Source organism: Pseudomonas sp. KBN10P06128 (genome assembly GCF_037574945.1).
GTDB classification, from domain to species: domain Bacteria; phylum Pseudomonadota; class Gammaproteobacteria; order Pseudomonadales; family Pseudomonadaceae; genus Pseudomonas; species Pseudomonas aeruginosa.
The window spans coordinates 4,003,676-4,116,951 of sequence record NZ_JBBELR010000001.1 but is presented as its reverse complement, the minus strand read 5'-3'; the positions used below and the strand labels follow the sequence as shown (position 1 = coordinate 4,116,951).

Below are 113,276 nucleotides of genomic sequence, written 5' to 3'. Positions count from 1 at the left end.
GTATCGAGGCCCAGGTTCGCGGGCAGTTGGAGCCAGCCTCGTTCAGTCGGTTGTTGCAGGATATAGAAGCGGAGCAGCGGCAAGTATCGGTGGAGTTTCTGGAACTGAACAATATGTTGTCGCCCATGCTCAATCTACAGTTGTCGTTCCTGTTCGTAGCGGCCTATTGAAGCGGATGCGGATCGGGCAGCACCCGTTTGCCGGAAGAGTTCGGCGGAGGGCGGTGCCCGTCGATGGAGCGAGTTGCCGCCAGGCGGCCGGGAAACCGAATCCGCTCGGGACGCCTGCGATTCGGCTCCCCGGCCCGCCATTGTCGCATTCGCGCAGCGAAGAACGGCCAGTCTGGTCCGGCCTGTAAACAAGTGCAAAATTTTACTTCATGGTCGGCTTGGCACTCCGAGCCGGCTCGTCCATGCTGGAGCACAACTTTCCCATGGATACCATTGCCATGAAGTTCCTGCTGCCCCTGCTGCTGTTATTTCCGCTTTCCACTCTCGCCGACGACAAGGACTACGACCAATGCATACTCGACTACCAACGCACGGCGAAGAGCGGGGTGGCGGTTCACTTCATCACCCAGGCCTGCGACAAGTTGTATAACGACGGCTCCTTCCTGCTGTCGCGGGAAAAGGCTTATTACGAGTGTCTGCTGGAGAACCTGCCGGGGGTGGAGAACAACCTGGCGGCGCAGAAGATCAGGAGCGCTTGCGAATCGAAGTCGCAGAATTGATCTGGCGAGGAGGGGAGCGAAAGTAGCCAGTGGGGTTTCCGACGGCATCGGCAGGATGCCGTCGGGAAAACCGGCTTAGCGTTGCAGCCAGGATTCGACGGTTTCGGAACCGTACTGTTCTTTCCAGGCTTTCAGAACCTTGTGGTTGCCGCCCTTGGTTTCGACGACTTCACCGTTGTTCGGGTTCTTGTAGACCTTCAGGGCGCGGGCACGGCGCTGCGGAGCGGCGCTGACGGTGACCGGAGCCTTGGGGTCGAGGATGGCGATGATGTTGTGCAGGGTCATGCCGTACTTGTCCATCAACGCCTGCAACTTGTCCTTGAATTCCAGTTCCTGCTTCAGGCTGCTGTCGCTTTTCAGCTTTTCCAGCAGGGCCAGTTGCTCCTGAAGTTTGCGCTCTGCCTCGCGGAACTCGGCAAGTTTGGACATTCGTTTCACTCCCGTTCTAAAAATATGGTGCTGGGTTTTGGTGCATTTATAGTGGCTTTACGGACTTTCCGTGTCCGCGGCAAAGGATAAGTCTTTATCTACTGGAAGAACAATATAGTTGCACGGTTTTATTGACTAACGGACTGTGGGGACAGCTTGCCGGATGTTTCCCGGAAGAATATGAAACCTTTATGTCCGTGGGGATAATGCTTCGTACAACCCATGGGAGAGAGATGGCAGAACGGGCCCGTTGTGTGGAAGCCCGTTTTAGAGCAGATGGCGAAGCGCCAGGGGAGAGTCGGGCGAATCAATCGCCCCGATATTCGCAACCGCTCGTGCAAGTTTCGTGGACGCGGACCTTGGAGAGTTCCGGCAACAGCGGCTTGAGTTGTTGCCAGATCCAGCGGCAGAGGTTTTCGCTGGTGGGGTTTTCCAAGCCTGGAATATCGTTCAGATAATTGTGGTCGAGTTGCTCGTAGATCGGCTTGAAGATCGCCTTGATTTCCGCGAAGTCGCGGATCCAGCCGGTATGCGGATCGACCTCGCCTTCGATGTGGATGGCGACACGGAACGAGTGGCCGTGCAGGCGCCCGCATTTGTGGCCTTCGGGGACGTGGGGCAGGCGATGGGCGGATTCGAAGGTGAATTCTTTGAAGAGTTCCACTGTAGTGCGCTCTGGATCGGGGTTATCGGACAACCGGAATGGGGGCGCCATGGTAGCAGGTTTGCGCGCCGGACCCGGTCTGCTCCGACCGGGCGGTCGTTCACCTGAGTTGCAGGCGGCGCGCCAGGCGCGCCAGGTTGGCGCGATCCAGGCCCAGCTCGCGTGCAGCCGAGGCCCAGCTTCCCTGGTGACGGGCCAGGCAGTCCTGGATCAGGTGGCGTTGGTAGGCGTCGGTGGCCGCGCGCAACGAGTGACCGGTCGTTGGCGCGGCGGGCGCGGGCTCGACCACGCTGCGAGGTGGCGCGGGGGTTTCCGCGGGCAGGTCGAGATCCTGCCGATGCAGGGTGACGATCCGCGACCGCTCCGGATTGTGGCCGAGGGCCTTGAGCGAGGCGCGGCCGACCAGGTGCTCGAGTTCGCGCACGTTGCCCGGCCAGCGATAGTCGAGGAGCGCGGCCTGGGCCTCGTGGTCCAGGCGCAGGCTACGCAGTCCCAGGCGCGGTCGGTTTTCCTCGAGGAAGTAGCCGGCCAGCAGGAGGATATCGCGGCCGCGCTCGCGCAGCGGCGGCACGCGCAAGGGATAGACGCTGAGGCGATGGTAGAGATCGGCGCGGAAGCGCCCGGCACGTACTTCCTCGGCCAGGTCGCGGTTGGTGGCTGCGATCAGGCGTACGTCGACGCGGTGCTCGCGATCGGAGCCGACCCGCTGCAACTGCCCGCTCTGCAGCACGCGGAGCAGCTTGGCCTGCACCGCCAGCGGCAACTCGCCGACCTCGTCGAGGAACAGGCTGCCGCCGTCGGCCAGTTCGAACTTGCCGCGCCGTTCGTTGACCGCGCCGGAGAAGGCGCCGCGCACATGGCCGAACAATTCGCTTTCCACCAGGGTCTCGGGCAGCGCGGCGCAGTTGAGACTGATCATCGGCTTGCCGCTGCGCATGGAATGCCGGTGGATGGATTGCGCCACCAGTTCCTTGCCGACCCCGGTCTCGCCGGTGATCAGTACGCTCAGGTCGCTGTTGGCGACCAGGCGGATTTCTTCCAGCAGCGCCTTGTGCGCGGCGCTCTGGCCGATCATTTCCCGTGGCCGCTCGCCAGCGGCTTCGAGATAGGCCTCGGCGCGCTGGTGCTCGTCCTCGGCGCGGCGGGTCAGGTCGCGCATCCGCTCGCTGGCCTTGACCGTGGCGGCGGCGAGGCTGGCGAAGGCCTCCAGGGTATCCAGGTCGGCGCTGGCGAAGCGCGACGGATCGAGGGTATCCAGGGTCAGCAAGCCCCAGGGCTGGTCGTCGAGGTACAGCGGACAGCCCAGGCAATCATGGATTTCCAGGTGGCCGTGGAGGCCTTCCACCAGACCGTCGTAGGGATCGGGCAGGCCGCAGTCGGCGGGGAAGCGGGTCGGCCCGCGGCGCTCCAGGAGAGCCTCGAGGCGCGGATGTTCGCCGACCCGGAAGCGCCGGCCGAGGGTGTCCGGGCTGAGGCCGTCCACCGCCAGCGGGATCAGGTATTCGCCGTCCAGGCGCAGCAGCGCGGTGGCGTCGCAGGGCAGCAGGTCGCGCAGGGCCTGGAGCAGTCGGCGGTAGCGTTCGTCTTCCGGCAGGTCGCGGGACAGGTCGGCAACCAGCGGGATTAGGGTGGCAAGCAAGGGATTGGTGGTCATTTCGACCTCTTTGCAGTCCTAATGACTCTGAATGGTTGCAGTCATTATGACCTATGCCGGCCTGCAAGGCCCGTGAATTCTGGTAGTTTGCCTTGGCACGCTTCCTGAAATGCTTCGAGGTGAAACAAAACCTTGCATGCGTCAGGAGTCATCTATGTTGTCCAATGCCCAACGTGCCCTCATCAAAGCCACCGTACCGCTGCTGGAGACCGGCGGTGAAGCGCTGATCACCCATTTCTACCGCACCATGCTCGGCGAGTACCCCGAGGTTCGCCCGCTGTTCAACCAGGCCCACCAGGCCAGCGGCGACCAGCCGCGGGCGCTGGCCAATGGCGTGCTGATGTACGCCAGGCACATCGACCAGTTGCAGGAACTCGGCCCGCTGGTGGCCAAGGTGGTGAACAAGCATGTCTCCCTGCAGGTGTTGCCCGAACACTATCCGATCGTCGGCACTTGCCTGTTGCGGGCGATCCGCGAGGTCCTCGGCGAACAGATCGCCACCGACGAAGTCCTCGAAGCCTGGGGCGCGGCCTACCAGCAACTGGCCGACCTGCTGATCGAGGCCGAGGAGTCGGTGTATGCCGCCAGCGCCCAGGCCGATGGCGGCTGGCGCGGCGTGCGGCGCTTCCGCGTGGCACGCAAGCAGGCGGAGAGCGAGGAAATCACCTCGTTCTACCTGGAGCCGGTGGACGGCCAGCCGCTGCTGGCGTTCCAGCCGGGACAGTACATCGGCCTGCGGCTGGACATCGACGGCGAGGAAGTGCGCCGCAACTATTCGCTTTCCGCTGCCAGCAACGGCCGCGAATACCGCATCAGCGTCAAGCGCGAGGCGGGTGGACGGGTCTCCAATCACCTGCATGACCGGGTCGCCGAGGGCGACGAGCTGGATCTGTTTCCGCCGGCTGGCGATTTCGTCCTGCGTGACAGCGACAAGCCGCTGGTGCTGATCACCGCCGGCGTCGGCATCACCCCGGCCCTGGCCATGTTGCAGGAAGCGCTGCCGCAGGCGCGGCCGATCCGCTTCATCCATTGCGCCCGGCATGGCGGCGTGCATGCCTTCCGCGACTGGATCGAAGACGTGTCGGCGCAGCACGAGCAGGTCGAGCACTTCTTCTGCTATAGCGAACCGCGCGCCGGCGACAGTGCCGACGCCGAGGGATTGCTGAGCCGCGAGAAACTGGCCGACTGGTTGCCGCAGGAGCGCGACCTGGACGCCTACTTCCTCGGACCCCGGCCTTTCATGGCGCAGGTCAAGCGCCACCTGGCCGACCTCGGCGTACCCTCGCAGCAATGCCACTACGAGTTCTTCGGTCCGGCCGCCGCGCTGGACGCCTGAAGCGACGGGCCGGCGCGAAATGCGTCGGCCCTTTTCGGAAAAAGGAGATCGAGATGAACGCTCTGTTCGATTGTCCACGGCGGGTGCTGCGGATCGGTCACGGGCTGCTGGCGGCCGGCCTGGCGCTGCTCGTCGCCGGCGTGATCGCCGCCTATTTCCTCGACCGCTACCTGAACATGCCGGCGCTGGTGTTTTCCCATGCGCTGGTGATCCTCGGCCCGACACTGTTGAAGATTGGCTACGTGATGCGCCTGAGCGCGCTGTTCCGCATGCGTCGACCCGGTTGGGAGGTCTGCTGTGCAAGTGCTTGATCGTTCCAGGCTGATGGCCATACCGCCGATCTGGCGCCTGGGCTTCCGCCCGTTCTTCCTCGGCGGCGCGCTGTTCGCGGTGCTCGCCATCGCGCTCTGGCTGGCGGCGCTGGCCGGGCTCTGGAGCGGCTGGCAACCGGTCGGAGGCTGGCTGGCCTGGCATCGTCACGAAATGCTCTTCGGTTTCGGTGTGGCGATCATCGCCGGCTTCCTGTTGACCGCCGTGCAGACCTGGACCGGCGTACCCGGCCTGCAGGGCAAACCCCTGGCCCTGCTCGCCGGGCTCTGGCTGGCGGCGCGCCTGGCCTGGCTATTCGATGCGCCGCTGGCGCTGCTGCTGGTGCTGCAACTGAGCTTCCTGCCGCTATTGGCCTGGGCTATCGGCCGCAGCCTGTGGCGGGTGCGGCAGAAGCGCAATTACCCGGTGGTGGGCCTGTTGCTGCTGTTGACCCTGGCCGACGCCCTGGTCCTGCTCGGCCTGTTCGAGGGCAACGACGACTGGCAACGGCGTGCCTCCATCGCCGCGCTATGGCTGATCGCCGGGATGATGAACCTGATCGGCGGGCGGGTGATCCCGTTCTTCACCCAGCGCGGTCTCGGCCGCCAGCAGCAGGTGCCGGCGATCGCCTGGCTGGACAATGGCATCCTGCTGGGCTGCGTGCTGGTGGCGCTGCTCACCGCCGCGGGCGTCACGGCGCAGCCGACGCCCTGGCTTGCAGGACTGTTCGCCGCCCTCGGCGGTGCGCAACTGTGGCGCCTGTGGCGTTGGCGCGATCGCGGCATCTGGCAGGTGCCGCTGCTCTGGTCGCTGCACCTGGCGTATTTCTGGATCGCCGTGGCGCCGCTCGGCATGGCGCTCTGGAGCCTGGGCCTGGCGCTGGCGCCGAGCCAGGCGCTGCACGCGCTGGCGGTGGGCGGCATGGGCGGGTTGATCCTGGCGATGCTGGCACGGGTCACTCTCGGCCATACCGGTCGCGCGCTGCAACCGCCGGCAGCGATGCCCTGGGCTTTCGCCCTGCTCAATCTCGGCTGCGCGGCGCGGGTGTTCCTGCCCAGCCTGTTGCCGGCGAACTGGGTGCTGCCCCTGGCAGGCGGACTGTGGGCTATGGCGTTCCTGCTATTCGCCTGGTGCTACGCGCCGATGCTGTGTCGTTCGCGGGTCGACGGCCATCCCGGTTGATCAGGGGGCTTGCCGCAGACGCCGCAGCTCCTGGTTCAGCCAGTCGGCGGAGTTGCGCGTCTGCCCGGCGCAGCGCACCTGGTAGGGCTTGCCGCTGAGGCTGCTCTGGGTCGCGGCGCGCTCGATGAAGTCCTCGCTGCTGGCGACCAGATCCTTGCGCTCCAGGTAGTCGAGCTTCTTCTGCAGGTGGGCGCGGGCTTCCGCGGCCGGGTATTCGCTGCCGTTGCGGATGAAGGTGCAGCCGCTGTCTTCAACAAAGCTCAGCAAGCGGCCGATCTCCTGGCTCGCCTGCGGGGAGGGCGCGGCCAGCGCCGGCAGGCTCGAGGCCAGCAGCCAACAGGCGGCGCAGGTAGTCCGCCAGGTAATCGTGAAAGCGCGCATCGTTCCAGTACTCCATGTGGCTCAACGGGGTGTGCCGCTTGTACCAGGGACCGACCGGCAGGGCGAGGTCCTCGTGGACGACCGCGGTGTAGTTCTGCAACGGCCGCAGCGGATACCCGAGCGGATCGGCCGGCGCGTAGACGTTCAGCCAGCGTGCCTGCTGGCGGATGGCCGGGGGCAGGCAGTGGCCGGGAAAGCGGATCGGACAGACCTTCTCGTAGGCGAAGGTGAACAGCGGGATGTTGCAACCGAAGGTGACCAGCCCGGCCAGGGTTTCCAGGCCGAGGAAGGGGTCGATCGAGCAACTCGGCGTGCGGTTGAGTTTCTGCTGGTCCCAGATGAAGTTGGATACGATGTGCCCGCCCAGGGAGTGGGCGAGGATCACCAGCGGCGTCTGCGGCCCGACCTTCGCGCGCAGGGCCATGATCCCGCTGCGCACGTGCTGGTGGACCTGCTGGTAGGTGGTGTCGTAGGCGGCGCTGACCTTGCGGTAGCCGCTGGCGTCGCCGAGGAACAGCGTCACCGCCCGGCGCAGCCAGCGCCAGCCCAGCGGCTCGCGCTCGATGCGCTTGAGGTAGTCCAGCTCGCGGGCGTCCAGCACGCTGGCCCAGTACAGGCTCTGGAAGGCCACCTCGCCGGCTTCCGCGCCGAGACGTCGGCGCAGCGCCGCCACCAGTTCGCGGGCGTAGCTGTGCAGACCGTCCTCGTCGCGGCTATCGGGCTGGTCGCCGATGCCGTGGATCAGCGCTACGGCCAGTTTCATGCAGGATCCTTCTCGTCGGTGGCGGCTCAGTCCAGCGCTTGCAGGCGTTCGCCGAGCCGGCCGCCGTCGACCAGTTCGAGGAATTCGTCGCCGAGCCTGCGGCTTTCCGCCATCGCCTGGCGCCAGTAGCGCTCGCGGCCGTCGTCGTCGCCGAGGTAGCGGGTGAAGTCCTTGCGGTCCGGCAGCTTGGCGTGCGGCAGGCGCGCCAGGTACTCGCGCGACGGCGCCAGCAGCAGCACGTCCTGCAGGCGCCCGGCGTCGCCACGGCGCCAGGGCAAGCCCTTGTCGAACCAGCCGGGGATCACCTTGTCGGTGAAGTGCGGGTAGAGCACCACGCCGCGGTCCTCGTAGGGCAGGTCGAGATGGTAGTCGAGCAGGCCGCCGTCGCGGTAGGTGCCGGGGCCGGCGCCAGGCAGGTCGCGGACGCCTTCCATGACCATCGGGATCGAGCCGGAGGCGAGCAGCGCCTGGCGCAGGTTGCCGCCGTCCAGGTGCAGGTAGCGCGACGGGAAGTCGGTCAGCGTGGCCAGCGGCGGCGCCTGGCGGGCGTCATGCAGGATCACCCGTTCGAAGTGGCGGTGCAGGTGGCGGCGGCCGATCAGGTTGTCGCGGATCACCGAGGACAGCCCCAGGCCGAGGCTGGCCTTGTGGTCGTGGGCGAGGCGCCCGTGGCTCTTCACCACCACCACGTTGAGGCGGTACAGCGGGTTGTCGAGGATCCGCGCGTCCTGGCCGGCGAGCAGGTCGTCGAGCATCGCCGCGCACTTGCGCGAGACTTCGGCGATGCTCACGCCTTTGGGAAAACGCTGCCGGGTGTACAGCTCGCCGAGGCGGGTGAGGCCGGCCACGGCGTCGGGCAGGCAGGCGCTGGCGAAGCGCCAGGAACCGATGGAGGCGCCGATCAGCGAGCGTTCGCGCGGGGCGCGCGGCAGCCACTCGCCGAAGATCGCCAGGTCCAGTCCCTGGATGCCCAGCGCCTTTGGCCCGCCGGCGGCACCGGGGACGATGCCGACGTCGGTCGGCTGCAGGCCGCGCTCGCGGATGCGGGCGAGGGCGCGGCGACCGGCCTTGAGGGTCAGTGCGGGGGACTTGATCTGGATGGCTGGCATGCTGGTCTTCTCCCTTGCGGACCGGCGATTATAGGACGAGTTGTCGCAGGACCAAGCGCTTTCGAACGCCGGCGAGCCCCATCGCAGAGGCTTTCCGTTACCCTATGGCACGCCCCGGCCATGTCCTTGCGGCAAATTCAGCTTCAATTAAGAGCGCCCGGTTAATCTGCAAACCGTCGAAAGCAACACGATTGATTCCCACGGAGAGATTCCCATGAAGAAACTGACTGCCCTGTTCGCCGCCACCGCCATCGCCCTGACTGCCGGCCTGGCCCAGGCCCGCGACCTCGGCCCGGACGAGGCGCTGAAGCTGCGTGACGCCGGGACCATCAAGTCCTTCGAAGAGCTGAACAAGAACGCCATCGCCAAGCATCCCGGCTCGAGCGTCCACGATACCGAGCTGGAAGAGGAATACGGCCGCTACATCTACCAGGTCGAGTTGCGCGACCCGCAGGGCGTGAAGTGGGACCTGGAGCTGGATGCCGCTACCGGCGCCGTGCTCAAGGACCACCAGGACGACTGATGAAGTGGCTCATGCGCTACGCCGGGATCATCGCACTGGTCCTGGCGGTCATCAGCCTCGAGGCGATGGCGCGCGACCTGGACCAGGACGAGGTCCTGCGCCTGCGCCAGGACGGTGTGATACAGCCGCTCGAATCCCTCATGCAGGAAGCCCTGGGGCGTTACCCCGGGGCGCGCCTGCTGGAGGTCGAGCTGGAAGAGGAAGACGACGTCTATGTCTACGAGGTGGAACTGCTCACCCGCGACGGCGTCGTGCGTGAACTGGAACTGGATGCCCGCAACGGCCGCATCCTGAAGGACGAGGAAGACGACTGATGCGGTTGCTGCTGGTTGAGGATCACGTTCCCCTGGCCGACGAACTGATGGCCAGCCTGACCCGCCAGGGCTACGCGGTGGACTGGCTGGCCGACGGCCGCGACGCGGCGGTGCAGGGCGCCAGCGAGCCCTACGACCTGATCATCCTCGACCTCGGCCTGCCCGGGCGCCCCGGCCTGGAGATACTCCAGGAGTGGCGTGGGCTGGGACTCGCGACTCCGGTGCTGATCCTCACCGCGCGCGGTTCCTGGGCCGAACGCATCGATGGCCTCAAGGCCGGTGCCGACGACTACCTGACCAAGCCGTTCCATCCGGAAGAGTTGGCCTTGCGCATCCAGGCCCTGTTGCGCCGCGCCCATGGGCTGGCCAACCAGAGCCAGCTGGAGGCCGCCGGGCTGCGCCTGGACGAGCAGCGCCAGTGCGTGTGCCTGAACGGCGCCGACGTCGACCTGACCGCCGCCGAATTCCGCCTGCTGCGCTATTTCATGCTGCACCCCGGCCAGGTCCTGTCCAAGGGGCACCTGGCCGAGCATCTGTACGACGGCGAGACCGAACGCGATTCCAATGTCATCGAGGTCCACGTCAACCACTTGCGGCGCAAGCTCGGCCGCGAGGTGATCGAGACCCGCCGTGGCCAGGGCTACCGCTACGCCGGGGTGGCCGCCGGATGAGGTCGATCCAGCGGCGCCTGAGCGTCGGCCTGTTCGCGGTGCTGCTGGTGGTCGGGCTGGTCCTCGCGCAGACCGGCCTGTGGCTGTTCGACCAGGGCCTGCGGCGCTATTTCGCCGGCAACCTGCGCGAGGAGGCGGAGAATCTGCTGGTGGCCATGGTGCGCGGGCCGAACGGCATGCAACTGGACGAGCAACGCCTCAACCCGGCGTTCCAGCGCCCGTATTCCGGGCGCTATTTCGTCATCGAGCTGGAAAAGGACACCTGGCGCTCACGCTCCCTGTGGGACAGCGAGCTGGAGGTGCCGCACAAGAAAGGGCTGGTGCAGGGCCTGGTCGATGGGCCCGAGGAGCAGCGACTGCTGGTGTTCCGCGGCCACTACAAGCGCATGGGCCAGAAGCTGCGGATCGTGGTGGCGCAGGACTATACGCCGATCCTGGAAAGCTTCGCCCGCGTGCAGTGGATGGGTCTGGGCGCCGGCGCCCTGGCGCTGCTCCTGGTATTGCTGTTGCAGCGCCTGACCGTGCGTCGTTCGCTGCGTCCGCTGGAGGAGGTGCGCCTGCAGATCGCCCAGCTGCAGCAGGGCCAGCGCAGCCAACTGGACAACCAGGCTCCCGAGGAGCTGGAGCCGCTGGTGGAGCAGATCAACCACCTGCTGGCACACACCGAGGAGACCCTGAAGCGTTCGCGCAACGCCCTGGGCAACCTCGGTCACGCCCTGAAGACGCCGCTGGCGGTGCTGGTCAGCCTCGCCGAGCGCGAGGAGATGGCGCGCCAGCCGGAGTTGCAACAGGTCCTGCGCGAGCAACTGGAACAGATCCAGCAGCGCCTCGGTCGCGAGTTGGGCAAGGCGCGCCTGGTCGGCGAAGCGCTGCCTGGCGCACATTTCGATTGCGCCGAGGAGTTGCCGTCGCTGTGCGACACCCTGCGCCTGATCCACGGCCCGCACCTGCAGGTGAGCTGGAGCGCGCCACCGGGGCTGCGCCTGCCATGGGACCGCGAGGACCTGCTGGAGATGCTCGGCAATCTGCTGGACAACGCCTGCAAGTGGGCCGATAGCGAAGTCCGCCTGACCGTCGCGCAGGGCGAGGGCATGGTCCGCCTGAAGGTCGACGATGACGGCCCCGGCATCCTCCCCGACCAGCGCCAGGCGGTGCTCGAGCGGGGTACCCGGCTCGACGAGCAGGTCAGCGGGCATGGCCTGGGCCTGGGCATCGCGCGCGACATCGCCGAGGCCTGCGGTGGCCGCCTGAGTCTCGAGGACAGCCCGCTGGGCGGCCTGCGGGTGAGCGTCGAGTTGCCGTTGCAGAAGAGCGGCCGCGCCGCCAGGGCTTAACAGTTCTTCACCATTTGCCGACAGTCCCGGCAAGATTTCCTCCTGCGCTTTCCCTAGCATCCCGGGCTTCTTGCAAGGAGGTCTTGGACGATGAAACGGCGGACGGGTACGGGCCGCTGGCGCTGGGCGCTGATGCTGCCGGTGCTGGTGTTCCTGTTGGGCGAGTCCAGTGGACAGCGAGAGGAGGGGCGGTCGCCGCGGTTACCCGCGCAGGCTCGCTACGAGCAGGCCGTGGAAAACGCGTTGCGCAGCGAGCGCGGCGAGCCGCGGCAGGCCGGGACGCCGGCGGCGAAGGTGGCCGAGACGGGAGCCCCGGCGCGTCTGCGTGGCTGGCTGCGCTCGCTGGCCCGCCTGGCGATCTGGGGGACCTACGGCCCCCCGGCGCTATTCAGGCCGTGAACGGTCAGGCCTTGAACTGTTCCATCAGGCCCTGCTGGTGGTTGGCCAGGCGGTTCAGCGACTGACTGACCTGGGCCGATTCCTCGGCCTGACTCGACAGCGACTCGGTGACGTCACGGATCGCCGCGACATTGCGGTTGATCTCCTCGGCTACCGAGCTCTGTTCCTCGGCGGCGCTGGCGATCTGTAGATTCATGTCGTTGATCACCGTCACCGCCTCGCCGATCCGTTGCAGCGCGGCCACCGCTTCATCCACCTGCTCGACGCTGCCCTGGGCCTGGCGATGGCTGCCGTGCATGGCGTCGACCACGTCGCGGGTGCCCTGTTGCAGGCCTTCGATCACCCCGCGGATCTGTTCCACCGAGTCCTGGGTGCGCCGGGCGAGGTTGCGCACTTCGTCGGCGACCACCGCGAAGCCGCGGCCGGCGTCGCCGGCGCGGGCCGCCTCGATGGCCGCGTTGAGCGCCAGCAGGTTGGTCTGCTCGGCGATGGCGCGGATCACTTCCAGCACCGAACCGATTTCCTCGCTGCTGCTGGCCAGTTGCTCGACCTGGCCCATGGCGCTGGTCAGGTTGGCGGCCAGGCTGTCGATGCTCTGGGTGGTGCGGTCGATCAGCGCCAGACCGTCGCGGGTCGCCTGGTCGGCACCGCGCGCGGCGTCGGCGGCCTGGGCGGCGCTACGGGCGACGTCCTGGGCAGTGGCGGTCATCTCGTGGGATGCGGTGGCGACCTGGTCGATCTCGCGGAACTGCTGCTGCATGCCGGCGCTGGTCTGGCTGGAAATCGCCGCCGACTGGTCGGCGGTACTGCGCGCATCGCGCACCGAGACCTTCACGTCGCGGATGATCGGCTGCAGCTTGTCGAGGAAACGGTTGAACCATCCGGCCAGTTCGCCCAGCTCGTCGCGCCCGGTGTGCGGCAGACGCTGGGTCAGGTCGCCTTCGCCGCTGGCGATGTCGCGCAGCATGTGGGCGACGCCGAGGATCGGCCGGGTCACGCCGCGGGCGGTCAACCACAGCACCAGCAGGCCGAGCACCGCGGCGCCGAGGCCGAGGCCCAGTTCGACCCAGGTGCCTTCGCGACGCATGTCGTCCAGTTGCCGCTCCAGCGCCAGGGCCGGGCCGAGCAGGGCGCTCTTCGGCACTTCGAGGAGCACGCCCCAGGGCTTGGCGCCGGGAATCGGCTGCAACGGTTGCAGCACCTTGAGGTCGTCGTTCTCGTTGAACAATTGGCTCTTGCCGGCGGCCAGCAGTTGCAGGAGTTCGCCGGCGTGCTGCGGATCCGCCTTGGCCAGGTTCTTGCCGAGCAGGCCGGCGTCGCGGCTGTTGCCGGCGAACAGCCCGGCCGGGCTGAGGATGCCGACCTGGCCGACGCCGTCGTAGAGTTCGCGGTTGCCCTGTTCGCTGAGCGCCTGCAGATTGCTCAGGTTGATGTCCAGGCCCATCACGCCGATCACCTTGCCATCCAGTTCGAGGGGGAAGGCGATGCTGGTCATCAGCAGTTGGCGCTCGCCGACCTTGTCGAAGTAGGGATCGAGCACGCAGGGTTGAGCGCTTTCCTTCGGGCAGGTGTACCAGGCGTTGTAGGCCGCGCCGCTGGGCCCGCTGCTGGTGTCGGCGAGTTCGGACTCGACCATCGACTCGGACTCCAGCTGTCCCGGCGTGGCCTGCGCCCAGTACAGGGAGAAGCGTCCCTTGTCGTTGCTGCCCAGGGCGGGCTGGTCGACGAACAGTTCGTCCTTGCCGTCCAGTGCGTTGGGTTCGAAGACCACGTACAGGCCGAGCACCTCGGGATTGGCGGCGAGCGCGGTGCGCACCTGGCGGGTCAGGTCTTCGCGCAGGTCGTAGGCGTCGAGGAAGCGCTTCTGCGCCTGGTCGCGGAGGAACAGGATCTGCCGGGAGAAACCCTTGCCGTACTGGAAGGCATCCATGAAATAGCGCTGGATGCGCAACGCCTGCAATTCCCCGCGGGCTTCCAGGCGCAGGCGCGCCGATTCGTCGAGCATCTGCGTACTGGCGCTTTTCACCAGTACGCTGCTGTGCTGCATGCGGTAGACCGAAAGGCCGACCAGCAAGGCGACCACGCCGAGCAGGCAGAGGCCTGCCAGCAGGGTGATCTTCCATTGGATGGACAGGCGGCGAAGGAACATGGGAGGGGTCCTTGTACGAAGAAACTGCGGGGGCCCAAGGCTTATCGGCAGGGCTCGCCCATTCTTGACGACGGTTCGTTCGCTGGCGCCGGATTGCCGTCGTGCGGCGAATCGCACGCAAGAACCGTGCACAACGGTTTATAGCCAGGCGACATTCGCCCATGCGCGGCTTTGACAGGCGGGGATGGCTGTAGCAGAGTACGCCCCTTTTTTCGGTCGCAGGCGGCCGGGTTCGTTTCATTTGCAAGGAGTTCAACGATGAACGCAGTGGTGCTGGCGGTCGCACTGATGCTCGTCCTCAGCCTTTGCCGTGTGCATGTCGTGCTGGCGCTGATCATCGGCGCGGTGGTCGGCGGACTGTTCGGTGGCCTAGGCCTGGAGGGGACTCTCAAGGCCTTCAACGGCGGCCTCGGCGGCGGCGCCACGGTGGCCCTGTCGTACGCCATGCTCGGCGCCTTCGCCGTGGCCATCGCTCGCTCCGGCGTGGCCCATGCGCTGGCCGACAAGGTCCTGGCGCTGCTCGGCCGGCACGACGAGCAGGGCAAGGGCGCCGGTGCGTTCAAGTGGATTCTGGTCGGCCTGCTGCTCTGCGTGGCGGTATCCTCGCAGAATATCCTGCCGATCCACATCGCCTTCATCCCGCTGCTGGTGCCGCCGCTGCTCTATGTGCTGAGCAAGCTGCAGATCGACCGGCGATTGATCGCCTGCGTCATCACCTTCGGCCTGATCACCCCGTACATGTTCCTGCCGGTGGGCTTCGGCAACATCTTCCTCAATGAAATCCTGCTGGCCAACGTGGCGCGCAACGGCGTCGACGTCAGCGGGATCAACGTCACCCACGCCATGTTCATCCCGGCCCTGGGCATGCTCGCCGGGTTGCTCATCGCGGTGCTGTTCAGCTACCGCCGCAAGCGCGTCTACGACTTGCAGCGGATCGAGCAGGCCGAACGCGTCGATGTCAGCTATAGCCCGAAAAGCCTGGCGGTGGCCGGGGTCTCCATCGTCGCCGCGTTCGTCGTGCAGCTGTGGCTGGACTCGATGATCATCGGCGCGCTGGTCGGTTTTGTGGTCTTCTCGCTGTCCGGCGTGGTGCGCTGGAAGGAGACCGACGACCTGTTCACCGAAGGCATGAAGATGATGGCCACCATCGGTTTCATCATGATCGCCGCGGCCGGTTTCGCCGAGGTGATGAAGGCCACCGGCGAGGTGCAGAGCCTGGTCGACGCCTCGGTGGCCTGGATCGGCAACAGCAAGGCGGTCGGCGCCATGCTGATGCTGCTGGTCGGCCTGCTGGTCACCATGGGCATCGGCTCGTCGTTCTCCACCGTGCCGATCATCGCCGCGATCTTCGTCCCGCTGGCGGTGCAACTGGGCTTCAGCCCGCTGGCCATCGTCAGCATCGTCGGCACCGCCGGCGCGCTGGGGGATGCAGGTTCTCCGGCGTCGGACTCGACCCTCGGGCCGACCTCCGGGCTCAACGTCGACGGCCAGCACAATCACATCTGGGACACCGTGGTGCCGACCTTCCTGCACTACAACCTGCCGTTGCTGGTGTTCGGCTGGGCCGCCGCGATGTTGCTCTGAGTCCCATTTCGGGCGGTCGCCTGACGGAATGTCGGGCCGGCCGCTTAAGCTTCCGACGGGATTGCCGATGAAACGGGAATCCCGTTTTTTATTGGGCGTCATGCTAGGAGTTGATGATGCGTCTGACCCTGAAATCCAAAGTCCTCCTGCTGGCCATGGTGCCGGTGCTGCTCTTCGCCCTGGTGCTCAGCGGCGGAGCGGTGCTGATCCTGAAAAAACAGGCTGATACCGAAGTCAAGGATACCCGCGAGCGCCTGCTCGGCGACCGTCGTGCCGAACTCGAGCACTATGTGCAGATCGCCATGGGCAGTATCCAGGCCGAGTACGACCGCTCGGCCAACGGCGACCTGAACGCCCGCGCCGAGGCCATTGCGCGCCTGTCGAAGGTCAAGTACGGCAAGGACGGCTATATCTTCGGCTACGACTCCCAGGTGGTGCGCCTGTTCCGTGGCGACAGCCCGGTGGACGTCGGCAAGAGCTTCCGCGACCGCCGCGATCCCAGCGGCGTCTACCTCAACCGCGAACTGGTGGAGGCAGGCAAGAACGGCAGCCACTACGTGACCTATACCTCGCCGCTGCCAGGTAACGAAAGCGTCATGGTGCCGAAGCTGTCGTACACCCTGTACCTGCCGAAGTGGGACATGGTGATCGGCTCGGCGATCAACCTCGACGGCGTCGAGGCCCAACTGGTGGAGATCAAGCAAGCCATCGACGAGCGTATCGGCACCCTGATCGCCAGCATCGTGGCGATCGCCGGGGTCCTCCTGGTGGTCCTGCTGGTGATCGGCCTGGCGGTGGCCAACGCGATGCTGCGTCCGCTGCACCAGATCCGCCAGAACCTCGACGACATCGCCGCCGGCGAGGGCGACCTGACCCGCCGCCTGCCGGTGACCAGCCACGACGAGCTGGGCGAGCTGGCCGGTTCCTTCAACCGCTTCGTCGAGAAGATCCACGGTCTGGTGCGGCAGATCGCCGGGATGACCGGCGACCTCAAGCAACTGGTGGAGCAGATGTCGGCCCAGGCCGAGCGTTCCGAGCAGGCCATGGAGCGCCAGCGCCACGAGACCGATCAGGTCGCCACCGCGATCAACGAGATGTCCGCCGCCGCCCATGAAGTGGCGCAGAGCGCCCAGCGCGCCGCCGAGGCCGCGCAGCAGACCGACCACGAAGGCCAGGCGGCCAAGCGCGTGGTGGACGGCAGCATCGAGCGCATCCACGCGCTGGTGGACGAGATCCGCGACAGCGGTTCCTCGCTGGACAGCCTGCAACAGGACGTGCAGTCGATCGTCAGCGTGCTCGGGGTGATCCGCTCGATTGCCGAACAGACTAACCTGCTGGCGCTCAACGCGGCCATCGAGGCGGCCCGTGCCGGCGAGGCCGGACGTGGCTTCGCGGTGGTCGCCGACGAAGTGCGGGCGCTGGCCAGCCGCACCCAGCAGAGCACCCAGGAAATCCAGGGCATGATCGATCGCCTGCAGCAGGGCACCAACGCCGCGGTCGACGCCATGCGCCGTTCCGGCGAGGCCGGCGAGGGCACCAGCAACCAGGCCAACCAGGCCGGCGATTCGCTGGACGCCATCGCCCAGTTGATTGCCACCATCAACGCGATGAACGCGCAGATCGCCAGCGCCGCCGAGGAACAGACCGCGGTGGCCGAGGAGATCAACCGCAGCGTGCACCAGATCGCCGGCGCGGTGGACAGCGTCGCCGACGAGGCCCAGCAGGGCGCGCAGACCGCCCGCAGCCTGGCGCAACTGGGCCAGGGCTTGGGCCGGCTGGTCGGTCAGTTCCGCATCTGACCCTTCCCCCGCGCGACCGCTGCCGGCAAAAGAGCCAGCCGGCAGTGGTGCGCCACAGAGCCTTCCTGTCATTATTCGGCGGAGTCGGCCGGCAGTCGTGAACGATCCACCTCCGCCGGCTGACTAATGCTTTGCTTCCCACTGCCAGATGGATTGGACATGCTCGACACGAAACTGGAATCCCGGACTTTTCTCCTGTTGCTGGCGGTGGTCACGCTCGCCTTCGGCTGGCTCTTGCTGCCGTTCTACGGCGCGGTGTTCTGGGGCACCATCCTGGCGATCATCTTCGCCCCGGTGCAACGCCGCCTGCAGGTGCGTCTGAGGGATCGGAAGAACCTCGCCGCGCTGATCACCCTGCTGATCTGCGTGCTGATCGTGATCATCCCGGTGATCTTCATCGCCGGTTCGCTGGTGCAGGAAGGCGCGAGCGTCTACCAGCGGGTCAAGTCCGGCGAACTGAACTTCGCCGCCTACCTGCAGCAGGCGGTGGCCGCCTTGCCGCCATCGGTGCACCAGTGGCTGGAGCGCTTCGACCTGGCCAATCTCTCGAGCCTGCAGGAGAAGCTCTCCTCGGTGGCGATGCAGGCCAGCCAGGTGGTGGCGACCAAGGCGTTCAGCATCGGCCAGAACACCCTCGACTTCGTCATCAGCTTCGGCATCATGCTCTACCTGCTGTTCTTCCTCCTTCGCGACGGTCGCGTGCTCGGCCGGCGGATCAAGCAGGCGGTGCCGCTGAGCCAGGAACACAAGCACCACCTGTTCGCCAAGTTCACCACGGTGATCCGCGCCACGGTGAAGGGCAACATCGCCGTGGCTGCCACCCAGGGCGCTCTCGGCGGCCTGATCTTCTGGGTGCTGGGCATCGAGGGCGCCTTGCTCTGGGGCACCCTGATGGCCTTCCTGTCGCTGCTGCCGGCCATCGGCGCGGCGCTGATCTGGGCGCCGGTGGCGGCCTATTTCCTGCTCACCGGGGCGATCTGGCAGGGCGTAGTGCTGATCCTGTTCTGCGTGGTGGTGATCGGCCTGGTGGACAACATCCTGCGCCCGATCCTGGTCGGCAAGGACACCAAGATGCCGGACTACGTGGTGCTGATCTCCACCCTCGGCGGCATGGCCTTGTTCGGCCTCAACGGCTTCGTCATCGGCCCGCTGATCGCCGCGCTGTTCATGGCCAGTTGGGACCTGTTCACTGGTCGCGAGGAAGAACCACAGGCCTGAGTCGCGCCCGTGGCAGACAAGCCCCGCGAATGCGGGGCTTGTTCGTTTCAGGCCTTGAAGCATCATGGACGGCGCTGTCGTGGCTGAGCCGCTCCAGGCAGTGCCTGGGGCCTTCGGCTAACAGTGCGTCGAACCCGGTACATCGCGACCGTTGCGCAACTGGACATGGAGCAGCACTTGCCGGCACTCCTCAGGGCTCGCCGCTATCAACCGGCGGCGGACCTCGGCTTGAGCGCGCAGGTGGCGAGGAAGGTCGGCATGAAGCGGTCGATGACGAAGCGCGGGTGCGGTTGCCAGTCTTCGTAGAAATCCTGCAGCAGCAGGCCGGCGGCGAGCTGGCCGGCGATCTGCTGGGTCAGGCTATGGCCGAACACCAGGGCTTCGCCTTTCTCGCGCTTCGCCGCGAGGGCTTCGGCGGAGAGGCTTTCCAGGTCGGAGTAGGGCAGGCGATGTCGCGGCCGGATCAGGCCCTGCTCTGCCAGTTCCGGCGAGCGGTCCTCGATGAACAGCGCCGGGTTGTAGAAGCTCGCCAGCAGCTTGCCGCCCGGCCGCAGCACCCGCGCGCATTCGCGCCAGACCGGCAGGACATCGTCGACGTAGAGATTGGAGATGGGATTGAAGACCAGGTCGAAGGAGACATCGGCGAAGGTCGAGAGGTCGCGCATGTCGCCCTGCACGCAGGCCAGTTCGAGGCGGTCGCGGGCGGCGACCTGGCGGTCCTTGTCCAGCTGTCCCGCCGAGGCGTCGAACAGCGTGACCCGTGCGCCGGCGGCGGCAAGGATCGGCGCCTGCTGGCCGCCGGCCGAGGCCAGGCAGAGGATCTCGCGGCCGCGTACGTCGCCCAGCCAGTGAGCGGGTAACGCGCCCGGGGTCAGCTTCACCGCCCAGTCGCCGCGGCGTGCGGCGGCGACCTCTTCGGCGCTGACCGGTCGCGACCATTCGCAGTCACGGGCGGCCTGGGCGTCCCAACTGGCGCTGTTGTGTCGCAGGACGTCGATATCGTGGAAGGTGGGCATGAGGCCTCCGGGTTCATCCATGGAGCGCGGAGCATGCCACGGCAGCGGGGCAGGGTGCGTGGGGCGGGCCAAAGAAAAACCCCGCCGAGGCGGGGTTTTCGTGGAGCGGGCGACTCAGCCGGCGAGGGCCAGGCCGGAATGCTGGAGGATTTCCAGCAGCGGCTGCGGGTAGACGCCGAGGAAGAACGCCAGCAGGGCGATGGCCACCAGCATGATGCCGCCGGCGCGCTGGCCCCAGTTGAACGGTGCGTCGTGCTGGCGGATGCCGGGCTCGACCAGGAACAGGGTGACCATGACCCGCAGGTAGTAGTACAGGCCGATGGCGCTGCCCAGCACCAGGGCGCCGATCAGCCACCACAGGTGCGACTCGACGCCGACCGCGATCACGTAGAACTTGCCGATGAAGCCGGCGGTCAGCGGGATGCCTGCCAGCGACAGCATCATCACGGTCATCACCGCGGTCAGCACCGGCCGGCGCCAGAACAGGCCGCGGTACTCGAACAGCGCATCGGCGTCGCGGCCGCTGTACGGGGTGGACATCAGGGTGATCACGCCGAACGCGCCGAGGGAGGTCAGTACGTAGGTGGCCAGGTAGACGCCGACCGCTTCCACGGCCATGCCCTTGCTGGCGATCAGGGCGACCAGCAGGTAGCCCAGGTGGGCGATGGACGAGTAGCCGAGCAGGCGCTTGATGTTGCTCTGGGTCAGTGCCAGCAGGTTGCCGAAGAGGATCGAGGCGACCGCGATGACGCTCAGGGAGATGTTCAGCAGTTGGTTGTCCAGGGCCGCCGGGGCGATCTGGAACAGCCGCAGCAGCACGGCGAACACCGCGACCTTGCTGGCGGTGGCGAGGAACGCCGAGACCGGTGCCGGGGCGCCTTCGTAGACGTCCGGGGTCCACAGGTGGAAGGGCACCAGCGACAGCTTGAAGCCCAGGCCGACCAGCATCATGCCGACGCCAACGCTGACCAGCGGACCGCTCAGCACGTGCTCGGCAACCTTGGCGCCAAGGCCGGCGAAGCCCAGGGTACCGGACTCGGCGTAGAGCAGGGCCATGCCGAACAGCAGGAAGGCGGAGCCGGCGGCCGAGAGCACGGTGTACTTGATGCCGGCTTCCAGCGAGCGCTTGTTGAAGAAGGCGTAGGCGACCATCCCGTAGACCGGGACCGAGAGCAGCTCCAGGCCGATGAACAGGCTGGCCAGGTGCTGCGCGCTGACCAGCACCAGGCCGCCGGCGGTGGCCAGCAGCAGGAGCAGGTACAGCTCTTCGCGGTTACCCGGATAGCTTTCCATGTAGGCGTGGGCGAGGGTCACGCAGGCCAGGGCGGAGACCAGCACCAGGGCCATGTAGAAGCAGGCGTAGTTGTCCACCAGCACCAGCGGGGTCACCTCGATCGGGGTGACGCCGAGGACCGGCAGCAGCGACAGCAGGGCCAGGTTGAGGCCGATCACCGAGAGGGTGGCGGTGAACGAGTGATTGCGTTTCCAGGCTACCGCCAGCATCACCACCACCAGGGTGGCGCTGGTGATCAGCAGTGGCAGGAGCGCGATGAAGTGTTGGATCGTAAAGGTCATTTCGCGACTACCGTCCTGCAAGGGTGGAAAGGGCTGCGCCCAGCCATTGCTGCACGCCGTGCATGCTGGCCGCGGAGATGTCCAGCACCGGCTGCGGGTAGACCCCGAGCAGGACCAGCAGGACCGCCAGGCCGAGCACCATGCTCAGTTCGCGGGCATCGAGGCCGAGGATCGGCTCGTCGGACTGGCTGGGGCCGAAGTAGGCGCGGTGGATCATGATCAGCGAGTAGACCGAGGCGAAGACCAGGCCGAAGGTGGCGATCACGATGATCACCGGGACCACCTTGAAGGCGCCGATCAGGATCAGGAACTCGCCGACGAAGTTGCCGGTGCCGGGCAGGCCCAGCGACGCCGAGGCGAAGAACAGGCTGATCGCCGGCAGGTAGGGCATGCGCGACCACAGGCCGCCCATCTTGCGCATGTCGCGGGTATGCAGGCGCTCGTAGAGCTGGCCGCAGAGGATGAACAGCGCCGCGGCGGAGAGGCCGTGGGCGATCATCTGCACCACCACGCCCTGCAGCGCGACCTGGCTGCCGGAGTAGATGCCGATCATCACGAAGCCCATGTGCGAAACGCTGGAGTAGGCGACCAGGCGCTTGATGTCGGTCTGCGCGAAGGACAGCAGGGCACCGTAGAAGATGCCGATGATGCCGAGCCACATGGCGATCGGCGCGAATTCCGCCGAGGCGTTGGGGAACAGCGGCAGGGCGAAGCGGATCAGGCCGTAGGCGGCGGTCTTCAGGAGGATGCCGGCGAGGTCCACGGAGCCGGCGGTGGGCGCCTGGGCGTGGGCGTCCGGCAGCCAGGAATGCACCGGCACCACTGGCATCTTCACTGCGAAGGCGACGAAGAAGCCGAGCATCAGCAGCCATTCCACGTGGGGGCTCAGCTGGGTCTTCAGCAGGGTGGCGTAGTCGAAGGTGATCACGCCGGTGGCATTGAAGTTGACGAACACCAGGCCGAGGATCGCCACCAGCATCACCAGGCCGCTGGCCTGGGTGAAGATGAAGAACTTGGTGGCGGCGTAGATGCGGGTCTTCTTGCCGTCATCGGAGCTGTGTCCCCACAGCGCGATGAGGAAGTACATCGGCACCAGCATCATTTCCCAGAAGAAGAAGAACAGGAACAGGTCGATGGCGAGGAACACGCCGATCACACCGCCCAGGATCCACAGCAGGTTCAGATGGAAGAAGCCGATGCGGCGCTGGATCTCGTTCCACGAGCAGAGGACCGAGAGCACGCCGAGCAGGCCGGTGAGGGCGACCATCAGCAGCGACAGGCCATCCATCGCCAGGTGGACGCTGATGCCGAGACGCTCGATCCACAGCACCTTGAATTGCAGGGTCCATTCCGGCTCGCCGCCGGGCGCGGGCGCCAGCTGGAAGTCGCCGGTGGCCCAGATCCACAGGCTCAGGATCAGGACCAGGGTCATCGAAAGCAGCGCGATCCAGCGGGGCAGGGTCTTGCTGCTGTGTTCGGCGATCCAGCAGAGGAAACCGCCGATGAAGGGGATCAGGATTAGCCAGGGCAGAATCATGACAGGCTCAGTCTCTCCGTGAATTCGTTAGGCCAGCAGCAGCGCGCCGAGCAGGATGGCGGCGCCACCCACCAGGGAAGCGGCGTACCAGCGCAGGCGGCCGTTCTCGGTGAGGCTGAGGAGGTTGTGTCCGCCGCGCACGCTGAACGGAACGACGCCCAGGGTACGGTCGATGGGGTCGCGCCCCAGCAATTGGCAGAGCAGCAGGTAGGGTTTCACGAACAGCTTGTCGTACAGCCAGTCGAAGCCCCAGGCGTGGTACCACCAGGTACCGAAGAAGCGACCCGGGGCGCTCTTCGCCAGGGCGCTGACGAAGCGGCGCTGGCCGAGGAACAGCAGGCCGGCCAGCAGGATGCCGGCGATGGCGATGGCGCCCGAGGCCAGTTCCAGGCTGTGCTTGGCTTCGCCACCGGCGTGGCCGACGCTTTCCGGCAGGACGCCAGCCAGCGGCGGGGTGATCAGGGCGCCGACGAAGGTCGACAGGACGATCAGCACGCTGAGCGGCAACCAGTGGGAAATCCCGTGGCCGGCGTGGGCTTCGGTCTTCGGCTCGCCGTGGAAGGCGACGAAGATCAGGCGGAAGGTGTAGATCGAGGTCAGGAACGCACCCACCAGGCCGGCGATCAGCAGTTCGCGATGGCCGCTGGCGAAGGCCTCCCAGAGGATCTCGTCCTTGGAGTAGAAGCCCGCGGTGAGGAAGGGCAGGGCGGCCAGCGCCGCACCGCCGACCACGAAGCTGGCGTAGGCCAGCGGCAGCTTCTTCCACAAGCCGCCCATCTTGAAGATGTTCTGCTCGTGGTGGCAGGCGATGATCACCGCGCCCGAGGCGAGGAACAGCAGGGCCTTGAAGAAGGCGTGGGTCATCAGGTGGAAGATCGCCGCGTCCCAGGCGCCGACGCCGAGGGCGAGGAACATGTAGCCGATCTGGCTCATGGTCGAGTAGGCGAGGATGCGCTTGATATCGGTCTGCACCAGGGCGGCGAAGCCGGCCAGGACCAGGGTCACCGCGCCGACGATGCCGACCAGTTCGAGGATGTCCGGGGCCAGGGTGAACAGGCCGTGGCAACGGGCGATCAGGTAGACGCCGGCGGTCACCATGGTGGCGGCGTGGATCAGCGCGGAGACCGGGGTCGGGCCGGCCATGGCGTCGGCCAGCCAGGTCTGCAGCGGCAGTTGGGCGGACTTGCCGACCGCACCGCCGAGCAGGGCCAGGGTCGCCAGGGTCAGCCAGAGGTTGCCTTCCGGGAACTTCTGCGGCGCCAGCACCAGCAGCTCCTGGATGTTCAGGGTGCCGAACTGCTGGAACAGGATGAACAGGCCGAAAGCCATGAACACGTCGCCGACGCGGGTGACGATGAATGCCTTGAGCGCCGCGTTACCGTTGTTGCGATTGCTGTAGTAGAAGCCGATCAGCAGGTAGCTGCACAGGCCCACGCCTTCCCAGCCGAAGTAGAGGAACAGCAGGTTGTCGCCCAGCACCAGGAACAGCATGCTGGCAATGAACAGGTTGGTGTAGGCGAAGAAGCGCGAATAGCCGGTTTCGCCACGCATGTACCAGGAGGCGAACAGGTGGATCAGGAAGCCGACGCCGGTAACCACGCCGAGCATGGTTACCGAGAGGCCGTCCAGGTACAGGGTGAAGTTGGTGCTGAAGTCGCCGGCCGCCATCCACTGCCACAGCACCAGGCTGTAGGCGCCGCCTTCCGGCGGACTGCTGTGGAAGCTGAAGATGGCCCAGGCCGCGCTCAGGGCGGAGAGGCCGACCGAGCCGACGCCGACCAGCGCCGAAAGGTTTTCCGACCACCTGCCGCGGGAGAACGACAGCAGCAGGAAGCCGACCAGGGGGAACAGGAAGGTAAGAGGTAGAAGGTTCATCCGCGCATCTCGCTGGCAGCGTCGATATCGAGGGTGTGGAAGCGGCGATACAGTTGCAGCAGGATCGCCAGGCCGATGCTCGCTTCGGCGGCCGCGAGGCTCAGCACCAGGATGAACATCACCTGGCCGTCGGGTTGGCCCCAGCGGCTGCCGGCGACCACGAAGGCGAGGGCGGCGGCGTTCATCATCACTTCCAGGCTCATCAGTACGAACAGGATGTTGCGTCGCACCATCAAGCCGACCAGTCCGAGGGCGAACAGGACGCTGGCGAGGGCCAGGCCGTGTTCCAGTGGTATTGCGTTCATAGCGTTACGTTCCCTTGGGGCGGGCGCAGGGCGCCCGCCGAACCTTTATTGTTTGGCGTCTTGACGACCCAGGTGATAGGCAGCGACCAGGGCCGCGAGCAACAGCATGGAGGCCAGTTCGACCACCAGCAGGTACGGGCCGTAGAGGCTGATGCCGACCGCCTTGGCGTCTACCGTGGTATGGCCGATGCCGGCACCGCTCGGGGTGCGGGCGAGGACCACCAGCAGTTCCACCAGCAGGACCAGGGCCAGGGCCGAAGGCCCGACCCAGATGCCGGGCGTGAGCCACTTGCGCTCCTGCTCGACCACGGCCGGGCCGAGGTTGAGCATCATCACCACGAAGACGAACAGAACCATGATGGCGCCAGCGTAGACGATGATCTCCAGGGCGCCGGCGAAGGGTGCGCCGAGGCTGAAGAAGGTCATCGAGATGGCCAGCAGGGAAATGATCAGGTAGAGCAGGGCATGCACCGGGTTGCTGTTGGTGATGACCCGCAGCGTGGCCAGTACGGCGACGCCGGCAGCGAAATAGAAAGCGAATTCCACGCGACGTCTCCTTATGGCAGCAGGCTTTTCACGTTGATCGGTTCGGCTTCGTTCTGCGCGGCGCCTTTCGGCTTGCCGGCGATCGCCATCCCCGCAACGCGGTAGTAGTTGTAGTCCGGGTTCTTGCCCGGGCCGGAGATCAGCAGGTCGTGCTTCTCGTAGACCAGGTCCTGGCGCTTGAACTCGCCCATCTCGAAGTCCGGGGTGAGCTGGATCGCGGTGGTCGGGCAGGCTTCCTCGCACAGGCCGCAGAAGATGCAGCGCGAGAAGTTGATGCGGAAGAACTCCGGATACCAGCGACCGTCCTCGGTCTCGGCCTTCTGGAGGGAGATGCAGCCAACCGGACAGGCCACGGCGCACAGGTTGCAGGCTACGCAGCGTTCCTCGCCGTCGGGGTCGCGGGTCAGGACGATCCGGCCACGATAGCGCGGCGGCAGGTAGACCGGCTCTTCGGGGTATTGCAGGGTGTCGCGCTTGCGGAAGGCATGGCCGAAGATCATCACCAGGCTGCGAAGCTGGGTGAAGGTGCCATGCACGACGTTGATGATTTCTTTGATCACGGTGGTTCTCCTTACTGGGCCGCGGCCAGCACGAGCGCGCCGGTCACCAGCAGGTTGATCAGGGTCAGCGGCAGGCACACCTTCCAGCTGAACGCCATCACCTGGTCATAGCGCGGACGCGGCAGCGAGGCGCGGATCAGGATGAAGAGCATGATGAAGAAGCCAGTCTTGGCGGCGAAGTAGAAGAACGACAGCCAGGGCAGGGTGTCCAGGAACGGACCGTGCCAGCCGCCGAAGAACAGGGTCGCCAGCAGCGCCGAGACCAGCACGATGCCGATGTACTCGCCGACGAAGAACATGCCCCATTTCATCCCGGCGTACTCGATGTGGTAGCCGTCCGCCAGTTCCTGCTCCGCTTCCGGCTGGTCGAACGGGTGACGGTGGGTCACGGCGACGCCGGCGATGATGAAGGTGCAGAAGCCGAAGAACTGCGGAATGATGAACCAGACGTTGTCGATCTGGTACTGGACGATGTCGCGCATGTTGAACGAGCCGACCTGGGCGACGATGCCCATCAGCGACAGGGCCAGGAACACCTCGTAGGAGATGGTCTGGGCCGAGGCGCGCAGGCTGCCGAGCAGGGCGAACTTGTTGTTGCTCGACCAGCCGGCGAACAGCACGGCGTACACCGTCAGGCCGGCCATGGCGAAGAAGAACAGGATGCCGATGTTCAGGTCCGCCACGCCCCAGGTGGGGGTGATCGGAACGATGGCGAAGGCGACGAGCAGGGCGCCCATCGCGATCACCGGGGCCAGGGTGAAGATCATCTTGTCGGCGAACGGCGGGGTCCAGTCCTCCTTGAAGAACATCTTGACCATGTCCGCGCCGAGCTGGAACGCACCGAACGGACCGACCCGGTTGGGGCCGTAGCGGTCCTGCCAGAGGCCGAGCAGGCGGCGCTCGACCCAGCTGAGCAGGGCGCCGCAGATGACCACGGCGAGCAGCACCACGATGGCCTTGACCACGGTGAGGATGATGGTGACCAGAGCGGGAGTCAGCCAACTCATTGTGCAGCCTCCTGCAGACCTTCCACGGAGCAGCCGGCGATCGCCGCCGGGATGCCGGCGAAGCCGACCGGCAGGCCGATCAGGCCGGCGCCGAGTTGTTCATCGATGCGCAGCGGCAGGCGCAGGGCCTGGCCCTTGAGCTGGAAGCCGAGGGTCGCGCCGTCGTTGACGCCGAGGCGGTCCGCGTCTTCCTTGGACAGGGCGACGTAGGTCTCCGGGATGCGCTGCTGGATCGGCGCGGCCCGCGAGCTGTTTTCCTCGCTACCGAACAGGTGGTACAGAGGCACTACCTTCCAGCTGTCGGCCTTGGCGCTGAACGGCACCGGCACGGCCTGGAACCAGTCGAGGCCTTCGCCCTTCGGTTCGATCAGGCGCACGCCGGGGTCGCCGGCGCGCAGGTGGCCGCCGACCTCGTCCTGGAACTTGTTCCAGGCCTGCGGCGAGTTCCAGCCCGGCGACCAGGCGAACGGGATCTGCTGACGGTCTTCCTGGCTGCCGGAGTAGCCTTCCATGGAGAAGGCGAACGCCGAGTCGATGTCCTGCGGGGTGCGCGGCTCGTGCACGCTGATGTTGGCGCGCATGGCGGTGCGCCCGCTGTAGCGGTGCGGTTCGCGGGCCAGCTTGAGGCCCTTGATGCGGAACGAGGCGGCCGGTGCGGCGTCGCGGATACCGGCCAGGATCGGCTTGGCCTCGGCCACGGCTTCGGTGACGTGGTCCAGCTGGGTCCAGTCGACGCGCTTGCCTTGCAGGGTGCTGTGGATCGCATGCAGCCAGCGCCAGCCCTCGCGGACCATGTTCCTGGCGTCGTAGTAGGTCGGGTCGAACACCTGGAAGAAGCGCTGGGCGCGGCCTTCCTGGCTGACCAGGGTGCCGTCGCCTTCGGCGAAGCTGGCCGCCGGCAGCACCAGGTGCGCCTTGGCGGTGGTGGCGGTCTGCTGGTGATCGGCGACGATCACCACCCTGGCCGCCGCCAGGGCTGCGTCGACACGGGCGGCGTCGGTGCGGCGGTAGAGATCGTTCTCCAGCACCACCACGGCGTCGGCCTGTCCGGAGGTCAGTCGCTCGAGCGCGGCTTCCACGGAGTCGCCGCCGAAGAGCGCCAGGCCGAGGCTGTTGGCTTCGCCGACCACCAGGCTGATGGAACCGTTCTTCTCGCGCTGATTGAGGGCCTTGGCGATGTTCGCCGCGGCTTCGATCAGTGCCTTGTTGCCCAGCGAGTTGCCGGACACCACCAACGGACGCTTGGCCGCCAGCAGGGCATCGGCGATGCGCTGGGCGAAGGCCTGGGCCTGCGGGTCGAGGTCGGCCACGGCTGGAGCGCTCGGGTCGATCGCGTGGGCCACGGCGAAGCCGAGGCGGGCGAGGTCGTCCGGTGCGGCGTGGACGGTTTCCTCGGCCACGTCGTCGAGGCGGGTCGCGCTGACGCTGGCGATGAACAGCGGGTTCTGCGCGTGCTGGGCGATGTTCTTCACCGCGGCGTCGAGCCACGGCTGGACCTTCATGTCGGCGGCCATCTCGACGGCCTTGCCCTTCACCGACTGGCGCAGGGCCAGGGCGATGCGGGCGGCGGTCTGGGTCAGGTCCTCGCCGAGGACGAAGACCGCGTCGTGGTCCTCGATGTCGCGGATGCTCGGCACCGGCAGCGGGCCTTCCTGCATGACCTGCAGGATCAGGCGCAGGCGGTCGAGCTCGCCTTCGTTGATGCCGCTGTAGAAGTTGCCTTCGCCAACCAGCTCGCGCAGGGCGAAGTTGCTTTCCAGGCTGGCGCGCGGCGAACCGATGCCGACCACCTTGCGCTCCTTCAGCAGGGCGGCGGCCTGGTCGAGGGCGCCGTCCAGGCTCAGCTTCTGCTTGCTCAGCACCAGCAGCGGCTGGCGCGGACGGTCTTCGCGGTTGACGTAGCCGTAGCCGAAGCGACCGCGGTCGCAGAGGAAGTAGTGGTTGACCGAGCCGTTGTAGCGGTTCTCGATGCGGCGGATCTCGCCGTAGCGCTCGCCGGGGCTGATGTTGCAGCCGCTGGAGCAGCCGTGGCAGATGCTCGGGGCGAACTGCATGTCCCACTTGCGGTTGTAGCGCTCGGAGTGGGTCTTGTCGGTGAACACGCCGGTGGGGCAGACCTCGGTGAGGTTGCCGGAGAACTCGCTTTCCAGCACGCCGTCCTCGACCCGTCCGAAGTAGACGTTGTCGTGGGCGCCGTAGACGCCGAGGTCGGTGCCGCCGGCGTAGTCCTTGTAGTAGCGCACGCAGCGGTAGCAGGCGATGCAGCGGTTCATCTCGTGGGCGATGAACGGGCCGAGTTCCTGGTTCTGGTGGGTGCGCTTGGTGAAGCGGTACCGGCGCTCGTTGTGGCCGGTCATCACCGTCATGTCCTGCAGGTGGCAGTGACCGCCTTCCTCGCACACCGGGCAGTCGTGCGGGTGGTTGGTCATCAGCCATTCGACGACGCTGGCGCGGAACTGCTTGGCCTCTTCGTCTTCGATGGAGATCCAGGTGTTGTCGGTGGCGGGGGTCATGCAGGACATGACGAGGCGACCACGCTTGTCGTTCTCGTCGGTGTACTGCTTCACCGCGCACTGGCGGCAGGCGCCGACGCTACCGAGCGCCGGGTGCCAGCAGAAGTAGGGAATGTCGAGACCGAGGGACAGACAGGCCTGCAGGAGGTTGTCTGCACCATCGACTTCGAGCGTCTTGCCGTCTACGTGGATAGTGGCCATGGTTCAAGTCTTCGTTGGCCCGTTGTCAGCGGGCGTGGCTAATAGAAACTCACGGTTCCGTCGGGCCTGCGGCCGGGCCGCGGCACGACGACGAAACATCGCCGGACGGCTGGCCGTCCGGCTGCAAAGCATCAGGCGCCGACCGTTGCCGGGCGCGGCGCGGCCGAAGGCTGGCGGGAGATGCCCGCCTCGAATTCGGCACGGAAATACTTGAGGGCGCTGCCCAGCGGCTCGACGGCTCCCGGCGCGTGGGCGCAGAAGGTCTTGCCTGGGCCGAGGAAGTTGACCAACTGCTCGAGGGTCTCGAGGTCGCCGGGCTGGCCTTCGCCACGCTCCAGGGCGCGCAGCAGCTTCACGCTCCACGGCAGGCCGTCGCGGCAGGGGGTGCACCAGCCGCAGGACTCGCGGGCGAAGAACTCTTCCATGTTGCGCAGCAGGGAAACCATGTTGATGCTGTCGTCCACCGCCATGGCCAGGCCGGTGCCCATCCGGGTGCCGACCTTGGCGATGCCGCCGGCGAACATCTGCGCATCCAGGTGCTCCGGGAGCAGGAAGCCGGTACCGGCGCCGCCGGGCTGCCAGGCCTTGAGCTGGAAGCCGTCGCGCATGCCGCCGGCGTAGTCCTCGAACAGCTCGCGGGCGCTGACGCCGAACGGCAGTTCCCACAGGCCGGGGTTCTTCACCTTGCCGGAGAAGCCCATCAGCTTGGTGCCCATGTCTTCGCTGCCGGGGCGGGCCAGGGTCTTGTACCAGTCCACGCCGTTGCCGACGATGGCCGGCACGTTGCACAGCGTCTCCACGTTGTTCACGCAGGTCGGCTTGCCCCAGACGCCGACGGCGGCAGGGAAGGGCGGTTTGGAACGCGGGTTGGCGCGGCGGCCTTCCAGCGAGTTGATCAGCGCGGTCTCTTCGCCGCAGATGTAGCGGCCGGCACCGGTGTGGACGAACAGCTCGAAATCGAAGCCGCTGCCGAGGATGTTCTTGCCGAGCAGGCCGGCGGCCTTGGCTTCGTCGATGGCGCGGTTTAGGTTGCGCGCCGCATCGACGTATTCGCCGCGCAGGAAGATGTAGCCGCGGTAGGCCTTCAGCGCGCGCGCGGAAATCAGCATGCCTTCCACCAGCAGGTGCGGCAGCTGCTCCATGAGCATGCGGTCCTTCCAGGTGTTCGGCTCCATCTCGTCCGCGTTGCACAGCAGGTAGCGGATGTTCAGCGACTCGTCCTTCGGCATCAGGCCCCACTTCACGCCGGTGGGGAAGCCCGCGCCGCCGCGGCCCTTGAGGCCGGAGTCCTTGACGGTCTGGACGATGTCGTCCTGGGCCATCTGGGTCAGCGCCTTGCGCGCCGCGGCGTAGCCGTCCTTGCTCTGGTATTCCTCGAGCCAGACGGGCTGGGCGTCTTCGCGCAGGCGCCAGGTCAGCGGATGGGTTTCCGCCGAACGCGTCATGCGGTTGGCCGGACCAATGGAGGTAAGGGTCATACGTAGGCCTCCAGCAGTTTGGCGACACCGTCGGGACGCACGTCGCCATGGGTGTCGTCGTCGATCATCAGCGCCGGGGCCTTGTCGCAGTTGCCCAGGCAGCAGACCGGGAGCAGGGTGAAGCGTCCGTCGGCGGTAGTCTGGCCGAGACCGATGCCGAGTTGCTTCTGGATCTCGCCGACCACCGACTCGTGGCCGCCGATGTAGCAGACCATGCTGTCGCAGACGCGAATGATGTGGCGGCCCACCGGCTGGCGGAATATCTGACTATAGAAGGTGGCGACGCCTTCGACGTCGCTGGCCGGGATCCCCAGCACCTCGCCGATCGCCGGGATGGCGCCGTCCGGCACCCAGCCGCGCTGCTTCTGGACGATCTTCAGGGCTTCGATGGACGCCGCGCGCGGGTCCTCGTAGTGATGCATTTCATGCTCGATGGACGAGCGCTCGGTTTCGCTGAGGACGAAACGGTCGGTCTGAATCAGGTTGCTCTGGCTCATGTCAGCGGTCCACGTCAGCCATAACGAAATCGATGCTACCCAGGTAGGCGATCAGGTCCGCGATCATGCTGCCGTTGATCACCGAGGGGATCTGTTGCAGGTGCGCGAAGCTGGGCGTCCGGATACGCGTGCGGTAGCTCATGGTGCTGCCGTCGCTGGTCAGGTAGTAGCTGTTGATACCCTTGGTCGCCTCGATCATCTGGAAGGCTTCGTTGGCCGGCATGACCGGGCCCCAGGAAACCTGCAGGAAGTGGGTGATCAGGGTTTCGATGTGTTGCAGCGTGCGTTCTTTCGGCGGCGGCGTGGTCAGCGGATGGTCGGCCTTGTACGGGCCTTCCGGCATGTTCTTCAGGCACTGTTCGATGATCCGCAGGCTCTGGCGCATCTCGCCCATCTTGACCATGCAGCGGTCGTAGGCGTCGCCGTTGTGGGCCAGCGGTACCTCGAACTCGAAGTTCTCGTAGCCGGAGTAGGGGCGGGCCTTGCGCAGGTCGAAGTCGCAACCGGTGGCGCGCAGGCCGGCGCCGGTGGTGCCCCACTCGAGGGCTTCCTTGGTGTTGTACTGGGCGACGCCGATGGTCCGGCCGCGCAGGATGCTGTTCTTCAGGGCCGCGGTCTCGTACTCGTCGAGGCGCTTGGGCATCCAGTCGAGGAACTCGCGGACCAGCTTGTCCCAGCCGCGCGGCAGGTCGTGGGCGACGCCGCCGATGCGGTACCAGGCCGGGTGCAGGCGGAAGCCGGTGATGGCCTCGACCACCTTGTAGGCGCGCTGGCGGTCGGTGAAGGTGAAGAACACCGGGGTCATGGCGCCGACGTCCTGGATATAGGTGCCCAGGTACAGCAGGTGGTTCAGGATACGGAAGAACTCCGCCATCATGATCCGGATCACGTCGACCCGCTGCGGCACCTTGATCCCGGCGAGCTTCTCCACCGAGAGTACGTAGGGCAGGTTGTTCATCACCCCGCCGAGGTAGTCGATGCGGTCGGTGTAGGGGATGAAACTGTGCCAGGACTGGCGCTCGGCCATCTTCTCGGCGCCGCGGTGGTGGTAGCCGATCTCCGGGACGCAGTCGATGATCTCCTCGCCGTCCAGTTGCAGGATGATGCGGAACGCGCCGTGGGCGGACGGGTGGTTCGGGCCGAGGTTGAGGAACATGTAGTCCTCGTTCTCGCCGTGGCGCTTCATGCCCCAGTCTTCCGGCTTGAAGCGCAGGGCCTCCTGCTCCAGGTCCTGCTTGGCGGCGGACAGGGAGTAGGGATCGAACTCGGTGGCGCGCGCCGGGTAGTCCTTGCGCAGCGGATGGCCCTGCCAGGTCGGCGGCATCAGCATGCGGGTCAGGTGCGGGTGGCCGGTGAAGGTGATGCCGTACATGTCCCACACTTCGCGCTCGTACCAATTGGCATTGGGCCAGATACGGGTGGCGGTGGGCAGGTTGAGGTCGCGCTCGGACAAGGCGACCTTGATCATCACGTCACTATTACGCTCCAGCGACATCAGGTGGTAGAACACGCTGAAGTCGGCGCTCGGCAGGCCGCGGCGATGGGTGCGCAGCCGCTCGTCGACGCCGTGCAGGTCGTAGAGCATCACATAGGGCTTGGGTACCTGACGGAGGAAGGTCAGGACTTCGATCAGTCTTTCGCGCGGGACCCAGAGCACCGGCATGCCGGTACGGGTGGGCTGGACGGTGAAGGTCTCGGCGCCAAAGCGGGAATTCAGTTCGACGACGATATCCTGGTCGTCTGCCTTGTAAGGCGGGATGTACAGAGCGGAGTCTGCAGTCATGGTCTCGGTCGCTTTCGGTCAACGGTGGGGTGAACGCGGCTGGTCTCGGCCGGCCAGCGGGGCTGGCCGGGAGTTCCGGATCACACTTCGTCGGGGCTGCGCAGGTTGGTCACCTGGATGCGCTGCTCGCGTTTCAGGTCTTTCTGGGCCGGCATTTCGGCGCGGTAGACCCCCTGGTCGCCAACGACCCAGGACAACGGGCGGCGCTCCTGGCCGATGGACTCCTGCAGCAGCATCAGGCCTTGCAGGAACGCCTCCGGACGGGGCGGGCAGCCGGGGATGTAGACGTCCACGGGGAGGAACTTGTCGACCCCCTGGACCACCGAATAGATGTCGTACATGCCGCCGGAATTGGCGCACGAGCCCATGGAGATGACCCACTTGGGTTCGAGCATCTGCTCGTAGAGGCGCTGGATGACCGGGGCCATCTTGATGAAGCAGGTGCCGGCGATGACCATGAAGTCGGCCTGGCGCGGCGACGCCCGGATCACTTCGGCGCCGAAGCGGGCGATATCGTGCGGCGCGGTGAAGGCGGTGGTCATCTCCACGTAGCAGCACGACAGCCCGAAGTTATAGGGCCAGAGCGAGTTCTTGCGACCCCAGTTGACGGTGGAGTTCAGCACATCCTCGAGCTTGCCCATGAAGATGTTCTTGTGAACCTGGCCCTCGACCAGCGGGTCGGCTACGGTTTCCCGTTCGCCTATCGGGTATTGGTCGTTGGCCGCATCGGGATCGATCCGGGTAAGTTTGTATTGCATCGCCAAAGCCTCATTGTTTTAGCTTCGCCTGCCGCTTGCGACGGCTTTCGGGAGCCCAATCGAGCGCACCGATCCGCCAAAGATAGACAAGACCCGCCAACAGAATTGCTATGAAAATGGTTGCCTCGATCAGGCCGGCCCAGCCGCTTTCGCGAACCGACACCGACCAGGCGAAGAGGAAGAGGGCTTCGACGTCGAAGATCACGAAGAGCATCGCGACCAGATAGAATTTTGCCGAGAGACGCAGGCGTGCGCCTCCGGTGGGGACGATCCCGGATTCGAAGGGTTCGTTCTTGCTGCGACCAAATGCCTTGCTGCCAAGCAGGGACGAAACCCCTAGCATGAAGGCGAGAAGGCCAACGACCCCTAGAAGGAAGGCAGCGAATCCCCAGTGATGAGCTGCAAGTTCAGCTGGGTTTGGCATGCTGATACTCCTTCTGTACCGGATATATAAGATCGTGGGTTCTGGGCGCAATGCCCGACTTCTTGTGCAACCCGCTGCGTAGTGAGCTAAGGGTTGTATGTATCTTTCCGATTTTATGCCCAAAGCGCCGGACAAGTAAATTTTTCTAACACAAACAGACGCTTCTCTGCTTTTTTCAGCGCTTTGGTTAATCCCCGAAACCCTCGTGAATGCTGTCTTTGCGAGAAATGGCGCGGCCTGGCTGGCTTTTGGTCGTATTGCCGCGAAGCGTGGGGGAGGGCTCTTTGCAAGGCTTCAAACGATAATGAATATCGTTTGCAATGTCGCATCCGTATAACTTCGCTACATATATTCTTCGCCGCGTTACTATTGTTTACCCTTTTATTGGTAATTACTCTCGCCCAATCCGTTATTGCATTAAACCGGGAATATTTTCCGGGCCGGGGCATGGCGGTTTTTCTTCTTTCCGCACCATGGCAACCCGGCTGCGGCGCCGCCTGGGGCTGCGCCCGCGGTTATTCGTGACGGATGCGAAGGCGCTGGGCAAGGTTTGCGGCGGTTCGCTTCGCAGCGCAGATGTAGTCGCTCTGGAGGTGCGCTACCTAGGGGCTGCGGTAGCGTCCCGGGGTTTCTTGCCGACCCAGGCCCAGACCATCTCGCAGACGATCGGCTGGTTGCCGTTCTCGTCGCTGACCAACACCGCCACGCGGACCTCGCCCTTGTCCTGTTGCCGGATCTGCTCGATCTGTCCGGCCTCCAGCGTCGCGATGGCGGTCAGGTCGCCCTGGGCGCGCTTGAGATAGTCGATCTTCATGGTCTTGATCAGCGGCAGCTTGTCGTCCGGTACGTTCATTCCGACCAGGAAGCCGCTGGCCGACTCGGCGAGCAAGGCCATCGCCGCGGCATGGATACCTTTTATGTGGTTCTGCACCGGTCGACGGTTCTTCAGGCTGAGGATAGCGCGCTCCTGCCCCAGTTCATGGATGCGCACCCTCGCCGTGCCGGCGAAGCGCACCTGGGAGCCCAGCAGCAGCGTCAGGCTGCGGCTGCGCAGGCGGCGGGGGAGGAGGTTGATGGCGCCGACGGCGCGGCTGAGACGATTGCGCTTGGGCATGCTGGCGTCCTTCCATAGAGAGGGGAGCCTGCATTCCACCCGCTTTGCCCGGGCTTGCCCACGGCTGTAGCGGCGACCTGCGCCGGCATTCCGGCCAACGCAGGTCGTCGTGGCGCGTCAGAGCAGGCGTCGGCCGTCTTCGCGGGTGATCACCACGGTGGCCGAGCGTGGCCGGCGGCCCGGCCCGTCCGGCCAGGTGCTGAGGAGGTTATCGGCGGTCGAGCCTTCCCCCGGGTGCTGGATGTTGATGAACAGCGTACGGAAGTCCGGCGTCGCGGCAATGCCGGTCACCTCGCAACCCAGTGGACCGGTGAGGAAGCGCTTCAGTTCGCCGGTGCGCGGGTCGGCCACCAGCATCTGGTTGTTGCCGAACGGGCCGCTGCTCAACTGGCTGCCGCTCATGTCGGTCTGGATCCACAGGCGGCCTTCCGGGTCGAACCAGAGGCCGTCGGGGCTGGCCAGGATATTGTCCTGGTTCAGCGGCTTGCCGTCCGGGCCGCGGCTGTCTTCGCCGGGACCGGCGAGCATGAACAGGTCCCAGGTGAAGCGTTGGCCGGCATAGTCGCGGCTGCGTTCGCGCCAGCGGATGATATGGCCGTAGGCGTTCTTCACCCGTGGGTTGGCCGCGTCGGCGACGGTGCGCGACGTGTTGTTGGTGAGGGTGAAGTAGACGTCACCGTTGTCCGGGTTGACCGCGCCCCACTCCGGGCGATCCATCTTGGTCGCGCCGAGGACATCGGCGGCCAGGCGGGTGTTGATCAGCACTTCGCCCTGGTCGGCGAAGCTCACCCCGGCCTTGCGACAGGCCGCGCGGAAGTTGCCGTCGGCGATGTCCAGCGGCAGCCACTGGCCGCTGCCATCGGCGTTGAAGCGGGCGACGTAGAGGGTGCCTTCGTCGAGCAGGCGAGCGTTGCTGCGACCCGGACGGAACTTGTCGCGGCTGACGTACTTGTAGATGTACTCGTTCTGCGAGTCGTCGCCGGAGTAGCAGACTACCTGGCGGCCCGGCTTGACCGGGGCGAAGACCAGGCCTTCGTGGGCGAAGCGGCCGAGAGCGGTGCGCTTGACCGGTACCGATTGCGGGTCGAACGGGTCGATCTCGACGATCCAGCCGAAGTTGTTCGGTTCGTTGCGGTAGTCGTCCTGGGCCTGTTTGCCCTTGCGGGTGGCGTCGAAGCGCTCGAACTCGTCGCCCGCCAGGGTCTCCCAGCCGAAACGGCTGGTGTTGCGAATACCGTAGCGGGTCAGTTCGCGCGGCAGTTCGCTGTCCTGGGTGGAGAAATAGCCGACCCAGTTCTCCTCGCAGGTGAGGTAGGTGCCCCAGGGGGTGAAACCGTTGGAACAGTTGTTATGGGTGCCGCGGGTGCGGGTGCCGTCCGGACTGTGGCGGGTGCGCAGCAGTTCGTGGCCGCGCGCCGGGCCGGCGATACGCATCGGCGTGGCGGCGGTGATCCGCCGATTGCGTTGCGACGGTACGACATTCCACTCGCCACGCACGTTGCGACGGATCTCCACGACGGAAACGCCATGGGCGTTGATTTCCTTGCGCACTTCATCGGCGACGGTGCGCTTGCCATCGACCACGGTCGGGCCATTGGTGTGCAGCAGCGGCGCGTCGATGTATTCATGGTTGAGCACCAGCAGGCCATGGTTGCTGATGTGTCCGCCGCCGAAGCCGAACTGCGCGTCGATCGGGAAGAAGTGCATGCCGTCGTGGTGCATGCCGATCTGTTCGGCCTGGTCCTGGGCGCTGTTGCTGGCGTCGTCGAGGAATCCCGGATAACTGCCGCTGATCGGGGTGCCCCAGGGTATGAAGGGCGTCGCCTTGTAGCCGGCGGGCACCCGGATGGTATCGGCGCGGCCGCTGGCGATGGCTTCGAAGGGTAAGCGGTTGCGGCGTTTGAAAGGCAAGCCGCGCAGGCCTTCCGCGGCGGGCGCCTGCGCTTCGGCGGGAGCGGCGCTGGCGGGGAGCGCGACGCCGAGGAAGGCGAGGGCGCCGAGCGCCGCGCCGCCGGCCAGGACCTGGCGGCGGCCGAGGCCGGCGATCAGGTCGTTCATGTGCGGGTTGTTCGAATGGTTGCTGGGCAACTCGTCGCCATCACCGAACAGGATGGCATCTTTTTTCTCCAGGCTCACGGACGTGCTCCTTGTGGGCTGATCGACGGAGCATTGACGCTAACCGCTGAAAGCGACGGGACGATGACAGGCACTCGAGGCCTTTTGCCATGATCCGGAAATGAAAAACCCCGGCCGGAGCCGGGGTTTTCGCGAGGCGGGCCGGGCAGATCGTGGCTGCCCGGCTGGCCCCTGTTCCTTAGTGGAACTGGTTCATGGTGTTGTCTTTGCCGCTGGCCTTCAGAGCGGCTTCGCCTGCGAAGTACTCTTTATGGTTGTCGCCGATGTCGGAGCCCGCCATGTTCTGGTGCTTGACGCAGGCGATGCCCTGGCGCAGTTCCTGGCGCTGCACGCCCTTCACGTAGGCCAGCATGCCTTCGTCGGCGAAGTAGCCCTTGGCCAGGTTGTCGGTGGACAGCGCGGCGGTGTGGTAGGTCGGCAGGGTGATCAGGTGGTGGAAGATGCCGGCGTGGGCCGAGCCATCGCGCTGGAAGGTGCGGATCTTCTCGTCGGCGACCTTGGCCAGCTCGGTGTCGTCGTACTCGACGCTCATCAGCTTGTTGCGGTCGTAGGCGGAAACGTCCTTGCCTTCGGCGACGAACGCATCGAACACCTGCTGGCGGAAGTTCAGGGTCCAGTTGAAGGACGGGCTGTTGTTGTAGACCAGCTTGGCGTTCGGAATCACTTCGCGGATGCGATCGACCATTGCCTTGATCTGGCCGACGTGCGGCTTCTCGGTTTCGATCCAGAGCAGGTCGGCGCCGTTCTGCAGCGAGGTGATGCAGTCCAGGACGCAGCGATCTTCGCCGGTGCCCTTGCGGAACTGGAACAGGTTGGAAGCCAGGCGCTTCGGACGCAGCAGCTTGCCTTCGCGCTTGATCACGACGTCGCCGTTGCCCAGCTCGGCCTCGGAGATCTCTTCGCAATCCAGGAAGGAGTTGTACAGGTCGCCCAGGTCGCCCGGCTCGTTGGTCACGGCGATCTGCTTGGTCAGGCCGGCGCCCAGGGAGTCGGTACGGGCGACGATCACGCCATCGTCCACGCCCAGCTCGAGGAAGGCGTAGCGTACGGCATTGATCTTGGCGAGGAAGTCGATGTGCGGAACGGTGACCTTGCCGTCCTGGTGGCCGCACTGCTTCTCGTCGGACACCTGGTTTTCGATCTGGATGCAGCAGGCGCCGGCTTCGATCATCTTCTTGGCCAGCAGGTAGGTCGCCTCGGCGTTGCCGAAGCCGGCGTCGATGTCGGCGATGATCGGCACCACGTGGGTTTCGAAGTTGTCGATCTGGGCCAGCAGCTCGGCTTCCTTGGCCTTGTCGCCAGCGGCGCGGGCAGCGTCCAGGCCGGTGAACAGCAGGTCCAGCTCGCGGGCGTCAGCCTGGCGCAGGAAGGTGTACAGCTCTTCGATCAGGCCGGAAACCGCGGTTTTCTCGTGCATGGACTGGTCCGGTAGCGGGCCGAAGTCGGAGCGCAGCGCGGCGACCATCCAACCGGACAGGTAGAGGTAGCGCTTGTTGGTGGTCTTCAGGTGCTTCTTGATCGAGATCAGCTTCTGCTGCCCGATGAAGCCGTGCCAGCAACCCAGCGACTGGGTGTAGACGGAGGAGTCCGCATCGTATTCGGCCATGTCCTTGCGCATGATGGCCGCGGTGTACTTGGCGATATCCAGGCCGGTCTTGAAGCGGTTCTGGATACGCATGCGAGCTGCGTACTCGGGGTTGATCGCGCTCCAGCTGCTGCCGTTCTTCTCTTTCAGCGCGGCAACTGCCTTGATCTCGTTCTGATATGCGGACATGGTCAATCCTTCAAGAAATGTATTGGTTGAGCACCGACTGACCCACTCAAAACCTGCTGGTGAAGGTTGTCTTGCGGGTGGCTCACCGCTGCATGGCGAGAGAATGACCGTGGCGAAGAATGACGCCGAGGAGGGGGTGGAGACGAACAGTTCGCGGACCGTGCTTCTCGACTGGCTCAAGTGCCGTTCGGCTCGTGGTTGCCGGTGGGCGACTCGCTGTCGAGTCTTTCGATCTGGCTGATACGTAAACGCTTCCCCGTCCCTCAGGACAACTTCGTTCCAGTCGCAATCTCGTCAAGCCGCCTTGTGGGCAGATCAACACGGTGGAGGCCGAGGGCGTATCGGCGCAGGCACCGGGAGCTCGTCGTTTCAGAGCCCCTGATTAGCGGGAGCGGGGCCATCATGCTCTGGAAAAAATCCGTCGTCAAACGTTTTGTAGTGTTTTTTCAAGACTACTACACGAAGGTCTAAGAGTGACCGGATGGTCTTGTCTGGTCGAGATGTTTCCGTTTGCATCGAAAATGCCCGCAAGAGCCCGCGCCCCGCGGCTTTGCCGGAGCGGGAGGCAATTCGCGCTGGAAAGAGCGCCGTCGGTCAGTCGAGGGTTTCGACTTTCAGGCGCAGGCTGGTGTCGTCGCGTCCCTGGGTCGAGTAGCGACGCACGAAGCCGCGCTGGTCGGCCTGGTTCTGTTCGCTGACGCCGCCCAGGGTGATCCACTCGCCGAGCTTGCCGCTGACCCGGGTGTCGGTGCTCTGGGTATCGATGACGCCGGGATGGCTCTGGCTGAGGCGGTCATTGCTGGAGCTGATGGTGACGTGCACCAGGTTGCCGGTCAGCGTCGCGGTGACGTAGAAGCCGCGGTTGACGTTGCGGTATTCGGTCTGGCTGTAGATCTGCCCGTAGGGACCGGTGGCGGTGCTGGTGATGGGGACGCTCTGGCCGACCTGGATCAGCGCCGGGTAGCCCTCGGTGGCCTGGACCTGCTGGCTGCCGCCGGAACGGCTGTCGGTGGAGCGACGGATGATGCGGACGCGATCCTTGCCGTTGACCTCGCCGCGGCCGCTCTGGATCTCGATGTTGCCGGCGCTGGCCGAACCATCCACCGAATAGCCGCGGCTGTCCTGTTGCAGGTTCTCGCTGGTATCCACGGTGATCAGCAGGCGATGCGGGCGCGAGTCGATCTGCTGCAGGACCGATTGCAACTCGCGGATCTTCGCCGGCTCGGCATTGACGATCAGCTGGTTGCCATAGGCGGTGACCTTGCCTTCGCTGCCGATGACCGACTGGGCCACCGCCATCACGTCGTCGGCGGTGCGGTAGTTGAGCGGGATCACTTCGGTGCGCGGGGCGGCCGAGGCGCCGAGAACGACTGTCGCCAACAGCGAGGAGAGCAGGGTGGTGCGCAACAGGGTCACAGGAGGAAGCTCCGCAGGTCCGGGTCGGAAAGGCTGGTGTCCCAGGCCTGCTCGAAGCGGGCCTGGAGTTGACGCACCCGCCCGGCGGCACGGTAGCAGGCGTAGCCCGCCGGTTGCGCCGGTTTCGGGCGCAGTAGCAGGCCCTGGTCGTCGGCCAGGAGGAAGGCGTCGTCCTCTTTAGGGTAGTCCGGGTTGAGCCGGCGGATCAGGCAGTTGCTCGACAGGCGGCGCGAAAGGCTGATCAGGCGGTGGCCGTTGCGCACGGCCTGGGCGCTGTCGCCAACGAGGATACGCAGGCGATTGCGTGGATTGGCCAGGAGGAAACGGGTGCAGGCTTCCTGGATGCTGCTGTGGTGATAGAGCCAGCTTTCCAGGTCGGGACTGTGCAGGCAGAGCGTGCGGCGGGCCTGCTGCAGGAGGGCCAGGGCATGGGCGCGGGCTTCCTGCGGATGCTCGAAGCGCTCCAGCGGCTCATGTTCGCCGAGGCGGAATGGCGCTGGTTCCCAGCGTTCCGCGGGTGGTGCGGCGCTTGCCGGGTTGCGTACCGCAAAGCGCCCCGGAGAGCTGAATTCGATGGCCGGCAGGTCGGCCGGCGAGGTCTCCGGGGTGTCGCTCATCGGGCCTCAGTCGCTGTCGCGAACCATGTCGACATGGGGCAGGCCGGCGTCGAGGAACTCGCCGCTGTCGACCTTGAAGCCCAGTCGCTCGTAGAAGGGAATGGCGTAGACCTGCGCGGTCAGCAGTTGGCGCTTCAGGCCGCGTCGCTCGGCTTCCTCGATGGCCGCGCGCATCAGCGCGTCGCCGACCTTCAGGCCGCGCCAGTCCTTGAGTACCGAGACCCTGCCGATGTGCCCGTCGCCCAGCAGGCGCGCGGTGCCGATCGCGTATTCGCCTTCATAGGCGAGAAAATGCACGGCTTCGTCGTCTTCGGCGTCCCACTCCAGTTCCGGCGGAACCGACTGTTCGGCAATGAAGACCGCTTCGCGGATGCGGCGCAGCTCGGCATTGTCCTTCTGCCAGTCGGCTACGCGTACGCGGATCTTATTCATCTGCAAACTCCAAACTGCCCTGTTTGACCAACTCCGCCAACAGCTTACGCGCATCGTCGTCGGCCAGCCATTGGCCGAGGTTTTCCAGATGCAACGCATCGGCCGAGCAGACCAGCTTCAGCAGTTCCTTGAGCTGGCCGGGCAGGAGTACGCTCTGGCCGCTGGCGAACAGCACCAGGCCGATGTCGATCTCGCTCCAGGCCAGGCGGGCGCTGGGGTTGCGCACCAGCAGCGCGCCATCCTCGAGGGCGCCGAATAGCTCCTCTTCGGGGATATCCTCGCCGGCAACCAGTTCAGGATAGCGCGGCTCGGTCATGAACTGGCCGAACCAGGTCAGCAGCAGGCGCTCGTCGCTCATGTGCTCCTGGATCAGACCCTGCAGGCGCTCCAGAGCGTCGCGCTGGATCTGGTGCGGATCGTCGCCTACCGGTTGCAGGCCGGCATCGGTGTAGCGCTCCTCGTCGGAGAGGAACTGGCCGAGGAAGTCGGTGAAATGGGTCAGCACTTCGGCGGCGCTGGGCGCGCGGAAGCCGATCGAGTAGGTCATGCACTCGTCTTCGGCAATGCCGTAGTGGGCGAGGCGCGGGGGCAGGTAGAGCATGTCGCCGGGCTCCAGGACCCACTCGTCGCTCTGTTCGAAGTCGGCGAGGATGCGCAGGTCGGCGTGCTCGCGCAGCGGGCTGTCGCTGCTGCACATCTGTCCGACTTTCCAGCGCCGGCGTCCGTGGCCCTGAAGCAGGAATACGTCGTAGTTGTCGAAGTGCGGACCGACGCCGCCGCCGGGAGCGGCGTAGCTGATCATCACGTCGTCGATCCGCCAGCTGGGCAGGAAGCGGAATTGCTCCAGCAGTTGGGCGACTTCCGGGACGAACTGGTCGACCGCCTGCACCAGCAGGGTCCAGTCCTGTTCCGGCAGGTGCTGGTAGTCCTCCTCCTGGAACGGGCCACGGCGCATTTCCCACGGGGTTTTCCCGTGTTCGAGGACGATGCGCGATTCCACCGACTCCTCCAGCGACAGCCCGGCCAGCTCGTCGGCGGACAGCGGGCTTTCGAAGTCCGGGATCGCCTGGCGGACCAGCAGCGGTTTGCGCTGCCAGTAGTCGCGGAGGAATTCGGCAGCGGTCAGTCCGCCCAGAAGTTGCAGGGGAGTATCAGCATTCATGGTTAAGTCCTTGAAACAAAAACGCCCGGCGCAGCCGGGCGTGCAAAAGGGTTGCGTGCTCAGATGCGCTTGGCCTGGGCGGCGGCATTGCCGACGTAGCCGGCCGGGGTCAGCTTCTTCAGCTCGACCTTGGCCTCGGCGGGAATCGCCAGCTCTTCGATGAAAGTCTGCAAGGCTTCGGCGCTGATGCCTTTGCCGCGGGTCAGTTCCTTCAGCTTCTCGTAGGGGTTTTCCACACCATAGCGACGCATCACGGTCTGCACCGGCTCGGCGAGGACTTCCCAGCAGGCGTCCAGGTCCTCGGCGATGCGCTGGGCGTTCAGCTCCAGCTTGCCGATGCCCTTCAGGCTGGCCTCGTAGGCGATGACGCTGTGGGCGATGCCGACACCGAGGTTGCGCAGCACGGTGGAGTCGGTCAGGTCGCGCTGCCAGCGCGAGATCGGCAGCTTGCTGGCCAGGTGCTGGAACAGCGCGTTGGCGATGCCGAGGTTGCCCTCGGAGTTCTCGAAGTCGATCGGGTTGACCTTGTGCGGCATGGTCGAGGAGCCGATCTCGCCGGCCACGGTCTTCTGCTTGAAATAGCCGAGGGAGATGTAGCCCCAGACGTCGCGGTCGAAGTCGATGAGGATGGTGTTGAAGCGGGCGATCGCATCGAACAGCTCGGCGATGTAGTCGTGCGGCTCGATCTGGGTGGTGTAGGGGTTGAAGGTCAGGCCGAGGTCGCCTTCGATGAACTGGCGGGCGTTGGCTTCCCAGTCGACTTCGGGATAGGCGGACAGGTGGGCGTTGTAGTTGCCCACGGCGCCGTTGATCTTGCCCAGCAACTCGATGCCGGCGACCTGCTTGATCTGCCGCTCCAGGCGGTAGACGACGTTGGCCAGTTCCTTGCCCAGGGTGGTCGGCGAGGCGGGCTGGCCGTGGGTGCGGGAGAGCATCGGCACGTCGGCGAATTTCACCGCCAGTTCGCGGATGGCCTCGGCGATCTGGCGCATCAGCGGCAGCAGCACGCTGTCGCGACCCTCGCGGAGCATCAGGGCGTGGGACAGGTTGTTGATGTCCTCGGAGGTGCAGGCGAAGTGGATGAACTCGCTGACCGCGGCCAGCTCCGGGAGCTTGGCGGCCTGTTCCTTGAGCAGGTACTCCACGGCTTTCACGTCGTGGTTGGTGGTGCGCTCGATTTCCTTGATGCGTTCGGCGTGTTCCAGCTGGAAGTCGCTGGCCAGGCTGTCGAGCAGGGCGTTGGCTTCGGCGGAGAACGGCGCGACCTCGGGAATCCCGGCGTGGGCGGCGAGGCGCTGCAGCCAGCGGACTTCCACCATGACGCGGAAACGGATCAGGCCGTATTCGCTGAAGATCGGACGCAGGCTGCTGGTTTTGCCGGCATAGCGGCCATCGACGGGGGATACCGCGGTGAGCGAGGAAAGCTGCATGAGACGTTCTCGTGGCTGGAAGTCAACGAAAAAGGGGCGCATATCATACATGAAAGGTGCGCCCGGTGGGGCATTCAGCGGGGCCTTTCGGCGGGGCGGTTGCCCAGCAGGGGGATCAGGCTGGCGGCGAAGATCAGGGCGGCGCCGAGCAGCGACGTGTGGCTGGGCAGTTCGTCCCAGCGCAGCCAGGCGATCACCCCAGCGAAAACGATGGCCATGTAGGCGATCGGTCCGATCACTCCCGGGGAGGCCAGGGCATAGGCCTGCGACATGGTCAGTTGGCCGAGGCTGGCGAACAGTCCGGCGCCGAGCAGCAGGAGCAGTTCCTGGCCGTTCAGCGGCTGCCAGGCCCAGGCCAGCGGCACGGCGGAGAACAGGGTGCCGAACAGGGCGAAGTAGAAGACGATGCGATAGGCCGGCTCGCTGTCGCTCATTTCGCGGATCGAGACGAAGGCACAGGCGGCCATCAGGCTGGAGGCGATGCCGACCAGGGCGATCGGCGCCACTACCGCGCCGCTGGGCCTGGCCACCAGCAGCACGCCGAGGAAGCCGACCAGGGTGGCGACCATCATGCGGCGGGTCAGCGGCTCCTTGATCCACAGGTGTGCGATCAGCGGCGTGAACACCGGCGCGGCATAGCTGAACAGCATGGCGTCGGTCAGCGGTAGGTGGGCGAGGGCGTAGAAGTAGCAGTACATGCCGCCCAGGCCGTAGGTGGTGCGCAGCAGGTGCGATAGCGGGCGGCGGGTGCGCAGCGGGCCGATGCCGCGAGTCAGCGCCAGGGGCAGGAAGAACAGCACGCCGACGAGGTTGCGGAAGAACACCACGGTTTCGTTGTTGACGGTGCTGGAGGCCTCGCGGATCAGGCCGCCCATCAGGGCGAAGAACAGCGCCGAAAGAGCCAGCATGGCGGCGCCCTGGGTCGGGCTGTTGCGCCGTTGCGGCTGGCTCCCGGCCATGGCTAGCCGCGCAGCAGGGGATAGAGTTCGTTGAGTAGCCGGCGCCGGCTGAACACCATCTGCCAGCGGCTGCCGCCCAGTTGCCGCCAGAGCCGCGCCGAGCGGATGCCGGCGAGCAGCAGGGCGCGGATCCGCGCGGCGTTGCTGCTGACCTGCAGATGGCGCATGTCGCCGTGTACCTGGATGCGCTGGCGGAAGGTGCTGAGGGTGTCCTGGTAGATGCTGGCGAACGAGGCGATGACGTTCTCGTGGACCAGGCCGAAGTGCTGGACCTGCTGTTCGACCTGGTCGAGGCGCTGGCCGATCAGGTCGAGCATGTCGCCGCGCTTGTCCAGTTGCCGTTCCAGGGTCAGCATCGCCAGGGCGTAGCGCAGCGGTTCGCGCTGCAGGCTGCCGGGCTTGCGCTCCAGGGCGCTGGCCAGGGCCTTGAAGCCGTCGCGCAGGTTGAGGCTGTCGCCACCGTAGACGTCCAGGGTGCTGGCCGGGTTGCGCGCCAGCAGGCTGCCGAGCATGCAGCCCAGCGGGGCTTCGCTGATCTGCCCGGTGCGTGCCAGCTTGTCGACCAGGGCTGCGGATTCGAAGACGGCGCCGAGGGCAATCAGTTGCTGTCGCGGATCGCTCACGGGCGTCCTCCGAAATCCCAGGCTTCCGCCGTTTCGATCACGCCGCCGCCGAGGCAGACGTCGCCGTCGTAGAACACCACCGATTGCCCCGGGGTCACTGCGCGCTGCGGTTCGTCGAACACCGCGCGGTAGCCTTCGGCGGTTTTCTCCAGGACGCAGTCCTGGTCGCTCTGCCGGTAGCGCACCTTGGCCCGCAGGCGGCGCGGCCGCTCCAGTTCGACCGGGTTGACCCAGTAGATTCGCGAGGCCAGCAGGGCGCGGGAGAACAGCAGCGGGTGGTCGTTGCCCTGGCCGACCAGCAGCACGTTGCGTTGCAGGTCCTTGCCGAGCACGTACCAGGGATCGTCGCCGGCTTCCTTGAGACCGCCGATGCCGAGGCCCTGGCGCTGGCCGATGGTGTGGTACATCAGGCCGCTGTGGCGACCGATGACCTTGCCTTCGGTGGTCTCGATGTCGCCCGGTTGGGCCGGCAGGTACTGCTTGAGGAAATCGGTGAAGCGTCGCTCGCCAATGAAGCAGATGCCCGTGGAGTCCTTCTTCTTCGCCGTGGCGAGGCCATGCTTCTCGGCGATGGCGCGGACTTCCGGCTTCTCCAGTTCGCCGACGGGGAACAGGCTGCGGGCGATCTGCTCGCCGCCCACCGCGTGCAGGAAGTAGCTCTGATCCTTGTTCGGGTCCAGGCCCTTGAGCAGCTCGGTGCGCCCGTCGCGGTCGCGGCGCCGCACATAGTGGCCGGTGGCGATCAGGTCCGCTCCGAGCATCAGCGCGTAGTCGAGGAACGCCTTGAACTTGATTTCGCGGTTGCAGAGGATGTCCGGGTTCGGCGTACGGCCGGCCTTGTACTCGGCAAGGAAGTGCTCGAACACGTTATCCCAGTATTCCGCGGCGAAGTTCGCCGTGTGCAGCTTGATGCCGATCCGGTCGCAGACGGCCTGGGCGTCGGCCAGGTCCTCGCGGGCGGTACAGTATTCGGTGCCGTCGTCCTCGTCCCAGTTCTTCATGAACAGGCCTTCGACCTGATAGCCCTGCTGCAACAGGAGCAGGGCGGAGACGGACGAGTCGACGCCGCCGGACATGCCGACGATCACGCGCTCGCGGCGTGGGGTGGGGGCGGATTCAGACATAGCGATCAGGCGTCACGGGCGAATTCGTAAAACGCGGATTCTATCAGGCCTGGGGTAGGGAGGGCGACACGTGGGTGTCGCGGATCAGCGCCAGGGGATAGCGGCCGCCGGCCAGGTAGTCGTCGATGCAGCGCAGCACCAGGTGGCTGCGCCAGCGCTGCGGCTGGGCGGCCAGTTCGTCGCGGCTCAGCCAGCGCGGGCCGATGATGCCGTCGTCGAGGGCGCGCTCGGGGTGGTGGCGCACGGGGCGGGCGGCGAAGCATACGCGCTGGTAGGTGACGCCGTTGGACGGGGCGGTGTACAGGTAGATGCCGGTGACGGCGCTCAGCTCGACCTCCCAGCCGGTTTCCTCGAGGGTTTCGCGCAGGGCGGCCTCGAGCAGGCTTTCGGCGGGCTCCAGGTGCCCGGCGGGCTGGTTCAGCACCTCGCGGCCGTCGGCCTGTTCCTCGACCAGCAGGAAGCGGCCCTGGTCCTCGACGATGGTCGCTACGGTGACATGGGGATGCCAGCTCATGGATGTCTCCTCGGTACGGAAAAGGCCTCGATAAAAAGAAACCCCGAGCGTAGGCCCGGGGTTTCTGCTTCGTCAGCGTGACGCCATCAGGCCAGGCTGTCGATCGCTGCGTTGAAGGTGGCGCTGGGGCGCATCACCTTGCTGGTCAGCTCCGGGTTGGAGCGATAGTAGCCGCCGATCTCGGCCGGCTTGCCCTGGACCGCATTGAGTTCGGCGACGATGGTCGCTTCCTGCTCGGTCAGGGCCTTGGCCAGCGGTGCGAAGTGCGCTTTCAGTTCGGCGTCTTCGTCCTGGGCGGCCAGGGCCTGGGCCCAGTACATCGCCAGGTAGAAGTGGCTGCCGCGGTTGTCGATGTCGCCGACCTTGCGCGACGGCGACTTGTTGTTGTCCAGCAGCTTGCCGGTGGCTTCGTCCAGCGCCTTGCCGAGCAGCTTGGCCTTGGCGTTGCCGGTCTTGATCCCGGTTTCCTCCAGGGACACGGCCAGGGCCAGGAACTCGCCCAGGGAGTCCCAGCGCAGGTAGTTCTCTTCCACCAGTTGCTGGACGTGCTTGGGTGCCGAGCCGCCGGCGCCGGTTTCGTACATGCCGCCGCCCGCCATCAGCGGAACGATGGAGAGCATCTTGGCCGAGGTGCCCAGTTCCATGATCGGGAACAGGTCGGTCAGGTAGTCGCGCAGGACGTTGCCGGTCACCGAGATGGTGTCCTTGCCGCGGATCAGGCGTTCCATGCTGACGCGAATGGCCTCGTTGTAGCCCATGATGCTGATGTCGAGGCCGGTCAGGTCGTGGTCCTTGAGGTACAGCTCGACCTTCTTGCGCAGTTCGCGGTCGTGGGCGCGCTCCGGGTCCAGCCAGAAGATCGCCGGGGTGTCGGACTGGCGCGCGCGGGTGACGGCCAGCTTGACCCAGTCGCGGATCGGCGCGTCCTTGGTCTGGCAGGCGCGCCAGATGTCGCCTGTCTCCACCTCGTGCTGCATCAACACGCTGCCGTCGGCCAGGACCACGCGCATGGTGCCGTCGGCGGTCATTTCGAAGGTCTTGTCGTGGGAGCCGTATTCCTCGGCCTTCTGCGCCATCAGGCCGACGTTCGGCACGCTGCCCATGGTGGTCGGGTCGAAGGCGCCGTTGGTCTTGCAGAAGTTGATCATCTCCTGGTAGATGCGGGCGTAGGTGCTTTCCGGCATTACCGCCTTGGTGTCTTTCTGCTTGCCGTCCTTGCCCCACATCTGGCCGGAGTTGCGGATCATCGCCGGCATCGAGGCGTCGACGATGACGTCGCTCGGAATGTGCAGGTTGGTGATGCCTTTCACGGAGTCGACCATCGCCATTTCCGGGCGGTGGCTGTACACCTCGTGGATGTCGTGGAGGATCTCTTCCTGCTGGGAGGCGGGCAGCGACTTGATCTTGTCGTAGACGCTGGAGATACCGTTGTTCGGGTTCACGCCGAGCTCTTCGAAGAGTTGGCCCCACTTGTCGAAGACGTCCTTGTAGTAGACGCTCACCGCATGTCCGAAGACGATCGGGTGGGAAATCTTCATCATGGTCGCCTTGACGTGCAGGGACCACATGACGCCGGTTTCCTTGCAGTCCTGCAGGGTCTTCTCGAAGAAGTCGCGCAGCTTGCCGCAGCTCATGAACATGCTGTCGAGCACTTCGCCTTCCTGCAGGCTCAGTTGCTTCTTGACCTCGACCTTGCCGTCCTTGCCGACGAACTCGATGCGCACGTCACCGGCCTTGGCCATGGTGATGGACTGTTCGCTGGAGAAGAAGTCGCCGCCGCGCATGTAGTCGGCGTGGGAGCGCGAGGCCATGCTCCACTTGCCCATGGAGTGCGGGTGCTTGCGGGCGTAGGCCTTCACCGCGGCAGGCGCGCGACGGTCGGAGTTGCCTTCGCGCAGGACCGGGTTCACGGCGCTGCCGAGGATCTTCGCGTAGCGTGCGCGAACCTCTTTCTCTTCGTCGGTCTGCGGGTCTTCCGGGAAGTCGGGAACCTTGTAGCCCAGGCCCTGCAGCTCGGCGATCGCGCCTTTCAGCTGGGGCACCGAGGCGCTGATGTTGGGCAGCTTGATGATATTGGCGTCGGGCGAGGTGGCCAGGACCGCCAGGCGGGCGAGGTCGTCTTCGATACGCTGGTCGGCGTCGAGGCGGTCGGCGAAGTTGGCCAGGATGCGTCCTGCAAGAGAGATGTCGCTGGTCTCGACGTCGATGCCGGCGGACGCGGCAAAGGCCTTGACGATGGGGAGGAGCGAGTAGGTGGCGAGCGCAGGTGCTTCGTCGGTGAAGGTGTAGGTGATCTTCGAGCGGATGGACATCTACGGTAACTCTCTTTTTTGCTGGGCGCGCACAGAGTCTCGATACGCGTTGGTGGACGCGATGCCTTCGCTCAACATCGGGTTGAATCGAAATCGAGATATGCCGCGGGATATAGGGGCGCCAGTAGAGCGTTGTACGGCGGGCTCATGGTGGCGAACCCGACGCTGCGAGGGGAGAGGGTCTGGTCCCAGACTGCTCGGACCTCGATGACTGCGAAGTCATGGCGCGCAGTATACCACCCTCTCGCCGGGCTGATGCGCTCGCCTGTTTAGACTAAGGAAGATGTGGTTTCCGGGCGGACAACTGGGCTACCCTAGAAGGCTGCAACAGGGTTTTAACCACAACACGGAGTTCAGCATGGGATACCAAAAGATCCAGGTGCCGGCGACCGGTGACAAAATCACTGTGAATGCCGACATGTCCTTGAGCGTACCGAAGAACCCGATCATCCCGTTCATCGAGGGTGATGGCATCGGCGTCGATATCAGCCCGGTCATGATCAAGGTTGTCGACGCTGCAGTGGAAAAAGCATACAAGGGCGAGCGCAAGATCGCCTGGATGGAAGTCTACGCCGGCGAGAAGGCCACCCAGGTTTATGACCAGGACACCTGGCTGCCCCAGGAAACCCTGGACGCCGTGCGCGACTACGTGGTTTCCATCAAGGGCCCGCTGACCACCCCGGTCGGTGGCGGCATCCGCTCCCTGAACGTGGCCCTGCGCCAGCAACTCGATCTCTACGTCTGCCAGCGCCCGGTACGCTGGTTCGAAGGCGTGCCCAGCCCGGTGAAGAAGCCTGGCGACGTGGACATGGTGATCTTCCGCGAGAACTCCGAGGACATCTATGCCGGCGTCGAGTGGAAGGCCGGTTCGCCGGAGGCTGAGAAGGTCATCAAGTTCCTCACCGAGGAAATGGGCGTCAAGAAGATCCGCTTCACCGAGAACTGCGGCATCGGCATCAAGCCGGTTTCCCAGGAAGGCACCAAGCGCCTGGTGCGCAAGGCCCTGCAATACGCCGTCGACAACGACCGCAGTTCGGTGACCCTGGTGCACAAGGGCAACATCATGAAGTTCACCGAGGGTGCCTTCAAGGATTGGGGCTACGAAGTCGCGCGCGATGAATTCGGCGCCGAGCTGCTGGACGGCGGTCCGTGGATGCAGTTCAAGAATCCGAAGACCGGCAAGAACGTCGTGGTCAAGGACGTGATCGCCGACGCCATGTTGCAGCAGATCCTGCTGCGCCCCGCCGAGTACGACGTGATCGCCACCCTGAACCTGAACGGCGACTATCTCTCCGACGCCCTGGCGGCCGAGGTCGGCGGCATCGGCATCGCGCCCGGCGCCAACCTGTCCGATTCGGTGGCCATGTTCGAGGCGACCCACGGCACCGCGCCGAAGTACGCCGGCCAGGACAAGGTCAACCCGGGTTCGCTGATCCTCTCCGCGGAGATGATGCTGCGCCACATGGGCTGGACCGAGGCGGCCGACCTGATCATCAAGGGCACCAACGGGGCGATCGCCGCCAAGACCGTGACCTATGACTTCGAACGCCTGATGGACGGCGCGACCCTGCTGTCCTGCTCGGAGTTCGGCGACGCGATGATCGCCAAGATGTAGGAAGGGCTAGCGCCCGAACGAGAAAAAGGCCGGTTCGCACCGGCCTTTTTCATTTCCGCATCCGCGTTGGGGGTCAGGCTTCGATGGGCGTCGCCTGCGGCTCTTCCTGCGGGGCGGGGGCGGAGGGTGCGGCGGTTGTCGCGGTGGCGGGGCTGATGTTGATGGCATGCAGTCCCTTCGGTCCCTGGATGATCTCGAAATTGACCGGCTGGCCCGCCTTGAGTGTCTTGTAACCGTCCATCTGAATGGCCGAGTAATGGGCGAACAGGTCCTCATCTCGGCCCTCGGCCAGGATGAACCCGTAGCCCTTGGCGTTGTTGAACCACTTGACCTTACCGCTGAGCATGCTCATATCCCTCTGCAAAGGACTCCAACGCTGGAGTATCATCCACTACGATCCCGCGTCCGACCTGGGTCGAGACGGGTGCGGAACCCCTGATACCCTGTAGGGGTATTCCATTGTTTGTAACACCCTTTTGCAGTTAGTCAAGGCGCTGAACCATACGCCTGAGAAACGGATCAACATCATGTCGGTCCATAACTTTCCAGAAAGGCAAAGCTTTTTTTCCTCATGCATGCACCTAGCCAGATTCGACTAACATTCAATCAGGACCATCCCGAGCCTCATGAACACGAGGACGAAGGGGCGGGGCTCGCGGTACAGGAGTCGAAGCCTGTATTACAGCCGCCACCGTTGTATAAGGTGGTACTGTTCAACGACGATTACACGCCGATGGACTTTGTTGTTGAAGTGCTGGAAGTGTTCTTCAACATGGACCGGGAAAAAGCCACCAAGATCATGTTGACGGTACATACTCAGGGTAAGGCGGTCTGCGGCTTGTTTACCCGGGACGTGGCCGAAACCAAGGCGATGCAGGTCAATCAGTATGCACGGGAGAGCCAGCATCCATTGCTCTGCGAGATAGAGAAAGACAGTTGATCGGATGTTTGGGAGCGAGGTGAAGCCATGTTGAATCGAGAGCTCGAAGTCACCCTCAATCTCGCCTTCAAGGAGGCGAGGGCCAAACGCCATGAATTCATGACGGTTGAGCACCTGCTGCTGGCCTTGCTGGACAATGAGGCGGCGGCAACGGTATTGCGTGCGTGCGGTGCCAACCTGGACAAGCTGCGGCGCGACCTGCAGGAATTCATCGATTCCACCACGCCGCTGATCCCGCAGCACGACGACGAGCGCGAAACCCAGCCGACGCTGGGCTTCCAGCGCGTCCTGCAGCGTGCGGTGTTCCACGTGCAGAGTTCCGGCAAGCGCGAAGTGACCGGGGCCAATGTCCTGGTGGCGATCTTCAGCGAACAGGAAAGCCAGGCGGTGTTCCTGCTCAAGCAGCAGAGCATCGCGCGTATCGATGTGGTGAACTACATCGCCCATGGTATCTCCAAGGTGCCCGGGCATGCCGAACATCCGCAGGATGGGGAGCAGGATATGCAGGATGAGGAAGGTGGCGAGTCGGCCACGTCCAACCATCCGCTGGACGCCTATGCCAGCAACCTCAACGAACTGGCTCGCCAGGGGCGGATCGACCCGCTGGTGGGGCGTGAGCATGAAGTCGAGCGGGTGGCGCAGATCCTTGCCCGTCGGCGCAAGAACAACCCGCTGCTGGTAGGCGAGGCGGGGGTCGGCAAGACGGCCATCGCCGAGGGCCTGGCCAAGCGCATCGTCGATGGCCAGGTGCCGGACCTGCTGGCCGACAGCGTGGTCTACTCCCTCGACCTGGGTGCCTTGCTCGCGGGTACCAAGTACCGCGGCGACTTCGAGAAGCGCTTCAAGGCCTTGCTCAACGAGTTGCGCAAGCGCCCGCACGCGGTGCTGTTCATCGACGAGATCCATACCATCATCGGTGCCGGTGCGGCATCCGGCGGGGTAATGGACGCCTCCAACCTGCTCAAGCCGGTTCTGTCCTCGGGCGAGATCCGCTGCATCGGCTCGACCACCTTCCAGGAGTTCCGCGGCATCTTCGAGAAGGACCGGGCCTTGGCGCGGCGCTTCCAGAAGGTCGACGTGACCGAGCCGTCGGTGGAAGACACCTATGGCATCCTCAAGGGTCTCAAGGGGCGCTTCGAGCAGCATCACCACATCGAGTACAGCGACGAGGCGCTGCGCGCCGCGGCCGAGCTGGCGGCGCGCTACATCAACGACCGGCACATGCCGGACAAGGCCATCGACGTCATCGACGAGGCGGGCGCCTACCAGCGCCTGCAGCCGGAAGAGAAGCGCGTGAAGCGCATCGAGGTGGCGCAGGTCGAGGATATCGTGGCGAAGATCGCGCGGATCCCGCCAAAACACGTCACCACCTCCGACAAGGAGTTGCTGCGCAACCTCGAACGCGACCTCAAGCTGACCGTGTTCGGCCAGGACGACGCCATCGAGTCGCTGTCCACGGCGATCAAGCTGTCCCGGGCCGGGCTCAAGGCGCCGGACAAGCCGGTCGGCTCGTTCCTCTTCGCCGGTCCCACCGGCGTGGGCAAGACCGAAGTGGCGCGGCAGTTGGCGAAGGCCTTGGGCGTGGAACTGGTGCGCTTCGACATGTCCGAGTACATGGAGCGGCATACCGTGTCGCGGCTGATCGGTGCGCCTCCGGGCTACGTCGGCTTCGACCAGGGCGGCCTGCTCACCGAGGCGATCACCAAGACCCCGCACTGCGTGTTGCTGCTCGACGAGATCGAGAAGGCTCACCCGGAGGTCTTCAACCTGCTGCTGCAGGTGATGGACCACGGCACCCTGACCGACAACAACGGGCGCAAGGCGGACTTCCGCAACATCATCCTGATCATGACCACCAACGCCGGCGCAGAAGTGGCGGCGCGCGCGTCGATCGGCTTCAACCAGCAGGATCACACCACCGATGCGATGGAAGTGATCAAGAAGAGCTTCACCCCGGAGTTCCGCAACCGCCTGGATACCATCATCCAGTTCGGCCGCCTGAGCACCGAGACGATCAAGAGCGTGGTCGACAAGTTCCTCACCGAGCTGCAGGCGCAGCTGGAGGACAAGCGCGTCCAGCTCGAGGTCAGCGATGCGGCGCGCGGCTGGCTGGCGGAGAAGGGCTACGACGTGCAGATGGGTGCGCGACCGATGGCGCGGCTTATCCAGGACAAGATCAAGCGGCCGTTGGCCGAGGAGATCCTGTTCGGCGAGCTGGCCGAACATGGCGGCCTGGTGCATGTCGACCTGAAGGGCGACGAGCTGGCCTTCGAGTTCGAGATCACGGCGGCGGAGCCCGCCTGATCCGAGCGCGGCAACGAAAACGCCCGGCAGATGCCGGGCGTTTTCTTTTGCAATCGGCGAGCCGCAGCGGCTCGTGTCGACTCAGCGGGCGCGGTAGGTGATGCGGCCCTTGCTCAGGTCGTAGGGCGTCAGTTCCACGCGGACCTTGTCGCCGGTGAGGATGCGGATGTAGTTCTTGCGCATTTTGCCGGAGATGTGCGCGGTGACGACGTGCCCATTTTCCAACTCCACACGGAACATGGTGTTGGGCAGGGTGTCGACGACAGTACCTTCCATTTCGAAGCTGTCTTCTTTCGACATGCAGTAGAGCCCTCGGTATCTATGGGTGGCCCTTTCAATGAGAGGTGGGCCGTGAAAAGCGGCGTGCATTGTGCCAGAAAATCGACAATAGCGCCACACGGCTATCAGGTGAGGGCGACCCAGCGCTGGTTGACGAACAGTTCGATGGGCCGGTACTGGGTCTTGTAGTTCATCTTGCGGCAATTCTTGATCCAGTAGCCCAGGTAGACGGCCTGCAGGCCCAGGCGTTCGGTCTCGGCGATCTGCCAGAGGATCGCATAGCGTCCCAGGCTGCGCTGCTCTTCGTCGGGATCGTAGAAGGTATAGACGGCCGAGAGTCCGTTCGGCAGCACGTCCGTCACGGCTATGGCCAGCAGGCGGCCATGCAGGCGGAACTCGAAGAAGCAGCAGAAGGGCAGGTCGCGGACCAGGAAGGTGGCGAACTGGTCGCGGCTGGGCGGATACATGTCGCCGTCGGCGTGGCGTTGCTCGATGTAGCGCCGATAGAGGTCGTAGTACTCCTCGTTGAAGCTCGGTCGCTTGCGGATCACCTCCAGTTCCGCGTTGCGCTTGAGGATGCGCCGCTGCTGGCGGTTCGGGCTGAAGTCGGCGACCGGTATGCGCGCGGCGATGCAGGCGGTGCAATGCTGGCAGTGCGGACGATAGAGATGGTCGCCGCTGCGGCGGAAGCCGACTTCCGACAGCGAGGCGTACAGCTGCGTGTCCATGGGCTGGCTGGGATCGAGGAACAGGGTGGTTGCCTGCTCCTCGGGCAGGTAGCTGCACGGGTGCGGTTGCGTCGCGTAGAACTTCAGTCGGGCGAGTTCGGTCATGGTGAACTCCAGCAGGGACCCATAAGCAAGTTTATGCCAGGCACGGAAACTCGCCTAAAAATCCAGGTCGCCGGTAGGAGGCTGGTCGCGATAGCGTTGCAGGTAGTCGGCGAATTCCCCCCGGCCGATGGCGCGGGCGCCCAGGCTGTGCAGGTGGCGGGTCGGCATCTGGCAGTCGATGAGGACGAAGCCGGCGTCGCGCAGATGGCGGACCAGCGTGACGAAGCCGACCTTGGAAGCGTTGTCGGCGCGGCTGAACATCGATTCGCCGAAGAACAGCCTGCCCATGGCCAGGCCGTAGAGGCCGCCGACCAGTTGTCGCTCCTGCCAGACTTCCACGGAGTGGGCAATTCCGCGCAGGTGCAGCTCCTGGTAGGCCAGTTGCATCGGCGTGGTGATCCAGGTGCCGTCGGCGTAGTCGCGCGGCGCGGCACAAGCCTGGATCACCGCCCGGAAGTCACGGTTGAAGGTGACTTCGAAGCGTTGCTGGCGCAGGCACTTGGCCAGGCTGCGGGAAACGTGCAGTTCGTCGGGGAACAGGACGGTGCGCGGGTCGGGCGACCACCAGAGGATCGGCTGGCCATCCTGGTACCAGGGGAAGCAGCCGTGGCGATAGGCTGCGACCAGGCGTTGCGGATTGAGGTCGCCTCCGGCCGCGAGCAGCCCGTTGGGCTCCTGCAGGGCCTTGTCGAGGGGCGGAAAGTCGAAGTCGGTGCGGGAAAGCCAGGTCAGCATGGCGGGGTAGGGGAGGGCGGGCCTCCCCCGGGTCCGATCAATGGTCGTCGAGGTATTTTTCGGCATCCAGCGCGGCCATGCAGCCGGCGCCGGCGGAAGTGATGGCCTGGCGGTAGACGTGGTCGGCCACGTCGCCGGCGGCGAACACGCCTTCGATGCTGGTCTGGGTGGCGTTGCCTTCGCTGCCGCCGTGGATCCGCAGGTAGCCGTCGCGCATTTCCAGTTGGCCCTGGAACAGGTCGGTGTTCGGCTTGTGGCCGATGGCGATGAACACGCCGGCCAGCGACAGTTCGCTGGTGCTGCCGTCGATGGTGCTCTTCAGGCGTACGCCGGTGACGCCGCTGGCGTCGCCCAGCACCTCGTCCAGGGTGGTGTTCCAGTGCAGGCGCACGTTGCCGTTCTCGGCCTTGTCGAACAGCTTGTCCTGGAGGATCTTCTCCGAACGCAGCTTGTCGCGACGGTGGATCAGGTGGACTTCCTTGGCGATGTTGGTCAGGTACAGCGCTTCCTCGACGGCGGTATTGCCGCCGCCGACCACGCAGACCACCTGGTTGCGGTAGAAGAAGCCGTCGCAGGTGGCGCAGGCGGAAACGCCCTTGCCCATGAAGGCTTCTTCCGACGACATGCCCAGGTATTGCGCGGAGGCACCGGTGGCAATGATCAATGCATCGCAGGTATAAGTGCCACTATCGCCCTTCAGTGTGAAGGGGCGCTGTTGCAACTCGGCGGTGTGGATGTGGTCGTAGACGATCTCGGTGTCGAAACGCTCGGCGTGCTGCTGCATGCGGGTCATCAGCGCCGGGCCGGTAAGGCCTTCGACGTCGCCCGGCCAGTTGTCGACTTCGGTGGTGGTGGTCAGCTGGCCGCCTGGCTGGATGCCGGTGATCACCACTGGCTTGAGATTGGCGCGTGCGGCGTACACGGCGGCGGTATAGCCGGCCGGACCGGAGCCCAGGATGATGAGGCGCGAATGCTTGACTTCACTCATAAAAAGACTCCATAAGCCTTTGTCACATAAGAAAATGCGTGCTCCAATGGAGCCGCCTGAAGAGTTCTGCCGGCTATGCTACACCTATCCGCAAAAGGCCGGCAAAACCCCGGGGCCGGGATCAGCCACGCACGGATTGCCGCTGATTTCGGGTGTGATTTTTCAGAGTTTCCCTAAAGCCGTACAATAGGCGCGTTTTGACCAAGACAGCTTCTAAAGCACCAGCCGTGCGCAGGAAAAATAGCGATTTGAAGGATTCGACCACCGCGAGCCATGCCGCCGCATGGCGTCAGCAACTGCATTCCCGCCTGAAGGAAGGGGTCCTGATCGCGCTGGGCGCGCTCTGCCTCTACTTGTGGATGGCTCTGCTCACCTATGACCCGGCCGATCCGAGCTGGAGTCACTCGAGCCAGGTTGACCAGGTGCAGAATGCCGCCGGTCGGCTCGGTGCGGTATCCGCCGATATCCTGTTCATGACGCTCGGCTACTTCGCCTACCTCTTTCCGCTGTTGCTGGGCATCAAGACCTGGCAGGTATTCCGCCGCCGCAACCTGCCGTGGGAATGGAACACCTGGCTGTTTTCGTGGCGCCTGGTCGGGCTGATCTTCCTGATCCTGGCCGGCTCGGCACTGGCCTACATCCATTTCCACGCCAGCGGCCACATGCCGGCCAGCGCCTCGGCCGGCGGCGCCATCGGCCAGAGCCTGGGCCGCGTCGCGGTGGATGCGCTGAACGTGCAGGGCAGCACGCTGGTGTTCTTCGCCCTGTTCCTCTTCGGCCTGACGGTGTTCGCCGACCTCTCCTGGTTCAAGGTGATGGATGTCACCGGCAAGATCACCCTGGACTTCTTCGAACTGATCCAGAACGCCTTCAATCGCTGGATGGGCGCGCGCGCCGAGCGCAAGCAACTGGTCGCGCAACTGCGCGAGGTCGACGAGCGCGTCGCCGAGGTGGTGGCGCCGAGCGTGCCGGACCGCCGCGAACAGTCCAAGGCCAAGGAGCGCCTGCTGGAACGCGAAGAGGCCCTGGCCAAGCACATGAGCGAGCGGGAGAAGCGCCCGCCGCCGAAGATCGATCCGCCACCGCCGCCGAAGGCCCCGGAGCCGAGCAAGCGCGTGCTGAAAGAGAAGCAGGCGCCGCTGTTCGTCGATACGGCGGTGGAGGGCACCCTGCCGCCGCTGTCGCTGCTCGACCCGGCGGAAGTGAAGCAGAAGAGCTACTCGCCCGAGTCGCTGGAGGCGATGTCGCGCCTGCTGGAGATCAAGCTGAAGGAGTTCGGCGTCGAGGTCAGCGTGGATTCGGTGCATCCGGGCCCCGTGATCACCCGTTTCGAGATCCAGCCCGCGGCGGGGGTCAAGGTCAGCCGCATTTCCAACCTGGCCAAGGACCTGGCGCGCTCGCTGGCGGTGATCAGCGTGCGGGTGGTGGAAGTGATTCCCGGCAAGACCACCGTCGGCATCGAGATTCCCAACGAAGACCGGCAGATGGTGCGCTTCTCCGAAGTGCTGTCGTCGCCGGAGTACGACGAGCACAAGTCCACCGTGCCGCTGGCCCTGGGCCACGACATCGGCGGTCGGCCGATCATCACCGACCTGGCGAAGATGCCGCACCTGCTGGTGGCCGGTACCACCGGCTCCGGTAAGTCGGTGGGGGTCAACGCCATGCTCCTGTCGATCCTGTTCAAGTCCACGCCGAGCGAGGCGCGACTGATCATGATCGACCCGAAGATGCTCGAACTGTCGATCTACGAAGGGATCCCGCACCTGCTCTGCCCGGTGGTCACCGACATGAAGGAAGCCGCCAACGCCCTGCGCTGGAGCGTGGCGGAGATGGAGCGGCGCTACCGCCTGATGGCGGCCATGGGCGTGCGCAACCTGGCTGGCTTCAACCGCAAGGTGAAGGACGCCGAGGAGGCCGGCACGCCGCTGACCGACCCGCTGTTCCGTCGCGAAAGCCCGGACGACGAGCCGCCGCAACTGAGCACCCTGCCGACCATCGTGGTGGTGGTCGACGAATTCGCCGACATGATGATGATCGTCGGCAAAAAGGTCGAGGAGCTTATCGCCCGTATCGCGCAGAAGGCGCGGGCGGCCGGTATCCACCTGATCCTGGCGACCCAGCGGCCGTCGGTGGACGTGATCACCGGCCTGATCAAGGCCAACATCCCGACCCGGATCGCCTTCCAGGTCTCCAGCAAGATCGACTCGCGCACCATCCTCGACCAGGGTGGCGCCGAACAACTGCTCGGCCACGGCGACATGCTCTACCTGCCGCCGGGCACAGGCCTGCCGATTCGCGTGCACGGCGCCTTCGTTTCCGACGACGAGGTGCACCGGGTGGTCGAGGCCTGGAAGCTGCGCGGCGCGCCCGACTACATCGAGGACATCCTCGCTGGCGTCGACGAAGGCGGCGGCGGTGGCGGTTCCTTCGATGGCGGCGACGGCTCCGGCGAAGGCAGCGAGGACGACCCGCTCTACGACGAGGCGGTACGTTTCGTCACCGAGAGTCGCCGGGCATCGATCTCCGCCGTGCAACGCAAGCTGAAGATCGGCTACAACCGCGCCGCGCGGATGATCGAGGCGATGGAGATGGCCGGCGTGGTCACCCCGATGAATACCAACGGCTCCCGCGAAGTCATCGCGCCGGCGCCGGTTCGTGATTGAACCCGACAGGTTTTAGAGGATTCCGATGCGACTGATCCGCACGTTGTTCGTTGCCGCCCTGGCCATGGGCGCTTCGCTGGCCCATGCCGACGACAGCGCCGCCGTCCAGCGCCTGACCGGCCTGCTGAACAAGGCCCAGACCCTGACCGCGCGTTTTTCCCAACTGACCCTGGACGGTAGCGGCACGCGCCTGCAGGAAACCGCCGGCCAACTGAGCCTGAAGCGGCCGGGACTGTTCCGCTGGCATACCGATGCGCCGAACGAGCAATTGCTCATTTCCAACGGCGAGAAGGTCTGGCTGTACGACCCGGACCTGGAACAGGTGACCATCCAGAAGCTCGACCAGCGCCTGACCCAGACGCCGGCGCTGCTGCTCTCCGGCGACATCTCGAAGATCAGCGAAAGCTTCGCCATCACCTACAAGGAAGGCGGCAACGTAGTCGATTTCGTACTCAAGCCGAAGACCAAGGACACCCTCTTCGACACCTTGCGCCTGTCGTTCCGCAGCGGCAAGGTGAACGACATGCAGATGATCGATGGCGTCGGCCAGCGCACCAACATCCTGTTCTTCGACGTGAAGATGAACGAGGCGCTGGATGCCAAGCAATTCACCTTCGACGTTCCGCCGGGCGTCGACGTGATCCAGGAGTAAGCGCAAGCCGTGGATCTGTTCCGCAGCGAGCCCATCGCGCAGCCCCTGGCGGCACGGCTGAGGCCCGCAAACCTGGACGAGTACGTGGGGCAGGAACACCTGCTGGCCCGCGGCAAGCCCTTGCGCGAGGCGCTGGAGCAGGGCGCGCTGCACTCGATGATCTTCTGGGGCCCGCCGGGAGTCGGCAAGACCACCCTGGCGCGGCTGCTGGCGCAGGTGTCGGACGCCCATTTCGAGACCATTTCCGCGGTGCTGTCCGGGGTCAAGGAGATCCGCCAGGCGGTCGAGGTGGCCAAGCAGCACGCCGCGCAATACGGGCGCCGGACCATCCTGTTCGTCGACGAGGTGCACCGCTTCAACAAGAGCCAGCAGGATGCCTTCCTGCCCTATGTGGAAGACGGCACGCTGATCTTCATTGGCGCGACCACCGAGAACCCGTCCTTCGAGTTGAACAACGCGCTGCTCTCGCGGGCTCGCGTGTATGTCCTCAAGAGCCTCGACGAAGCCGCCCTGCGCAAGCTGGTGGGCCGCGCGCTGAACGAGGACAAGGGCCTCGGCAAGCGCAAGCTGAGGCTGCCGGAGGAGAGCTTCCAGGTTCTCCTGGCCGCCGCCGACGGCGATGGGCGGCGCCTGCTGAACCTGCTGGAGAACGCTGCCGACCTCGCCGAGGACGGCAGCGAGATCAGCCCCGAGCTGCTGCAGAATCTGCTCGGCGATACCCGCCGACGTTTCGACAAGGGCGGCGAGGCGTTCTACGACCAGATCAGCGCGCTGCACAAGTCGGTGCGCGGCTCCAATCCCGATGCGGCACTCTATTGGTTCGCGCGCATGCTCGACGGCGGCTGCGATCCCCTGTACATCGCCCGGCGGGTGGTGCGCATGGCCAGCGAGGAGGTTGGCAACGCCGATCCTCGCGCCCTCGGCCTGTGCCTGTCGGCCTGGGACGTGCAGGAGCGCCTGGGCAGCCCCGAAGGCGAGCTGGCGGTGGCCCAGGCCATCGTCTACCTGGCCTGTGCGCCGAAGAGCAATGCGGTGTACAGCGCGTTCAACGCGGCGATGCGCGACGTCGCCGAAAGCGGCTCGCGGGAAGTGCCATTGCACTTGCGCAACGCGCCGACCAAATTGATGAAGAGCCTCGGCTATGGCGAGGAATACCGCTACGCCCACGACGAGCCGGATGCCTATGCCGCCGGAGAGGATTATTTCCCCGAGGATCTGGAGCCGCGGCGTTACTATCAACCGGTGCCGAGGGGCCTGGAACTGAAGATCCGCGACAAGCTGGAACACCTGGCCGAGCTGGATCGCACCAGTCCCCGCCAACGCAGAAAATCCTGAGCGGTATGGGCTCGGCGGAGCTAGCCAGGCTTCCGCGACGGCGTCGATGACGTCGCCGGGGCCGGCGAAGCGCCAACCGGGCCAAGAACCGCCGATAACCGACACGAGACGAGAAAAGAGCATGCTCGATCCCAAACTGGTACGCACCCAGCCGCAAGAAGTGGCTGCCCGCCTGGCCACCCGTGGCTTCCAACTGGATGTCGCGCGCATCGAAGCGCTGGAAGAGCAGCGCAAGTCGGTACAGACCCGTACCGAGCAACTGCAGGCCGAGCGCAACGCGCGCTCCAAGGCGATCGGCCAGGCCAAGCAACGTGGCGAGGACATCGCGCCGCTGCTGGCCGATGTCGACCGCATGGGCTCCGAGCTGGAGGAAGGCAAGCGCCAGCTGGACGCCATCCAGGGCGAACTGGATGCCATGCTGCTGGGCATTCCCAACCTGCCGCACGAGTCGGTGCCGGTCGGTGCCGACGAGGACGCCAACGTCGAAGTGCGTCGCTGGGGCACGCCGAAGACCTTCGATTTCGAGGTCAAGGACCATGTCGCCCTCGGTGAACGGCACGGCTGGCTGGATTTCGAGACCGCCGCCAAGCTTTCCGGCGCGCGCTTCGCCCTCATGCGCGGCCCGATCGCCCGCCTGCATCGCGCCCTGGCGCAGTTCATGATCAACCTGCATACCGCCGAGCATGGCTACGAGGAGGCCTACACGCCCTATCTCGTCCAGGCTCCGGCGCTGCAAGGCACCGGCCAGTTGCCGAAGTTCGAGGAGGACCTGTTCAAGATCGGCCGCGACGGCGAAGCCGACCTCTACCTGATCCCGACCGCCGAGGTTTCGCTGACCAACATCGTCTCCGGGCAGATCCTCGATGCCAAGCAGTTGCCGCTGAAGTTCGTCGCCCATACCCCGTGCTTCCGCAGCGAGGCTGGTGCCTCCGGGCGCGATACCCGCGGCATGATCCGCCAGCACCAGTTCGACAAGGTGGAGATGGTGCAGATCGTCGATCCGGCCACCTCCTACGAGGCGCTGGAAGGCCTGACCGCCAACGCCGAGCGCGTCCTGCAACTGCTCGAGCTGCCGTATCGGGTGCTGGCGCTGTGCACCGGCGACATGGGCTTCGGTGCGACCAAGACCTACGACCTGGAAGTCTGGGTTCCCAGCCAGGACAAGTACCGCGAGATTTCCTCCTGCTCCAACTGCGGCGACTTCCAGGCCCGGCGCATGCAGACCCGCTACCGCAATCCGGAAACCGGCAAGCCCGAGCTGGTGCACACCCTCAACGGCTCCGGCCTGGCCGTCGGTCGCACCCTGGTGGCGGTACTGGAGAACTACCAGCAGGCGGACGGCTCGATCCGTGTGCCGGAAGTCCTCAAGCCCTACATGGCTGGCATCGAGGTGATCGGCTGACATGGATTTCCTGCCGCTGTTCCACTCCTTGCAAGGGCGCCTCGCGCTGGTGGTCGGCGGCGGCGAAGTCGCCCTGCGCAAGGCGCGCCTGCTGGCCGACGCCGGCGCGCGCCTGCGCGTGGTCGCGCCGCAGATCCACATCGAACTGCGGCATCTGGTGGAGCAGGGCGGCGGCGAGCTGCTCGAACGCGACTACCAGGACGGCGACCAGCCCGGCTGCGCCCTGATCATCGCCGCCACCGACGACGAACCGCTGAACGCCGAGGTGTCGCGAGCGGCCAATGCGCGCGGGATACCGGTCAACGTGGTGGACGCGCCGGCCCTGTGCAGCGTGATCTTCCCGGCCATCGTCGACCGTTCGCCGCTGGTGGTGGCGGTCTCCAGCGGCGGCGATGCGCCCGTGCTGGCGCGGCTGATCCGGGCCAAGCTGGAAACCTGGATTCCCTCGACCTACGGGCAACTGGCCGGACTCGCCAGCCGCTTCCGCCACCGGGTCAAGGAATTGCTACCCGACCTGCAGCAGCGCCGGGTGTTCTGGGAAAACCTGTTCCAGGGCGAGATCGCCGAGCGTGTCCTGGCCGGCCGTCCGGCGGAAGCCGAGCGTCTCCTGGAAGAGCGCCTGGCCGGCGGCCTCGCGCACATAGCCACGGGCGAGGTATATCTGGTCGGGGCCGGGCCGGGGGATCCGGACCTGCTGACGTTCCGTGCCCTGCGCCTGATGCAGCAGGCCGACGTGGTGCTCTACGATCGCCTGGTGGCGCCGTCGATCCTCGAATTATGCCGCCGCGATGCCGAACGCCTGTACGTCGGCAAGCGCCGCGCCGAACATGCGGTGCCGCAGGATCGGATCAACCGCCTGCTGGTGGAGCTGGCCAGCCAGGGCAAGCGCGTGCTGCGCCTGAAGGGTGGCGACCCGTTCATCTTCGGCCGCGGCGGTGAGGAAATCGACGAACTGGCTGCCCACGGCATACCTTTCCAGGTCGTGCCGGGAATCACCGCGGCCAGCGGCTGCGCGGCCTACGCCGGGATTCCACTGACTCATCGCGATCATGCGCAATCGGTTCGTTTCGTCACCGGTCATCTGAAGGACGGCACCACCGACCTGCCGTGGCAGGACCTGGTAGCGCCTGGCCAGACCCTGGTGTTCTACATGGGCCTGGTGGGATTGCCGGTGATCTGCGAGCAACTGGTCGCCCACGGTCGCTCCGCCCAGACCCCGGCGGCGCTGATCCAGCAGGGGACCACCGCCCAGCAGCGGGTATTCACCGGAACCCTGGAAAACCTGCCGCAACTGGTGGCTGAGCACGAAGTGCATGCGCCGACCCTGGTGATCGTCGGCGAAGTCGTGCAACTGCGCGACAAGCTGGCCTGGTTCGAAGGCGCCCGCGAGGACGCCTGAGCCTTCAGCCTTCTCCCCAGATGCCCTTGCCGGGAAGTCGTTCCCGGCCTGGCGCGCGCGCCAGGTCGAGACGCGGGCCCAGCGGTACTATCCCGGTCGGGTTGATGGTGCGGTGGCTGGCGTAGTAGTGCCCCTTGATATGTTCGAAGTCCACTGTCTCGCCGATGCCCGGACGTTGGTACAGCTCGCGCAACCAGCCGGAAAGATTCGGGTAGTCTTCGATGCGCCGCAGGTTGCACTTGAAGTGTCCGTGGTACACCGCATCGAAGCGCACCAGGGTGGTGAACAGGCGGATATCGGCCTCGGTCAGGTATTCGCCGGCCAGGTAGCGGCGTTCGCCGAGCAAGCCTTCCAGGTAGTCCAGCTCCTCGAACAACTGGACGAAGGCCTCCTCGTAGGCGTCCTGGCGAGTGGCGAAGCCAGCACGGTACACGCCGTTGTTGACCGCAGGATAGATGCGTCCGTTGAGGCGTTCGATCTCCTCGCGCAGCGGCTCCGGGTAGAAGTCCAGCGCGTTGGCGCCGATGGCGTCGAAGGCGCTGTTGAAGATGCGGACGATATCGGCTGATTCGTTGTTGACGATCTTCTGCTCCCGCTTGTCCCACAGCAGCGGCACCGTGACCCGGCCGCTGTAGTGCGGGTCGTCGCGGGTATAGCGCTGGTGCAGAAAGGCCAGGCCGTCGAGGCGATCGCCAGTGGAGCCGTGGGCGGGGTCGAAGGTCCAGCCGTTCTCGCGCATCAGCCAACTGACCACCGAAACATCCACCAGCGACTCCAGCCCCTTCAGCTTGCGCACGATCAGGGTCCGATGGGCCCAGGGGCAGGCCAGCGAGACATAGAGATGGTAGCGCCCGCCCTCGGCGGGGAACGCCGGCTCGCCCAGCCAATGGCGGCGCTGGGCGTTTTCGCGCTGGAAGCGGCCGTCTTTCTGTGTGTCATACCACTGGTCGTGCCAGCGGCCATCGATCAACTGTCCCATGAGCGGGTTCCTCCATACGTCGTTGGAGGAACAGTCTAGTGTCGGGCGATCGATAAATTTATATAAATAAAGGGCTATTCGTATCGATCAGATCGATTCGTTTCGGGTCGCCCAGTAGTGTGCGGCTTCCTTGAAGGCTTCTTCGCGATTCTTGCCAAGGGCCCGTAGCGCCAGGGCCATGCTGGAGAGCACCGCCAGGTGGCCATAGGCGTCGCCTTCGCGGCCGTCCCAGACGGCCCGAAGGAAACCCGGGTCGAGCTGTTCCGGCTTCATGTGCCGGTGCGTCGACAATGCCGGCCATTCCTCGTCCCAGGCTTCGCCCTGGTCGCAACCATACAGGTGGGCGACGACGTCCGGGTTGACTTCGACCTCGCCGCCTTCGCCCTTGATGACGATGGCCCGGTCGCCGAGCAGGCGGCTGGCCTCGCGGTGGGTTTCCTGGTAACCGGGGTGGAAGATGCTCTGCAGGATGCAATCCGCATTCAGGGGGTTGAGCAGGCGAACCAGCGAATGGATCGGCGAGCGCAGGCCGAGGGTATTGCGCAGATCGATCATGCGTTGCAGCACCGGCATCCAGGCACCGAGCGGAATGAACGCCAAGTGGCCGCGCTCCAGGGCCTGCTCTACCTGCAGCCAGTCGTGGCAGAGCGGGATCTCCAGCGCCGCCAGCAACTGTTCGCTGTACAGGCGTCCGGCGGTATGCGCGCCGCCGCCGTGCATGAGGATGCGCACGCCATGGCCGGCCAGGCACTTGGCGGCCAGCAGGTACCAGGGCAGGTGGCGCTTCTTGCCGGCGTAACTCGGCCAGTCGAGGTCGACGCGCAAGGACGGGACTTGCAGGCGCTCGCGCACCGCCTCGGTGAAACCGGCCAGTTCCTCGCTGCTTTCCTCCTTGTGCCGCAGGAGCATGAGGAAGGCGCCCAGCTGGGTGTCCTCGACCCTGCCGTCGAGGATCATGCCGAGGGCCTCGCGGGCTTCCTCCCGGGTCAGGCTGCGCGCTCCGCGCTTGCCTTTGCCGAGGATGCGGACGAACTGGGCGAACGGATGTTCGGCGGGAGTCGAGATAGTCATAGACAGTTGCTCGGTTTCGGCAGGCCGGCCAGCTTCGCGCCAAGCTTGGCCGGGGCGCCCTTGAACAGGTGGTTGAGGTGCAGGCTGTTGCCCTTGTCCGGACCCAGTCGCTGGGCGACGTACTTGATCAGCGGGCGGTTGGCCGGAGACAGCTGGAACTCCGCATAGAACTCGCGGAGCAGTTGGAGAATCTCCCAGTGCTCGGCGGTCAGGGCCAGCTCCTCGCGGGCGGCCAGGGCTTCCGCCACCGGCTCCGACCAATCGTCGAGGGCGGCGAGGTAGCCGTCCTTGTCCAGCCGGATTTCCCGGCCTTCCAGCGTAAGGAGCGTCATAGCCAACTGTTGACCTTGTCGAAGCGGGTGGCGAGTTCGACGAAGCCGGGGTAGTCCACCGCCACCAGGCGAGCGGGGACGTCCTCGATACCGCGCGCCTGGAGGTCTTCCAGCAGGGCGAACAGTTCGATTTCCGCCGGCATCAGTTCCAGGGCCTGGCAGGCGTGGCTGCCGGCCAGCAAGGCGTGCACGGCGTCGCCGCAGAGCAGCAGGCCGTCGCCGGGGTTGAGCAGGTACAGGCAACTGCCCAGGCGGCCGTCATTGAACGGCGAGCGGGACAGTACGTGGAGGGTCGTGGCCATCAGAGGGTAATCACCTGGTCGTAGCGTTGCAGCAGGTCGCGCAGGGCCTGGTCGTCGAGCACCTCGACCGCGAGGGCCAGGCGCTCTTCCGCCAGGCCACGCTCGCGCAGGCTGCGGGCCGAGACGTAGAGGTCGTCCACGCCGAACATCGGCAGGGCCTGCAGGTTGGCCTGCAGGTCCTTCTGCTGCAGGTGCGCAGGATGCTGGCCGGGAGCCAGCTGGAACGCGCCGTCGTCGAGGAACAGCATGCCGACCGGTAGATCGAAGGCGCCGCCGGCCAGGGCTATGTCCAGCGCCTCGCGGGCGCTCGGGCCGGACCAGGGCGACTGGCGGCTGATGATCAGCAGCGACTGGCTCATCGGTCGCCTCCGAAGCAGACCAGGCGGTCCGCGCTTTGCGCCGCCTCGTGCAACTGGCCGAGTCCGGACAGTTCCCATGGTGCGCCAAGGTTGGCGCCGGGACGGCCGTAGCGTTCGGCTTCCTCGGCGTTCAGCACGCCGCGGCGAAGGGCGGCGGCGATGCAGACCACGGCGTCCAGGCCGTTGCGCTCGACCAACTCGCGCCAGGCGGCGGGCAGGTCGAACTCGTCCTGGCCGCTCACGACGTTGGCCGAGGCGCTGTGCACGCCGTCCTGGTAGAAGAACAGGCGGACGATTTCGTGCCCGCCGGCCAGCGCGGCTTCGCTGAAGCGCAGCGCGCGGCGGGCGGCGGGGGAGTGGGGAGGGTCGAATAGGGCGATGGCGAATTTCATGCTGCGATACGCGAAGGATTTCTTCGAATGATAAACCAATGCCTGTGTTTTGCCGGTCCGCAAATGAAAAAGCCCGTCGCGGGGACGGGCTTTTCCGGAGGCGCTTTCTATCAGTCGTCGCCGCCGGCGATGCCGAAGATCTGCAACAGACTGATGAACAGGTTGTAGATCGACACGTACAGGCTGATGGTGGCCATGATGTAGTTGCGTTCGCCGCCGTGGATGATCGCGCTGGTCTGGTAGAGGATCATCGCCGAGGAGAACAGGACGAAGCCGGCGCTGATCGCCAGTTGCAGGCCACTGATCTGGAAGAACAGCGATACCAGCACGGCGCCCAGCAGGACGAAGAAGCCGGCGGTGATGAAGCCGGACAGGAAGCTCATGTCCTTGCGGGTGGTCAGCACATAGGCGGACAGGCCGAAGAACACCAGGGCGGTCATGGCGAACGCCGAAGTGATGACGCTGCCGCCGTTGGGCAGGCCGAGGTACATGTTGAGGATCGGGCCGAGCGTGTAGCCCATGAAGCCGGTCAGGGCGAAAGTGCTGACCAGCCCCCAGGCGCTGTTGCGCAGCTTCACGGTGAGGAAGAACAGGCCGTAGAAGCCGATCAGCACCACGAACACGTTCGGATAGGGCAGGCGCATCTGCTGCGAAACGTAGGCCACCAGGCCGCTGAAGGCCAGGGTGAGTGCCAGCAGGCCGTAGGTATTGCGCAGAACGCCGCTGACTTCACGCTGTTCCGCGACGGCGGAGTTCAGCTGATATTGCTGTTCTTGCATGGTGTGGGTACTCCTTAACGGGAACGGGTCCATGACGTACTGATGGGCATGATAGCAAAGCCTCTGCCAGGGCCAATCGATAGAGTTTGACAGTGTGTTGCTATCCGGTACTATGGCGCCCCGCGATGCGGAGGTGTGGCCGAGTGGTTTAAGGCAACGGTCTTGAAAACCGTCGAAGGGGAGACTCTTCCGTGAGTTCGAATCTCACCGCCTCCGCCATATCCGCGTACTGAAAAGCCCCGCTGAGCGGGGCTTTTGCATTTTCGGGGCGCTGCTCTTCCGCACTTCCGGATCGTTTCCGCAGCCTGCCCGGCGTCGATTCGATGACTCTCCGATTTCGTCGGGTAATGGCTTCAGATCACGAAGAAGCCGTGGGTTCCGTCGCGACCGAGTTGCTCCACCAGGCCGAACTCCCAGTCCAGGTAGCCCTGCATCGCTTCGCGCGGATTGTCGGTACCTTCGTAGGGGCGGCGGTAGCGGTCGATGCGCGGCGACGCCAACAGGCTTTCGCCGTCTTCCGTCGGCAGGCCCGCGGCGACCCAGGCGCTGGTGCCGCCGTCGAGAAGGAACACCGGCTTGCCGCTGAGTGCCTGGACTTCCGCCACGGCGAAGCGCGCCAGCAGGCTGCTGCCGCAGGTGAGTACGTAGCGCTCGGCCGTGCCCAGCCGTTCCAGTGCCTGCTTCAACTGGCTGCGCAATACCCAGGCGGCGCCGGGGATGTGGCGTTTCGCATAGTTGGCGCTGGCGGTGAAGTCGAGCACCCGGGTGCCCGGTTCGCCCAGCCAGGCGGCGAGGGTGGTCGGGTCGATGGTGTCGGCCCGGGGTTGCCCCGGCAGCGGCGCGCTCCAGGCGCCCCTCTCGCTGAAGTCGGCGTCGGAGAGTCCGTCCAGTACCGCGACCTGCCAGCCCATCTGGGCCAGCCAGGAGGCGCTCATGTTGGCGCGTACGCCATCGTCGTCCACCAGTACCAGGCGCGCGCCGCGCACGCTGGCGACATGGTCGGTTTCCTGAACCAGCTGGCCACCGGGCGTGGAGCGGGAGCCAGGCAGGTGACCGGCTTCGTATTCCTCGGGCGTGCGTACGTCGAGCAGGTAGGTGGTGCGGTCGTGCTCGTCCTGCCATTGGGCCAGACCGGCCAGGTCGAGGCGTTCGACGCCGGCGCGGTCGGCGACGGCACGGGCGCGCTGGGCGGCGGCCTTGCGAGTGTCCTGCGAGATCGCACCGAAGCGTCGCGTCTGGCCGTGTTCCAGTTGCTGACCGGCCAGCGTCCAGCCGATGGTGCCGTTGCGTAATGCCGCCACCGGGTTGGGGATGCCGGCGTTGAGCAGCGACTGGGTACCGATGATGCTACGAGTGCGCCCGGCACAGTTGACTATCACCCGGGTGCGCGGGTCCGGCGCCAGTTCGGCGACGCGCAGCACCAGTTCGGCGCCGGGCACGCTGATGCCGCCGGGGATACTCATGGTCTGGTATTCGTCGAAACGACGGGCATCCAGGATCACCGCGTCGGCCCTGGCGTCGAGCAAAGCCTGTACTTCCTCCGCGGCCAGCGATGGCGTGTGGCGCTCGGCCTCCACCAGTTCGCCGAAGGCCTTGCTCGGCACGTTCACATCCCTGAACAGCTCGCCGCCGGCGTTGCGCCAACCGGACAGGCCGCCATCGAGCAAGGCCACGTCGCTGTAGCCGAGGTCGAGGAGGCGTTGCGCGGCGACCGGCGCCAGGCCTTCGCCGTCGTCGTAGACGGTAATCGGCGTGTCGCGGCGCGGCACCCGGGCATGGATCTCCAGTTCCAGCCTGGACAGCGGCAGGTTGGCGGCGAACAGGGGATGGGCCTGGGCGAACGGGTCCTCCTCGCGCACGTCGAGCAGCGCCAGCTCCCGGCGGGCGAGGAGAGCGGCGCGGATATCGTGGAAGGTGCGTACGGCGATCTGGCTCATGCGGGGTTCTCTTTCGACAGGTCCCAGATATTGGGCAAGCGGCTGTTGGAATAGCCGGAAATGAAGGGTTTTTCCTCACCTTCGGCGCTGAACACGGCACGCCGTACCGCACCGATATTGGCGCCGTAGACGTGGATACTGATGGATGTGCGGTCGCTGAAGGCGTTGCTCACCTGGTGCACGTCGCCAATGCGTGGCGACAGCGCTTCGACCTCGCCGGGCTCCAGGCGTCGACGGGCTCCGCTGGGATGCGGACGCCCCCCCGCATCGAAGGCGTACGGCTGCGAGTATTCGGCCCCGCGGAGCATGCCGATCAGGCCCCAGACCCGATGATCGTGTACCGGTGTGATCTGGCCCGGCCCCCAGACGAAGCTGACCACCGAGAAGCGCTGCCGTGAGTCGACATGCAGCAGGTACTGTTGGTAGCGCTGTGGATCGGGGCGGGCGCAGTCTTCCGGCAGCCAGTCGTCCTGGCGCACCAGCTCGGCCAGCAGGGGGGGGGCTTGGGTGAGCAGGGTGGATTCGTCGGGACGGCTGTCGAGCAGTGTCGCCAGCTCGCCGATGAACTGGCGCAGGCGGTCGAGGCGCAGGATGGATGACATGCGGGGATTCACTCCGGGAAGTTCTGGCGGTACGGTAGCAAACGCTTTTTTATTCCTGAAATGCATTTTGAATATAAGCTAATATGCGAGAAATGCAATTGGTGCCGGCCCCATGAAAATCGATGACATCGACGCCTTCGTCGCGGTGATCCGCAACGCTTCCCTGAGCCAGGCCGCCGAGAGCCTGGGCCTGACCCAGTCTGCGATCACCCGGCGGGTACAGAGCCTGGAGGAGTCCCTCGGAGTGGCATTGCTGGACCGCAATACCAAGCCGCTCAAACCCACCGCCAGCGGACTGCGGGTCTACGAACAGTGCCGGCGGGTGCTGCGCGAGGTGGATGGCCTGCGCGAACTGGTGGCCGGCGACGCCACACCAAGTGGCGTGCTGCGCCTGGGCGTGCCGCAGAGTATCGGCGAGGTGGTGTTGCTGGATGCCCTTCGGCGGCTGGCCGACGAGTACCCGGAGCTGCGCGCGCAGGTCGGCACTGGCTGGGGCAGCCATTTGCTGGCGCGCCTGGAGAATGCCGAACTGGACGCGGCAGTGGTGTTGTTTCCGCCAAGCAAGGTGTTCCCCGAAGAACTCGGCGCCACGCCCCTAGGGCGCATGGAACTCTGCGTGGTGGTCGCCCGCGACAGTGCCATCCAGGCGCGACGCCTGCTCGATTGCTACCACCATGGCTGGGTGCTCAACCCCGATGGCTGCGGCTTCCGTGCCGGCCTGCAACGGGCCCTGGCCGATCAGGGCCTGGGCCTGCAACTGAACCTCGAGACTTTCGGCAGCGAGCTGCAACTGGGCCTGGTCGCCGCGGGCCGGGGTCTCGGCCTGGTGCCGGCGCCGGCCCTGGCGCGTAGCCGCTACCGCGATCAGTTGCAGGTGCTGCAATTGGAGGATTTCCAGCCGCTGATCCAGCTCTGGCTGGTGCGTCCGCGCCTGCTGGGCAATCTGGAGACGCCGGCACGGCTGTTCGGCAGGGCGGTGGCCGAGGGGTTGGATATGCAAGCCGGTTGAGTAGCGGCGCCGGGAGATCCCCGGGAGACGGGAGCGTGAATGAGAAGGGGCTGCAGTCGGGATCAACATTCCCCTGCGAGCCCCTTTTCGCTTCAGAGGGAAGAGGGAGCGAGGGCGGCTACGCATAGTGTCCGCCTTGGGAAACGCAAAGACGGAAAAGCTAAATATGCGTGTTTAGCATATTAAGATATGACAAAAATGAATTTCCATCATGTAGTTTCAGCCTGTAGCTTCTAAGAAAAGCACCCATGCAGATGTTTTTCTTATAACGACAGCCGCCAACCTTATCAGTCGAGCGGCCCAGGCGAGGGCAACAGCGTGAGCGTGGAAATTCTCGGCATGATCACCGCCACACCGAGTTCCGAGGTGGACCAGCCGTTGGGGGAGGCTGTGGACGCCGGTTTCGTCCGGCGTTTCGCCCAGGCCCATGAGGACGCCGGCTTCGACCGGGTGCTGGTGGGGTATTTCAGCAATGCCGCCGAGGGCACGGTGGTCAGTTCCTTCGTCGCCGCTGCCACCCGGCGCCTTGGCGTTCTCCTGGCCTATCGCCCGGGGGTGATCGCAGCGCCGCTGGCGGCACGCCAACTGGCCACCCTGGATCAGTTCAGCGAGGGCCGCCTGGCCCTGAACGTAGTCAGTGGTGGTAACGACGAGGACCTCGCGCGCGATGGCGACTACCTCGACCATGACCGCCGCTACGCCCGTACCGATGAATACCTGCAAGCCCTGCGTGCTATCTGGACCGCCACGGGACCGGTGGATTTCGACGGCGAGTTCTACCGCTTCCAGGGCGCCTCGCCAGCGGTGCGCCCGCGCCAGTCGCCGCACATACCGATCTATTTCAGTGGCTCCTCCGACGCAGCCATCGAGGTCGCCGCCAGGCACGCCGACACCTACATGCTCTGGGGCGAGCCGCTGGCCGCGGTCGACGGGCATATCCGCCGAGTGCGCGCCGCCGCCAAGGCCCAGGGACGCGATCCGCGCTTCTCGGTGTCATTCCGGCCGATCGTCGCGGATACCGAGGAGGCCGCCTGGAAGCGTGCCGCCGAGGTGCTCGAACAGGTCCGCGAGAACCGTGCGCGCCTCGGTCTGCCGCTGCGCGACCACCAGCCGCAGAACGTCGGTTCGCAGCGCCTGCTGGCCGCCGCCGAGCAGGGCGAGGTGCTCGACAGCCGTTTGTGGACCGGCGTGGCCCGGCTGACCGGGGCGCGCTGGAACTCCACCGCCCTGGTAGGCACCCCCGAGCAGGTTGCCGCTGCGCTTGGCGAGTACTACCGGCTGGGCGTCTCGACCTTCCTGATTCGAGGCTTCGATCCGCTCGGCGACGCCGTGCGCTACGGCCAGGGCCTGATTCCCGCCATACATGACCATATCGCCCGCCTGCCGCTGTTGCGGCACGCCGGTTGAGGAGCTCCGATGAAACTCAAGCAATACCTGCTAACCAGCTTCGCCACGCTTCTGCTCGGTGCCTCCCTGGCCCAGGCCGCAGACCTGCCGACGTTGCGTGTGGGCGACCAGAACTACTACAACGTGCGGGCTTCAATGGAGGCCTCGGGAGTTCTCGAAGGCGCGCCTTACCAGGTCGAATGGAAGCATTTCCAGTCCGCCGCGCCGGTGGCCGAAGGGTTGCAGGCCGGAGCGCTGGACCTGGGTTTCCTCGGCGACTCGGGCTTCATCTTCCTCGCCGCCAAGGGTGCGCCGGTGAAGCTGGTCGGCGTCTCGCGGCAGAACCTCGATACCATAGCCCTGCTGGTGCCGAAGGATTCTCCGGTGCGCAGCATTGCCGATCTCAAGGGCAGGAAAGTCGCCTACTGGCCCGGTGCCTGGAGCCAGCAACTGACCTTGCGCGCGCTGGAGAAAGCCGGCTTGCCGAAGGACTACGTGGAGTTCGTCAAGCTGATGCCGATCGACGCCGCCGCCGCCTTGCCGCGCGGCAGCATCGATGCCTTTCCGGTGTGGGAGCCGTATATCTCGCAGCAGATCGTGGTTTCCGGCGCACGGCCGATTCTCACCGCCCGCGACCTGATGCCGGGGCTGTCCAGCATCGCCGCCAACGCTGCTTCCATCGAGCCCAGGCGCGCGCAGATCGCCGACTTCCTCGGCCGCCTGCGCAAGGCACGGGCCTGGGTCGAGGCACACAAGGAGCAGTACGCCGACCTCTGGGCGCAGAAGGCCAATCTCGACCGGGCAGTCTCCCGCCATTGGATCGGCCAGGCCGGCATGAGCGTCGGCCCGGTAGACGCCCAGGCCGCCACCGACTACCAGGAGACCGCGGATTTCCTGCTGCAGACCGGTGCCTTGCCCAAGCCGTTCGACACTTCCACGGTGATCGACACGTCCTTCAACGAAGCCTTCCACTGAGTACGGACCATGAGCATCCAGTTTCTCGGCATGATCGGCCATCGCCTGGCCTCGGAGACCCTCGCGCCGGTCGGACCTATCCTCGACAAGCCTTACATCGCCGCTTTCGCACGCGCCCACGAAGAGGCCGGCTTCGATCGAATCCTGGTCGGCTACTGGTCGGACCAGCCGGATGGATTCCTGGTGGCCGCCGCCGCTGGCCTGGCCACTTCCCGGATCGGTCTGCTGCTGGCGCACCGCCCCGGTTTCGTCGCCCCGACCCTGGCCGCGCGCAAGCTGGCGACCCTCGAACACATCCTCGACGGGCGCCTGGCGGTGCATATCATCAGCGGCGGCAGCGACGCCGACCAGCGCAAGGACGGCGATTATCTCGACCACGACCAGCGCTATGCCCGCAGCGACGAATTCATCGAACTGCTCAAGCGCACCTGGACCAGCACCGAACCCTTCGATTTCCACGGCGCGTACTACCGCGTGGAGCACGCCTTCTCGGCCATCCGTCCACAGCAGAAACCGCACATTCCGGTGTATTTCGGCGGCTCCTCGGAAGCCGCGCTGAAGGTCGCCGGCAAGCAGGCCGATGTGTTCATGCTCTGGGGCGAACCCCTGGCACAGGCCGCCGAAACCATCTCCGCTGTGCGCGAACAGGCGCGCTCGAATGGTCGCGAAGTGGAATTCAGCCTGTCGTTCCGGCCCATCCTCGGGCGCACGGAGGACGAGGCCTGGGCCAAGGCCGAGGCGATACGCGCAAGCGCCGGCGCGCGCCTGGGCGAGGCCGGCTTCCCCAAGGGCAAGCCGCAGAGCGTCGGCGCCCAGCGTCTGCTCAAGGCGGTGGAGCAGGGCGAGCGCCTCGACGAGCGCCTTTGGACCGGAATCGCCAGGCTGGTCGGTGGCGGGCACAACTCCACCGCCCTGGTCGGTACCGCGGAACAGGTGGCCGACGCGCTGCTCGCCTACTACGACCTGGGCGTGCGCAATATCCTCATTCGCGGTTTCGATCCCCTCGCCGATGCCGTGGAATATGGCCGCGAGCTGATCCCGCTGACCCGCGCCAAAGTCGCCGAGCGCGAGCGCCGGCGCGCCACGGCCTGATCCCATGGCCGTCCTGCAGACTCCCTCGGCGGCGTTCGACGAATGGCTGCCGGAACTGACCCGGCAACTGGCGGAAAGCGCCGATGCCCATGACCGCAGCGGAGATTTTCCCCATGCCAACCTGGCCCTGCTGCGACACCACGGACTGCTCGCCCTGGCCTTGCCGCCTGCGCTCGGCGGTCCCGGCGCCAGCCTCGGCGAGCTGCGCCGGGTAATCGGCGCGGTGGCTCGTGGCGAACCCTCCACGGCCCTGGTGCTGTGCATGCAGTACCTGCATTTGCGGCGCCTGGCCGATAACCCCGATTGGCCCGGCGCGCTCAAGCGGCGCGTGGCGCGCGAGGTGCTGGAGCAGGGGGCGTTGATCAATAGCCTGCGCGTGGAGCCCGAGCTGGGTTCGCCGTCACGCGGCGGTCTGCCGGGTACGCTGGCGCGGCGTGTCGGCGACGGCTGGCAGCTGTCCGGGCACAAGCTCTACACCACCGGCATTCCCGGCCTGACCTGGCTGGCGGTATGGGCGCGCAGCGACGAGCCGATCCCCCGCGTGGGTACCTGGCTGGTGCGCCGCGACAGCCCAGGCATCCGTATCGTGGAGAGCTGGGACCATCTGGGCATGCGCGCCAGCGGCAGCCACGAGGTGCTCTTCGAAGAGGTGGCGGTGCCTCTGGAAAACGCCATCGGCCTGCATCCCCACGACCAGCCTCCGGCGCCGGACCAGGCCGTGCTGCGCGACTTCGCCCAGGCTAGCGCGGTATTGCTTGGCGCGCTCTACGACGGTATCGCCGGGAGCGCCCGCGAGTGGCTCGTCGGCTGGCTGCGCGAGCGCGTGCCGGCCAGTCTCGGCGCGCCGTTGGCGAGCCTGCCGAGGATGCAGGAGGCGCTCGGCGGGATCGACGGCCTGCTCCTGCAGAACCGCCTGCTGCTCGATGCCGCGTGCTGCGGACAGTTGCCCGCCAGCGACTCCGGGCTGCTCAAGGTCGCGGTCATCGACAACGCGTTGGCGGTGGTCGAGAAGGCCCTGGAACTGAGCGGCAACCACGGCCTCAGCCGGCACAATCCGCTACAGCGGCACTACCGCGACGTGCTTTGCGGACGGGTCCACACGCCACAGAAAGATAGCGTCTGGAGCGCGGCGGGGAGGGCGGCGCTGAGTCTTTGAAACGTACCTCCCACGATTCTCGACCCTGGCCTTGTCGGCGACCGCACCGGCGGAACGGATAGCCCAGGATAGCCCCGGCTCCGTGCGGAGCTGCCTGGAGATTGCCCATGAAACGACCCCTGTGTGTGCTTGCCGGCCTGCTGGCCGCGACCCTGCTGGCTGGAGCCGCCAGCGCCGCCGACCTCATCAGCCTGCGCCTGGGCGATGTGAAGGGCGACCGCTACGCCGCCCTGCGCGCGTCCGGCGAGCTCGACGACCTGCCGTACAAGCTGGAAATGTCGGCGTTCCCCTCCGGTGCACCGGTGCTCGAGGCGCTCAACGCCGGGGCCCTGGACATAGGCTTTACCGGCGACATCCCGTTCCTCTTCGTCTACGCTGCCGGCGCGCCGCTCAAGGCGGTGGGCGCCTGGCACTTCAACCCGGCGACCGTGGCGCTGGTGGTCGGCAAGGACTCGCCGATCCGTTCGGTGGCCGGCCTCAAGGGCAAGCGCATTGCCGTCAATCGCGGCGGCTGGGGGCATTTCCTCGCCCTTGGCGCGTTGCGTCGCGCCGGCCTCGGACCGCAGGACGTAAGCTTTTCCTTCCTTGGTCCGGTGGACGGCCGCGCCGCCCTGGTGCGTGGCTCGGTAGACGCCTGGGTGCCCTGGGAGCCCTATACCTCCAGCGCCGTGCTGCTCGATCAGGCGCGGGTCATCGACAACGGTGCCGGGATCATGACCGGCTACTCCTATGCCCTGGCCAGCGACGCTGCGATCGCCCGCAAGAAGGCCGCGATCAGCGACCTGCTGACCCGCCTGGCGCGTGCCCAGGCCTGGGCCCTGAGGCACCCGGAGGCGTTCGCCGAGGCCCTGGCCAAGGATCTGAACATGCCGCGCGAAGTCACTCGGCGCTGGGTTGGCGAGGCGCGCATCAGTCCTGTGGTCTTCGGTCCGGAGGTTGCCGCCACCCTGCAGACCGCCGCCGATTTCTTCCATGCCGAAGGCGTGCTGCCGAAGTCGCTGGAGGTCGCCCCGGCGTTCGACTTCAGCCTGTCCGCCGGTGCCGCCGAAGTGGCCCGCCAGTTGCCCGCCGACCTCCGCGTCGGCCAGCGTTGAGGAGTTACGGAATGCGTCAGACCCTGAGCCTGTTCCTGCTTCTCTGCCTGCTCGTCGGCCAGGCCTGTGCCGACGAGCGCGTGACCCTGCGCCTGGCCGACCAGAAGGGCAACATGCGCGCCCAGTTGGAGGCTGCCGGCGCGCTGGACAACCTGACCTACGACATCCGCTGGTTCGAATTCCCCGCCGCCGCCCCCCTCGCCGAAGCACTCAATGCCGGTGCGGTGGATGCCGGCATCATCGGCGACGCGCCATTGCTCTTCGCCCTGGCCGCCGGTGCCCGGCTGAAGGCCATCGCCGTCGACAAATCCGATCCCTACGGTACCGCCGTGCTGGTGAGAGGGGATTCGCCGTTGCGCTCGGCCAACGACCTGAAAGGCCAGCGCATTGCCACCGGGCGCGGTTCCATCGGCCACTTCGTCGCGCTCAAGGCCTTGGCCTCGGTCGGGCTGGGCGAGAAGGACGTCGAATTCCGCTTCCTCGGCCCGGTGGACGCGAAAATGGCCCTCGCCAATGGTTCCGTGGATGCCTGGGCGACCTGGGAGCCCTACACCGCGTTCGCGGAGACCGCCGACAAGGCTCGGGTACTGGTCGACGGTCGCGGCCTGTGGGCTGGCAACAGCTTCCTCGCTGCTACCGATAGCGCACTGGCCGACCCGGCGAAACGCGCCGTGCTGCAGGACTACCTGCAACGCCTGGCCAGCGCCCAGCGCTGGGCGTACCTGCACCTGGACGAGTATTCGCGAAGCCTGGCGCAGATCATCGGCTTCCCCGAGGACGCCGCGCGCTTGCAGTTCGAACGCCGGCGCTTGCGTTGGCAGGCGCTGGATGAGCGAACGCTCGGCCAGCAGCAGGAGACCGCCGATTTCTACCAGGCCCATGGATTGATTCCGCAGCGCCTCGATGTGCGGCCGACCTTCGCCAGCGGCTTTGCGGTCAGGCAGGCGTCGGATGCGGATATCCGGTAGGCGCTGCCCGGGCATTAATTGATAACTATAAGTTATTTATAGATTGTTTTTTATTCCAATAATCTATCCGTTCCGTCGCCGGCAGCTGGAACTCCCGTCCCTGCGGGCGCTCGCACCTATCCCAGGAGTCATCGCATGTCTCGTCCGTTCCTGCGTCGCTTGGCCATCGTGTTTGCCGCTTCCGCCGTCCTGTCGGGCATTGGTGGCGCACATGCCGAGGAGGTCCTGCGCATCGGCTTCCAGAAATCCTCGACTCTGCTGACCCTGATCCGCAGCCAGGGCACCTTCGAGCGCGAGTTGGCCAGGCAGGGCATCCGGGTGTCCTGGCATGAGTTCCCCAGCGGCCTGCCGTTGCTCGAATCGCTCAATGTCGGCAACGTCGATCTCTCCGCCGACGTCGCCGACACCGTGCCGGTGTTCGCCCAGGCGGCGGGTGCTCGCCTGACCTACTTCGCCCGCGAAACACCTTCGCCCGCGGCGCAGGCGATACTGGTCGGCGAACATTCGCCGCTGAAGTCCCTGGCCGAGCTGAAGGGCAAGCGCATCGCCGTGACCAAGGCCGCCGGCAGCCACTACCTGCTCATCGCCGCGCTGGCCAGCGCCGGGCTTGAGTTCTCCGACATCCAGCCAGCCTACCTGACGCCAGCCGACGGCCGCGCCGCCTTCGAGAACGGCAAGGTCGACGCCTGGGTGACCTGGGACCCCTACGTGGCAAGCGCCCAGCGCCAGCAACGCGCGCGGGTACTGGCCGACGGCCAGGGCCTGGCCAGCTACCAGCGCTACTACCTCGCCTCCAGCGACTACGCCAGGAAACATCCTGAAGTGCTCCAGCAGGTCTTCGCCGAACTGCAGCGCACCGGGCGCTGGCTCAAGAGCCACCCGGCCGACGCGGCCAAGGTGCTGGGGCCGCTGTGGGGCAATCTCGATGCCGCTACCGTCGAGCAGGCGAATGCGCGGCGCAGCTACGACGTACAACCGGTGAGCGCAGATGGTCTCGACGAGCAACAGCGCATCGCCGACGCCTTCCACGCCCAGGGACTGCTACCCAAACCGGTGGATACGCGCGCCGTGGAGGTATGGCAGCCGCGGCACTGAGCGACGCAGCTGCCCTGTGATGCGCGGCACCGGCGGCCAGCGTAGCTTGCCGCTGGCGCGCGTCCTTCAGGCCAGCCCATAGCTGATCTGCTCGGCCTTGACGTGGAACGCCTGCTCACGGCTCGGAAGATGCTGGTTGGCATCGGCGTTGCCCTGGCGCAGGCGTTCGGACCTCAGCGTTGGCAGGCGGAACACATCCTGCCGCTCGGTCTGCAACGCATTGCCGCGCATCAGTTCCATCAACGGAACCTGCATGGCCGGGGTGCTCTGGCCGAGGAAGTAGTTGGGCACCTCGTCGCACCACAACAGCATGTAGTCGCTCACCGCATCGTGCTCGGCGTCGAGCACCACGTACTCGACGCGATGGCGCAGGACCACTTCGGCGTCGATGCTCCAGCGGGTGTCCACGGTGAACAGCGGAACGTGCTTTTCCACGTCCACCAGCAGGCCATTCACCGCCTTGCAGCCGGACTTGCGGCAGGCCACGTGGTAGCGCTTGTCGGGGAGGGGGTGACGCGCCACCACGTCGCGCCCGCCAAGCAGGTGCAGGTCGAACTCCTTGATGCGGATGTCGATCAGCTCGCACGGCAGGTCGAACCCCGCAGGCGTCAGCAGCCTGGGGCAGAAATGGATAAGCATGGTTTTCTCCATCAGGCATGCCCGGGGCTTTCCCGCCCAGGGGGAGAGGTATCTCTATCGATCGGTCGCGGGTCAGACGGCAAGCCGCGTCCTGACGGACGAGGCAGAGCCTCGCCCGGTGAAGGGCGCGAACGCCGGTCCTGGCGGACCTCGCTGGATTTTTCTGGCTCCGGGCGCTCCCGTGCTTCCAGGGGCGTCTCGGACGGGTTTCAGCTCCCGGTCTTGACTCGGCTCCAGACCCGGGTACGGATTCTCTCGACCTTCAGTGGCAGGGTTTCCAGCGGGAAGAGGGTCGCCATGGTTTCCTTGCTCAGGTAAACCGCCGGGTTTTCCCGCAGCTTCCGCTCCACCAGCGGCAGCGCCGCCTGGTTGCCATTCGGATAGCCCACATAGTTGGAGGTCCTGGCGATGACCTCCGGACGCAGCAGGTAGTCGATCAGCGCATAACCCTGCTGCGGATGCGGTGCATCCTTGAGCAGCACCATGTTCTCGGCCCAGACCAGCGAGCCTTCCCGGGGAATGCTGTAGGCGATATGGCGACCGTTCCCGGCCTGTTCGTTGTTGACCTGGGCCATGTAGGCCGTGCCCTGCCAGCCGACCACCACGCAGACGTTGCCGTTGGAGAGGTCGGTGTCGACTCTGGAGGAGTCGAAATAGCGAATGTAGGGGCGAACCTTCAGCAACAGTTCCTGGGCTTTCTGGTAATCCTCGGGATTCTGGCTGTTGTGCGGCAGGCCCAGGTAGTTGAGGGCGATGGAAACCAGCTCGGTGGAGGAGTCCAGCGTGGCCACGCCGCACTGGCTGAGGCGGGAGATATTCTCCTCCTTGAAGACCAGGTCCCAGGAGTCGACCGGCGCGTCGGGGCCGAGCAGCTTGCGGACCTTGTCCACGTCGTAGGCGATCCCGGTGGTTCCCCAGAGATAAGGTACGGCATAGCGATTGCCGGGATCGTTGGCCTGGAGCTTCCCGAGGATGTCCGCGTCGAGGTTCTTCCAGTGGGGGAGCCGATCGCGGTCGAGTTCCTGGAGGACGCCTGCCTTGATCAGTCCGGGCAGGATGTTGGAGGTGATCACCACCACGTCGTAGCCGGAGCGGCCGACCATCAGTTTGCCCTGCGCGGTCTCGGCGCTGTCGAAGGTGTCGAGGACGACACGGGTGCCGGTTTCCTTCTGGAAAGCCTTGGGCGTTTCCGGGGCGATGAAGTCATACCAGTTGTAAAGATGGACGCTGGTTTGCGCAGCCCATGCACTGTCCGCCGCTGTCGCACCGATCGTCGTCAGGATCGATAACGCCAGTGCACAAACTTTTTTCATTGGATTTCCTTTCCGAAACGAAACAAGTTGGATTTTGCACCTACCAGAACTGGTAGTTCTGACCTGTGGCTATCTTCGAAGGCATCGATATTATGCACATTGGAACTCTTCATGACATAACGCCGAGTGACTAATCCCAGAGGAGTAGTTGTGTGGATATCGCATTGCACGGCGGCGCCTGGCACGAGTCACTGGGAAAGTTGCTCGAAGCGCTGGACCGGCCGTTCTTCTGGCGGATCCTGGCGCAGACCCTCGGCCAGTTCGCCCCCGTCCACAACTGGGCGGCCCTGATATTCAGCGACTCCAGCCCCTTGATTCTTTCCTTCATGGAAGAGGAGATAGAAGAAATCGAGCCGGACCCGCTGATCAGTCGATATATAACCGGACTCTATCTGCAAGATCCTTTCTACCAGGTATCCAGAAACTGTCGGCGCGGCGGGCTTTTTCATCTTGCGGATATCGTCTCCGAAGATTTCGAAACGACCGAGTATTACAATGCGTACTTTGCGCATTATGTGGTGACGGACGAAGTTCAATATAACGTCCCGCTGGATGGTGAAAGAACCCTATGCCTGTCGTTGGGCAGCGAGAGCCGCTTCGGTGCCGAGCAGATCGCGCTGTTCGAGCTGCTTCGCCCGTGGGTCATCGCGCTGATGAAAAAACGCATCCACTTCGAGGATGCGGTCAGGGAGGAGGCGAAACCGATCGCAGCGGCGGAGGTGGAAGTCCAGCCCTGGAGAGGGTTGATATCGCCGCTGACCGCGCGGGAGTCGGATGTCATCCGGCTGATGCTGGATGGATACTCGAACAAGGAAATAGCGGATCGGCTGACGCTGTCGATCGCCACCATCAAGGTGCATCGCCGGCACATCTACGCGAAGCTGAACGTGAAGTCCCACTCCGAGATATTCGCGCTGTTGATCAACCCGCCCGCGCCGCGGCTCGCCGACGCACGCTAGTGCGCCGCCTGCGGAGGAACCCGGGCGCATAAGGTTATGCGAAATTCATATTGCCCGACGCTGAAAAAGCCGGCGTCGGATTGCACTCATGGGCGAATTCCATCCAGGACGATTCGACCATGCCCGATGTACGTCTTTCCTCTCGTTCGTTGACCCCCGTGCTCTGTGCGGTGGGGCTCGCCTGCGCGCTGCAGGGCGAGGTGCAGGCCGCCGACGGTGGGCCGCGCGACGCGGCCACGGCGCCCCGGGTATTCGACATAGCGCCCGGCGAACTGGCCGAGGTGTTGTTGAACATCGTGCGCCAGGGACACGTGCCTATCGCCTTCGACCAGCGCCTGGTGGCGGGGTTGCGCGGACCGGATATCCGCGGCCGGCTCAGTGTCGAGGACGCCTTGCGGCGTGCCCTGGCCGGCAGCGGGCTGGTATACGCGCAGGACGAAAGCGGTGCCTTCGTCCTGCGCGGCGGACAGGCGCCTGTGCAGGAGACGCGAGGTGCGGCGGCGGCACCGACCTTGTCCACCGTGGTGGTCACCGGCACGCGCAAGAGCGATGTGAAGGCGCAGGACAGCCTGAGCCCGATCGACGTGGTCAGCGCTACCCAGCTACGTAGCAGCGGCGCGGTCGACCTGCGCGATGCACTGGTCAAACTGCTGCCCTCGCTGACCCGCCAGGCCCAGCCGTTCAACGCCTCGGCGTTGACCCACACGCAGTCGCTGCGCGGGCTGAGCCCCAACCATGTGCTGGTGCTGGTGAACGGCAAGCGTCGCCACGAAACGGCCAATCTCAATATCAGCGGGGGACTGGAGAAGGGCTCCACCGGCGTCGATCTGGACACCATCCCGATCAACGCCATCGAGCGGGTCGAGGTGCTGCGCGACGGTGCTTCGGCACAGTATGGTTCGGACGCCATCGCCGGGGTGATCAACGTCATCCTCAAGTCCGCCGACCACGGCGGGTCGGCGGCCGCTGACGTCGGGCAGACCGGCGACGGCGACGGCTTCACCCATGGCGGCGGGGGGAACATCGGACTGGCCTTCGGCGATAGCGGCTTCGTCAACCTCACCGCCGAATATCGCGAGCAGGAGCGCACGATGCGCAGCGGCATCGATGAGCGCACCGGTCGGCGCGACAACATTTCCATGGGCGATCCCGCGTTCCACCGGCAATCGCTGGCGCTCAACTCGGGTTTCGGGTTGGGCGACGATATCGAGGTGTACGGCTTCGGCACCTATACCCGGCGCAAGGCCTCCTCGGCGGCCAACTATCGCCTGGCCTCGGTGGCACCGACGCTGTATCCGGACGGCTTCACGCCGCGCCCGAACAGCGACGAGGACGACTATGCGTTCCTCGCCGGGGTGCGCGGCGAGCGTCTGCTGGATGCCTGGCACTGGGACCTGAGCAGTGGCTACGGCGCCGACCGTCCCGATATCGGCATGACCCAGTCGGTGAACGCGGCGATCTACCGTGAAACCGGCAACAGCCCAAGAAGCTTCGACCTGGCGCGCTACCGCAACAGCCAATGGACCAGCAACCTGGACCTGGGGCGGGAATTCCAACTGGATTTCCTCGCTGCTCCGCTGGCGTTGTCGCTGGGTGCGGAATACCGGCGGGAAAGCTACCGCATCGACGCCGGCGACCCGGCGTCCTACTACAGCGGCGGGGCGGAATCCCTGGCTGGCCTCTCGCCGCTCAGCGAGGGGCAATGGTCGCGGCACGCCTGGGCGTCCTACCTGGACCTGGGTACCTCCCTGACCCCAGCCTGGGAGGTCGACTTGGCGGTGCGCCACGAGAAATTCAGCGACTTCGGCAGCACCACCAACGGCAAGTTCGCCACCCGTTACCAGTTCGATCCGCGGGTGGCGCTGCGCGCCAGCGTAAGCAGCGGGTTCCGCGCGCCGTCCCTGGTCCAGGAGCACTACACCGGCCTCAGCGTCGGTCCGACCATCGCCCTCGGCCTGCTGGCGGCCAACTCGCCGGCAGCGAAGATGCTCGGCGCCGACGAACTGCAACCGGAGAAGTCGACCAGCTTCAACCTTGGCCTGGTACTCAACCCTTGGGAAAACGTCGGGCTGAACATCGACGCCTACCAGATCAGCATCCGCGACCGCATTGTCGACAGCGCCACCTATTCCGGCCAGGAAGCCATCGATGCCCTAGCTGCGGCGGGGATCTCGTTGCCGGCCAGCGCCAGTACGGTCAGTACCCATTACCTGGCCAACGGTGCCGACACCCGCACCCGCGGTGTCGACATCACCGGTCACTACCTCGTCGCGCTTGGCGAGTACGGGCAGGTCGACTGGGAACTGTCGGCCAACTTCAACCGCACCACCTTGCGCAAGAACCATCGAGGCGCCAACGGCGAGCCGCTGCTCAATGCCCAGCAGGTCGCCTGGATCACCAGCTCCACCCCGCGCAGCCAGGTTTCCCTCGGCGGCACCTGGAGCCGCCAGGACTGGGAGGTCAGCCTGCGCCTGACGCGCTACGGCCGGACCAGCTCGGAACTCGACTACACGGTAGGGCCGGACGCCTGGTCGACGGAGAAATTCAACCATTTCGTCAACGACCCGAAGTACATCACCGACATCGCCGCGCGCTACCGGCTCAGCGCTGACCTGACGCTGACCGCCGGCGCCGACAACCTGTTCGACGTCCGTCCGGACAAGCTGCCCGCGCAGAACACCACCTATGGCGACGTGCTGCGCTACGACACCTATGCCTCGCAGATCGGCTTCAACGGCGCCTTCTACTACCTGCGCGCGGCCTACCGCTTCTAGAGGGCCAGGCGTGGCGCAACGAGAATTTTCCGCGACCAGCGGCGGCGTGCTGCTGGCGTCGGTGGTGGCGATCATGCTCGGGCCCACCGGCATCCTGCTGAACACCTTCAGTCTGTTCATCGCACCGATGAGCGCCGAGTACGCCTGGGACCGCGCCGAGGTGTCGTTGCTGGTGACGCTGTTCGGACTGGCGGTCGCCATCACCAGCCCGCTCAAGGGCTGGCTGATCGACCGTTGGGGCGCGCGGCGGACAATGCTCGGGCTGACCGCGGCCCTGTCGCTGCCGCTGCTCGGCCTGGCAGCGGTGAATGCCGTCTGGCAACTCTACGCGCTGTTCCTGCTGATCGGCCTGCTGGCGCCAGGCAACCTGCCTTACGGACGTATCCTCGGACTCTGGTTCCGCCAACGCCTGGGCGTGGCCTACGGCCTGCTCGGCCTGGGCTTCGGGGTGGGCGGGCCGCTGGGCCTGCTGGTCGGCCACCAGAGCCTCGAAGCGTGGGGCTGGCGCGGCGCTTTCCTGGTCTACGGCGTGCTCGAACTGGGCCTGGCGCTGCCGCTGCTGGCCTGGCTGTTCCGCGAGCCAGCGCCGGGCGCTGGCGTGGCCGCCGGCACGGCCGTAGCGGAAACCGCGCTGAGCGGATCGTCGGCGCCCCAGGCCTGGCGCAGCGCCAGTTTCTGGCTGGTGCTGGGCAACCAGGTGCTGGCGGTGTTCGTGATGTCCGGGATCATGACCCATGGTGTGCCGATGCTGGTGGAGCGCGGTTTGTCCCGGGGCGAGGCGGGCACCGCGCTGTCGGCGTTGTGGGTCGGCATGATGCTGTCGCAGCCGCTGATGGGCTGGCTTCTCGACCGCGTGGCGACGCCGCGGGTGGCGTTGCCCTTCGCCCTGGCGGCGGTGCTCGGCATGGCCTGGTTCCTGGTGGGCGACACACCGAGCAGTCTATGGCTGGCGGTGTTCCTGGTCGGCCTGGGCGGAGGAGGGGAAAGCGGCACCACCAAGTACCTGTTGATGCGCTACTTCGGCCTGCGCAGCTTCGGTGTCATCTACGGTTCGATCCAGCCGTTCACCTTCGCCCTGTCGATCAGTCTCGGCACTTACCTGCTGGGCTGGCTGTACGACCGCGCCGAAGGCTACGGGACGGCCGAATGGGTGCTGCTCGCGGCTTTTTCCCTGGCTGCGTGCAGCCTGTTCGCCTTTCGCCCCTATCCGCAGAAATTGCCCTGAGGGGAATCATGCCGGCTAGCGTTCGCCCTGGCGCCGCGCGGTCTTGCCGCCGATGCGGGCCTGGCGATAGTCGTTGGCGCACTGTCCCGTCCAGCGGCGGAAGGCGTGGCGAAAACTGGAGGTATCCATGTAGCCCAGCCTCTCGGCGACTTCCGCGATGCGCAGTCGCTCGTCCCGCAGCAGTTGGCGCGCCCTGTCGTGGCGGACCAGGTCGAGCACTTCCCGGTAGTTGGTGCCCTCGTCGGCGAGCCGTCGGCGCAGCGTCCGCTCGGTGACCTTCAACTGCCGGGCGACCCAGGCGATGCTCGGGTAGCGGTCCTGCAGCACCTCCAGCAGTGCCACGATGCGTTGGCGGTAGCCGCCCATCTCGCGGGTGACGCGGGTGTTGAAAGCCTTGCTGCCGAGCGCCAGCGAGGCCTGGAACACGGCGGAGTTGGCAGTGGCGATCTCGGCCTCGAGCAATTCCTCGGGGAGGGTGAAGGTGATGCCTTCGCCGGCGAAATACACCGGCACCCGGAAATACTCCTCGTATGCCCGCACGTCGCCGTTCCTTTCCGGGAGGCGCAGGCGGACCAGTTCCAGATCGCCCAGCAGCAGGTCGCGGAACACCGCGTAGGCGGCCGACGCCAGGACGTTGGCGTGGTACAACCGGGCCGACTGCGGCCAGTCCGGCTTGTCCTGCAGGTCGATATCCACATCCACGGTGTCGCAACTGGAACGTCTCACCGCGATCCTGCGGATGTCCTTGCGGAACAGCAGCATGTTGGTCTTGATCAGTTGCAAGGCTTCGCCCACGGTGCCGGCACTCTGCAGCGCCAGCCCGGCGACGCCATAGTCGGAAAGGCGGTAGTGCTCCCCCAGGCTCAGGCCTTCCAGGGGGGAGCGCCCGTTCAGCACGATCCACTCGTAGAGCGCTTCGCTGGGTAGGCGCGGCTCGGCAGCCGAACCCTGGCGCATGTCCGGAGGCGTGATGCGTTGCACGGCGAGGTAGTTGTTGAGTGGTCGCCACTCGAAATCGTACTGGATGTTTTCGGACGGGCTCATCGGTTACCTCTTGCACGCGATGCTATCGCCCTGAAGGCGTCAGGGCTTCGTTATTCCATGCGGATGTCGTTTCGGTTGATTTTCGTACGCTGGGCTTCCGGCAATCACTACCTTGCGTAAGGGGTTGACAGGAGCGGGGTCTGCGTATAGTCGCGCCTCCGCGACGCCGTGCCGATCGGTCGTGCATGCTCGCCGTGGCCCGGCCGAACGCTGCCGTCCCGGCCACTCTCTCCGGGGTGGCTGCGCCTGGATGATCGTCGTGGGCGGTGGTGGCGCGGGCCGATCGCCGTGAGCTTCAAGCGCCATCGCCGTTTGCCGGCGCTCGGGAGGCTGCTGGCCAAGGAAAACCGTAGCGCCGCGGCGGGCGGCTGCTAGCGGGGATTTCCGGCCACGCGTGCCGTGCCCGGGCCACGCTTGCCTTCCCGGCGCGCCGGACTTCCGGTGGCCGGGAGGACAGGAAAAGCGAGCGGCGAGGTGTCGGCGAGCAGGGTCAACTCGATCTTCTGATAGGGTCGGTGGGCTGTCCGGGGCGGCTAGGATGGACATTTTCATCGTCTCGGGCAGGCCTGTCGCGACCGCGCGAAGTCGCGACGGATGCCGCTGCTAAGGAGCAACGGATGACCGTTCTTATCCAGGGGGCCGGGATCGCCGGCCTGGCGCTGGCGCGCGAATTCACCAAGGCAGGCATCGACTGGCTGCTGGTCGAGCGGGCCAGCGAGATCAGGCCCATCGGTACCGGCATCACCCTGGCGAGCAATGCGTTGACGGCGTTGTCCAGCACCCTGGATCTCGACCGGCTGTTCCGCCGTGGCATGCCGTTGGCCGGCATCAACGTATACGCCCACGACGGTTCGATGCTGATGTCGATGCCTTCCAGCCTGGGTGGGAATTCCCGCGGCGGCCTGGCGTTGCAGCGCCACGAACTGCATGCGGCGCTACTGGAGGGGCTGGATGAGTCGCGCATTCGGGTCGGGGTCTCCATCGTGCAGATCCTCGACGGACTCGACCACGAACGCGTGACCCTGAGCGACGGCACTGTCCACGACTGTTCGCTGGTGGTCGGTGCGGATGGCATTCGTTCGAGCGTGCGACGTTATGTCTGGCCGGAGGCGACCTTGCGTCATTCCGGCGAAACCTGCTGGCGCCTGGTCGTTCCCCATCGGCTGGAGGACGCCGAGCTGGCGGGAGAGGTCTGGGGGCACGGCAAGCGCCTCGGCTTCATCCAGATCAGCCCGCGCGAGATGTATGTCTACGCGACCCTGAAGGTGCGCCGGGAGGAGCCCGAGGACGAGGAGGGCTTCGTCACCCCGCAACGGCTGGCCGCCCACTACGCGGACTTCGACGGCATCGGCGCGAGCATCGCCCGGCTCATACCGAGCGCCACCACGCTGGTGCACAACGACCTCGAGGAGTTGGCCGGCGCCTCCTGGTGCCGCGGACGGGTAGTGCTGATCGGTGACGCCGCACACGCCATGACGCCGAACCTAGGGCAGGGCGCGGCCATGGCCCTGGAGGACGCCTTCTTGCTGGCGCGCCTGTGGTGTCTGGCGCCGCGCGCCGAGACGCTGATCCTGTTCCAGCAGCAACGCGAGGCGCGGATCGAGTTCATCAGGAAGCAATCCTGGATCGTCGGCCGCCTTGGTCAATGGGAATCGCCCTGGAGCGTCTGGCTGAGGAATACCCTCGTTCGCCTGGTGCCGAATGCCAGTCGCAGGCGCCTCCACCAGCGTCTTTTCACCGGTGTCGGTGAGATGGCCGCGCAGTAGCCGCAGGTGCCAGTGGCGTCTTGGTCGCCTGTTTTCGAGTTCGGCGATGGTCGCTATGGAGAAGTCCCGGGCGACCAGGGCGCTTGCGCTTTACCAGGCCCGGCGTCGCTGGGCTCTCCACAGGTTCGCCGGTTTTTGCTGCGATCCGGTCTGCCGCTCGCCGGGGGCTGGCAGTATACTTCGCAGCGCCCGTTCGATGCCGTCGAATGATGTTTCCATGACGCTTGATTTATGACGCCTTTGCGCCAAGCTAGGTCATGGGATGGCTTTCTGTTAAGGTTGCCGAAATCTCCTGGGGGCCCGTGTGGGCGGTTGTCTGCTAATGCGCGACGAGGTGCAGCGTGATTAAGGTGCTGGTGGTCGACGACCACGATCTGGTACGCACCGGTATTACCCGCATGCTGGCCGACATCGAAGGCTTGCAAGTGGTCGGCCAGGCCGACTGCGGTGAAGACTGTCTGAAACTGGCCCGCGAGCTGAAGCCGGATGTCGTCCTGATGGACGTGAAGATGCCCGGTATCGGCGGCCTGGAGGCGACCCGCAAGCTGCTGCGCAGCCAGCCCGACATCAAGGTCGTGGTAGTCACCGTCTGCGAAGAGGATCCGTTCCCCACCCGCCTCATGCAGGCCGGCGCCGCCGGCTACATGACCAAGGGCGCGGGGCTGGAGGAAATGGTCCAGGCGATTCGCCAGGTCTTCGCCGGCCAGCGCTATATCAGCCCGCAGATCGCCCAGCAACTGGCGCTGAAGTCCTTCCAGCCGCAGCAGCACGATTCCCCCTTCGATTCGCTGTCCGAGCGCGAGATCCAGATCGCCCTGATGATCGCCAACTGCCACAAGGTGCAGAGCATCTCCGACAAGCTGTGCCTGTCGCCGAAGACCGTGAATACCTATCGCTACCGCATCTTCGAGAAGCTCTCGATCACCAGCGACGTGGAGCTAGCGCTGCTCGCCGTCCGCCACGGCATGGTCGATGCCGCCAGCTAGATGAGCGCCGTTTTCGACGCGAGCGCTTTCCTCGCTACCTGCAGCAATCGTCCGGGCGTCTACCGCATGTTCGATGCGGACGCCAAGCTTCTCTACGTGGGCAAGGCGAAGAGCCTGAAGAAGCGCCTGGCCAGCTATTTCCGCAAGTCCGGCCTGGCGCCGAAGACCGCTGCGCTGGTGGCGCGGATCGCCCAGGTGGAAACCACCATCACCGCCAATGAAACCGAGGCGTTGCTGCTGGAGCAGACGCTGATCAAGGAGTGGCGGCCGCCCTACAACATCCTGCTGCGGGACGACAAGTCCTATCCCTTCGTGTTCCTCTCCAGCGAGGATGAGTATCCGCGGCTGTCCCTGCACCGCGGCGCGAAGAAGCGCAAGGGGCGTTACTTCGGTCCTTATCCGAGCGCGGGAGCGATCCGTGAGAGCCTCAACCTGCTGCAGAAGGCGTTTCTCGTCCGCCAGTGCGAGGACAGCTATTTCCGCAACCGTACGCGGCCCTGCCTGCAATACCAGATCAAGCGCTGCAAGGGGCCCTGCGTGGGACTGGTCAGTCCTGAGGAGTACGCCGAGGACGTGCGCCACTCGGTGATGTTCCTCGAAGGAAGGAGCAACGCGTTGGCCGACGAGCTGAACGTCGGCATGGAGCAGGCGGCGATGCGCCTGGACTTCGAGAAGGCGGCGGAGTTGCGCGACCAGGTGGCGATCCTGCGGCGGGTCCAGGACCAGCAGAGCATGGAAGGTGGCAACGGCGACGTCGACATCGTCGCCGCCATCGTCACCCCTGGCGGCGCTTGCGTACACCTGATCAGCGTACGCGGCGGGCGGGTGCTGGGCAGCAAGAACTTCTTCCCGCAGGTCGCGATCGAGGAGGAGGTGGGCGAAGTGCTGCTGGCGTTCCTTGGCCAGTACTATCTCAGCCACCAGGAGCGCGACCTGCCGGCGGAGTTGATCGTCAACGTGACGCACGAGGATTTCCCGGTGCTGGTTTCGGCGATCGCCGAAGCGCGAGGCCGCGAACTGGAGATCAGCTACCGGGTGCGTGGTACCCGCGCCCGCTGGCAGCAACTGGCGGTGACCAACGCCGAACAGGCCCTGGGCGCACGCCTGGCCAACCGCCAGCATGTGGCGGCACGCTTCGAAGCCCTTGCCGAGGCGCTCGACCTGGCGGAGCCGCCGCAACGCCTGGAGTGCTTCGATATCAGTCACTCCAGCGGCGAGGCCACCGTGGCTTCCTGCGTGGTGTTCGGCCCGGAAGGGCCGCTGAAGTCGGACTATCGCCGCTACAACATCGAAGGCGTCACGGCCGGCGACGACTACGCGGCGATGCACCAGGCGCTGACCCGCCGCTTCAGTCGCCTGAAGGACGGCGAGGGGAAGATGCCCGACATTCTCCTGGTGGATGGCGGCAAGGGGCAATTGGCCATGGCCCAGGAGGTGCTCCAGGAACTGGCGGTCGCCGGTCTGATCCTGCTCGGCGTGGCCAAGGGCGTGACCCGCAAGCCGGGGCTGGAAACCCTCTACCTGAACGATGCCTCCCACGAGTTCACCCTGCCGGCCGATTCGCCGGCGCTGCACCTGATCCAGCAGATACGTGACGAAGCGCACCGTTTCGCCATCACCGGCCACCGTGCGCGGCGCGGCAAGGCACGGCGGACGTCGACGCTGGAGGATGTCCCCGGCGTCGGCCCGAAACGTCGGCGCGACCTGCTCAAGTATTTCGGCGGGTTGCAGGAATTGTCGCGGGCGAGTATCGATGAACTGGCCAAAGCCCCCGGTATCAGTAAAAAGCTTGCCGAGCAGATTTATGCCGTCCTGCACAGCGAGTAGAATGCCGGCTCACCTCGCAGCCTAGATGGTCCGATGAATATCCCCAATCTGCTCACGTTACTGCGCGTCCTGCTCATTCCGATCTTCATTCTGCTGTTCTATCTGCCGACGTCCTGGAGCTACCTGACCGCCAGTGCCGTGTTCGCCCTGGCCGCCGCCACCGACTGGCTGGACGGCTACCTCGCCCGGCGCCTCGGCCAGAGCACGCCGTTCGGCGCCTTCCTCGACCCGGTCGCGGACAAGCTGATGGTGGCGGTTGCGCTGGTCCTGCTGGTGGAAGAGCACGCCAACCTGTGGCTGACCCTGCCGGCGGTGATCATCATCGGCCGCGAGATCGTGGTTTCCGCCTTGCGTGAGTGGATGGCCGAACTGGGGGCGAGGGCGCAGGTCGCGGTGTCCAACCTGGGCAAGTGGAAGACCGCGGCGCAGATGCTGGCGCTGGTCATTCTCCTGGCGAATCCGCCGCTGATGACCTTCTGGGTGATTCTCGGCTACGTGCTGCTGATCATCTCCGCGGCGCTGACCCTGTGGTCCATGGTGCACTACCTGCTGGCCGCGTGGCCGCATCTGTCGACCACCCCGAAAGAGAAATAAACTTTTTTGAATCAAGGAGTTGACACGGCGCCGCGATGCTATAGAATGGCGCCCGTCACCAAGACGATGCGGGAATAGCTCAGTTGGTAGAGCACGACCTTGCCAAGGTCGGGGTCGCGAGTTCGAGTCTCGTTTCCCGCTCCAGATATAGATCCACAGGCTTGCCTGTAGATCATTGAAAAAAGGGCCTTAGGGCCCTTTTTTCGTTTCGGCGGGTTCCATCGGCCCGGCATCGGCCAGCATCTTCTAGTCCATTCTTTAGTGCATCAGTGCTGGGCGGCGGCTACAGATCGTCTATCCCTTGATCCGCGCAATAGAGCATTGAGCATGGTGCGTTGCCATTCGGCATTCGAAGGCCACCGGCAAGGTCCATATAGTCTTAGTCATCGATGGCCTTTCCCTGGCTGTTTCGCCCGAGGATGGCAAGAGCCGGCATTTCCACTATCGCTGGAAGGACAAGCAAAAGGCGCTTGGTCGGGCAGCTATCCTGAAGTCGCTCTCAAAGAGGCTCGCAGCCGATGCGTCGTGTCCGCGAATTGATCGCATGCGCTCGGCTCTTGCGAGCAACGGACACAGGAGTGCCGGGAAGCCCGGTGTGTGGAAGGGGCGCCTTCTCGAAGATACATCTACCGAGTCATCGGAATGCCCTGTCGCATCGACGACCCGGCATTGGGTCGGTTCCCGCGATTTGACCCGTTCATGCGGTCGATGAGTTACGCGCAGAGCGAGCCCCCTTATCTCTAGGTATTCAACTTAGGCGGAGCCGACGGGGAGGCGCTCATTCCGGAAGTTGGTGGGCATCGGCGTCGCCTCATCGATGCGTTGGTTGTACCGCAGTGTGAGCCGGGTTCGGTTCGACCGACCGGTTCTGCTGGGTTAGTTGTACTCCAGGATGTAGGTCAAAATGGAGTCAGCTTTACCCGCGGTGATTTTTCCGCCAGTGGCGACATAGCGAGCCGATCCCACAAAGCGGTACATCTCCCTCCCTGCACCGCTGGCCAGCCAGTCCAGGGGCAGGGCCCTGGCTTGGGTGAATGGCAATGCCGCTCCCTTACTGGACGTCAACGAAATGCCGACTCCTTGGGCTACACCGGCTTCTCCTCTGCCTGTGAGGTTCAACAGGCCATCCTGGATCGAGTTGCCTTCAAAGTAGACCTTCACAGGAGGTTTGACACTCGGATTGAGCCCTTCGCACACAACATCCAGTGAAAAGCCATGATCTGGCACAGCCCCTCTTTTGATGTCATACGCCGTTGGGCGCCCCATGTTGACATCAATGGTCGACTTTTGTGTGCTGCACGTGGTGAAGAAAGCGTTATGTTCAAGCGTTGCGCGAAGGTTATATCCCTCTATGGTGAATTCAGCCCTGGATGGATTTGTGTAGTTGGTATCGATGAAAAAATTGGTTGAGTAGTTAAAAGGGGTGATGTCTCCCTTTCCTACTCCCATTGCGGTTCGGATGAAATCAACTACGAGAACAGTGGGCATATAGCGCATGGTGCCGATGTTGCCCGTGGGGTAGGTGGCGGGAGCTGCTGTCGGTTCGGTCCAGTTATAGCGTGCTCGGTGTCCAATTCTGATACCGACCCCTGGCACTCCAGACTCATAGAGGCCATTTCCATCTATTGGAATGAGGGTCGTTTTGGGAGCTGTAAAACCGAATTGTCCGGGCTTTCCGTCACTTCCGCACCACGCCCAGCCACCTAGAGTTTCTCCTGAGCCGACTTGCACGGTCATTGTTCCCATCGATTTACCGATCGGTGCGTGCTTCAAGGTGAAAACGGATTGGAGGCTCTGTATCGGCAGGGGGGTCTTGGTAGGTAGTTCAGGCTTGCCGCAATAGGCCACCGAGGAGAGCGACCAAAGGCATCCAGCGGTCGATATACCAATGCAGAAGAGTAGCTTGACGTGTGCGGGAGCTGGCTTTTTCACGGGAACCCTTGAACTCGTAGGATGATTTGCTCACGCTGATTATTCCATCCCTGGTCTTTCAACTGAGACAGGACCGGTCCGGGGGGCTTGTATGAAATTTCTTAACTTTCTGATTGGAAGTAACGCTGGAATCTGATCCTCTCAACCAGCCATAACACTTGAGGTTGCGCAGGTCTCTGGCGGGAATGCTTGCCAGGCGTAGTGCCTCGCATCCTGTCGGCGGATTCATCGCAAGGCGGTCTTCCTGCGATGCTATGGGGCAGGAGCTGCGGCCGCAGGATGAAGCGTTCGTGGAGCGGCTTCGGGAAAAGCCGTGGCGCGGAAGGCTGGGAAAGGAACTCATGGGAAGGGCCACGCAATGGCTGCCTGGCGTTCCTCGACTGTGCCTGCCTGTCCTGTCTCGAAGACTAGTCCTTAATTCAGTCCATCGATCCGAGGTGAGTGCAAGGCTCTCCTTTGGAGTCAGTATCATGGAGGCTCGTTTCCCGCTCCAGGATATCGATATGCAGATTTCACCAAGTTCTGCAGAACCTCGAAAAGGATCGAGAGGCCCTTTTTTCGTATCAGCGTAAAAACACCGGCAGCCGCTCGTTTCCGCCACGGCTGTCTGGGAAAAATACCCGTTCACCTGCTAACATGGCGACATCGGTGCCGATGTGTCCGCAGGCTCTGGGGCGCGGATGCCATGCCCTCTATCCGGCCGGAGAACTTTGCCATCGAAGACTCGACATGCTGACAAGGTCGTTGCTGTCTGCGGTCTTTTGCCTGTTGCCGATCATCCTGCAGCCGCTGCCCGTCGCGGCCGAATCCATCCTGCTCGATGGTCGTATGACGACAACGACGCGCCCCTGGCTCGACAAACGAGCCAGGCAGTGGCTGGATGCCCGGGAGCCGCTGACGATAGGCGTGGTTTCTCCCGACTATCCGCCGCTATCCATCTTCTACGCAGGTTCCTACAAGGGCTTCACGGCCGATTACCTGGCCCTGGTGTTCGAGCGGCCGTTGCGCGTCAGGGACTTTCCGTCGCGGCAGGCGGCAATCGCTGCGTTGTCGCGGGGAGAGATCGATCTGCTCGGTGTCGGTAGCGAGGTCGAGGCCCGGCAACACGGATTGCTGGCATCCGCTGCGTATCTTTCCGACCGGCCGGTACTGGTGTCTTCCAGCGGCGCCCCGTTCGATTCGCAGGCGGAGTCCTGGCTGGCCACGGTCAAGGGTTATCTTCCCGCCGAACGTATCAAGGCCGCCTATCCGCACAGCAAGGTCATCTGGTTCGACTCGCCGCAGCTTGCCCTGGAAGCGCTGAGCATGGGGGACGTCGATGGCGTGCTGGGTGACGCCGTCTCCGCGCACTATCTCATCCAGACCCATTACCTGCTGAACTTGCGTATCGAGAACTTCGCGCCCATCGACAGCCAGGGTTTCCGTTTCCTGCTCCGGCCGGGGGATGAGCCTCTGCTCGCGGTCCTCGATCGAGCCCTGCCGCGTATCAATGGGCGCTACGGCGACGAACTGTTGCGCAGTTGGAGCGCCGGGCGGCGCCTGCGTTTCGACGAGCCCAGGGTGACGCTTGCGCCGGCGGAACAGCGTTGGCTCTCCACGCATCCGGTCGTGCCGGTGGTGATCAACCATTCCCTTGGCGCGCTCGGGCAACTGGATAGCGAGGGGCGGCTGAGCGGTATCGGGCGTGACTATCTGGACCTGATCGGCAAGCGCAGCGGCCTGCAGTTTTCCTTCAGCGGAGCCCGAAACTTCGTCGAGGCGAAACGTCGACTGGATGCGGGCGAGGCGTTGGTTACGCCGACCATGCCCTCGACGGAGCGTCTCGATTCCGGCCTCGAGGTCCTGACTCCCTACCTGCGTAGCACCACGGTGCTGATGAGCGCCAGCCGGGGCGGCCGGGGCGAACGGCTGGAGCGTGTCCATGGCCTCGCGGATCTCGACGGCAAGCGATTGGCCACGACGGTTGGCTATTTCCTCAACGACACCATTCGGCGCGATCACCCTGAGATCAAGCTCCAGGTCTATCCGACCTTTCTCGCCGCGATGCAAAGCGTCGATGCCGGACAGAGCGAGGCTTCCATCAGCAGCGATTACACCGGTCGCTATCTGTCCGCCCAGCATTTCGACAACCGGATCCAGGTCGTCGGTATCCTCGATGATCTCTCCATTCCGATCAGCATCGGTGTGGCGAGGAACCAGCCCGAGCTGCAGGGCATCCTGGAGAAGGCGCAGCTGGCGATCGCTCCGGAAGAAGTGGCGGAAATCCTCCACCGCTGGGAGCCTCGCTTCGCCAAGGGAGGGACGGACTTCTGGCGCGATCACCGGAGCAAGATTCTGCAGATCGGCGGATTGTTCGGCGTACTGATTTCCATCTCTCTCATCTGGGGTTTCTACCTGATGCGCCAGGTGCGCAAGACCCGCCAGGCAGAAGAGCAAGCCGACGCTGCCAACCGTGCCAAGAGCGTGTTTCTTTCGACGATGAGTCACGAGATCCGCACGCCATTGAACGCGGTCATCGGCTTGCAGGAGCTGGTGCTGAAAAAGGGCGAGAAGGGCGTGTTGGATCTCGATTCGCTGAGCATCGCCCAGGAAGCTGCCCAGGGGTTGCTGCTTCTGCTGGGCAATATTCTCGATTTGTCGCGGATCGAATCCGGTCGGTTCGATTCCGCTCCCGAACCAGTGCTTCCTGGCGAGTTGATCAGAGGGATCCTGCCGCTGGTTGGCGGGCTGACGCGGCAGAAGAATCTTTCCCTGGCACTGGAACTCGACGGGGATCTCGAGCAGTGGGTGCTGGTGGATCCCCTGCATTTCAAGCAGGTGTTGTTCAACTTGCTGGGCAACGCCATCAAGTTCACCGAGCGCGGTGGGGTAACGGTGCGGGCGGTGGGGCGGCGCGAGGCGGAGAGGCTTCATTTGCTGCTCGAGGTAAGCGACACCGGCCTCGGTATTTCGGAGGAGGACCAGGCCAGGCTGTTCCGGCCATTCTCGCAGGTCGGCTCGCCTGCGCTTGGCCAGGCGTCCGGCAGCGGCTTGGGGTTGTACATCAGCCGACGCCTGGTACACCTGATGGGCGGCCAGATCAGCCTGCGCAGCGAGCTGGGCAACGGCTCCTGCTTCTCGGTCGAGTTCGATCTTCCGCTGACCGAACCTCCGCCCAGCGAGTCCAGCGAAGCGCGTTCCGGAGTTGCCGAGGTCGAGGAGCGGAAAGAGGTAAGGGCGCTCTCGATATTGCTTGCGGAAGACCATCCGTTCAATCGGCTGACCCTGACCATGCAATTGGAAAGCCTTGGACACCGGGTGACCTCCACGGAAGATGGCGAGGAAGCATTCGAACGTTGGCAGGGCGAAGACTTCGACGTCGTGATTACCGACGGCATGATGCCGCGGATGGATGGCTACGAGCTGGCGCGACGGATCCGCTCGCAAGAAGCCCTTGGCGGTCGGCGTCGCTGCTTGGTGATAGCGCTTACCGCCAGCGCCGAGAAGGATGCGCTGGAGCGTTGCCTGGCTGCCGGCATGGACCGGGTCCTGTTCAAGCCGACTACGCTCGATGAGCTCGCTCGGGCGCTGAACGGGGGAGAGCCGCTCATGCCTACGAGCGTCGATTCGCAATGAAAGTGCCCGACTGGTTGCCGTTTTGCGTGCCGCGAGCGGATGTATCGGGTAATCTCTCGCAGAAATGAACCAGCACTAGTGAAGCGAACGATGGGTTTTGAACAACTTGCCGAGCTGAGAGACCGTCTGCGCGCACAGGCGGCGCAGGCGAAACCGGCTCAAACCAAAAGCTCCGCGGGACGCGCGAAGAAACGTGAAGCCGTCGAGCCAGGAGTCGAGGCTATCTGGAGGCTGCAACGGCATTTCCCGCTGGCGTTTCCGAAAAGCCCCGCGGCCAAGGTTCCGCTCAAGCAGGGCATCCTCCAGGATGCGCAGCAGCACCTCGAGCTACTGGGAATCACCGCCGAACAACTGAAACAGGCCATCGCCACCTGGTGCCAGGGCAGCCGCTACTGGAGTTGCATGGTGGAAGATGCGCCGCGGCTGGATCTGCAAGGCCAGGTTGCCGGCAAGGTAACCGCCGAGCAGGCGGTGTATGCGCGGCGGCAGGCGTCTCGCCGGCAGCGCGAGCAGATGCGCGAGAAGCGCGCCAAGCGTGCCCAGGCAGGTAGCGAAGCGCCGGCCGCCACGGAGGCGCCGACGCCTGAAGCGCCCGCAACCGAAGCGAGTCCCGAGGCGAACTGATCGCCGGGGCAGGGCGCGTCGGGTCCTGGCGCGCTCCTCGGTTGTCGGTCGCCGCGGGGCCCATTTCGCGGACGGCTGGGCCCGTTTCTCCCGGCTTGTGCTACGCAATAGCCTGATCTGCAAAGTTTTTTTCGTAGAGCGCTTGCCAAGCCCGGCGAATCCGTCCATAATTGCGTCCATTCCAGCGATGGGTGAGCTAAAAATCTTTTGAAATCAAAGGGTTATAAGTTCAAAATCGCACCAGGAAAGAGATTTCAGCGATATGCCAAACGCATGTCGCTTCGCTTAAAGGCTGAGTAGCAGAGTGGTTATGCACCGGATTGCAAATCCGTGAACGCCGGTTCGATTCCGACCTCAGCCTCCAACAGGAAAGCCCCGTAGCTCAGTGAGTTACGGGGCTTTTTTCTTTCCTGTCCGGTATTGCTGAAGCAAGTTCCTTGGGGTGTCCCCATAACGCTTTCATACTTTTACGGCCTCGCAACCGCCTCCCTCTCCCGATAAGCCGCTCCGTAATTACTACTTTCCCGGAGTGTCCGAGGAGTACCCCTGCACCTGTCACGTTTTCGGCCGTTGCCTGCAATTCAGCCCCGTGCGCGGCTTTTATCTGGACGCAAGATCCGGTCTGGGTCGGTCATCGGCTGGTCGTCATCGAACATGACCAGCCGAGCCGGTCTGTCCTGCCGCCTGCCTTCCGGGCCTCTATCGATCAACCGTTGTGGCGACCGCGAGCGGAAGGCGCTTGGCGGAGGGCCCGTTTCATCTTGCCTTGCGTTTCAAGGAAACCGGCAGGCCCCAGGTCAGGTCTTCCATGCCTGCTTCGCCGAGTATCTCGGTTTTCATCGGCTGGATCCGCGCGAGCACCTGGCGGCCCGTTTCATCAAGCCTTGGCTGCTCGCGATCGATGAACCTTTTCGTCAGCTCCATGGGCGCTGGCCTCATGAAGACCTGGAGATCCTGCAAGGTGCACTTGATGTTTTGCGTGTCCACGGCCTTGCAGGTCTTCCTGTCATAGCTCACGGCCGGGGTCTTCAAGTGGAACCGATCGCTGAGCAGGATCTGCCCAGGCTGAATGGTGAAGGACAGCGGGGCATAGGCGTCGGGTATCTGCGCTTGCAGCTTGATGGAGGGGACATCCTCGATCTTCGTGCCTTCGGCCCAACCGGCATCCGAGACCATTTCCCGCTGGCTGTATTGCTGCTCGGTCCAGCCCACGCATTGGCCGGAGGCCATGTGCACGGCGCTGCAGACATTCTGTGTGTAGGTTTTGTCTGCATAGGAGGCGTCGCGCCAGTAGTTCTCCTTCACGAACCGGCGATACAGCACGGCGGACAGGTTCACCGAACCAAGTGGGCTGGCAGCCGGCTGCCCCTTTGGCGCCTTGATCTGGGCAAGGGTGCTGTCGATCTTGTAGTCGATCCCTCCGGACAGCAGGTAGGTTCCCGGCGGGACGATGTTGACCTCGAGGAAGTCCCACAGATAGACGGCTTCCTTGATCTTCTCCAGGTCGTTGTTGGCAAAGGCCTGCATGTAGGCGATCCCAGGCACGTCCTTGTTCTTGAATATGACCCGATGCGAGTAGCTGGAGAGGTCCGTCACGCTCTTGTTGGGCATGAGCGCCGGTACCAGCACCACGGACATGCCTTCGCGGGTAGCCTCATCGATCATGTTCAGGAGCTGGTTGGTGGGGTTCTGATGGGAGCCGCCGAGTCCGGCGTTGCCTAGGGAGGCGCAGGCTGACAACAGGCTTGCCGGGAGCAGGATCGCGAAGGGGCTCAGACGCCGAGCGATGGTTTTCATGAGATATCCTTATCTATACGGGCCAATGACTTAAGGCGAGTGCGGGAAGAATCCTAATCTACTCCTTGCGGATTCCCAAGGAGCGTTCGTCCCGCGCGTAGGAAGGAGCGTTTGAGTCGAGCGCGTCACAGCCTGTTGCTGCAATCCTGGGTACTCACATGCGTTCGAATGCTGGCGAGCCAGTGCGTACCGCGTTGGTGATGGCTCGCTGCGGGTAGAGTTCGTGCCGGTCATCGAGGGCTGGCTGCGTGGGGGCGCAATGAAGACGCGGATCCCAGCTCTTCTGGCGATTCGTGAGTGCGGATCAAATCTGTTTTACCGCCGTACGACTTTTTCCGTTCCCTGCGCCTATCTAACCTGCCGCTCTCTTCAACCCGGGATCGGCAGGCATCTCCGCTGCGGTTCCAGCATGTACGGAACACCATGAAAAACATTCTCCTGCTCAACGGCGGAAAGCGTTTCGCACATTCCGACGGTCGCCTCAACCAGACCCTGCACGAAACCGCCCTGGCCCATCTGGACCGCCGTGGCTTCGACCTGCGCCAGACCTTCATCGACGGCGGCTATGACATCCCGGCGGAGGTGGACAAGTTCCTCTGGGCCGACGTGGTGATCTACCAGATGCCCGGCTGGTGGATGGGCGCCCCGTGGACGGTGAAGCGCTACATCGACGAAGTCTTCACGGCCGGTCATGGCAGCCTCTATGCCAACGACGGTCGTACCCGCTCCGACAGCACGCAGAAATATGGCAGCGGCGGTCTGGTGCAGGGCAAGCGCTACATGATCTCGGCGACCTGGAATGCACCACGGCAGGCGTTCGACGATCCGAGCGACTTCTTCGAAGGGAAAGGCGTGGATGCGGTGTATTTCCCCTTCCACAAGGCCAACCAGTTCCTCGGCATGTCCGGCCTGCCGACGTTCCTCGCGGTGGATGTGATGAAGCGCCCGGACGTCCCGGCTGCCGTCGCTGCCTACCAGGCGCACCTGGACAGGGTGTTCGGGCGCGCCGGCTGAGTTCGACGGCGGGCCTCGTGTCGCTTCGCTGGATGGAGTGGCGGATCGAAATCCAGGCTCTCGGGACGAGGCCTAACGGTCACGGATCCGCTATCCGGGCTTTTGTCGGCCACGACCCGCGAGTGATCCGAAATTCGATTTTTCCATCGATCCGTCGAATTAGATTTCATCGGGGACGGGGAGGAAAGGATGCTTTGCACGAATATTCGAATGGGGGCATCGTAAAATGAGCGCGCTTCGACCGCGTCGAAGCCACCCCCGACAACGTTGCCGGCAGGTCGCTCATCGACTTCCGACGCCTGCCGCCGAATTCAGGAGATTCACATGTGTCCTTGCCCTCACTCCCAGGCCCAGGGAGAAACGGACGGAGAGGCTGAGTGGCATAACGCCGCCCTGGACTTCACCCATGCGATGAGCTACGGCGATTACCTGAAGCTGGACAAGGTCCTGGACGCCCAGTTCCCGCTTTCGCCCGACCACAACGAAATGCTGTTCATCATCCAGCACCAGACCTCGGAGCTATGGATGAAGCTGATGCTCCACGAACTGCGGGCCGCCCGGGAGCACGTCAAGTCAGGCAAGCTCGGTCCGGCGCTGAAAATGCTCGCCAGGGTCTCGCGGATCTTCGACCAGCTGGTACACGCCTGGGCGGTGCTGGCCACCATGACGCCGACCGAGTACAACACCATCCGCCCGTACCTGGGCCAGTCTTCCGGTTTCCAGTCCTACCAGTACCGCGAGATCGAATTCATCCTCGGCAACAAGAACGCCACCCTGCTCAAGCCCCATGCTCACCGCGCCGAGCTGCTGGCAGCCTTGGAGCAGGCCCTGCATACGCCGTCGCTATACGACGAAGCGATCCGCCTGATGGCCGCCCAGGGGCTGCCGGTAAGCCAGGAGCGGCTCGTCCGGGACGCGGCGGCCGGCACCTGTTACGAGGCCTCGGTGGAGGCGGCGTGGCGACAGGTCTACCAGGCGCCGGAGCGCTACTGGGACCTGTATCAGTTGGCGGAAAAACTGATCGACCTGGAGGATTCGTTCCGCCAGTGGCGCTTCCGTCACGTGACCACGGTGGAGCGCATCATCGGTTTCAAACCCGGCACGGGCGGAACCGAGGGAGTGGGGTATCTGCGCAGCATGCTCGATACCATCCTCTTCCCCGAACTGTGGCGGCTCCGTTCCAACCTGTAGTACCGGATGAGGCGCAGCATCCGCCTGCGCCTCAGTCGTTGCCGGCGCCTCCCGCCGCCCACTCTTGCCGCAAAAGCCCCATGAGAACGACATTCCAGCGTTCCCGGCCGACCCGGGTGGCGGAGCGGCGCAAGCCTTCTTCGCGGAACCCCGCGCGTCGATAGAGATGACGGGCGGCAGCGTTCCAGTCGTACACGTTCAATTCAACGCGCTCGATGTCGGCGTCGGCGAAAGCCTCGGCGAGCAGCGCCTCCAGCATCGGCAGCCCCAGGCCCTGGCCGCGCGCGTTTGGCGCCAGGGCTATGCGAGCCAGGCGGACGACGCCGTTGCGGCGGTCGAACAGCAACTGGCAATGGCCGATGACCTGGCCATCCAGGCAAGCGCTCCAGAGCAGGCGCAGCGGCGGTTGCCGGCGGCTTTCCGCGAGGTCTTCATGCATCTGCTCGAGGCTCAGCGGATGCCGCAGGGCGGGGCCGGCCCATTGCACCAGCTCCTTTTCCGTGGCGAACCAGCGTTGCAGGGTGGGGAAGTGTTCCAGCTGGAACGGGACGAGTTGCAGGTCCGGGACGGAACCCGTGCCGGGTGTGGGCATGCGGAGTGCCTCGCTCAGGTCATCGGGGGGAGCCGGCGTTTAACCGGGGACTTCTTGACGATGGCGGTGTTGGTTTCCGCGTAGCCGTTGATCCTGTCCAGCAGCGTGTCGAGCTGTTCCATCGAACGGACCTGGAGGCGGGCGATGAAGCAGTCGTCACCGGTGACCTTGTCGCACTCGGTGAACTCGGCGATGTCCTGGATCTGTCGCTCGACCTCGTGCAGCTTGCCGGGCAGGGGGCGGATGCGCACGATCGCCTGGAACTGGTAGCCGAAACAGCGGGGGTCGACATCCAGGGTGTAGCCGCGGATCACGCCGCGTTCTTCCAGTTTGCGCAGGCGTTCGGCGACGCTCGGGGCCGATAGTCCGCTGACCTGGGCGAGGGCCTTGAGGGACAGTCGCGAGTCAGCCATGAGGGCGTTGATCAGGCGTTGGTCGATGTCGTCGGTCATGTCGGCCTCGAAAGTTTTTTTTCAAAATAGCCCTGATAAAAAAGGTCGTCACGGTTTTTTGCCTGAGTAATGCGATGGAGGGCTGGAAGACGGCTTTGGATAATCATAGGCCTGTCTTGCGGGAGAGCGCTCATGAACGATCCGATCCGTCGCGGTACGCTGGAAATGACTTCGGCCATGCTGATCTGCGGCACCATTGGCTGGCTGGTGCTGCTCTCCGGGCAGCCCGTGCTGGACGTGGTGTTCTGGCGCTGCGTATTCGGTTTCGCCGCCCTGCTGGTCGCCTGTGCCGTGCTGGGCTTCCTGCGCCGCGGCAGCCTGGGGCGCGAGGCGTTCCTGCTGGCGCTCCTCAGCGGGGTGTTCATCGTCGGCAACTGGGTGTTGCTGTTCGCATCCTACTCACGGGCTTCGATCGCCATCGGTACCGCGGTCTATAACGTCCAGCCGTTCATGCTGGTGGGGCTAGGCGCGGCGTTTCTCGGCGAGAAGGTCACGGCGCGCAAGCTGGGCTGGCTGGGGCTTTCGTTCGCCGGCATGCTGGCGATCGTCAGCGCCCACGGCGACAGCGACGCCCCGCGCGGGGACTACCTGTTCGGTATCCTCCTGGCGCTCGCTGCCGCGCTGCTGTATGCCTTTGCCGCGCTGATCGTGAAGCGCCTGCAAGGCACGCCGCCGCATCTTATCGCGTTGATCCAGGTGGGCACCGGCGTGCTGATGCTCGCACCGCTGGCGAACCTTGCCGAACTGCCCCGGGGCGTTGCTCCCTGGGCCAGCCTGGCGACCCTGGGAATCGTCCATACCGGGCTGATGTACGTGCTGCTCTACGGCGCCATTCAGAAATTGCCGACGGCGCTGACCGGTGCGTTGTCCTTCATCTATCCGGTCGCGGCGATCCTGGTGGACTGGCTGGTCTTCGAACATCGCCTGAGCCTGGCGCAGTGGCTTGGCGTGGCCGCCATCCTGCTTGCCGCGGCGGGCATGCAGCAGGGTTGGAGCGTGCGCCTGCCGGGGCCGGCAGTGCGGCGCGGCTGAGGCGGCGGGGAAAAGAAAAAGCCCCGCGACGGGGGCGGGGCTTTTCTACAGCGATCTCGGCCGATCAGTTGCCGAAGACCTTGAAGCGTTCGCTTTCGGCGATGAAGGCTTTCTCGCCCGCCGGGGCGGCGATGGCGCCGAAAGGCATCTGTGCGCGCAGCTTCCAGCTTTCCGGCAGGTTCCAGGTCTTGTGGGTCTGGGCATCTACCAGCGGGTTGTAGTGCTGCAGGCTGGCGCCGACCTTGTGCTCGGCGAGGACGGTCCACACCGCGAACTGAGCCATGCCGCTGGCCTGCTCCGACCACACCGGGAAGTTATCGGCGTAGAGGGCGAACTGCTCCTGAAGCTGGCGCACTACCGTCTGGTCTTCGAAGAACAGTACGGTGCCGGCACCGGCAGCGAAGGAGTTGAGCTTGGTTTCGGTGGCGGCGAAGGCGTCGGCGGGAACGATCTTCTTCAACTCGTCCTTGGCGATGTTCCAGAACTGCTCGTGCTCGGCGCCGAACAGCACGACCACCCGCGAGGTCTGCGAGTTGAACGCGGAAGGGCTGTGCGAGACGGCCTCCTTGACCAGTTCGACGACTTTCTCCTGGGAGATAGGCAGTTGCTTGTCCAGGGCGTAGATGGTGCGGCGGTTCTTGATGGAGGAGAGGAATGCGTCAGACATCGTGAGGCTCCTTGTTTGGAAGTTGGATTCGATATTAGCGACGGCCTCGATGAGATCAATGGGAAATAACCGGTGATTCCTATCGACTGATGTGATGGATGTCCTGTTTCCCCAGGAAAGCCGGGTATCAGCAGTCCAGCGAGGCCGACAGCGAGGGATGGCGAGTACGGATGAAATCGGAATATCGAGAAAGTCGATGGGCATAAACCCGCGAGAACCTGGCCGTTGATTCAGGTCAAGCAGGGTGGAGGCCAGGGAGGCGGCCAACCTTTAGTGATGGTGACCCGGCGGCCCGGCTCGGTGATGGTTCGATTGTAGGATTGTCGGACAAAAACTGGAGCGCACGATGTTTGAAAATTTCTCTCCCACCACCATGCTGGCCATCAAGAAGTACGCCTATTGGCTCTGGCTGCTGCTGGCGTTGTCCATGCCGTTCAACTACTGGATGGCCCAGGACAGCGCACATCCGGCCTTCTGGGCATTTTCCCTGGTGATTGCGGTATTCGGCATCGGGCCGCTGCTGGACATGCTGTTCGGCCGCGACCCGGCCAACCCCGACGAGGAAACCCAGACGCCGCAGTTGCTCGGCCAGGGCTACTACGTATTGCTGACCCTGGCCACGGTGCCGGTGCTCATCGGCACGCTGGTCTGGGCCGCTGGCGTGTTCGTCGCTTTCCAGGAATGGGGCTGGCTCGGCCGGTTGGGCTGGATCCTCTCGATGGGCACGGTGATGGGAGCGGTGGGGATCGTCGTCGCCCATGAGCTGATCCACAAGGACTCGGCGTTGGAGCAGGCTGCCGGTGGCATCCTGCTGGCCGCCGTGTGCTACGCGGGGTTCAAGGTCGAGCATGTGCGCGGCCACCATGTGCATGTGTCCACCCCGGAGGACGCTTCGTCGGCGCGTTTCGGCCAGTCGGTCTACCAGTTCCTGCCGCATGCCTACAAGTACAACTTCCTCAACGCCTGGCGCCTCGAAGCGGTGCGGCTGCGCAAGAAGGGCCTGCCGGTGTTCGGCTGGCAGAACGAACTGATCTGGTGGTACCTGCTGAGCCTGGCGTTGCTGGTCGGTTTCGGTTGGGCGTTCGGCTGGCTGGGGATGGTTTTCTTCCTTGGCCAGGCGTTCGTCGCGGTGACCCTGCTGGAAATCATCAACTACGTCGAGCACTACGGCCTGCATCGGCGGAAGGGCGAGGACGGGCGCTACGAGCGGACCAACCATACCCACTCCTGGAACAGCAACTTCGTCTTCACCAACCTGGTCCTGTTCCATCTGCAACGGCATTCCGACCATCATGCCTTCGCCAAACGCCCCTACCAGGCCCTCCGCCATTATGACGATAGCCCGCAGATGCCCAGCGGTTACGCCGGGATGGTGGTGCTGGCGCTGATCCCGCCGCTGTGGCGGGCGGTCATGGATCCCAAGGTACGGGCCTACTATGCGGGCGAAGAGTTCCAGTTGACGGCCGAACAGAGCGAGCGGCCGGCGGCCTCCTGAGCATCGCCGATGCCTCCCGCTCCGTGCCCGGATAGCTCTTCGTTCGGGTAATTCCGCCTTGCCGGGGGTTGGCTATCCTTAGCGATATCTCGCATGGAAAGGAGCCCAGGGATGAACATTCGGCAGAGGATCCTCGCTTCGGGCGCCATCGGCATCGTGGCTGTGGTGCTGCTCGGCGGGGTCGGCTTCTGGGGGCAATTGCGGTTGGGCAAGGCGCTGACGGAGAACGAGCTGAGCGTCAATGCGCTGCGCAACCACATGGAAGGCGACATGATGCACGACGCCTTGCGCGCCGACGTCCTGGCGGCGTTCGTGGTCCAGCCCGGCGACGGCGCGGCGGCCGAGCAGGTCCGCGAGGACCTGCAGGAGCACAGTCAGTGGTTTCGCAAGGTAGTCGAGCAGAACCAGGGGCTGCCTCTCAACGACGCCATCCACCAGGCGCTGGTCGAGTTGCGGCCCGACCTGGAAGCCTACATCGGCGCCGCCGAGAGCATCGTCGGCAAGGCGTTGCTCGATCCCGTGGCGGCGCGGGCCGAGCTGCCGCAGTTCGTCCAGGCCTTCAAGGATCTGGAAGGGCGCAACGAAGCGCTCAGCAGCCTGATCGAGAAACACGTCGAGCAGACCAACCGGGCGCGCGAAGACAGTATGCGCTATTCCGCCTGGATGCTCGCGGGCGGCATCCTGGTCGCCTGCCTGGTCCTCGGACAGCTCTGTCGCCAGTTGCTGCGCGCCGTCCTGCAGCCGCTGCGCAAACTGGTCTCATCGGCCCGGGTGATCGCCCAGGGCAACCTGCAGGAGCCGATCGGCGTCGACAGCAATGACGAGGCCGGCCAGTTGCAGCGGGCGTTGGGCGAGATGCAGGAGAACCTGCGGCAGATGATCACCATCATCCGCCAGGAAAGCGAAGAGCTCCACGACACCTCCCAGTCCATCGGCCAGACCTCGCAGTCGATCGTCCACGGCGCCAGCCAACAGGCCGACAGCGCCACTAGCATGGCTGCGAGCATGGAAGAGATGATCACCAATATCTCGCAGATTTCCGACCACGCCGACAACGCCAGGGTGATCTCGGCCAAGTCCGAGGAGCTGGCCAGCAGTGGCGGACAGGTGATCCTCAACGTGGTGGAGGGGATGAGCCGCATCGCCGACGTGGTCAACCAGTCCTCCACCAGCATCACCGCTCTCGGCCAGTCGTCGGACGAGATCCATTCGATCATCCAGGTGATCAAGGGGATCGCCGAGCAGACCAACCTGCTGGCATTGAACGCCGCCATCGAGGCGGCGCGGGCCGGAGAGGCCGGGCGCGGTTTCGCCGTGGTCGCCGACGAGGTGCGCGGGCTGGCGGCGCGGACCACCCAGTCGACCCAGGAAATCACCGCGATGATCGAGCGTATCCGCGCCAGCACGGGGCAGGCGATCAACAGCATGGAGGCCGGCGTGAGCCGGGTGAACGAGGGGGTGTCGTTCGCTCGTCAGGCTGGGGTATCGATCAACGAGATCCTCGATGGAACCCGTCATGCCGCGTCGGTGGTCGACGAAATTTCCCAGACCATCCGCGAACAGTCGCGCGCCAGCGATGAAATCGCCCAGCGCGTGGAACTCATCGCCCAGCGTTCGCAGCAGAACACCCAGGCGATGCACGAGATGGCCGCCACCGCCAGGCGCCTGAACGAGGTTGCGGCGACCATGCGCTCTTCGGTAGAGCGCTTCAAGATCTGACGGGAGCCGCCTAGGTCGTCGACTCCGGGAGGCGCACGAACAGCGTGTAGCGTGCGCCTTCGATCGCTTCGAAGGCGATCAGCTTCTCGATCAGCGCCAGGTTCAGGACCTTGCCTGCGTTGAGCAGCAGCATGCCGTTGTTGGCGGTGAGGTTGCGCGCCAGCACCATGCCCGGAACCAGGTCGCGGGTGCCATGGGCACGGACTTGCGGATCGGCCAGGGTGACGTCGGCAAGGGTCGTCGCGCAGACCTGGATGAACGGCTCGATCAGCTCGGGGTCGTACAGCCGGCCGGCGTACTTGCGGATGTAGATCAGCGCTTCGTCGCGATTCATGCGCCGTTCGAGGATCAGCCCACGCTGCAACTCGACGAAATCCACCGCCAGCTTCAAGAGGCGCGAGCCCAGGGGGATGGACTCGCCCTTGAGGTGGTCCGGATAGCCGCTGCCGTCCCAGTGCTCCTGGTGATGGCGAATCAGGCGGGCGGCGTCCTGCATCGGCTCCAGCGACATCAGCAGCGACTCGCTGAGTTCCGGGTAGCCGCGGAAACGATCGCGGTCGTGGTGATAGAGCAGGTCCGAGGGCGAGCGGAGCAGGGTGTCGTTCCAGCTCAGCTTGCCGATGTTGTAGAGCGCCGCGGCCATCGCCAGGTCGCGACCATCCGATTCGTCGACGAGACCGCTGGCACAGCAGGCGCGGACCAGTTCGATGATCTGCTGGTTGGTCTGCTTGTCCTTGGGCAGGCGCTGGTTGACCAGCAGCGAGAAGACCTCGGTGCCGACCACGTAGCTACGCTTTAGCTCCTCATAGGCGAGGTCGAGCATGTCGGCGGTCTGCTGCAGTTCGGCGGTGCGCGCCTGAACGCGCTTTTCCAGCGTGGCGTTGAGTTGCTGGAGGCGGTCGTTCTGCTCCTGGGTAAGTCGCTCCAGGCGCCGCCGCTCGCGCTCGGAATACAGGTATTCGAGCGACTGGCGCAGGGTCAGCAGCAACTCGTCGTCGTTCCACGGCTTGCTCAGGTAATGGTGGATGCGCCCTTCGTTGATGGCCTTGGCGATGGTCGGCAGGTCGGCATGGCCGGTGAGCAGGATGCGAATGGTTTCCGGGAAGCGGCGATGGATTTCCGCGAGCAGGGCGGCACCGTCCATGTTCGGCATGCGGGCGTCGGACACCACCAGGTCCACGGGCCGGCTTTCCAGCAGTTGCAGGGCCTGTTCGCCGCTTTCCGCCAGCAACAGGTCGTAGGGCTGGTTGCGTAGCAGCCGGCGCAGGCTGCTGAGGATCAGCGGCTCGTCGTCGACCAGCAGTACGCTGAAGCGGATCTCCGTCTCGTTGGAAGGAGGTGCGCTATCGTTCATGAGTGTCTGTCCACCGGGTGAGTTTTGCCTGAGTGCTTCAGGCAAGCATAGTCCGAGTCTGGCCTGGACGAGGGGCATGCACGCGGCGACAGGGCGAGCGGAGGTGCGGATCATGGAGGCGTTACCCATCAGGAACCGGCGCTTGCTGGTGATCGATGAGCGGCAGGCGGATCGAGACCGTGTATGCGGGTTGTTGCAGGGAACCCTAGAGGCCGAATCGCCTCCCGTGGCGCCTGAGCGGGGCTACCAGGTGGATACGGCGGGAAGCGCCGAGGAGGCCTTGGGGCGGATACGCTCGGCCCTCCAGGCCGATGCGCCGTATGCCGTGGTGTTTCTCGGGATGTCGTCGGTAGGCGCGGATATTCCCGTTCTCGAGCGGTTCTGGCGTCTCGACTCCCGCTTGCAGGTCGTGGTGCATGCGCCTCCCGCCGATTTTCCGCTATTGGCGCCGTGGGCCGCGGAAGAGCGCCTGTTGCTCCTCGGCCTGCCTTTGCAGGGACAGGAGGTCCGCCAGATGGCCGGCAATCTCAGCGCCAAGTGGAACGTGACGGCTCACCTCCAATTGCAGATGAGCCGGATGGAGGCTGCCATCCAGGAGATCACCCAGGAAGTCGGCCAGGCCAAGGAGGCGCTGGAGAAAGAGATCGGCGAGCGCAAGGAGCTGGAAAGCCAACTGGTGCAGACGGAGAAGCTTGCCTCGATCGGGCACCTGGCCGCCGGCGTCGCCCATGAGATCAATAACCCCATCAGCTACGTTTCCTCCAACTACACCACCCTGGAGGAGCACGTCAGGCGTTTGCTGGAGGTACTTGAAGCCTATGAAGAGGCTCGCCCCGCGATCCGCGACGAGGCGCTGGCAAGACGCCTGGAGCAGCTCGGCGAGCGGGTCGAACTGGCCTTCGTCAAGGAGGATGTCGCTGTGTTGCTGCGCGAATCCAGGGAGGGAATAGGGCGGGTGCGCAAGATCGTCCAGGACCTGAAGAACTTCTCCCGCGTCGACGCCGAGGACGACTGGCAGTGGACCGATCTGCACCAGGGGATCGAGTCGACCCTCAATATCGTCGCCAGCGAACTGAAGTACCGGGCCGACGTGGTCCGCGAATACGGCGATCTGCCCGAGGTGAAGTGCCTGCCGTCGCAGATCAACCAGGTGGTGATGAACCTGGTGATGAACGCGGCCCAGGCGATGGGGCCGGAGCGGGGTCGCATCGTGATTCGCACGGGGCATACCCTGGAGCATGCCTGGATCGAGGTGGAAGACTCGGGGCAGGGCATCTCCCCCGAGATCCTGCCGCGCATCTTCGATCCGTTCTTCACCACCAAGCCGGTAGGCAAGGGGACCGGCCTGGGGTTGTCGCTCTCCTACGGCATCGTCCAGAAACACGGCGGCACCATCGAGGTACGCAGCCAGCCGGGAGTCGGCAGCGCTTTCCGGATCGTGCTTCCCCTGGAATCGCCTGGCAACCTGGGCGGAGCCCACGGAAATTAACTGTTGCGCCGCTTAAGGTAACGTAAGACAATGATTTATCTACCGTTTGGGGTGGGTCTCAGGTTGGGATGCCGGTTTGGTTCCCATTGCCGGCTCACTTGAAGCGAGATCCTGCCCGGATGGCGAAATCGGTAGACGCAAGGGACTTAAAATCCCTCGGGGGTAACCCCGTGCCGGTTCGACCCCGGCTCCGGGCACCATCGTGTTTCCTGGCGTTCAGCCGACTTCTGCGCTCCTTCCCCGATTTTCTTCTGGCCCGCAATCGCG

General features: G+C 65.1%; 101 protein-coding genes and 4 tRNA genes (1 of these 105 cut by a window edge). 48 read left to right on the top strand and 57 right to left on the bottom strand.

The genetic code is table 11. The annotated features are described in order from the left end of the window. On the top strand, positions 1-170 hold the 3' end of the coding sequence (locus VQ065_RS19100; protein ID WP_003090511.1) for a GspMb/PilO family protein. The gene continues 415 nt to the left of window position 1, outside the view; only the last 170 of its 585 coding nucleotides appear in the window; its start codon lies beyond the left edge, outside the window; it ends in the stop codon at positions 168-170. 263 nt (positions 171-433) lie between these two features. Continuing rightward, positions 434-730, top strand: a complete 297-nt coding sequence (locus VQ065_RS19095) for a VF_A0006 family four-cysteine protein (RefSeq protein WP_009877656.1) — start codon at positions 434-436, stop codon at positions 728-730. 75 nt (positions 731-805) lie between these two features. Here the strand turns inward: VQ065_RS19095 and mvaU are convergent, their stop codons facing one another. The 3 genes from mvaU to norR all read right to left on the bottom strand — a co-directional run bounded on the left by mvaU (position 806) and on the right by norR (position 3,477). Beyond that, on the bottom strand, positions 806-1,159 hold the full coding sequence (mvaU, locus tag VQ065_RS19090) for a histone-like nucleoid-structuring protein MvaU (protein WP_003090506.1): 354 nt from the start codon (positions 1,157-1,159) through the stop codon (positions 806-808). Positions 1,160-1,466: 307 nt separating this feature from the next. Continuing rightward, positions 1,467-1,823 (bottom strand): 6-carboxytetrahydropterin synthase QueD, encoded by a 357-nt coding sequence (gene queD / locus VQ065_RS19085; RefSeq protein WP_003090505.1) that lies wholly within the window; start codon positions 1,821-1,823, stop codon positions 1,467-1,469. A gap of 100 nt (positions 1,824-1,923) precedes the next feature. Then, positions 1,924-3,477 (bottom strand): nitric oxide reductase transcriptional regulator NorR, encoded by a 1,554-nt coding sequence (norR, locus tag VQ065_RS19080; protein WP_003090504.1) that lies wholly within the window; start codon positions 3,475-3,477, stop codon positions 1,924-1,926. A 154-nt stretch (positions 3,478-3,631) separates the two neighbouring features. Here norR and hmpA point away from each other — a divergent pair, with 154 nt between their 5' ends. Genes hmpA through VQ065_RS19065 form a run of 3 tightly spaced genes read left to right on the top strand, consistent with a single transcriptional unit; the run spans position 3,632 to position 6,304 of the window. Then, positions 3,632-4,813: an NO-inducible flavohemoprotein gene (gene hmpA / locus VQ065_RS19075; RefSeq protein WP_003090503.1), complete on the top strand. Its 1,182-nt coding sequence runs from the start codon at positions 3,632-3,634 to the stop codon at positions 4,811-4,813. A gap of 53 nt (positions 4,814-4,866) precedes the next feature. Then, complete coding sequence (gene ppyR / locus VQ065_RS19070) at positions 4,867-5,124, top strand: psl/pyoverdine operon transcriptional regulator PpyR (protein WP_003090502.1); 258 nt, start codon at positions 4,867-4,869, stop codon at positions 5,122-5,124. Then, positions 5,111-6,304, top strand: coding sequence for an NnrS family protein (locus tag VQ065_RS19065; RefSeq protein WP_003090501.1), 1,194 nt, complete (start codon positions 5,111-5,113; stop codon positions 6,302-6,304). Before ppyR ends, VQ065_RS19065 begins: the two co-directional genes overlap by 14 nt. Here the strand turns inward: VQ065_RS19065 and VQ065_RS19060 are convergent, their stop codons facing one another. From VQ065_RS19060 to VQ065_RS19050, 3 genes are read right to left on the bottom strand one after another with little or no spacing between them, the layout of a single operon-like run. Continuing rightward, the gene (locus tag VQ065_RS19060; protein ID WP_003090500.1) at positions 6,305-6,571 is read right to left on the bottom strand and encodes a YfeK family protein; all 267 of its coding nucleotides are present in this window, start codon (positions 6,569-6,571) and stop codon (positions 6,305-6,307) included. After that, positions 6,555-7,448 carry a hypothetical protein gene (locus VQ065_RS19055; protein WP_003090499.1) on the bottom strand — a complete coding sequence of 298 codons (894 nt, stop codon included), beginning with the start codon at positions 7,446-7,448 and terminating at the stop codon, positions 6,555-6,557. The genes VQ065_RS19060 and VQ065_RS19055 overlap by 17 nt, the downstream gene beginning before the upstream one ends. 26 nt (positions 7,449-7,474) lie before the next feature. Then, the gene (locus VQ065_RS19050) at positions 7,475-8,557 is read right to left on the bottom strand and encodes a hypothetical protein (protein ID WP_003090498.1); all 1,083 of its coding nucleotides are present in this window, start codon (positions 8,555-8,557) and stop codon (positions 7,475-7,477) included. Between the two features lie 214 nt (positions 8,558-8,771). Between VQ065_RS19050 and VQ065_RS19045 the strand changes: the two genes are divergently transcribed. The 5 genes from VQ065_RS19045 (at position 8,772) to VQ065_RS19025 (ending at position 11,798) form a co-directional block, all read left to right on the top strand. Then, positions 8,772-9,080, top strand: coding sequence for a PepSY domain-containing protein (locus VQ065_RS19045; protein ID WP_003090497.1), 309 nt, complete (start codon positions 8,772-8,774; stop codon positions 9,078-9,080). After that, a complete protein-coding gene (locus tag VQ065_RS19040; protein WP_003131079.1) occupies positions 9,080-9,394 on the top strand; it encodes a PepSY domain-containing protein in 315 nt (104 codons plus the stop codon). The genes VQ065_RS19045 and VQ065_RS19040 overlap by 1 nt, the downstream gene beginning before the upstream one ends. Beyond that, the gene (gene carR, locus VQ065_RS19035) at positions 9,394-10,065 is read left to right on the top strand and encodes a two-component system response regulator CarR (RefSeq protein WP_003090494.1); all 672 of its coding nucleotides are present in this window, start codon (positions 9,394-9,396) and stop codon (positions 10,063-10,065) included. Before VQ065_RS19040 ends, carR begins: the two co-directional genes overlap by 1 nt. Next, positions 10,062-11,399, top strand: a complete 1,338-nt coding sequence (carS, locus tag VQ065_RS19030; protein ID WP_003090493.1) for a two-component system sensor histidine kinase CarS — start codon at positions 10,062-10,064, stop codon at positions 11,397-11,399. The genes carR and carS overlap by 4 nt, the downstream gene beginning before the upstream one ends. A 90-nt stretch (positions 11,400-11,489) precedes the next feature. Beyond that, positions 11,490-11,798: a hypothetical protein gene (locus VQ065_RS19025; RefSeq protein WP_003090492.1), complete on the top strand. Its 309-nt coding sequence runs from the start codon at positions 11,490-11,492 to the stop codon at positions 11,796-11,798. 4 nt (positions 11,799-11,802) lie between these two features. Here VQ065_RS19025 and VQ065_RS19020 read toward each other — a convergent pair whose 3' ends face one another. Continuing rightward, positions 11,803-13,947, bottom strand: coding sequence for a methyl-accepting chemotaxis protein (locus VQ065_RS19020; RefSeq protein WP_003090491.1), 2,145 nt, complete (start codon positions 13,945-13,947; stop codon positions 11,803-11,805). A 258-nt stretch (positions 13,948-14,205) separates the two neighbouring features. On the opposite strand from VQ065_RS19020, the gene VQ065_RS19015 reads away from it, so the two are divergent. From VQ065_RS19015 to VQ065_RS19005, 3 genes are all read left to right on the top strand, one after another. Continuing rightward, positions 14,206-15,531: a Na+/H+ antiporter family protein gene (locus VQ065_RS19015; protein WP_003090489.1), complete on the top strand. Its 1,326-nt coding sequence runs from the start codon at positions 14,206-14,208 to the stop codon at positions 15,529-15,531. A 113-nt stretch (positions 15,532-15,644) separates the two neighbouring features. Then, on the top strand, positions 15,645-17,330 hold the full coding sequence (locus VQ065_RS19010; RefSeq protein WP_003138923.1) for a methyl-accepting chemotaxis protein: 1,686 nt from the start codon (positions 15,645-15,647) through the stop codon (positions 17,328-17,330). A 159-nt stretch (positions 17,331-17,489) separates the two neighbouring features. Then, a complete protein-coding gene (locus VQ065_RS19005) occupies positions 17,490-18,548 on the top strand; it encodes an AI-2E family transporter (RefSeq protein ID WP_003090487.1) in 1,059 nt (352 codons plus the stop codon). Positions 18,549-18,754: 206 nt separating this feature from the next. Here VQ065_RS19005 and VQ065_RS19000 read toward each other — a convergent pair whose 3' ends face one another. From VQ065_RS19000 to VQ065_RS18870, 27 genes are all read right to left on the bottom strand, one after another. Continuing rightward, positions 18,755-19,564: a class I SAM-dependent methyltransferase gene (locus VQ065_RS19000; protein ID WP_003090485.1), complete on the bottom strand. Its 810-nt coding sequence runs from the start codon at positions 19,562-19,564 to the stop codon at positions 18,755-18,757. A gap of 114 nt (positions 19,565-19,678) precedes the next feature. Continuing rightward, complete coding sequence (gene nuoN / locus VQ065_RS18995; protein WP_003090482.1) at positions 19,679-21,139, bottom strand: NADH-quinone oxidoreductase subunit NuoN; 1,461 nt, start codon at positions 21,137-21,139, stop codon at positions 19,679-19,681. A 7-nt stretch (positions 21,140-21,146) separates the two neighbouring features. After that, positions 21,147-22,676, bottom strand: coding sequence for an NADH-quinone oxidoreductase subunit M (gene nuoM, locus VQ065_RS18990; protein WP_003090479.1), 1,530 nt, complete (start codon positions 22,674-22,676; stop codon positions 21,147-21,149). Positions 22,677-22,703: 27 nt separating this feature from the next. Then, positions 22,704-24,551, bottom strand: a complete 1,848-nt coding sequence (gene nuoL, locus VQ065_RS18985) for an NADH-quinone oxidoreductase subunit L (protein WP_003090477.1) — start codon at positions 24,549-24,551, stop codon at positions 22,704-22,706. Then, positions 24,548-24,856, bottom strand: coding sequence for an NADH-quinone oxidoreductase subunit NuoK (gene nuoK / locus VQ065_RS18980; RefSeq protein ID WP_003090475.1), 309 nt, complete (start codon positions 24,854-24,856; stop codon positions 24,548-24,550). Before nuoK ends, nuoL begins: the two co-directional genes overlap by 4 nt. Positions 24,857-24,901: 45 nt before the next feature. Further along, a complete protein-coding gene (nuoJ, locus tag VQ065_RS18975) occupies positions 24,902-25,402 on the bottom strand; it encodes an NADH-quinone oxidoreductase subunit J (protein WP_003090473.1) in 501 nt (166 codons plus the stop codon). Between the two features lie 11 nt (positions 25,403-25,413). Further along, positions 25,414-25,962: an NADH-quinone oxidoreductase subunit NuoI gene (nuoI, locus tag VQ065_RS18970; RefSeq protein WP_003090467.1), complete on the bottom strand. Its 549-nt coding sequence runs from the start codon at positions 25,960-25,962 to the stop codon at positions 25,414-25,416. 11 nt (positions 25,963-25,973) lie between these two features. Continuing rightward, complete coding sequence (nuoH, locus tag VQ065_RS18965) at positions 25,974-26,969, bottom strand: NADH-quinone oxidoreductase subunit NuoH (protein ID WP_003090465.1); 996 nt, start codon at positions 26,967-26,969, stop codon at positions 25,974-25,976. Next, the gene (nuoG, locus tag VQ065_RS18960; RefSeq protein WP_003090464.1) at positions 26,966-29,683 is read right to left on the bottom strand and encodes an NADH-quinone oxidoreductase subunit NuoG; all 2,718 of its coding nucleotides are present in this window, start codon (positions 29,681-29,683) and stop codon (positions 26,966-26,968) included. The genes nuoH and nuoG overlap by 4 nt, the downstream gene beginning before the upstream one ends. Positions 29,684-29,814: 131 nt before the next feature. Then, entirely contained in the window at positions 29,815-31,161 is a 1,347-nt protein-coding gene (gene nuoF, locus VQ065_RS18955) for an NADH-quinone oxidoreductase subunit NuoF (protein ID WP_003090462.1), read from the bottom strand. Further along, positions 31,158-31,658 carry an NADH-quinone oxidoreductase subunit NuoE gene (gene nuoE, locus VQ065_RS18950; RefSeq protein ID WP_003090460.1) on the bottom strand — a complete coding sequence of 167 codons (501 nt, stop codon included), beginning with the start codon at positions 31,656-31,658 and terminating at the stop codon, positions 31,158-31,160. Before nuoE ends, nuoF begins: the two co-directional genes overlap by 4 nt. Before the next feature lies 1 nt (position 31,659). Next, positions 31,660-33,441: an NADH-quinone oxidoreductase subunit C/D gene (gene nuoC / locus VQ065_RS18945; protein ID WP_003090458.1), complete on the bottom strand. Its 1,782-nt coding sequence runs from the start codon at positions 33,439-33,441 to the stop codon at positions 31,660-31,662. A gap of 80 nt (positions 33,442-33,521) precedes the next feature. Then, positions 33,522-34,199, bottom strand: coding sequence for a NuoB/complex I 20 kDa subunit family protein (locus VQ065_RS18940; protein WP_003090455.1), 678 nt, complete (start codon positions 34,197-34,199; stop codon positions 33,522-33,524). Positions 34,200-34,209: 10 nt separating this feature from the next. After that, complete coding sequence (locus VQ065_RS18935; RefSeq protein WP_003090452.1) at positions 34,210-34,623, bottom strand: NADH-quinone oxidoreductase subunit A; 414 nt, start codon at positions 34,621-34,623, stop codon at positions 34,210-34,212. Between the two features lie 598 nt (positions 34,624-35,221). After that, the gene (locus VQ065_RS18930; protein ID WP_073660168.1) at positions 35,222-35,776 is read right to left on the bottom strand and encodes a DUF4442 domain-containing protein; all 555 of its coding nucleotides are present in this window, start codon (positions 35,774-35,776) and stop codon (positions 35,222-35,224) included. 78 nt (positions 35,777-35,854) lie between these two features. Continuing rightward, a complete protein-coding gene (locus VQ065_RS18925; protein ID WP_003108746.1) occupies positions 35,855-37,873 on the bottom strand; it encodes a PhoX family protein in 2,019 nt (672 codons plus the stop codon). A 178-nt stretch (positions 37,874-38,051) separates the two neighbouring features. Then, positions 38,052-39,647 (bottom strand): isocitrate lyase, encoded by a 1,596-nt coding sequence (locus VQ065_RS18920; protein WP_003090447.1) that lies wholly within the window; start codon positions 39,645-39,647, stop codon positions 38,052-38,054. 594 nt (positions 39,648-40,241) lie between these two features. Next, on the bottom strand, positions 40,242-41,063 hold the full coding sequence (locus VQ065_RS18915; RefSeq protein ID WP_003090446.1) for a secretin N-terminal domain-containing protein: 822 nt from the start codon (positions 41,061-41,063) through the stop codon (positions 40,242-40,244). Beyond that, positions 41,060-41,680, bottom strand: coding sequence for a DUF7931 domain-containing protein (locus tag VQ065_RS18910; protein ID WP_003090445.1), 621 nt, complete (start codon positions 41,678-41,680; stop codon positions 41,060-41,062). The genes VQ065_RS18915 and VQ065_RS18910 overlap by 4 nt, the downstream gene beginning before the upstream one ends. A gap of 6 nt (positions 41,681-41,686) precedes the next feature. Continuing rightward, positions 41,687-42,112, bottom strand: a complete 426-nt coding sequence (locus VQ065_RS18905) for a GNAT family N-acetyltransferase (protein ID WP_003090444.1) — start codon at positions 42,110-42,112, stop codon at positions 41,687-41,689. Then, a complete protein-coding gene (locus tag VQ065_RS18900; RefSeq protein WP_003090443.1) occupies positions 42,105-43,274 on the bottom strand; it encodes a ribosomal protein uL16 3-hydroxylase in 1,170 nt (389 codons plus the stop codon). The genes VQ065_RS18905 and VQ065_RS18900 overlap by 8 nt, the downstream gene beginning before the upstream one ends. Positions 43,275-43,333: 59 nt before the next feature. Further along, complete coding sequence (gene purB / locus VQ065_RS18895) at positions 43,334-44,704, bottom strand: adenylosuccinate lyase (protein ID WP_003090442.1); 1,371 nt, start codon at positions 44,702-44,704, stop codon at positions 43,334-43,336. A gap of 74 nt (positions 44,705-44,778) precedes the next feature. Then, on the bottom strand, positions 44,779-45,663 hold the full coding sequence (locus VQ065_RS18890) for a DMT family transporter (RefSeq protein ID WP_003090441.1): 885 nt from the start codon (positions 45,661-45,663) through the stop codon (positions 44,779-44,781). Between the two features lie 2 nt (positions 45,664-45,665). Next, entirely contained in the window at positions 45,666-46,286 is a 621-nt protein-coding gene (gene hflD, locus VQ065_RS18885) for a high frequency lysogenization protein HflD (protein ID WP_003090440.1), read from the bottom strand. Then, complete coding sequence (mnmA, locus tag VQ065_RS18880; RefSeq protein WP_003131114.1) at positions 46,283-47,410, bottom strand: tRNA 2-thiouridine(34) synthase MnmA; 1,128 nt, start codon at positions 47,408-47,410, stop codon at positions 46,283-46,285. Before mnmA ends, hflD begins: the two co-directional genes overlap by 4 nt. A gap of 43 nt (positions 47,411-47,453) precedes the next feature. Further along, positions 47,454-47,924 carry an NUDIX hydrolase gene (locus VQ065_RS18875; protein WP_003090438.1) on the bottom strand — a complete coding sequence of 157 codons (471 nt, stop codon included), beginning with the start codon at positions 47,922-47,924 and terminating at the stop codon, positions 47,454-47,456. A gap of 86 nt (positions 47,925-48,010) precedes the next feature. Continuing rightward, a complete protein-coding gene (locus VQ065_RS18870; protein ID WP_003090437.1) occupies positions 48,011-50,236 on the bottom strand; it encodes an NADP-dependent isocitrate dehydrogenase in 2,226 nt (741 codons plus the stop codon). A 358-nt stretch (positions 50,237-50,594) separates the two neighbouring features. Here VQ065_RS18870 and icd point away from each other — a divergent pair, with 358 nt between their 5' ends. Then, entirely contained in the window at positions 50,595-51,851 is a 1,257-nt protein-coding gene (gene icd, locus VQ065_RS18865) for an NADP-dependent isocitrate dehydrogenase (RefSeq protein WP_003090436.1), read from the top strand. A gap of 73 nt (positions 51,852-51,924) precedes the next feature. Here the strand turns inward: icd and cspD are convergent, their stop codons facing one another. After that, complete coding sequence (gene cspD, locus VQ065_RS18860) at positions 51,925-52,197, bottom strand: cold shock domain-containing protein CspD (protein ID WP_003090435.1); 273 nt, start codon at positions 52,195-52,197, stop codon at positions 51,925-51,927. Positions 52,198-52,422: 225 nt separating this feature from the next. On the opposite strand from cspD, the gene clpS reads away from it, so the two are divergent. After that, positions 52,423-52,791: an ATP-dependent Clp protease adapter ClpS gene (gene clpS / locus VQ065_RS18855; protein ID WP_003097649.1), complete on the top strand. Its 369-nt coding sequence runs from the start codon at positions 52,423-52,425 to the stop codon at positions 52,789-52,791. A gap of 27 nt (positions 52,792-52,818) precedes the next feature. Then, a complete protein-coding gene (gene clpA / locus VQ065_RS18850) occupies positions 52,819-55,095 on the top strand; it encodes an ATP-dependent Clp protease ATP-binding subunit ClpA (RefSeq protein WP_003090432.1) in 2,277 nt (758 codons plus the stop codon). A gap of 81 nt (positions 55,096-55,176) precedes the next feature. Here clpA and infA read toward each other — a convergent pair whose 3' ends face one another. The 4 genes from infA to trxB form a co-directional block, all read right to left on the bottom strand. Continuing rightward, the gene (gene infA, locus VQ065_RS18845) at positions 55,177-55,395 is read right to left on the bottom strand and encodes a translation initiation factor IF-1 (protein ID WP_002553999.1); all 219 of its coding nucleotides are present in this window, start codon (positions 55,393-55,395) and stop codon (positions 55,177-55,179) included. 104 nt (positions 55,396-55,499) lie between these two features. Continuing rightward, a complete protein-coding gene (locus tag VQ065_RS18840; protein ID WP_003090424.1) occupies positions 55,500-56,207 on the bottom strand; it encodes an arginyltransferase in 708 nt (235 codons plus the stop codon). A gap of 54 nt (positions 56,208-56,261) precedes the next feature. Beyond that, positions 56,262-56,942 (bottom strand): leucyl/phenylalanyl-tRNA--protein transferase, encoded by a 681-nt coding sequence (aat, locus tag VQ065_RS18835; RefSeq protein ID WP_003090423.1) that lies wholly within the window; start codon positions 56,940-56,942, stop codon positions 56,262-56,264. A 37-nt stretch (positions 56,943-56,979) separates the two neighbouring features. Further along, a complete protein-coding gene (gene trxB / locus VQ065_RS18830) occupies positions 56,980-57,930 on the bottom strand; it encodes a thioredoxin-disulfide reductase (protein ID WP_340080456.1) in 951 nt (316 codons plus the stop codon). 227 nt (positions 57,931-58,157) lie between these two features. On the opposite strand from trxB, the gene ftsK reads away from it, so the two are divergent. The 5 genes from ftsK (at position 58,158) to cysG (ending at position 65,381) form a co-directional block, all read left to right on the top strand. Continuing rightward, positions 58,158-60,593, top strand: coding sequence for a DNA translocase FtsK (gene ftsK, locus VQ065_RS18825; RefSeq protein ID WP_003131123.1), 2,436 nt, complete (start codon positions 58,158-58,160; stop codon positions 60,591-60,593). Positions 60,594-60,618: 25 nt separating this feature from the next. Next, a complete protein-coding gene (gene lolA, locus VQ065_RS18820; RefSeq protein WP_003090414.1) occupies positions 60,619-61,245 on the top strand; it encodes an outer membrane lipoprotein chaperone LolA in 627 nt (208 codons plus the stop codon). A gap of 9 nt (positions 61,246-61,254) precedes the next feature. After that, positions 61,255-62,580, top strand: a complete 1,326-nt coding sequence (locus VQ065_RS18815) for a replication-associated recombination protein A (protein WP_003090411.1) — start codon at positions 61,255-61,257, stop codon at positions 62,578-62,580. 121 nt (positions 62,581-62,701) lie between these two features. Beyond that, positions 62,702-63,982, top strand: a complete 1,281-nt coding sequence (serS, locus tag VQ065_RS18810) for a serine--tRNA ligase (RefSeq protein ID WP_003090402.1) — start codon at positions 62,702-62,704, stop codon at positions 63,980-63,982. A gap of 1 nt (position 63,983) precedes the next feature. Then, positions 63,984-65,381 carry a siroheme synthase CysG gene (gene cysG, locus VQ065_RS18805; protein ID WP_003108773.1) on the top strand — a complete coding sequence of 466 codons (1,398 nt, stop codon included), beginning with the start codon at positions 63,984-63,986 and terminating at the stop codon, positions 65,379-65,381. 4 nt (positions 65,382-65,385) lie between these two features. Here the strand turns inward: cysG and VQ065_RS18800 are convergent, their stop codons facing one another. The 7 genes from VQ065_RS18800 to VQ065_RS18770 form a co-directional block, all read right to left on the bottom strand. Beyond that, on the bottom strand, positions 65,386-66,360 hold the full coding sequence (locus VQ065_RS18800; protein ID WP_003090397.1) for a glutathione S-transferase family protein: 975 nt from the start codon (positions 66,358-66,360) through the stop codon (positions 65,386-65,388). Between the two features lie 87 nt (positions 66,361-66,447). Further along, positions 66,448-67,431, bottom strand: a complete 984-nt coding sequence (locus VQ065_RS18795; RefSeq protein ID WP_003090395.1) for a glycosyl transferase family protein — start codon at positions 67,429-67,431, stop codon at positions 66,448-66,450. After that, on the bottom strand, positions 67,428-67,763 hold the full coding sequence (locus VQ065_RS18790) for a TusE/DsrC/DsvC family sulfur relay protein (RefSeq protein WP_003090393.1): 336 nt from the start codon (positions 67,761-67,763) through the stop codon (positions 67,428-67,430). The genes VQ065_RS18795 and VQ065_RS18790 overlap by 4 nt, the downstream gene beginning before the upstream one ends. Continuing rightward, the gene (tusB, locus tag VQ065_RS18785) at positions 67,760-68,065 is read right to left on the bottom strand and encodes a sulfurtransferase complex subunit TusB (RefSeq protein WP_003090391.1); all 306 of its coding nucleotides are present in this window, start codon (positions 68,063-68,065) and stop codon (positions 67,760-67,762) included. The genes VQ065_RS18790 and tusB overlap by 4 nt, the downstream gene beginning before the upstream one ends. Then, a complete protein-coding gene (gene tusC, locus VQ065_RS18780; RefSeq protein ID WP_003090389.1) occupies positions 68,065-68,424 on the bottom strand; it encodes a sulfurtransferase complex subunit TusC in 360 nt (119 codons plus the stop codon). Before tusC ends, tusB begins: the two co-directional genes overlap by 1 nt. Beyond that, positions 68,421-68,816 (bottom strand): sulfurtransferase complex subunit TusD, encoded by a 396-nt coding sequence (gene tusD / locus VQ065_RS18775; RefSeq protein ID WP_003090387.1) that lies wholly within the window; start codon positions 68,814-68,816, stop codon positions 68,421-68,423. Before tusD ends, tusC begins: the two co-directional genes overlap by 4 nt. A gap of 110 nt (positions 68,817-68,926) precedes the next feature. Next, a complete protein-coding gene (locus tag VQ065_RS18770) occupies positions 68,927-69,595 on the bottom strand; it encodes a Bax inhibitor-1/YccA family protein (protein ID WP_003090386.1) in 669 nt (222 codons plus the stop codon). A gap of 129 nt (positions 69,596-69,724) precedes the next feature. On the opposite strand from VQ065_RS18770, the gene VQ065_RS18765 reads away from it, so the two are divergent. Then, a tRNA-Ser gene (locus tag VQ065_RS18765) sits at positions 69,725-69,814 on the top strand. A gap of 134 nt (positions 69,815-69,948) precedes the next feature. On the opposite strand, the gene VQ065_RS18760 is transcribed toward VQ065_RS18765, so the two are convergent. Then, positions 69,949-71,532, bottom strand: coding sequence for a rhodanese-related sulfurtransferase (locus VQ065_RS18760; protein ID WP_003090385.1), 1,584 nt, complete (start codon positions 71,530-71,532; stop codon positions 69,949-69,951). After that, positions 71,529-72,134, bottom strand: a complete 606-nt coding sequence (locus tag VQ065_RS18755) for a 3-mercaptopropionate dioxygenase (RefSeq protein ID WP_003090384.1) — start codon at positions 72,132-72,134, stop codon at positions 71,529-71,531. Before VQ065_RS18755 ends, VQ065_RS18760 begins: the two co-directional genes overlap by 4 nt. A gap of 112 nt (positions 72,135-72,246) precedes the next feature. Here VQ065_RS18755 and VQ065_RS18750 point away from each other — a divergent pair, with 112 nt between their 5' ends. From VQ065_RS18750 to VQ065_RS18715, 8 genes are all read left to right on the top strand, one after another. Further along, entirely contained in the window at positions 72,247-73,143 is an 897-nt protein-coding gene (locus VQ065_RS18750) for a LysR family transcriptional regulator (RefSeq protein ID WP_003090383.1), read from the top strand. A gap of 339 nt (positions 73,144-73,482) precedes the next feature. After that, positions 73,483-74,550, top strand: coding sequence for an LLM class flavin-dependent oxidoreductase (locus tag VQ065_RS18745; protein ID WP_073660186.1), 1,068 nt, complete (start codon positions 73,483-73,485; stop codon positions 74,548-74,550). Positions 74,551-74,559: 9 nt separating this feature from the next. Beyond that, positions 74,560-75,504, top strand: coding sequence for an ABC transporter substrate-binding protein (locus VQ065_RS18740; protein WP_003130939.1), 945 nt, complete (start codon positions 74,560-74,562; stop codon positions 75,502-75,504). 9 nt (positions 75,505-75,513) lie between these two features. Then, complete coding sequence (locus tag VQ065_RS18735; RefSeq protein WP_003090380.1) at positions 75,514-76,596, top strand: LLM class flavin-dependent oxidoreductase; 1,083 nt, start codon at positions 75,514-75,516, stop codon at positions 76,594-76,596. A gap of 4 nt (positions 76,597-76,600) precedes the next feature. Then, complete coding sequence (locus VQ065_RS18730; RefSeq protein ID WP_003090379.1) at positions 76,601-77,752, top strand: acyl-CoA dehydrogenase; 1,152 nt, start codon at positions 76,601-76,603, stop codon at positions 77,750-77,752. A gap of 107 nt (positions 77,753-77,859) precedes the next feature. Next, complete coding sequence (locus tag VQ065_RS18725; RefSeq protein WP_003113358.1) at positions 77,860-78,846, top strand: aliphatic sulfonate ABC transporter substrate-binding protein; 987 nt, start codon at positions 77,860-77,862, stop codon at positions 78,844-78,846. Between the two features lie 11 nt (positions 78,847-78,857). Continuing rightward, positions 78,858-79,814: an ABC transporter substrate-binding protein gene (locus tag VQ065_RS18720; RefSeq protein WP_003090373.1), complete on the top strand. Its 957-nt coding sequence runs from the start codon at positions 78,858-78,860 to the stop codon at positions 79,812-79,814. Between the two features lie 135 nt (positions 79,815-79,949). Continuing rightward, positions 79,950-80,909 carry an aliphatic sulfonate ABC transporter substrate-binding protein gene (locus tag VQ065_RS18715; protein WP_003090371.1) on the top strand — a complete coding sequence of 320 codons (960 nt, stop codon included), beginning with the start codon at positions 79,950-79,952 and terminating at the stop codon, positions 80,907-80,909. 66 nt (positions 80,910-80,975) lie between these two features. On the opposite strand, the gene qteE is transcribed toward VQ065_RS18715, so the two are convergent. Next, on the bottom strand, positions 80,976-81,548 hold the full coding sequence (gene qteE, locus VQ065_RS18710; protein ID WP_003090369.1) for a quorum threshold expression protein QteE: 573 nt from the start codon (positions 81,546-81,548) through the stop codon (positions 80,976-80,978). A 209-nt stretch (positions 81,549-81,757) separates the two neighbouring features. Beyond that, positions 81,758-82,861 (bottom strand): polyamine ABC transporter substrate-binding protein, encoded by a 1,104-nt coding sequence (locus tag VQ065_RS18705; RefSeq protein WP_003090368.1) that lies wholly within the window; start codon positions 82,859-82,861, stop codon positions 81,758-81,760. A 152-nt stretch (positions 82,862-83,013) separates the two neighbouring features. Between VQ065_RS18705 and vqsR the strand changes: the two genes are divergently transcribed. The 3 genes from vqsR to VQ065_RS18690 all read left to right on the top strand — a co-directional run bounded on the left by vqsR (position 83,014) and on the right by VQ065_RS18690 (position 87,819). Then, entirely contained in the window at positions 83,014-83,820 is an 807-nt protein-coding gene (gene vqsR / locus VQ065_RS18700; protein WP_003090361.1) for a transcriptional regulator VqsR, read from the top strand. A gap of 119 nt (positions 83,821-83,939) precedes the next feature. After that, positions 83,940-86,594, top strand: a complete 2,655-nt coding sequence (locus VQ065_RS18695) for a TonB-dependent receptor (RefSeq protein ID WP_003090359.1) — start codon at positions 83,940-83,942, stop codon at positions 86,592-86,594. Positions 86,595-86,604: 10 nt separating this feature from the next. Further along, a complete protein-coding gene (locus VQ065_RS18690) occupies positions 86,605-87,819 on the top strand; it encodes an MFS transporter (RefSeq protein ID WP_003090357.1) in 1,215 nt (404 codons plus the stop codon). Positions 87,820-87,834: 15 nt separating this feature from the next. On the opposite strand, the gene VQ065_RS18685 is transcribed toward VQ065_RS18690, so the two are convergent. Further along, entirely contained in the window at positions 87,835-88,863 is a 1,029-nt protein-coding gene (locus VQ065_RS18685) for an AraC family transcriptional regulator (RefSeq protein ID WP_003090355.1), read from the bottom strand. A gap of 617 nt (positions 88,864-89,480) precedes the next feature. On the opposite strand from VQ065_RS18685, the gene pqsH reads away from it, so the two are divergent. The 5 genes from pqsH to VQ065_RS18660 all read left to right on the top strand — a co-directional run bounded on the left by pqsH (position 89,481) and on the right by VQ065_RS18660 (position 94,180). Beyond that, a complete protein-coding gene (gene pqsH, locus VQ065_RS18680; RefSeq protein WP_003090354.1) occupies positions 89,481-90,629 on the top strand; it encodes a 2-heptyl-3-hydroxy-4(1H)-quinolone synthase in 1,149 nt (382 codons plus the stop codon). A 341-nt stretch (positions 90,630-90,970) separates the two neighbouring features. After that, a complete protein-coding gene (gacA, locus tag VQ065_RS18675) occupies positions 90,971-91,615 on the top strand; it encodes a response regulator transcription factor GacA (protein ID WP_003090351.1) in 645 nt (214 codons plus the stop codon). Next, on the top strand, positions 91,616-93,442 hold the full coding sequence (uvrC, locus tag VQ065_RS18670) for an excinuclease ABC subunit UvrC (RefSeq protein ID WP_003090350.1): 1,827 nt from the start codon (positions 91,616-91,618) through the stop codon (positions 93,440-93,442). A gap of 33 nt (positions 93,443-93,475) precedes the next feature. Then, on the top strand, positions 93,476-94,036 hold the full coding sequence (gene pgsA / locus VQ065_RS18665; RefSeq protein ID WP_003090349.1) for a CDP-diacylglycerol--glycerol-3-phosphate 3-phosphatidyltransferase: 561 nt from the start codon (positions 93,476-93,478) through the stop codon (positions 94,034-94,036). A 68-nt stretch (positions 94,037-94,104) separates the two neighbouring features. Next, a tRNA-Gly gene (locus tag VQ065_RS18660) sits at positions 94,105-94,180 on the top strand. Positions 94,181-94,912: 732 nt separating this feature from the next. Here the strand turns inward: VQ065_RS18660 and VQ065_RS18655 are convergent. After that, positions 94,913-95,773, bottom strand: coding sequence for a fimbrial protein (locus VQ065_RS18655; RefSeq protein WP_223193878.1), 861 nt, complete (start codon positions 95,771-95,773; stop codon positions 94,913-94,915). A gap of 831 nt (positions 95,774-96,604) precedes the next feature. Between VQ065_RS18655 and VQ065_RS18650 the strand changes: the two genes are divergently transcribed. From VQ065_RS18650 to VQ065_RS18640, 3 genes are all read left to right on the top strand, one after another. Further along, a complete protein-coding gene (locus tag VQ065_RS18650; protein WP_023657335.1) occupies positions 96,605-99,583 on the top strand; it encodes a response regulator in 2,979 nt (992 codons plus the stop codon). Positions 99,584-99,673: 90 nt separating this feature from the next. After that, on the top strand, positions 99,674-100,207 hold the full coding sequence (locus tag VQ065_RS18645) for a ProQ/FINO family protein (protein ID WP_003090076.1): 534 nt from the start codon (positions 99,674-99,676) through the stop codon (positions 100,205-100,207). A gap of 290 nt (positions 100,208-100,497) precedes the next feature. Further along, positions 100,498-100,571 (top strand) — tRNA-Cys (locus VQ065_RS18640). A gap of 392 nt (positions 100,572-100,963) precedes the next feature. Here the strand turns inward: VQ065_RS18640 and VQ065_RS18635 are convergent. Then, entirely contained in the window at positions 100,964-102,004 is a 1,041-nt protein-coding gene (locus VQ065_RS18635) for a hypothetical protein (RefSeq protein ID WP_003090073.1), read from the bottom strand. A 423-nt stretch (positions 102,005-102,427) separates the two neighbouring features. Between VQ065_RS18635 and VQ065_RS18630 the strand changes: the two genes are divergently transcribed. Together VQ065_RS18630 and kynA are read left to right on the top strand one after the other, a co-directional pair. After that, a complete protein-coding gene (locus VQ065_RS18630) occupies positions 102,428-103,018 on the top strand; it encodes an NAD(P)H-dependent oxidoreductase (protein WP_003090071.1) in 591 nt (196 codons plus the stop codon). Between the two features lie 324 nt (positions 103,019-103,342). Further along, positions 103,343-104,209 carry a tryptophan 2,3-dioxygenase gene (gene kynA / locus VQ065_RS18625; RefSeq protein WP_003090069.1) on the top strand — a complete coding sequence of 289 codons (867 nt, stop codon included), beginning with the start codon at positions 103,343-103,345 and terminating at the stop codon, positions 104,207-104,209. A gap of 31 nt (positions 104,210-104,240) precedes the next feature. On the opposite strand, the gene VQ065_RS18620 is transcribed toward kynA, so the two are convergent. Beyond that, complete coding sequence (locus tag VQ065_RS18620; protein WP_003090067.1) at positions 104,241-104,801, bottom strand: GNAT family N-acetyltransferase; 561 nt, start codon at positions 104,799-104,801, stop codon at positions 104,241-104,243. Between the two features lie 14 nt (positions 104,802-104,815). Next, positions 104,816-105,253: an Lrp/AsnC family transcriptional regulator gene (locus tag VQ065_RS18615; protein ID WP_003090065.1), complete on the bottom strand. Its 438-nt coding sequence runs from the start codon at positions 105,251-105,253 to the stop codon at positions 104,816-104,818. 132 nt (positions 105,254-105,385) lie between these two features. On the opposite strand from VQ065_RS18615, the gene VQ065_RS18610 reads away from it, so the two are divergent. Then, entirely contained in the window at positions 105,386-106,285 is a 900-nt protein-coding gene (locus VQ065_RS18610; RefSeq protein WP_003090062.1) for a DMT family transporter, read from the top strand. Between the two features lie 64 nt (positions 106,286-106,349). Here VQ065_RS18610 and VQ065_RS18605 read toward each other — a convergent pair whose 3' ends face one another. Further along, the gene (locus VQ065_RS18605) at positions 106,350-106,952 is read right to left on the bottom strand and encodes a nitroreductase family protein (RefSeq protein WP_003090061.1); all 603 of its coding nucleotides are present in this window, start codon (positions 106,950-106,952) and stop codon (positions 106,350-106,352) included. A 346-nt stretch (positions 106,953-107,298) separates the two neighbouring features. On the opposite strand from VQ065_RS18605, the gene alkB1 reads away from it, so the two are divergent. Further along, complete coding sequence (alkB1, locus tag VQ065_RS18600) at positions 107,299-108,447, top strand: alkane 1-monooxygenase AlkB1 (RefSeq protein ID WP_003090058.1); 1,149 nt, start codon at positions 107,299-107,301, stop codon at positions 108,445-108,447. Between the two features lie 111 nt (positions 108,448-108,558). Continuing rightward, complete coding sequence (locus VQ065_RS18595) at positions 108,559-110,166, top strand: methyl-accepting chemotaxis protein (protein ID WP_003090055.1); 1,608 nt, start codon at positions 108,559-108,561, stop codon at positions 110,164-110,166. A gap of 10 nt (positions 110,167-110,176) precedes the next feature. On the opposite strand, the gene VQ065_RS18590 is transcribed toward VQ065_RS18595, so the two are convergent. Next, on the bottom strand, positions 110,177-111,520 hold the full coding sequence (locus VQ065_RS18590) for an HD domain-containing phosphohydrolase (RefSeq protein ID WP_003090053.1): 1,344 nt from the start codon (positions 111,518-111,520) through the stop codon (positions 110,177-110,179). Positions 111,521-111,596: 76 nt separating this feature from the next. Between VQ065_RS18590 and VQ065_RS18585 the strand changes: the two genes are divergently transcribed. Beyond that, complete coding sequence (locus tag VQ065_RS18585; protein WP_003138970.1) at positions 111,597-113,009, top strand: ATP-binding protein; 1,413 nt, start codon at positions 111,597-111,599, stop codon at positions 113,007-113,009. Between the two features lie 113 nt (positions 113,010-113,122). After that, a tRNA-Leu gene (locus VQ065_RS18580) sits at positions 113,123-113,209 on the top strand. Positions 113,210-113,276 lie beyond the last annotated feature (67 nt).

Excerpts from the sequence above, each read along its gene's own strand:
- VQ065_RS19095 (WP_009877656.1), top strand. The coding sequence starts at position 434 with ATGGATACCATTGCCATGAAGTTCCTGCTGCCCCTGCTGCTGTTATTT.
- mvaU (WP_003090506.1), bottom strand. The coding sequence starts at position 1,159 with ATGTCCAAACTTGCCGAGTTCCGCGAGGCAGAGCGCAAACTTCAGGAG.
- norR (WP_003090504.1), bottom strand. The coding sequence starts at position 3,477 with ATGACCACCAATCCCTTGCTTGCCACCCTAATCCCGCTGGTTGCCGAC.
- hmpA (WP_003090503.1), top strand. The coding sequence starts at position 3,632 with ATGTTGTCCAATGCCCAACGTGCCCTCATCAAAGCCACCGTACCGCTG.
- ppyR (WP_003090502.1), top strand. The coding sequence starts at position 4,867 with ATGAACGCTCTGTTCGATTGTCCACGGCGGGTGCTGCGGATCGGTCAC.
- VQ065_RS19055 (WP_003090499.1), bottom strand. The coding sequence starts at position 7,448 with ATGAAACTGGCCGTAGCGCTGATCCACGGCATCGGCGACCAGCCCGAT.
- VQ065_RS19050 (WP_003090498.1), bottom strand. The coding sequence starts at position 8,557 with ATGCCAGCCATCCAGATCAAGTCCCCCGCACTGACCCTCAAGGCCGGT.
- VQ065_RS19045 (WP_003090497.1), top strand. The coding sequence starts at position 8,772 with ATGAAGAAACTGACTGCCCTGTTCGCCGCCACCGCCATCGCCCTGACT.
- VQ065_RS19040 (WP_003131079.1), top strand. The coding sequence starts at position 9,080 with ATGAAGTGGCTCATGCGCTACGCCGGGATCATCGCACTGGTCCTGGCG.
- carR (WP_003090494.1), top strand. The coding sequence starts at position 9,394 with ATGCGGTTGCTGCTGGTTGAGGATCACGTTCCCCTGGCCGACGAACTG.
- carS (WP_003090493.1), top strand. The coding sequence starts at position 10,062 with ATGAGGTCGATCCAGCGGCGCCTGAGCGTCGGCCTGTTCGCGGTGCTG.
- VQ065_RS19025 (WP_003090492.1), top strand. The coding sequence starts at position 11,490 with ATGAAACGGCGGACGGGTACGGGCCGCTGGCGCTGGGCGCTGATGCTG.
- VQ065_RS19020 (WP_003090491.1), bottom strand. The coding sequence starts at position 13,947 with ATGTTCCTTCGCCGCCTGTCCATCCAATGGAAGATCACCCTGCTGGCA.
- VQ065_RS19015 (WP_003090489.1), top strand. The coding sequence starts at position 14,206 with ATGAACGCAGTGGTGCTGGCGGTCGCACTGATGCTCGTCCTCAGCCTT.
- VQ065_RS19010 (WP_003138923.1), top strand. The coding sequence starts at position 15,645 with ATGATGCGTCTGACCCTGAAATCCAAAGTCCTCCTGCTGGCCATGGTG.
- VQ065_RS19005 (WP_003090487.1), top strand. The coding sequence starts at position 17,490 with ATGCTCGACACGAAACTGGAATCCCGGACTTTTCTCCTGTTGCTGGCG.
- VQ065_RS19000 (WP_003090485.1), bottom strand. The coding sequence starts at position 19,564 with ATGCCCACCTTCCACGATATCGACGTCCTGCGACACAACAGCGCCAGT.
- nuoN (WP_003090482.1), bottom strand. The coding sequence starts at position 21,139 with ATGACCTTTACGATCCAACACTTCATCGCGCTCCTGCCACTGCTGATC.
- nuoM (WP_003090479.1), bottom strand. The coding sequence starts at position 22,676 with ATGATTCTGCCCTGGCTAATCCTGATCCCCTTCATCGGCGGTTTCCTC.
- nuoL (WP_003090477.1), bottom strand. The coding sequence starts at position 24,551 with ATGAACCTTCTACCTCTTACCTTCCTGTTCCCCCTGGTCGGCTTCCTG.
- nuoK (WP_003090475.1), bottom strand. The coding sequence starts at position 24,856 with ATGAACGCAATACCACTGGAACACGGCCTGGCCCTCGCCAGCGTCCTG.
- nuoH (WP_003090465.1), bottom strand. The coding sequence starts at position 26,969 with ATGAGTTGGCTGACTCCCGCTCTGGTCACCATCATCCTCACCGTGGTC.
- nuoG (WP_003090464.1), bottom strand. The coding sequence starts at position 29,683 with ATGGCCACTATCCACGTAGACGGCAAGACGCTCGAAGTCGATGGTGCA.
- nuoF (WP_003090462.1), bottom strand. The coding sequence starts at position 31,161 with ATGACCCTTACCTCCATTGGTCCGGCCAACCGCATGACGCGTTCGGCG.
- nuoE (WP_003090460.1), bottom strand. The coding sequence starts at position 31,658 with ATGAGCCAGAGCAACCTGATTCAGACCGACCGTTTCGTCCTCAGCGAA.
- nuoC (WP_003090458.1), bottom strand. The coding sequence starts at position 33,441 with ATGACTGCAGACTCCGCTCTGTACATCCCGCCTTACAAGGCAGACGAC.
- VQ065_RS18940 (WP_003090455.1), bottom strand. The coding sequence starts at position 34,199 with ATGCAATACAAACTTACCCGGATCGATCCCGATGCGGCCAACGACCAA.
- VQ065_RS18935 (WP_003090452.1), bottom strand. The coding sequence starts at position 34,623 with ATGCCAAACCCAGCTGAACTTGCAGCTCATCACTGGGGATTCGCTGCC.
- VQ065_RS18920 (WP_003090447.1), bottom strand. The coding sequence starts at position 39,647 with ATGTCCGCATATCAGAACGAGATCAAGGCAGTTGCCGCGCTGAAAGAG.
- VQ065_RS18910 (WP_003090445.1), bottom strand. The coding sequence starts at position 41,680 with ATGAGCGACACCCCGGAGACCTCGCCGGCCGACCTGCCGGCCATCGAA.
- VQ065_RS18905 (WP_003090444.1), bottom strand. The coding sequence starts at position 42,112 with ATGAATAAGATCCGCGTACGCGTAGCCGACTGGCAGAAGGACAATGCC.
- VQ065_RS18900 (WP_003090443.1), bottom strand. The coding sequence starts at position 43,274 with ATGAATGCTGATACTCCCCTGCAACTTCTGGGCGGACTGACCGCTGCC.
- purB (WP_003090442.1), bottom strand. The coding sequence starts at position 44,704 with ATGCAGCTTTCCTCGCTCACCGCGGTATCCCCCGTCGATGGCCGCTAT.
- VQ065_RS18890 (WP_003090441.1), bottom strand. The coding sequence starts at position 45,663 with ATGGCCGGGAGCCAGCCGCAACGGCGCAACAGCCCGACCCAGGGCGCC.
- mnmA (WP_003131114.1), bottom strand. The coding sequence starts at position 47,410 with ATGTCTGAATCCGCCCCCACCCCACGCCGCGAGCGCGTGATCGTCGGC.
- VQ065_RS18875 (WP_003090438.1), bottom strand. The coding sequence starts at position 47,924 with ATGAGCTGGCATCCCCATGTCACCGTAGCGACCATCGTCGAGGACCAG.
- VQ065_RS18870 (WP_003090437.1), bottom strand. The coding sequence starts at position 50,236 with ATGTCCATCCGCTCGAAGATCACCTACACCTTCACCGACGAAGCACCT.
- icd (WP_003090436.1), top strand. The coding sequence starts at position 50,595 with ATGGGATACCAAAAGATCCAGGTGCCGGCGACCGGTGACAAAATCACT.
- cspD (WP_003090435.1), bottom strand. The coding sequence starts at position 52,197 with ATGCTCAGCGGTAAGGTCAAGTGGTTCAACAACGCCAAGGGCTACGGG.
- clpS (WP_003097649.1), top strand. The coding sequence starts at position 52,423 with ATGCATGCACCTAGCCAGATTCGACTAACATTCAATCAGGACCATCCC.
- clpA (WP_003090432.1), top strand. The coding sequence starts at position 52,819 with ATGTTGAATCGAGAGCTCGAAGTCACCCTCAATCTCGCCTTCAAGGAG.
- infA (WP_002553999.1), bottom strand. The coding sequence starts at position 55,395 with ATGTCGAAAGAAGACAGCTTCGAAATGGAAGGTACTGTCGTCGACACC.
- VQ065_RS18840 (WP_003090424.1), bottom strand. The coding sequence starts at position 56,207 with ATGACCGAACTCGCCCGACTGAAGTTCTACGCGACGCAACCGCACCCG.
- aat (WP_003090423.1), bottom strand. The coding sequence starts at position 56,942 with ATGCTGACCTGGCTTTCCCGCACCGACTTCGACTTTCCGCCCCTCGAC.
- trxB (WP_340080456.1), bottom strand. The coding sequence starts at position 57,930 with ATGAGTGAAGTCAAGCATTCGCGCCTCATCATCCTGGGCTCCGGTCCG.
- lolA (WP_003090414.1), top strand. The coding sequence starts at position 60,619 with ATGCGACTGATCCGCACGTTGTTCGTTGCCGCCCTGGCCATGGGCGCT.
- serS (WP_003090402.1), top strand. The coding sequence starts at position 62,702 with ATGCTCGATCCCAAACTGGTACGCACCCAGCCGCAAGAAGTGGCTGCC.
- cysG (WP_003108773.1), top strand. The coding sequence starts at position 63,984 with ATGGATTTCCTGCCGCTGTTCCACTCCTTGCAAGGGCGCCTCGCGCTG.
- VQ065_RS18800 (WP_003090397.1), bottom strand. The coding sequence starts at position 66,360 with ATGGGACAGTTGATCGATGGCCGCTGGCACGACCAGTGGTATGACACA.
- VQ065_RS18795 (WP_003090395.1), bottom strand. The coding sequence starts at position 67,431 with ATGACTATCTCGACTCCCGCCGAACATCCGTTCGCCCAGTTCGTCCGC.
- VQ065_RS18790 (WP_003090393.1), bottom strand. The coding sequence starts at position 67,763 with ATGACGCTCCTTACGCTGGAAGGCCGGGAAATCCGGCTGGACAAGGAC.
- tusB (WP_003090391.1), bottom strand. The coding sequence starts at position 68,065 with ATGGCCACGACCCTCCACGTACTGTCCCGCTCGCCGTTCAATGACGGC.
- tusC (WP_003090389.1), bottom strand. The coding sequence starts at position 68,424 with ATGAGCCAGTCGCTGCTGATCATCAGCCGCCAGTCGCCCTGGTCCGGC.
- tusD (WP_003090387.1), bottom strand. The coding sequence starts at position 68,816 with ATGAAATTCGCCATCGCCCTATTCGACCCTCCCCACTCCCCCGCCGCC.
- VQ065_RS18770 (WP_003090386.1), bottom strand. The coding sequence starts at position 69,595 with ATGCAAGAACAGCAATATCAGCTGAACTCCGCCGTCGCGGAACAGCGT.
- VQ065_RS18760 (WP_003090385.1), bottom strand. The coding sequence starts at position 71,532 with ATGAGCCAGATCGCCGTACGCACCTTCCACGATATCCGCGCCGCTCTC.
- VQ065_RS18755 (WP_003090384.1), bottom strand. The coding sequence starts at position 72,134 with ATGTCATCCATCCTGCGCCTCGACCGCCTGCGCCAGTTCATCGGCGAG.
- VQ065_RS18750 (WP_003090383.1), top strand. The coding sequence starts at position 72,247 with ATGAAAATCGATGACATCGACGCCTTCGTCGCGGTGATCCGCAACGCT.
- VQ065_RS18745 (WP_073660186.1), top strand. The coding sequence starts at position 73,483 with ATGATCACCGCCACACCGAGTTCCGAGGTGGACCAGCCGTTGGGGGAG.
- VQ065_RS18740 (WP_003130939.1), top strand. The coding sequence starts at position 74,560 with ATGAAACTCAAGCAATACCTGCTAACCAGCTTCGCCACGCTTCTGCTC.
- VQ065_RS18735 (WP_003090380.1), top strand. The coding sequence starts at position 75,514 with ATGAGCATCCAGTTTCTCGGCATGATCGGCCATCGCCTGGCCTCGGAG.
- VQ065_RS18730 (WP_003090379.1), top strand. The coding sequence starts at position 76,601 with ATGGCCGTCCTGCAGACTCCCTCGGCGGCGTTCGACGAATGGCTGCCG.
- VQ065_RS18725 (WP_003113358.1), top strand. The coding sequence starts at position 77,860 with ATGAAACGACCCCTGTGTGTGCTTGCCGGCCTGCTGGCCGCGACCCTG.
- VQ065_RS18720 (WP_003090373.1), top strand. The coding sequence starts at position 78,858 with ATGCGTCAGACCCTGAGCCTGTTCCTGCTTCTCTGCCTGCTCGTCGGC.
- VQ065_RS18715 (WP_003090371.1), top strand. The coding sequence starts at position 79,950 with ATGTCTCGTCCGTTCCTGCGTCGCTTGGCCATCGTGTTTGCCGCTTCC.
- qteE (WP_003090369.1), bottom strand. The coding sequence starts at position 81,548 with ATGCTTATCCATTTCTGCCCCAGGCTGCTGACGCCTGCGGGGTTCGAC.
- VQ065_RS18705 (WP_003090368.1), bottom strand. The coding sequence starts at position 82,861 with ATGAAAAAAGTTTGTGCACTGGCGTTATCGATCCTGACGACGATCGGT.
- VQ065_RS18695 (WP_003090359.1), top strand. The coding sequence starts at position 83,940 with ATGCCCGATGTACGTCTTTCCTCTCGTTCGTTGACCCCCGTGCTCTGT.
- VQ065_RS18685 (WP_003090355.1), bottom strand. The coding sequence starts at position 88,863 with ATGAGCCCGTCCGAAAACATCCAGTACGATTTCGAGTGGCGACCACTC.
- pqsH (WP_003090354.1), top strand. The coding sequence starts at position 89,481 with ATGACCGTTCTTATCCAGGGGGCCGGGATCGCCGGCCTGGCGCTGGCG.
- uvrC (WP_003090350.1), top strand. The coding sequence starts at position 91,616 with ATGAGCGCCGTTTTCGACGCGAGCGCTTTCCTCGCTACCTGCAGCAAT.
- pgsA (WP_003090349.1), top strand. The coding sequence starts at position 93,476 with ATGAATATCCCCAATCTGCTCACGTTACTGCGCGTCCTGCTCATTCCG.
- VQ065_RS18655 (WP_223193878.1), bottom strand. The coding sequence starts at position 95,773 with ATGACCGTGCAAGTCGGCTCAGGAGAAACTCTAGGTGGCTGGGCGTGG.
- VQ065_RS18650 (WP_023657335.1), top strand. The coding sequence starts at position 96,605 with ATGGCGACATCGGTGCCGATGTGTCCGCAGGCTCTGGGGCGCGGATGC.
- VQ065_RS18645 (WP_003090076.1), top strand. The coding sequence starts at position 99,674 with ATGGGTTTTGAACAACTTGCCGAGCTGAGAGACCGTCTGCGCGCACAG.
- VQ065_RS18635 (WP_003090073.1), bottom strand. The coding sequence starts at position 102,004 with ATGAAAACCATCGCTCGGCGTCTGAGCCCCTTCGCGATCCTGCTCCCG.
- VQ065_RS18630 (WP_003090071.1), top strand. The coding sequence starts at position 102,428 with ATGAAAAACATTCTCCTGCTCAACGGCGGAAAGCGTTTCGCACATTCC.
- kynA (WP_003090069.1), top strand. The coding sequence starts at position 103,343 with ATGTGTCCTTGCCCTCACTCCCAGGCCCAGGGAGAAACGGACGGAGAG.
- VQ065_RS18620 (WP_003090067.1), bottom strand. The coding sequence starts at position 104,801 with ATGCCCACACCCGGCACGGGTTCCGTCCCGGACCTGCAACTCGTCCCG.
- VQ065_RS18615 (WP_003090065.1), bottom strand. The coding sequence starts at position 105,253 with ATGACCGACGACATCGACCAACGCCTGATCAACGCCCTCATGGCTGAC.
- VQ065_RS18610 (WP_003090062.1), top strand. The coding sequence starts at position 105,386 with ATGAACGATCCGATCCGTCGCGGTACGCTGGAAATGACTTCGGCCATG.
- VQ065_RS18605 (WP_003090061.1), bottom strand. The coding sequence starts at position 106,952 with ATGTCTGACGCATTCCTCTCCTCCATCAAGAACCGCCGCACCATCTAC.
- alkB1 (WP_003090058.1), top strand. The coding sequence starts at position 107,299 with ATGTTTGAAAATTTCTCTCCCACCACCATGCTGGCCATCAAGAAGTAC.
- VQ065_RS18595 (WP_003090055.1), top strand. The coding sequence starts at position 108,559 with ATGAACATTCGGCAGAGGATCCTCGCTTCGGGCGCCATCGGCATCGTG.
- VQ065_RS18590 (WP_003090053.1), bottom strand. The coding sequence starts at position 111,520 with ATGAACGATAGCGCACCTCCTTCCAACGAGACGGAGATCCGCTTCAGC.
- VQ065_RS18585 (WP_003138970.1), top strand. The coding sequence starts at position 111,597 with ATGCACGCGGCGACAGGGCGAGCGGAGGTGCGGATCATGGAGGCGTTA.